Raw genomic sequence first — 115,343 nt, forward strand, 5'->3', positions numbered from 1 at the left:
CAGATCCACATCTTTTACCCTTCGGATTCCTGCGGCAAGTGTGGTGGAAGTGGCACATGTGTCAGCGCCCCCAAATGCACGGTCACTGAGCAGATAAGCTTCATCTGCCCCCATTGCCAGACATTCCCTGAGCATCTCAGTGGCCTGGGGCGGCCCCATCGTCAGTACTGCCACTATAGTATCCGGCTCCTTATCTTTTACAGACAGTGCTGCCTCCAGGGCATTTGCATCATCCGGATTTAATATACTTGGGACTCCTTCGCGGATCAATGTACCTTTTACCGGGTCTATTTTTACTTCATTTGTATCCGGAACCTGTTTTACACAGACAAGAATTTTCATTATTTTATCTCCTCTCTCTATTTTAACAGCTGTCCGCTGATTACCATCTGCTGTACCTGGGAGGTTCCCTCATAGATCGTAAACACGCGGCAGTCCCGGTACATTCTCTCAATCTTGTATTCCTTTATGTACCCATAGCCGCCATGGATCTGAAGGGCTTTGGCACAGATCTCATTACATGCCTCTGTGGCAAAATATTTTGCCATAGAAGCTTCCTTGCTGGCTCTGAGCTTCTGATCCATCATATATGCCGTCCTGTATACTAAGAGCTTTGCGGCATCCAGCTGTGTCGCCATATCTGCCAGCATAAAGCTGATAGCCTGGTTCTTGCAGATGGGCTTTCCAAACTGCTTTCTTTCTTTCGCATATCTGACCGCCTCATCAAGTGCACCCTGGGCCATGCCTATTGCCTGGGCTGCGACACCAAGACGCCCTGTATCAAGTGTTTTCATGGCATTGGTGAATCCTCTGTTCAACTCTCCCAGCATATTGTCTTTATGTACGCGCACATTCTCCAGGATAATGTCGCTTGTAGCGCATCCGATCAGCCCCATCTTATGCTCAGGCTTTCCGCAGCTGACTCCCTCCTGCTTCATATCCACGATAAATGCAGTGATCCCTCTGCTGCCCTTGCTCCTGTCAGTCTTAGCATAGACGACTGCATAATCTGAGAGGGGAGCCATGGTAATAAATGTTTTCCTGCCATTTAAGATATAGTAATCACCATCTTCCACTGCCATGGTGGCTACAGAACCTGCATCAGAACCTGCGCCTGGCTCAGTCAGTGCAAAACAGAGCACTTTCTCTCCCGTTACTATGGGCTTTAAATATTTTTCTTTCTGCTGTTCAGTACCGGACAGCAGCAGAGGCCCTCCTGCAAGCGAGTTAGGCGAGGATATATAGAGACTGGCAACTCCGCTGACCCTGGTGATCTCTGACATCACGGCCACATAACCGCGGCAGTCAGATCCGGCGCCGCCCAGCTCCTGGGGAATCTTTATTCCAAAGAATCCGCATTTTGCCATTTTATCTAATATTTCCTGCGGAAATACACCTGTTTCCTCCACCTTATCCAATACTTCGGTGGTTAATTCTTTTTCTGCAAAGCTTCTGGCAAGCTTACGGAGCATTTCATGTTCCTCTGTACAGAAAAGACTATTGAGTTCACTCATGCAACATTTCCTCCTGTAAATTAATTTTATACCAAGTTACTGTTTACTTTCTGAAGCACACTCTGCCGCAGCAGCCCTTTATGATACTGGTCATTCAGCAAGGCCTTTAACTGCTTTCCGTCAGTTTTTCCTGAGGCATTCACAGGCAGCTTTTGAAAGAGCAGATAATACCGCGGTATTTTATATGCCGCCAGCCGTTTAGAGAGATAATCCTCCAGCTCTTCCAGCTTCAATTCCGTTCCCGGCTCTGCAACAAGACAGGCCGCTGCCTCCTCCTGGGTCACGGGATTTGCCACCCCAACTACCTTTGCATCCTGGATAGGAGGGTATTCCAAAAGCACATTTTCTATCTCACCCGGAGAGAGCTTCTCTCCGCTCCGGATTATAATATCCTTGAGACGTCCTGAAACATACAGATAACCTTCTGTGTCAAGATATCCCAGATCTCCTGTATGAAACCAGCCTTCCTGATCATATGCAGCCTGTGTTTCTCTCTCCATCCTGAAATACCCCCGCATCACATTAAATCCTCTGATGCAGATCTCTCCTTCCTGGCCGGCCGGAAGCTCTGTGCTCCCCTCACAGCCGCGTATGGAGATATGTACTCCCGGGATAGCTTTTCCCACAGATACTGCCTTTTTCTCTGCCGGATCTGCGGCGGGAGAAAAAGTAATACTTGGCGATGTTTCTGTCATTCCATAGCTCCTGCTCAAGTTCCTGAAAGGCAGCTTCCTGCATATCTCCAGATAACAGGCCGGAGTGATGCCGGAGCCTGCCAGCACCCCGCTTTTCAGTGACGACAAATCATATTGTCCGAAATCCGGGTTCCGCAGCATGGCCAGGAACATAGTCGGCACACCGCTTAACACTGTACAGCGGCAGCGCTCCACTGTCTCCATCAATTGCAGGGAATGCCCATTCTGAAGCAGGCATACAGAAGCTCCTGCAGCCGCTGCTGACAGAAGGCCTGCTGACAGGCCAAACACATGGAAGAGAGGCAGGCCCAGGCAGAAGGTATCTTCACTTGTCCACTCCATCATGCGGACTGTTTCATAAGCCACCTGTATAACAGCCCCATGCTCCAGCAATACCCCTTTTGGACGGCCCGTAGTGCCGGAGGTAAACAGCATGCACAGTATATCCTCCGGCCGCGGTTTTAAAGCACTCTCAAAAGCGCTGCAGGAACCGTCAGCCGTCAGGGCCTCTCTCAGCTGTTTTTTATTCCACACAGCTGTTTTAGGATGTTTCTGACGGTAACTCCTGGGAAAAGGCTTTTTTTCGTTTAGAAAACAGATACCGGAAAGACTGCTGTATTCCAGCAGATCTAAGAGTTCCGGATCCGTCAGCTTCGGATTGACCATTACAGAAACAGCTCCTATGCGTCCTGCTGCCAGAAACGCCAGAACTAATTCCATTGAATTTTCCCCCAGAACCGCGATCCTGCTTCCCTTTTCCATACCCTGTTCAAGGAAAAAATCCGCCAGTCTGCGGCTGAGATCATTAAGCTGCCTGAAACTGCAGGCCTGATCCTGATAAAGCACAGCCGTCTTATCAGGATACCTTTGAAGATTTTTTTCTATCAGACATTCTAATGTCATATTTTCTGCTGTATAATATTCCATATTCTTTACATAAAGTCCTTCAGGCCGCCCCAGTTCTCCTGGAAGATATCAGGATTCATCAATTTGAGTTCCGGGGATACTGCAGGTGTAAAATCCATGTGCGGCAGGATATCCCTTTCAATCTCGATTCCCGGAGCTATCTCAGTCAATGTCATGACTCCGTCAATCAGCTTAAACACACACCGCTCCGTGACGTATAATATCTCCTGTCCGCTTTTTGCAGCATAGCTGCCTGAAAACGTAACCTGTTCAACTTCCTCAAGGAATTTTTTGCCTTTCCCCTCCTGAGTGATGACCAGTTTTCCGTCCTTTATCTCCTCTTTGCACTTTGCCATAAAGGTGCCCGCAAAAATAACCTTTTTAGAATTCTGGGAAATATTGATGAAACCTCCTGGTCCTGTAAGCCTGTATCCAAAGCCCGGTACATAAAATTTGCTTACATTGATATTTCCCTGTTTGTCGGACTGGGCCAGGCCCAGCACTGCAACATCAATACCGCCCCCATCATAAAAATCAAACATGGACCCGTGGTCTATAGACGCCTGGGGGTTATAGGATGAGCCAAAGTTAGGCAATGCAGCGGGAACCCCGCCAAAATTGCCGCTCTCCGTAGTCAGGATGATATCTTCTGTACATCCCTCCTCTGCAACTACGCTGGCCACATCAGCCGGGATACCTACTCCAAGATTTACCAGATTACCCTTGCGCAGTTCCATTGCACATCTTCTCTCAATGATCTTCCGCTCATTCAGCGGCAGCACAGGCAGGGCATCAATTGGCTTTTTTAAGTTCCCTGCAAAAGACGGCTCATAATAGACGCCTTCTGTCTGCCAGCAGGCATTTATATCTGTCGCCTCCACCACATAATCTACAAGCGCTCCCGGAATCTTTACTTCTTTAGGATGCATCGTCCCTCTTTTTGCCCTGTATTCGACCTGGACAATTACGATACCGCCGCTGTTCTTCGCCGCCTGGGCCACAGCAAGTCCCTCATTGATGGGGCCTTCCTTCTCAAAGGTAATATTGCCGTCCTCATCTGCTGTAGTTCCCCGCAGCAAAGCCACATCCAGCGGAAATGCTTTATAAAAAAGATACTCTTCACCATTAAAGTTTACCAATTCCACAAGCTCTTCAGACGTTACCTCATTCATCTTCCCGCCCTCCAGACGGGGATCAACAAATGTGCCAAGTCCAACCTTGCTTAAAAGGCCAGGCCTGTGAGCTGCAATCTCTCTCCAGAGATTTACAATTATTCCCTGGGGCAGACAATGGCAGGCCATCTTATTAGCACGCACAAGGTCATTCATTGCAAATGCCGACCCAATATGTGCGGCAGACCACTTTGTAACAAGGCCTTCACAGCCCAGTCTTGTCATGCCTCTTTCTTTCCAGTCTCCCATAGCGCTTCCCTGTTTCATAGTCAGATTGCAGGGGTGCCCTGTCTCCCTGAAACAGTCAGCTATAGCTACCGCCACTTCCTCAGGCCATCCGGATAATCCCATACCGGCTACGCCTACGGTGGCTCCGTCAGGAATCAGCTTAGCCGCCTGTCCGGCCGTTATAAATTCCGCCATCGTTATCCTCCTCGTATAATTTAGATTGGTTGAGTTTATTATAATATATAATTATTTTCTTATTTCTGCGGGAAAACAGGAGGTGAAAATCTCTGTACGAAATGTATAGGTTATACGGGGAGAATTGTACTGGAAATACATTGCGGCATCCTTATATATCTGCTGTGGAGCATTTTCAAATGCACCCTAAAACAGGGATGGTGCCATACCGCACCATCCCTGTTACTGCTCCTTATATCTTCCTTACCGCCTCCGGGGCTTCTCGTCGTTTTGTTTTTTCGTTCATAATCTAAAATATTGTGCTCTTTGTATTACTCAAAATTGCCACATACATTTGGCTTTCTATACATTTGCACATAAATTTTAAGAAAGCGCTGCCACTTCTTTCATCTCTTCAAAATACCTTTCAGCAATATACTCCGCCGATTCTGCCCAAAAAGCGTTTTCCGTGTTTTGTAAAGTTTTATAGGTCTGCGATTTATAGAAACGCAAGAGCGCCTCCTCAAAATCAATTCCCAGCTGCTCTTGCATTATATCTACAACAGCTCTAATTTGGATGCAGACATTCATGGTTATATCTTTTCCATTAAAGGTATAAATTACATCATTCATACTTTTCCCTCCCTATGAATCGCAAGTAAGCCAGTGCTTTCTCCGTATGAAAAGACACCTGATTGTTTACCTTGCTATATCTTAAACGCTTAACAGCCTCTTCTCCAGTCAATATCCCTGAAATATAAAGCTGTATAGTTTGCATCGTGTTATCATCCGCAACCGGTCCTATAACAATATCATAAGTATGCTGCGTACCACCTTGTGCTCTGTTCTTTTTAATGAATTCCAGCCACTCTTCGTTCAATGAATCAAAGCGTTTGATTTTAAGTACTTCGAGTTGTATAAAAACCCCTGCCAAAATCCCTCCGGTTACGAGACTTAACGAGATCAATTGATTTAAAATTAAAAGTAGTCCCGTGGTAAACAATTAGTTCCTTAGATTCTTCTCTAATAATTTTATCTACATACTCCATTACTTCTTCAAAACCCACTTGATGGAGATATTCATGCTGAACCATAATTTTTTCAAAAACTTGACATTTATGGAACAATTCTATGACAGCCTCCCCAGGCAAATGATGATGCTTTGCGTATGTTTCCATTGCTCGTATAGATAACATCTCAACATCTGTTTGAATACTCATAGTTTTCCTTTCTACTTGAAATTAGAATTCTTTTTCACCTATAGTATATCCATCTTTTGATGCAAAATCAACAAATACCCACTGCATAAGATTTGAAAAAATGACCCGGACCGGAGGGTTCTCGGATAGGACTTTCCTATCCGAAAACAAAAGTGCGCTTTGTGGATCCATGAGCCTATATTTTGAATAGAGCAGCTTTTGTTTCGCGCGCGTAGCTTCGCATCCTCCCGGAGGATTTTATTTCATAGAAAACTTCTTTTCCTATGAAACAAAACATTAAGGCATCCTCCATCTATCAAATGGAGAATGCCTTAATAAATCATTTTCTTACGGCCTGTACAGACCGCTGAATAATTATACTTAATTTTTGTTACTAATTTTTCTTAGCCGCTTTAGTCTCTGCCTCTGTCTCGTCTTCTGCAGCAGCTTTTGTTGACTTCTTTGATGAGTCTTTTGACTTATCTTTTTTGGAAGCCTCTGTAGCCTTCTCTGTTGCTTTTTCTGTGGCAGCTTCTGTAGCTTCCTCAGTAGCAGCTTCTGTGGCCTTTTCTTCTGTGGCTTTTTCAGTAACAGCTTCTGTCTCTGCCGGATCTAAATTTCCTTCCAATGCTCTGATAAACTTGCCTGTTTCTTTTACATAGATATTATAGATCTTCTGGTCGTCATCAATACCTATCTGTCCGGATATAGTAGTCTCTGTCTTGTCTTTGCCCTTTATCAGATCCAGAGTCACCTTATATGTATAAGTATTATCCTGGTAAACTTCCAGATCTATTTTGCTAACCTCGACAGAATCATAATTATCAGCTGCTAACTCTTCGTATTTTGACGGAATGCGGTCACGTGTCATGATATCAAAGCAATTGTCTGTCGCCATTGAGTCGAATGCTTTAAAATACTCTTCGCTTCCCTTTTCAGCTGTCTTTTCATCTGCCATTGCTTCATTGTACTTTGTAAAACGGTCATCCTTATTTAATGTAAAGAACTCCGTCAGGAACTCTTCCATCTTTTCAGAAGATTCCTTCGGTATTGCAACTACTTCAGCTTCACTCTCTGTTTCCTTCTCAGCCTTTGTAGCTTTTTCTGTCTCTGACTCAGTCTCTGCCTTTGTTTCCTTCTCTGTCTCAGGCTTCGTCTCTTTCTCTGTTTCTGGCTTTGTCTCTTTTTCTGCCTTTGTCTCTTTCTCTGTCTCAGGCTTTGTCTCTTTTTCTGCCTTTGTTTCTTTCTCTGCTTTTGTTTCCTTCTCTGTCTCAGGCTTCGTCTCTTTCTCTGCCTTTGTTTCCTTCTCTGTCTCCGGTTTTGTCTCTTTTTCTGCCTTTGTTTCCTTCTCTGTCTCCGGTTTTGTCTCTTTCTCAGCCTTTGTTTCCTTCTCTGTTTCTGGCTTTGTCTCTTTTTCTGCCTTTGTCTCTTTCTCGGCCTTGGTAGCTTTTTCTGTTTCTGACTCAGTTTCCTTCTCAGCTTTTGTAGCCTTCTCTGTTACTGGCTCAGTTTCTTTCCCGGCCTTTGTGGCTTTCTCTGTTTCGGTCTCTGCTTCTGTCTCTTTTTCTTTACCGGCCTTGGCTGCCTTCTTAGTTTCACTCTCTTCTTCTGTCTCAGCCTTTGTGGCCTTTTCTGTTTCGGTCTCTGATTCTTTACCGGCCTTTGTGGCTTTTTCTGTTTCAGTCTCTTTTTCTGTCTCAGCCTTTTTTGTTTCAGCTTCTGTTTCAGCGGCCTGCTCAGTTTCTGTTTCAATCACTTTTGTTTCTTTTGTCTGAGAACTCTGCTGTGTCTGTCCACAACCTGACGCTACAAGCAGCATCGCGCTCAGAAGAAAATAATACCGTCTCTTCATTGTGTTTCCTCCATAAATACATTAGAATTATTTGATTTGCAAGGTAATACCTTTTTATGCCATATTACCATATTTAACTTTATTAATCCTTAAATATTCCTTAATACGTATGACAAAAACACCAGAATTCACCCTGTATTTGTTACTAAATGACAGAAACATAAAAGAATATTCATATTTCGCTCAGCTAATTGACCAGAATCAAAATCCTGATCAGGCCGGATTCCGTCTTAATGCCAGTATAACTCCCAGCAATCATCCTTGCCAAACAACCAAGTTATTACTTTGAATTATACTGGGATTTAACTTCCCGGATCATATTTTTATACCACAGTGCACTATCCTTACACGTCCTCTTCTGAGTCTCAAAATCTGTATGGACAAGCCCGTATCTGGCATTAAATCCGCCTGACCATTCCCAGTTATCCAGCAGTGACCAGGCATAATATCCTCTGATATCGATTCCATCTTCAATCGCCTTCTTGATCCATTCCAAAAAGCCGTTTATATACTGTATACGCTGTGCGTCATGAATACTGCCGTCTTCCCGGATTTCTTCCGTGCAGTTATATGTCCCGTTTTCCGTCACATAAATGGGAATGTCAAGCTTGTATTCATCTTTTAAAATATGTGCGGCATCATATACTGCTTTGGAATAATATTCCGCACCATTATCCATGTAATTGCCGCCGATAAATTCTTTTTTCTGCTTTTTAAGGAGCTCAGGGTCCGCACAGTCCACCACACGGTTATAGCAGTTAAGGCCGAAGAAATCCAGTTTCTGGTTGATCTTCTCCATATCACCTGGCATCATCTGCGGCATACAATTATTTTCTTTCATATAAGCCAGCAGCCCTTCAGAATAGCATCCGCAAAAAATCGGGTTCAGATAAGACCTGTAAGATTTTTCATTTTCCAGTTCCGCCAGTTTTTTGTCCCCTTCATGGTCCGCTCTCAGCGGATGATGGTTCCAGATATCCACAACGATCCCAATTTCTGCGTTTGACAGGTTTTCTTCCCTGAACCTGCGCACCCCTTCCCCATGTGATAATAAAACATGATGGTTCGCCTGACGTCCGTACTGTTCATTTTTACGTCCCGGAGCAAAAAATCCTGCCGCATAGCCTACATAAGTCGCAATTGGTTCATTAATGGTGGCCCACAGAGGAATGCTGTCCCCAAATTCTCTGAATAATAAAGAGGCATACTCCCCATACCAGTTTATAATGTCCCTGTTCAGCCAGCCGCCCTCTCTTTCCAGCTCATAGGGAAGGTCCCAATGATATATGGTTGCATTTGGCATGATCTCCTGCCGGTGCAGCTCGTCTATCATCCGTTTATAGTAATCCAGCCCCTTCTGGTTCACCTTCCCTTTTCCATCCGGCAGTATCCTGGACCATGAAAAAGAAAAGCGGTAAGATTCTATATTTAATTCTTTCATCAGCCGGATATCTTCCTTCCACCTGTGATACATATCACATGTAGTATCCGGTGTCGTATTGTCAGCAATTGTCCCCGGTATCCTTGCAAATACATCCCATATGGACAGTCCCTTACCGTCCTCCAGCGCTGCCCCCTCTACCTGGGGCGCACTTGTAGCCACCCCGAAAACAAAATCCTTTTTGAATTTCATACTTCTTTCTTCTCCTTCCATATGCGCTCTTTACTGTAGATCACATTGCCACATTTTCCATCCAGTCTCTCAAACCTCTCATTGCATTTCTTTGCCACACAGGCCTTCATCCCCATAAATTCAAATGGCACATCATCCGTTTTCCTTTCCATAATATCACCGCATAAAGCAGCCATATTTTCCAGAATGTCACAGCCTGTCTCCATCACCTGATGTGAAATAAATACCCTGTCATACCTCCCTTTTGTTTTCTCCGCCACCGCCACAGTAGTATCCCGATATTCCTCAACAGGACTTGATTCCGGTGCGAACAGGAATGTAGAATTATTGCAGGCATCTCCCAGGATCAGGATTTTTTCCTCTCTGATCAGAAAGCACATACTTCCCTGTGTATGCCCCGGATATGAGACTGCCACAATGTGGATACCGCCAAGGTCAAGCACCATGCCGTCTTCCAGATCCAGAAATTCTTTTTCAGGCATGGGAGGAACAAAGTCTTCTTCCCTGATCTGTGAGAAAATTTCCGGCGAAAGGCCTGCCTCCATATATCCTTTGCGCTCCGGTAAAGGAGACATCGCCTTATACAATTCCACGTCCTTATTATTCATGTATACCCTGTCAAATTCCGGCGCTCCCAGGGCATGGTCGATGTGGCCATGTGTCAGCAGGACGTTCAGGGGCTTTTGTGTCAGGGCAGTGACAAGTTCCTTAAGCTGCCCTACCCCAAGGCAGGTATCAATCAGCGCCGCTTCTTCCTCACCTTCTATCAGGTACAGGATTTCTCCCGTCAGGCTGCGGATCGCAGTAATATGTTCATTTACCTTCTCTGTATTGTAATAATCCATTTCTTCCCTCCCGAATCATATTCTCACGGTCTGTGCAGACAGCAGCAAAACTTTACCTACTATCCCCGCAGGAGACAATGGCGCCGGAACTCCCATTCCTGCCACATCCGCACCCATGGCTGCCGCTTTCCTCTCCAGGGTAGTCGCCACCTCTATGGCTAGTGTAACTTCTCCGTCCAGATTCCCCAGCTCATAGTAATATGGCTGTGCAGTGCGCATACCCACAGATTTTCCGTTCACAAATACTTCTGCTGATTCATAGGCATCCTCTATCCTGAGGACTGCCGATTTTAAATTATCTGTATATATCTTCGTTTCATACCGGTAGAAGCCTGAAAATTCAGGGTGGAGCCTGGCCATCCCTTCCGTCAGTTCTGCCTTCTCCTCCCCAAAAAACTCCGGATAAGATTTAGCTTCACATCTGGAAACTGTAAAGTCCGTCAGCTCTGTTGCCTGAACCAGCTCTTCTACTGCCTCCGGGCTATCGCCCCCCGGCTTCTTCACATCTTCAGCCCTGCCTCCTGCTGCTTCACGCCCTTCGTTCCTTCCTCCCAGGACATCCATCCCCCCGGACACTGTCAATACAAGCATCTCCAGAGGCGCCAGCTTCACATAGACTTTTGTCCCCTCTTCTATCTCCCTTGTCTTTACAGGAAGCAGGCGGTTATCCCACCCATCATAAGCTGCCAGGCTGCCTTTTACGGGCAGCGTCACCCACTGGCTGAACTCATTTCCTGCATCTTCATTTAAAATAAGATAAATATCTCCGCCATTCTCGTAATGATAGACTGTCAGATAACGTGCCTTTGGCTCTGTCTTGGCAGTCCTGAGAGGAAACTGTGCAAACTGGCCTGCAAGCTCTTTTACCGGAACTACTGTACAGCCTGAAAGCTTCTCTGTCATATCTCTGCTCATATCCGGCGCCGCATCGCTTATCCCCTCCGGCAGGCGTCCAGTAAAGATCACGGGGAATCCCTGCCCCTGAGCCTTTATGGCAAATTCCGCAGCCGCCCTTGTTATAAACCGGGAGCCTGAGATCACCAGCGCTCTCAGCTCTGTACCATTCACTCTCAGTATTTTCTCCTTCTCATCAAAAGAAGCGTTGTATAGATCAGGTTCAGCGAACACATCAGAAGGAATCAGCAGAAAATTGATCTGGTTCTCTGTCAGGTATCTGCAGGCATGTATGTTGCTCTCATATTCCCCTGCCCACTGGCTCTCCCCATGGTAAAGAAGCGCCACCTTCGCACAGTCTGTGCCGCCGTCGATCAGATGGCAGATGCGGTTCGTATAAGCCATCAGCGCCCCAAAAGCACGATACTGGGGATTCTCACCATGTGCATAAAAATGAGGCGGACAGTCCGGGTCAGGAAACGCTTTCGGAGAAAACGCATGGGGGACAAAACGGTTTACGCCCCTAGCCAGAAAATGATCCATCAGATATTTCTCTGTGCGCACTCCCAGCCTCCATCCATATGCCCCAAAGTTTTCACACATACAGCGCCCTTTTTTCTTAGGATCTACAGCAGCCGCAGAGGCCCCCATCCTTCCCAGCATATAGTGATAAAATCCCGCATCATCCTGGCACATCTGCGGCTGTCTTCTCGGTGCATCCTGTGCTCCGGGCACTACCTGGCCGCCGATATTATCAATGCCCGCCATATGCTGGCCGGATAAGCCCCTGAAAAAATGCCCCATACTTGGTCCCAGATTTGCATTAGAATCACAATCCTCCAGCATATGACCTATATATTCTGTCCCATGCTCCTGACACCATTCTCCCAGCTGGTTTGAAAAACACTCAGACACCAGCCTGCTGACCGCATTCATATATGCAATGCGCATCCTGGCCGTCAGATGAGTATCTGCATCCTGGCTCCACAGACAGTTCAGATGAGATCTCCATCCGTCATCCCCATATTCCCGTGTAAAGGCCTTTTCCATTTCTTTTGACCAGGAAAGCGGCATATCCGGTTTCCCTATCAGGTCACCAGCCGTATATCCCGGGGTATTTCCAATTGGCGGCTCGTCACTGAAAAAACCTGCTATCACATTTCCAAAATATTTCCCGTATCTTCTATAATGGGGTTCATAGACAGCGTCTATCAGCAGACGGCAGGAGTCCCTGTCCAGAAAATTTATATAGTCATTCCGTCCTTTTGCATCTCTTGTCAGATAGATTATGTAAATCTTCCAATATCCTTCCGGCACATCCCATATCAGTCTACTGCCTTTTATATCCTCTGTCAAATCAACTGTCTCTCCCTCTGCGCCGCCCTCCAGGATGCGGGACGCAAGGACACGAAACAGCCGGTCATCATTAAATTTTCTGATTCCCTCCGGCTCGGGAGGCATCCATGGCGGTGCCGGCTGCGGCCTGGCATAGGCCGCCACGTCAATTTCCATTTCCTTCCTGGGCCCCCAGGATCCTAATGTATTATAATCCAGATACTGGTGGCAGTACATGGCATCTGCATTTACGACTGCACCGGCAGCATACCCGGTGGGAAAATGCTGGTCATCCAGGATCCATACGCGCATATTTCTCTTTACCGCTTCATCCAGAATGATGTCCATGTCTCTCCACCACCCGGGTCCTGCAAAATCAGGATGAGGACGGCTCTCCACACATACCTCATCTATATTAGATTCCTTGATCGCTTTCATATATTCTCTTAATACGGCTTCCTCTTCCCCATGCTGCCAGAAAAAAGGCAGAATATAATTTCCGCCCTTATTCTCTAATAATTGTGTAACCCTTTCTCTCAGGTCCATAATCTCTCCTCTCATTCTTTCACCCCGCCCAGTGTGATTCCTTTTACAAAGTACTTCTGGAAAAACGGGTAAGCGCACATTACCGGCAGGATACCGATCACAGCAACTGCCATACGCATTGTAGTGGACGGCAGCTGCTGGGTGGCCTTTGCCGCCAGCTCCGAGTTATTTGCCAGGAAATTGATATTTTCATTGATCTTATTTAACACGATCTGGATCGTAAAATACTGTGAACCTCCATTTTCTGTCAGGAAATACAGGCCATTCGTCCAATCATTCCAGTAACCGATGCCTGTCATCAGCCCTATTGTCGCCAGGATCGGCACTGACAGAGGAAGCACTATTTTAGTAAACACAGAAAATACGCCTGCACCGTCAATTTTTGCCGCCTCCAGAATACTGGGGCTGATACTGTTAGTGAAATAATTTTTAACCAGCACCACATTAAACGGACTCATCAGAAACGAAGGGACGATCAATGCCCAGATGGTGTTCTTTATGTGGAAGATATTTGAGTATACATAATAGCTCGCCACGATCCCTCCGTTAAAGAGCATAGTAAAAATGCTCAGAAACATCAGAATTTTATGTCCGGGCAGTTTATCGTTGCTTACAGCAAAGGCAAATGTACTTGTAATAACAAGGCTTAAAACTGTACCCACAACTGTCACTACAATTGTCATCATATATGCACGCCCAATGGTCCCCCATTCAGAAGCAATATACTTGTATGCTTCCAGGCTCCATTTCGCCGGTGCGAAGGAATAGCCATTTATAAGCGCTGTCTGGTTATCCGTGAAAGAAGCAATTACCAGCAGGACAAATGGGAGCAGCGCCAATAGAGATCCAATGATCATGACTGCATGTGCCGCAATCTGCCATACGGTGCTTTCATTTATTTTTCTTTTCTCATTCATGGTATCCCTCCTTAAAACAATGCATTCTCTTTGCTGACCCTGCGGATGAAAGCATTCGCTCCAAGGATCATCACAAACCCGACAATAGACTGATATACGCTGGCCGCACTTGACATACCGAAATCACTGCTCTTCATCAGCGCGTTATAGACATATACATCAATGGTCCTGGTCACGCTGTACAAAGAACCGCTGTTCATGGGTATCTGATAGAAAAGCCCGAAATCTGAATAGAAGATACGCCCGATCTGAAGGACGAACATAGTAATAATCGTGGGCTTTAAAAGTGGAATAGTAATACGCTTAATCTGCTGCCATTTAGAGGCCCCGTCCAGAGTAGCTGCCTCATAATAATCCTGGCTGATGCCCACAATGCTGCTGTAGTAGATAATCATGGCATAGCCGACGCCTTTCCACAGGTGCACAAAAGTCAGGATAAACGGCCAGTATTTTGGCGTGTTGTACCAGGATACGGGATCCATCCCCAGATTAGCCAAAATCCCATTATTGATCAGTCCTGTCTCAGCTGAGAGCAGAGCATAAGCCAGATAACTGGCGATTACCCAGCTCATCAGATATGGCAGAAGGATCAGGCTCTGGTACAGCCTGCTGGCAACCTTGCTTCGTATCTCATTGATGAGAATGGCTATCCCAATGGCAAACACTGTCGTCAGGATGATAAATGCTATATTATAAAGCAGTGTGTTTCTCGTAATCGTCAATGCGTCCTTAGAAGCAAAAAGGAATTTAAAATTATCAAATCCGCACCAGTCACTGCCAAAGATCCCCTTTCTAAAGTTCAGATTCTTAAAGGCTATGACAATACCGAACATGGGGAGATAATTATTGCAGAGCATGTAAATGACACCTGGAAGTGCCAGCAGATAATACGGGAGATATTCTTTCCAGCGGAATTTCTTTTTTGTCTTTCCTGCATTTTTCCCAGGAACTACTTTTTTATCAGACATTTTAACCCTCCTTTAGGCGGAAAAAGGCTCCGGGATGATCCCCGGAGCCTCCCTCTCATTCATTTTATCAGGGCAGCCATCCAGTAACCGGACAGCTGCGCTTCCATATTCTATTATTCCTGAGCCGCTTTCCATTCGTCATACTGTCTCTGATTTTCAGCGATAACCTCATCGATGCCCGCCGCTTTCAGGGAGCTTCTGAAGTTCTCCAGCTCTGTCGCAGGATCCACTACCCCGAGGCCAAGGACTGCCTGGTACTGGGTGATGACATCGCTGACTGCCGCATACTGTGTCTTCACAGGTTCGCTGTTGAAACAATATCCAAGTGCCTTCGAAATATGTTCTTCTTTGACAGATTCATTAAATTCTTTCATTTTATCATAATAAGTCTCATCCATAGGAGGCAGCTGATAATCCTGCATCTTATCGCCCCAAACATTTAAGATAGCCGTATATGGCGTGTTGCTGCTGTCAATCCCTTCCGGGTACTCGATCAGGCAGTCGCTTCCCTCCTGGAAATTCCAGTGTTCCCCTTCAATACCGCGGTAGATCAGGTTAATGAGATCTTTATCCTTATATGTAAGGTACAAAAACTCCATCGTCTTCTCCGGGTTGTCACAGGTGATCGGGATCATCCACTGTGTAACCTGATACAGCTGAGTCATAGATGTCGGCGCTGATGTATACAGAGGAACAATTTCTGTCCCTACATAATCCTGCATTAAACGGGTGTGGTTGAGGATCATGTCCGGCTCTGCACTTGAAAACATCCCGAAATAATTTCCTGTCTGCATCTGTACAAGGGAAGAATCTGTCACTGTATTACAGTCTTTGGACAAATAGCCTTCCTCAAACCAGGTCCTCACTGTATTACAGAAGCTCTCAAATTCTGCTGTCTCAAAATAATTTACGATTTCGTCCCCGCCGTTGCCATAGTCTGTCAGAACACCTGACGCATATGTGGCACCCAGCTGGTCTGTGTGGTCAAAGAAAGAATACAGCGGGTCTTCACTTCCGTTTATAGCTACACAGTGGAACGCCCCTCCTTCCCCTTCCTGAACTACTTTAAAAATATCTGTCAGCTCATCTGCCGTATAAATTTTATTCTCGTCATATTCAATGTTGTATTTATCCAGCAAATCTTTACGGCACTCAAAAGCTTTTACACGCGCCATTTTTTCTTCTGTGGGAATTCCGTAAAGAGCGCCATTAAAATAACCGCCATTCATAGCAATTCCTTCTGCTGTCAGTATGTCCTGGCCATACTCCTCTACCAGGTCATCCAGCTCGATCAGCATGCCTTTATTTACATAATTGGCTACACCGCCTTCAAAAATGCTGATTGCCAGATCCAGTTTTTCTCCTGAGGATACCATCAGGCTTGTGGTATTGTTCGTTTCAAAAGCGCTTACAGGATAGAATGTCACATGGACGCCAATCTCAGATTCTACACGTGCATTGATTCCATCCTCCACCTTCTGCAGATCCGGCGGTGTAGTTCCGAGAGTCGGATACTGGATAACTATCTCATAGATGTCATCCTCCGCTGCTGATACAGTCATACCACTGGTCATTCCCATGGCCATGACAGCCGACATTGCAAGTGCTGCTGCTCTTTTCAATTTCATTTTTGTTTCCTCCCTTGATTTGTTTTCGTTGACTCTTTGTCATCTGTTGGGATAATTGTATAATAATTCTTATGCTCCAACAATTATGGAACCCGACATTCTATTTCACTTTTACGACTTTGCTTATTATAATTTTACGATCCATATTTTCACTTTTACGACTTTATTTTCAAACAAGCCCTGGTCCGGTACAGGGAGATATGTATATAAATACCGGGAATGCTGGATTTTTACAGCATCCCCGGTATTTATATATGCCAGAGCATTTTTCAAGTTACTGTTCACTCCGTGACCAGTAACACGCTCCGGCCGTGTACTCTGCTCCTCTCTGGTCATATTTCTTCCTGCATATGATCCTTTCTGTACTGTGAAGGCGTACATCCATAATATCTCTTAAAAGAGGACGCAAAATACGGATAATTATTATATCCGGCCCTCTCTGCCGCTCTGTTTACATCGTTCTTCGGGTTTTCCAACAAAAGGCCTGCCAGCTTCATCCTCTCCTGAATCAGATACTGGCTGATCGACATCCCGCTTTCCTTCTTAAAGACGCGGTTCAGGTAATCCTTATTCAGAAACAGGGCATCAGCAATATCAGCCACCTGAAGTTCACTGTCACTCAGATGTCTGCTGATATACTCCTCCACTTGTTTTGCTATTTCTTTTGGGCTTCTCGTATTCCTTCCCGCTGCCTCCGGCTCTTCTTCGGGGCTTTCTGCCGCATAATACCTGGACAGCGCCTTATCCTTCCTGCGTGCCTCTGCTGTCTCACATACTTTGCGCAGACGCTGTTCAATCACTTCATAGGGAGCAGGCTTTAAAATATAATCACTGCTGCCCAGTGAAATCGCCTCCTGCGCATATTCAAAACTGGCGTGGCAGGTCAGAAAGATACAGGCGATCTCCTGATTGCTTTCCCTGATCATCCGAAGCAGATCTATTCCGCTGTCTCCGGGCATTTCAATGTCACAGAGCATAATATCTACCTGCTGGGCTCTTATTATCTGCAGGGCACGTTCCGCGCTGCAGGCTGTCCAGATACTGCCGTCGATGCCGCAGGCTTTCCAGTTGACACCGTCCATCATTCCCTTTATAGCCACCATCTCATCATCTACGATTAACAGATTCACATTTCCTCCTCCTTTGGCAGTACAATAGTAAAACAGGTGCCTTCACCCAGTTCTGATTCAACTGTGAGTTTTCCTCTCTCACCATAGAAATAACGTATTCTTCTGTATGAATTTGCAATTCCCACATGCACACGCCCCTGGTTTTCCTCCGGAAAAACTCCATTGTTAATATTATCAGCCATTTCAGGATCCATTCCCGGGCCGTCATCTGCTATGATAAAGACCGCCTCATCCTCCGACGTGTACGCCTCTAAACGTATATGTACTTTCTGGTCATAATTTATCACATGCTTAAATATATTTTCTATGAAATTATGTATCAGAAGCGGCGGCACAGGCACTTCCAGCGCTTCAGGCTCCACTTCATATACAACTTCATACCAGTTGGGATACCGCATTGCAGACACTTCCAGATATTTCTGGATCAGGACAAATTCTCTCCCGAAGGGCTGCAGGTCTTTTCCGCTCTGAAAAATATGCCTGAAATAATCAGAAAGATAAAGAGCCAGTTTCTGGATGTTCTGATAGTTCTCAATCTGTGCAAAGCTGTAAAGCAGATTGAACATATTCAGCAAAAAGTGAGGGCGGATCTGCAGCTGCAGATTTTTTAATTCCATCTTCCGTTTTTCCAGCTGCATTCTCTGACTTTCAAGTTCCTTTTCATAATTCTCTATCTTGAGCTCCTGGATCCTGTCCGCCATGGAGTTAAATGTACTGTCGATAACCTCAAATTCTTCGGAAGACTTCTGATGGGGAATACGGTAAGACTGCTCGCCGCTCTCCAGATGTTCCATAGCATTTCTTATCCTTTTAAGGGGAGAGAGTACAATTCTATGCATGGCCAGGACAAGTACAGGTATCAGAAGCAGATACAGGCCAACCAGCACAAGACACAGGATCTGGAGCAGTGAAAGCCTGGAATAGCTGTCCTTGCGAGGCACAAACATACTCATCTGAAGATCAGACTTTTGGGAGACTGTATTTACATAAAGTGTTTGTTCCGGAACTTCTATACTCTCCTGCCTTTTGGAAAACCGGACATCCGTCTCCGAGAAGCTGGAATTTCTCTCTATCTCCGCAGCCAGATTTTCTAAAGAAAACAGAGCTCCATAATAAAAGTCATCCACTGCGCAGATTTTAATCACCCATTTGATCCCACCTATATTTGCAATAGACCAGTTACCATATCCAACCCCTGCATTTTCTTTCATCCATTCTATGATCTTCTCTTTCTGCCGGAGCATTTCCATCTCATTTTTTCCTTCCAGTGCAGTCAGACTGGCATATGTCTCTTCATATTTTTTGCCATACCAGAAAAAACCATCTGCCAGAGCTTTATTCCCTGCATTGCTGTTCAGATAACGGGCCAGCTTTGTCTCCGCCCGGTAATATGCCCCGTCACGCTCCCCCTGTGCAGCAAAGATATGGAAATCTTCCCGGTCTTCTACCATAGAATAAAAGAATTCATTCATAGCCTCGATCCTGTTGTCCAACTGCTGCATAGCCAGATTAGACATACTCTCCATAGACTGTTCTGTCTGTATACGAGCACTCCACAGAGACTGCCCCACAGTCACAATAGCGATCAGATTAAAGGGGAGGATCAGCAGGATCAGGATCCAGACAAGCTTTCCCGTTATAGAATTCCATATTTTTATTTTCTCAATTTTCATACGCATCACCTCGCGACTCTGAGTTAAGTATAAGCTGTGTTATTCTTATATGTCAAGATATCTGGAAATCGTTACTGGTCACTCCGTGGCCAGTAACCTAAAATCTCACACTTGACATGCAGTTCTCATTCTGTTAGTCTCTATACTAAATCTGATCCATCCCGAAAAATACAGATACATAGAAAGTTTAAAAATTGAAGAATAAGAAAATTACAAATAAGTACAACAAGGAGGGGATTTATATGGCAAATACTGTTACCGAATACTATAACAATTATGATGAGGAACACCGGTTATTTAAAGATAACCTCCACCGCATCGAATGGCTGACAACGATGCACTTCTTTGACAAATTATTGAAACCTGAGTCAAAAATTTTCGACGGATGCGCGGGAACCGGCAGTTATTCCTTTGCCCTGGCTGAAAAAGGCCATCATGTCACTGCCAGTGACATCGTTCCATCTAATGTGGCGCTTATCCGCTCCAAACAGCAGAACACACCCATCCTCCGCGATATATTTACAGGAGATATCTGCCATGTTCCCCAATATACTGATGAGTACTTTGATACTGTCCTTTGCATGGGAGCTTTCTATCATTTAGATCATAAGACAAGAATTTCAGCCATGCAGGAATGCCTCCGGTTACTAAAAAAGGACGGCCTTTTGGCAGTCAGTTATATCAGCCTCATGGCGAGCCTGGCATTAAATTTACATGAACATCTGGAAAATATAGATACGATCAGAGACTGCTACCATAAACAAACCTTCGGCGATTCCTTTACTTTTATGACACCTCAGGATGCCGAAAGCCTGGCTGGCCTTTTTTCTCTAAAAATAGTTAAGCATCTGACTACTGACGGACCTGCTTATTTATATGCAGATAAGATAAATTCAGCTGACAGTGATAATTTTAATAAATACATACAGCTGCATATAGAGACATGTGAAGATAAAAGTATACTGGGATTGGGACTGCATGGACTGATCATATTTCAGAAATGCGAACGATGAATCGTGTTGCAGGGTGGCGTTGCTGACATTCTTTTATTTGATTTGTCGCTAGCTTAACATAGAAAAACCACCCTATACTTTGACCGGTAGCAGGGTGGAATTTCTACTTTACTATTGGGCCAACCCACCTTGTGGGCGGTTGTCCCTCTTTATGTCTATATCATAACAGATTTCAGTTATCTATTCAAGAATTTTTTACAGTATGTAGTTGAAAAAGAGCGCTACAGTATATGCTGCAGCGCTCTTCTTACACTCTATTTTTTATCGAAACTACACAAGCTCGATAAGAACTTCCATAGCTCCGTCACCTCTACGCTGGCCGATCTTTACGATCCTGGTGTAACCACCATTGCGGTCTGCGTATTTAGGAGCGATATCTGTGAATAATTTCTCAGCGATATCAACTTCTTTAGTATTTTTCTTCTTTCCAGCTGCTTCCTGCGGAACTTCCTTTACAGTGTAAAGAATTTTCTTCATCTCTCTTCTTGCATGAAGTCTGGAAGGAGCATCCTTCTTGATTTCTTTCTGAACTTCATCGTAAACGGTTACTTTCTTGCCATCTACAACTTCTTTCACTCTCTTGCCGTCTTTGTCTTTTCTTGCTACCTTTGCAGTAACTGTAACGGTCTCAAAATTGTCTTTTTCCCTTACTGCCATAGCAATAAGTTTTTCAACAACTTTACGGATTTCTTTTGCTTTTGCTTCTGTTGTAACCATTTTACCATTATGAAGTAAAGAAGTTACCTGAGCTCTGATCAATGCCTTTCTCTGGCTTGATGTTCTGCTAAGTTTTCTATAACCTGCCATTTTAATTTCCTCCATTTGTGGAACATCCGGAAACGCACTTCGGGCTTACTCACCGGATGCTGTCTTGTCCATAATGTTTATTATTCGTCGCTTGGATTAAGCTGTAAGCCAAGCTCCTTTAATTTGCCTAAAACCTCTTCTAATGATTTACGTCCTAAATTACGAACTTTCATCATGTCTTCTGAAGTTCTGTTGCACAATTCTTCAACGGTATTGATACCGGCTCTCTTTAAGCAGTTATAGGAACGAACAGATAACTCTAACTCGTCAATGTTCATTTCCAATACTTTTTCTTTTTCATTGTCTTCTTTTTCAATCATTACTTCTGCGGATTTCGCATTTTCTGATAAGTCAATAAACAAGCTTAAGTGTGCGCTCAGGACTTTTGCAGCCAGGCTGACTGCTTCATCCGGCGCCAGAGTACCGTTTGTAAATACATCTAATGTCAGCTTATCGTAATCGGTAATCTGACCTACACGGGTGTTCTGAACAGTCAGATTGACACGCTCTACAGGTGTGTAGATAGCGTCCACAGCGATAACACCGATAGGCATATCATCTGTCTTGCCTTTATCTGCGCTCACATAGCCTCTGCCCTTCGTGATGGTGAGTTCCATGTAAAGCTTACTGTCAGCACCGCCGTTTAAGGTTGCGATAACCTGGTCGGGGTTCAGTATCTCGATATCCTGATCTGCCTGGATATCTGCACCAGTAACTACGCCTTCGCCTTCAAATTCAATATAGGCAACTTTTGCTTCATTCGTCTCACTGTTATTCTTAATAGCCAGTGATTTGATGTTCATAATAATTTCGGTAACGTCTTCTTTTACACCAGGAATGGAACTGAATTCATGAAGTACACCTTCAATCTTCACCTGGCTCACTGCTGCTCCAGGTAATGAAGACAGCATGATTCTCCGAAGGGAATTGCCCAGTGTTGTTCCATAACCTCTTTCAAGAGGCTCAACAACAAATCTTCCGTATTTCTTGTCGTCTGATATCTCAGTTATCTCAATTTTTGGTTTATTAAAATCGAACACTACAATGCCCCTCCTTTTGGGTTATCTTTGTTTTGAGGGTTTCGAAATCACTTTAATTATTTAGAATATAATTCGACGATAAGCATTTCATCAACCGGCACATCGATAACTTCTCTTGCAGGAAGTTCCTTTACTGTGCCCTTTAAAGCTTCCTGGTCAGCCTCTAACCACTCCGGAACAAGTCTTCCGCCTGTAGCTTCCAGGATATCTTTATATCTCTGGGAACCTTTGCATTTTTCTTTGATTTCCACAGTGTCACCAGCTTTTACTAAGTAAGAAGGAATGTTAACCTGCTTTCCGTTTACCATAACATGCTTATGGTCAACGATCTGCCTTGCTTCTTTCCTTGTTCTGGCAAATCCTAAACGGTAGATTACATTATCAAGTCTGCTCTCTAATGTGATCATCAGGTTAGGGCCTGTCATACCCGGCATTTTTTCAGCCTTCTCATAATAGTTTCTGAAAGGTTTTTCCAGAACGCCATAGATGAATTTTGCTTTCTGTTTTTCTCTTAACTGTAAACCATACTCACTTACTTTACGGTTTGCTCTCTTTAATTCTCTGGTTGATTTTTTATCAATTCCTAAATATACCGGATCCAGACCGAGTGAACGGCATCTTTTAAGAACAGGAACTCTATTAACTGCCATTTTAACTTTCCTCCTGATTAGACTCTTCTACGTTTTGGTGGACGGCATCCGTTATGCGGAACCGGAGTTACGTCTCTGATACTTGTTACTTCAAGACCACATGCCTGAAGGGCACGGATTGCTGCTTCACGTCCTGAACCAGGTCCTTTAACAAAAACATCCACTGTTTTAAGGCCATGTACTAAAGCTGCTTTTGTAGCAGTTTCAGCTGCCATCTGAGCTGCATATGGAGTAGATTTCCTTGAACCTCTAAATCCCAGACCACCGGCACTTGCCCATGATAAAGCATTTCCTTCAGCATCTGTCAATGTTACGATTGTGTTATTGAAAGATGACTGGATATGTGCCTGTCCGCGTTCAACGTTTTTTCTGACACGCTTTTTTGTCACTTTTTTGGTAACTTTTTTAGCCATTTTAAACTAACCTACTTTCTCGTTTTCTAAATTAATGTGTTTATATAATAGACCGCACCGGAATCATGCTGCACTTAGCAGCCTGCATCCCTTAAGTGCACTATTTCTTCTTGTTTGCAACAGTTCTCTTAGGACCTTTTCTGGTTCTTGCATTTGTCTTAGTCTTCTGTCCACGTACAGGAAGTCCCTTCCTGTGACGGATTCCCCTGTAGCATCCGATCTCCTGAAGTCTCTTGATGTTCATGGCGATCTCTCTTCTTAAATCACCTTCTACAGTCTGAGATTCATCAATAACGTCACGGATTCTTCCTACTTCCTCATCTGTCAGATCTCTGACACGAGTACTCGGATCTACCTTTGCTTCTGCAAGGATTCTGTTTGAGCTTGTTCTACCAATACCATAGATATAAGTCAAGCCGATTTCTACACGTTTTTCTCTTGGTAAGTCTACACCAGCAATACGAGCCATGTAATTTTTTCCTCCATTTTCTGCTGACAGCTTTTTTTGTACAGCCCACTGTCCCGGGCGGACAATGTCTGAAATGTGTGTACTCTGAAGCTGTCTTAAGTTATATTGTCCCTAATTGAGATGCCAGGTTGGGCATCCAGCCGCATTTTAGATACGACCTTTCCGTAAGTATAGATATAAGAAGACATGGTACCTGCTGAGCCTTCCGCTGGTTTCCCAGACCTTACGGTATTATAAGCAATATAAATGTGAATCAAGTTCACTCTATATTCTTATCAGCACGAACAACTAAGCCGCGTGGTTCATGCTGCAGCCGCACAATAAACCTCACAAACTTAACCTTGTCTCTGTTTGTGTTTCGGATTTTCACAGATTACTCTGATGCTACCCTTTCTTTTGATGATCTTGCATTTCTCGCAAATTGGTTTAACTGATGATCTAACCTTCATTGTGGTAAATCCTCCTTTCATACCGATTGGCCGCCCTTTTTTGGGCATAATAAGGCATAAAAAATACACCTCTTTACAAAGTACGAGTGTTATTATAGCATCTGTATACAAAAAAAGCAAGTGTTATATTTAAAAAATTATACCTGGATATGTAAAACAGCAAGACACCAGATCCGATGCCTCACTGTTTCCATTATCAGCTTAAATTCTATTATATACAGAATTAAAAATGCCTTATTTATCTCTCCATATGATCCTGCCCTTAGAGAGGTCATACGGTGACATTTCTATAGTTACCTTATCTCCCGGCAGGATACGGATAAAATTCATGCGGAGCTTTCCGCTGATATGTGCCAGTATCTCATGCTTATTCTCAAGTTCTACCCTGAACATTGCATTTGGGAGCTTTTCTAATACGGTTCCTTCTACTTCAATAACATCTGCTTTTGACATCTTAAACCTCCTGAATCGAATTTGTCATCTTAAGACTTTTTAGTATTCGTTTAATTTCTTCATTTTTATATTCTCTGTCTATACTGTCCCTGGAGCCCTCCGGCACAGATTTAATAACCTGCATATGCATCAGTTTTTTCTTCTTCGGCCGTTCTGCAGTCCTCAGCCTCCCGTCCGCAAGATATGCATAATCACCTTCCAGCTTCAGTATCAGATATAAATGACCTCTGTCATGACCCGCCATAGATATGGCTGCCATCCCTGCCTGAACTCTTTCCATTCCGGCACCTCTTCATTCATTTAAGCGGCCAAGTGTAAGAATTTCCGGCTCACCTTCAGTAATCAGCACCGTGTTCTCGTAATGTGCTGAAAGAGATCCGTCCTCCGTCACTACAGTCCAGTCATCATCCAGCCACTCCACATCATAGCGTCCTGCGTTTATCATAGGCTCTATAGCCAGCGTCATGCCGGGTACAAGACGTATTCCCCTGCGCTTCTGATGGAAATTAGGTATCTGCGGGTCTTCATGAAGCGCATGGCCTATTCCGTGGCCCACAAGATCACGTACTACACCGTATCCAAAGCTTTCCGCATATGCGCCGATCGCATTGGAGATATCATGGAGATGGTTTCCTGCCTTTGCAAACTCTATTCCTTTGAAAAAGCTCTCTCTCGTCACATCCATGAGTTTCTGTGCTTCCTTACTGATCTCACCTACAGCGTGAGTCCTGGCCGCATCTGAGTGCATTCCCTGATAGATAAGCCCTGCATCCAGGCTGACAATGTCGCCTTCTTTTAATATATGGTCCTTACGGGGTATCCCATGCACCACTTCATCGTTCACTGATACACAGATGGACGCCGGATACCCGTTGTAATGAAGAAAATTCGGAGTACATCCAAAGCTTCTGATAATCTGCTCACCCAGGTGATCGATCTCCCAGGTAGAGATGCCGGGCTTTACAGCCTTGCCCAATTCGTCATGAACGATTTCAAGGAGCCTTCCGGCTTCTCTCATCAGTTCGATTTCCTTTGCAGACTTTATTGTTACTGACATACTATTTACGCTCCTAAAATTTGCACGATAGCCGCAAAGACATCGTCCATATCAACGGTGCCGTCTACTTCTCTGAGCACTCCGGCAGAGCCATAGTACTCGATCAGCGGCTGTGTCTGTTCATGATAAACATTCAGACGTTTCTTAACAGTTTCCGGCTTGTCATCATCTCTTAAGATCAGTTTTTCGCCGCAGATATCGCATACACCTTCTGTCTTCGTCGGGTTGAACTCCACATGGTAGGTAGCGCCGCAGCCTACACATGCCCTTCTTCCGCCCATTCTGTTTACGATATTCTCATCCGGTACTTCTACATTGATGGCATAGTCAATCTTCTCATTCAGCTTTGCCAGCGCCTCGTCGAGACACTGTGCCTGCGGGATGTTCCTTGGAAAACCATCCAGTATGTACCCGTTTTTGGCATCATCCTGCTGGATGCGGTCAATTACAAGATCCACTGTCAGCTCATCCGGAACTAAAAGTCCCTGGTCCATGTAAGTCTTGGCTTTCTTGCCCAGCTCTGTTCCCTGCTTGATATTCGCGCGGAAGATATCTCCCGTAGAAATGTGGGGAATCCCATATTTCTCAGCTATTCTCTTGGCCTGAGTCCCTTTTCCTGCTCCCGGTGCGCCTAACATGATAATCTTCATAAACCCTACCTCCTATAAAATTTTGTTTATATAGTATTTTAGTGCACTATCCCACCCACCGCATCCTGCACCTGCAGGATATGGCGGATAAAGAAGCACACTTATTTTAATTTAATCACTCAAGAAGCCTCTGTAGTTACGCACTAACATCTGGGACTCGATCTGTTTTAATGTCTCCAGCACTACGCCTACGATAATGATGATGGATGTTCCGCCAAAGGAAACATATGCACCGAACACGCCGTTAGCGACGATTGGAATCGTACAAACAATCAAAAGTCCGATTGCTCCTATAAATATGATATAATTCAATATTTTATTCAGATAGTCAGTTGTCGGTTTTCCTGGACGTATGCCCGGGATAAAACCACCCTGTTTTTTCATATTATCTGCTACTTCAATCGGGTTGAATGTAATTGAAGTATAGAAGTAGGCAAAGAATATGATAAGCACTGCATATACTACGAATCCGACTGTATAAATCGGTGCGCTTGGCTTAAACCAGTTCTGCTGGCTTGTCATTCCCAGAATAGTCGCTCCTACGCCTGTACCGCCTGTCTTGCCCATAAATGTAGCTATGATGGACGGCATGGACATTAATGATGAAGCAAAGATTACAGGAATAACACCTGCAGTGTTAACTTTCAGCGGGATATGGGTGGACTGTCCGCCAACCATTTTTCTTCCCTGCATTTTCTTCGCATACTGCACCGGAATCTTCCTCTGAGCATCGTTCAGAAGAATGACCAGGATTACAGTTACAACTACAACTGCCAGAATAATCAGCGCTGCGAGGGCACCTTTTGCTACCGTCTTGCCCTTTACAAAGTCATTGAAGAGACTTGTCAGATCAGACGGAACTCTGGACAGGATATTAATCATCAAGACTATAGAAATACCATTTCCTACACCCTTTTCAGTGATACGCTCACCGACCCACATAAGGAATGCAGAACCGGCTGTGAGCGCAACAACTACCACGAGTACTGCGGAAGCTTGAGCTATAAAGCCTGCATCCGCCTGCCGCATAACAGGAATCAATCCCTGGTTGCCGAAGCCGATTGCCATTGCAATGGACTCTATCAATGCCAATGCAACAGTTACATATCTGGTGATTGCTGTGATTTTCTTTCTTCCGTCTTCTCCATCCTTCTGCATCTCTTCCAGTTTAGGGATAGCGATGGTAAGAAGCTGGATAATGATGGAAGATGTAATGTATGGTGTAATGTTCAATGCGAAAATAGACATCTTCTCAAAGGATCCGCCGGTGAATGCGCTGAAAAAGTTGAACGCACCGCCTGCGGCCTGCTGCTGTTTTGCAAACCAGTCTGAAAAGAAGCTCCTGTCAATGCCAGGCACTGGCAGCTGGGAGCCAAGCCTTACGACTACCAGCATAAACAATGTGAAGAGAATCTTATTACGCACGTCTTTAATCTTAAAGGCATTTCGCAGCGTCTCAAACATTAGATCACCTCGGCTTTTCCACCCAGCGCTTCAATTTTTGTCTTAGCACTTTCGCTGAAGGCATTTACTTTAACAGTAAGCTTCTTTGTAAGTTCTCCGTTACCGAGGATCTTAACACCATCTTTTGCACTTTTGATGATTCCAGCTTCTAATAAAGTATCAATTGTAACTTCAGTATCATTGTCAAATCTTTCAAGAGTACTGATATTGATAGCTTCGATATCCAGAGTGTTTCTGTTAGTGAAACCTCTCTTCGGGATACGTCTATATAAAGGCATCTGACCGCCTTCAAATCCTACTCTTGGTGCGCCTGAACGGGCTTTCTGGCCTTTGTGTCCCTTACCAGCTGTCTTGCCGTTTCCTGAACCGTGTCCACGTCCTCTTCTGAAGTTATCATTATGTGTTGAGCCTTCTGCCGGCCTTAAGTTTGATAAATCCATTTCGACACCTCCTTGTTGAATAATTTAGATTTCTTCTACTTTCACTAAATGCTGAACCTGTTTTACCATTCCCAATGTAGCGGCATTGTTCGGAAGCTCAACAGATTTGTTGAGTTTCTTAAGACCAAGTGCTGCTACAGTAGCACGGTGTTTCGGGATAGCACAAATTGTAGATTTTACTAATGTAACTTTTAATTTATCTGCCATTTTTAGAACCCTCCTTAAGCGCGAATGTCTTCAACAGATTTTCCGCGAAGCCTTGCAACTTCTTCTGGGGATTTAATCTGTTTTAAACCTTCCAGAGTAGCAAGTACTACGTTCTGCTTATTGTTAGAGCCCAGTGACTTTGTACGGATATTCTTAACGCCTGCCAGTTCCAGCACGCTACGTGCAGGACCGCCGGCGATAACACCAGTACCTTCAGGAGCTCTCTTAAGCAGTACGGAAGCGCCGCCGAATTTACCCTGAATGTCATGTGGGATACTAGCATTGTCATCCATTGCAACCTTGATCAGTTTCTTAGCTGCATCTTCTTTACCTTTACGGATAGCTTCCGGGATCTCAGCTGCTTTTCCTAAGCCTGCCCCAACGTGTCCATTGCCATCGCCGACAACAACCAAAGCTGTGAAACGGAAGTTACGACCACCTTTAACAACTTTTGTTACACGCTTGATTGATACTACTTTTTCGTTCAACTCTAACTGACTAGCATCAATTATTGTATGTTTCATGTGTTCTTCCTCCTTGTCTAGAATTCAAGACCAGCTTCTCTGGCTGCATCTGCTAATGCTTTGATTTTTCCCTGATATATGAAGCCGCCTCTATCAAAGACAACAGTTGTAATACCTTTATCTAAAGCTTTCTTAGCGATTACTTTTCCTAAATATGCTGCTGCATCAACGTTATTGGTTTTTTCCAGCTCTGCCTTTACATCCTTTTCAAGAGTGCTTGCTGCTGCCAGAGTACGTCCAACGGTATCGTCAATAATTTGAGCATACATATGATTATTACTTCTAAACACTGCAAGACGCGGTCTTTCGGCTGTGCCGCTGAAACGATTGCGCAGTCTTTTGTGTTTTTTTACACGAACTTCAGTTCTTGATTCTTTACTAACCATTTTCACACTCTCCTTAATTATTTCTTACCAGTCTTACCAACTTTACGTCTGATAACTTCATCAGCATACTTAATACCCTTGCCTTTGTACGGTTCAGGTCTTCTCTTATCTCTGATTTCAGCTGCGTATTGGCCAACTTTTTCTTTACTGATACCTTTTACTACGATCTTGTTACCTTCAACGGTAGATTCCAGACCTTCAGGATCTTCCATTTCTACTGGGTGAGAGTATCCAAGAGATAAAACTAATTTCTTGCCCTGCTTAGCGGCCTTGTAACCAACACCGTTAACTTCCAGAGTCTTTGTATAGCCCTCACTTACACCTACAACCATGTTGTGGATAAGTGTTCTTGTTAAACCGTGCAGAGATTTCATTTTCTTTAAGTCATTCGGCCTTGTAACGATGATCTGGCCGTCTTCCATCTTGATTTCCATTTCTGCTGGCAGTACTCTTTCAAGAGTACCTTTGCTGCCTTTTACAGTAACTTTATTGCCTTCTGCAATTTCTACCGTAACACCTGCCGGGATTGCAACTGGCATTCTTCCGATACGTGACATCTGATATGTCCTCCTTACTTAAATTTTCGGAAAGGGAATGTTCCCTCTCTGTTTTCAGTAAACTTTTTAAAGTTTAAAGTACTTCCGGCCTACCATACGAAAGCGAGAACTTCGCCGCCGACCTGAAGCTTTCTTGCTTCTTTGTCTGTGATAACACCCTGGTTTGTGGAGATGATTGCAACTCCTAAACCGCCCAGAACTCTCGGGAGATTTTCCTTGCCTGCATATACACGTAAGCCTGGCTTGGAGATTCTCTTAAGACCTGTAATAATTTTTTCGTTTTTATCTGCACCATATTTTAAAGCAATACGGATCGTCTGGAAATTTCCATCTTCCACAAGATCGTATTTCTTGATATATCCTTCATCCAGAAGAATGTTAGCAATTGCGATTTTCATCTTTGATGCTGGTACATCTACGGTATCATGTTTAGCAGTATTTGCGTTACGGATTCTTGTAAGCATATCTGCGATTGGATCGCTCATTGTCATTTTAATTGCCTCCTTTTCCTACCAACTTGCTTTCTTAACACCCGGGATCTGTCCTTTGTATGCTAATTCACGGAAACAGATTCTGCAGATTCCGTATTTTCTTAAGTAAGCATGTGGACGACCACAGATTCTGCAGCGTGTATATTCTCTTGTGGAGAATTTAGCCGGGCGCTGCTGTTTAAGTTTCATTGCTGTCTTAGCCATGAAATTTCCCTCCTATACTATTTCGCAAATGGCATATTGAACTGTGCCAGTAATTCACGAGCTTCTTCGTCTGTCTTCGCTGTTGTAACGAAGATTACGTCCATACCTCTGACTTTATCAACCTTATCATATTCGATTTCAGGGAAAATCAGCTGCTCCTTGATACCAAGTGCATAATTTCCTCTTCCGTCAAATGCGTTCGGATTGATACCTCTGAAGTCACGTACACGAGGCAGTGCTAAGTTTACAAGACGGTCTACGAATTCATACATTCTCTCACCGCGCAGTGTAACTTTACATCCGATAGGCATGCCTTCCCTGATCTTGAAGTTAGCGATAGAATTTTTAGCCCTTGTAAGAACTGCTTTCTGTCCTGTGACTGTTTCCATATCCTTGACAGCTGCTTCAAGCAATTTTGCGTTTTCTTTTGCTTCTCCAACGCCCATATTGATAACAACTTTATCGAGCTTCGGAACTTCCATAACGTTTTTGTATCCGAATTTCTTTATCATCGCATCTACGATTTCATTTTTATACATTTCTTTAAGTCTACTCAACTTGTGCAACCTCCTCTCTGAAATTAGTCAATCACTTCACCAGTAGCTTTTGCAAAACGGACTTTCTTATCTCCATCCATCTTGAATCCAACTCTGGTAGCTTTTCCTTTGTGCAGCAGCATAACGTTTGAAATGTCAATATAAGCTTCTTTATTGACAATTCCGCCCTGCTGGTTTGCAGCTGAAGGTTTTGCATGTTTTGTGATCATGTTTACATTCTCTACGAGAACTCTATGATCCTGTACGTTAACGGCAAGTACTTTGCCCTCTTTATCTTTGTCTTTTCCAGCGATCACTTTAACTGTGTCGCCCTTTTTAATTTTTAATGCTGACATTCTGGCACCTCCCTATAATACTTCCGGAGCCAGTGAAACAATTTTCATAAACTGTTTCTCACGAAGCTCTCTGGCTACTGGTCCAAAAATACGAGTTCCTTTTGGATTCTTGTCATCCTTGATGATTACAGCAGCATTTTCGTCGAATTTTATATAAGAACCGTCTTTACGACGAGCACCTTTTACTGTACGAACAACTACAGCTTTAACAACATCACCTTTTTTTACAACACCGCCTGGTGTTGCATCTTTAACGCTGGCCACGATAATGTCACCGATATTTGCATATCTTCTGGTAGAACCGCCCATAACTCTGATACAAAGCAATTCTTTGGCACCAGTGTTATCAGCAACTTTCAGTCTGCTCTCCTGTTGAATCATGCTGATATACCTCCTATCCTATTTAACTTTCTCGACAATCTCGACAAGTCTCCATCTTTTATCTTTAGACAGCGGTCTTGTCTCCATTACTTTTACGGTATCACCAATGTTGCATTCATTCTTCTCGTCATGAGCTTTTAATTTATATGTTCTCTTTACGATCTTGTTGTAAAGAGGATGCTTTACATGGTCTTCTACAGCAACAACGATTGTTTTATCCATCTTGTCGCTTACAACCTTACCTGTACGGGTTTTTCTAAGATTTCTTTCCACGTTGGTTTACTCCTTTCCAAACGATTTACACATTCCGGTCTATTTAGCAGCGTTTGCTTTTGCTGTGATAATAGTCTGAATTCTTGCAATGTTCTTGCGAACTTCTTTGATCCTGCTTGTATTATCCAGCTGGTTTGTTGCGTTCTGGAATCTTAAGTTGAAAAGTTCCTTTTTAGCAGCTACTAATTCTTCAGATAATTCTGCAGCTGATTTGTTTTTTAAATCTTCTACATACTTATTAATTTTCACTGTTATCACCGCCTTCTAAGTCTGCGCGAGAAACGATTTTACATTTGCATGGAAGTTTATGTGTAGCAAGACGAAGAGCTTCTTTAGCAACGTCTTCCGGTACGCCGGCGATTTCAAATAATACGCGGCCTGGTTTTACAACTGCTACCCAATATTCGAGTGTTCCTTTTCCGGAACCCATACGTGTTTCTGCTGGTTTTGCTGTTACTGGTTTATCTGGGAAAATTTTGATCCAAACCTGGCCGCCACGCTTGATATAACGTGTCATAGCGATACGGGCTGCTTCGATCTGATTTGATTTAATCCAACATGGCTCTGTCGCAACAATACCATATTCACCATTGGAGATTGTATTTCCTCTGAGGGCTTTTCCGGCCATGGAGCCGCGGAACTGTTTACGACGTTTTACTCTTTTTGGCATTAACATTATTTATCGCTCCCTTCCTTAGGTCCTTTCGTTGGAAGTACTTCACCTTTGTAAATCCATACTTTCACGCCTAATTTTCCATAGGTGGTATTAGCTTCTGCGAAGCCGTAGTCAATGTCTGCACGAAGTGTCTGAAGCGGAATAGTACCTTCGCTGTAGAACTCTGTACGGGCCATATCAGCGCCGCCAAGACGTCCTGATACTGCTGACTTAATACCTTTAGCTCCTGATTTCATAGCTCTTCCCATACAGGATTTCATCGCACGTCTGAAAGACACACGGTTTTCCAGCTGCAGAGCGATGTTTTCAGCTACTAACTGAGCATCTTTGTCCGGTCTCTTTACTTCTTTGATATCAACGATCAGTTTTTTAGCTGTCAGCTTCTGTACTTCAGCTTTAACTTTTTCGATTTCAGAACCACCTTTACCGATAACCACACCAGGTTTTGCAGTATAGATGATAACTTTTACTCTGTCAGATGCTCTTTCAATCTCAATCTTAGAAACACCTGCACTGTATAATCTCTTTTTCAGGTATGTTCTGATCTTATGATCTTCTACCAAGTTATCAGCGAAGTCAGCTTCAGCATACCATTTAGAATCCCAGTCTTTAATAACACCGACTCTTAAGCCGTGTGGATTAACTTTCTGTCCCATGCTTTACCTCCTATCTTTCATTCAGCACGATGGTGATATGGCTCATTCTCTTTTCGATCCTGTATGCCCTGCCCTGTGCTCTTGGTCTGATCCTCTTCATTGTAGGTCCTTTGTTTGCATAACACTCTTCTACAACAAGATTCTCAACGTTCATACCGTTGTTGTTTTCAGCATTTGCAATTGCTGATTTTAATAATTTTGCAATGATCTCAGATGCATATCTTGTATTGTAGGTCACAATACCAAGTGCAGTCTGTACATCTTTGCCTCTGATGGCATCTAATACAAAACATGCTTTCTGAACAGACACTCTAGCATAAGATAACTTTGCTGAAGGTCTTGTGTCTTTCTGAGCATTTCTCTCTCTTTTGATTTGGGATCTATGTCCTTTAGCCATTGGATGAAACCTCCTTTTACCAAACTGTTTGCCGTCCTCCTAAGGTTTGCACCCTTAGGAGTCCTTCTTTATTAACTAGCGTGCGCCAGATTTCTTATCGTCTTTGCCATGTCCTCTGTAGGTTCTGGTTGCTACGAACTCTCCGAGTTTGTGACCAACCATATCTTCTGTAACATATACAGGCACATGTTTTCTTCCGTCATGGACTGCAATTGTATGTCCAACCATCTGCGGGAAGATTGTAGAACGGCGGGACCAGGTCTTGATAACCTGTTTCTGTCCTGCTGCATTCATAGCATCTACTTTCTTCAGCAGGCTTTCGTCTGCGAATGGTCCTTTTTTAAGTGAGCGAGCCATAGGTTCTAACCTCCTTGTAAAATTTGATAGAATTAATAATTAGTTGATTGCTTTACCGTCTCTTCTTCTTACGATGAGCTTGTTAGACGCTTTGTTTTTCTTCCTTGTCTTCAAGCCAAGAGCAGGTTTGCCCCAAGGTGTACATGGACCCGGACGTCCGATTCCGGCCTTACCTTCACCACCACCGTGCGGATGGTCATTCGGGTTCATAACAGAACCGCGGACTGTAGGTCTGATACCCATGTGACGTTTTCTACCAGCTTTACCGATGTTAATCAGGTTGTGTTCACCATTTCCAACTACACCAACTGTTGCGCGGCAGATGATAGGAACCATTCTCATCTCACCTGAAGGCAGACGAAGTGTTGCATACTTTCCTTCTTTAGCCATCAGCTGTGCGCCGTTTCCTGCAGAACGAACGAGCTGTCCGCCCTTGCCCGGATATAACTCAATATTGTGGACCATAGTACCAACCGGAATCTCTGATAACGGAAGGCAGTTGCCGATCCTTACTTCTGCATCCGGACCATTCATGATCTTCATGCCGTCTTTGAGTCCTGCCGGAGCCAGGATATATGCTTTCTCACCATCTGCATAGCAGATAAGAGCGATATTTGCTGTTCTGTTCGGATCATATTCGATACCGATTACTCTTGCCGGGATACCATCTTTCTTTCTCTTGAAATCGATGATCCTGTATTTTCTTCTGGAACCGCCTCCGCGATGCCTTACTGTGATTTTACCTTGATTATTACGACCAGATGTCTTCTGGAGAGATACCAATAAGCTCTTCTCCGGAGTGCTCTTTGTGATTTCAGAGAAATCAGAGCCAGTCATATGTCTTCTGGAAGGTGTATATGGGTTATAAGTCTTAATTCCCACGTTTGTCACTCCTTTCGATATTTGTCATCACGCTTTTATGCGTATAAGTTCGTGTTTCTTACAGCCCTTCGAAAATCTCGATCTCTTTGCTGTCTTCTGTCAAAGCAACGATTGCTTTTTTAGTCTTGGCTGTTTTTCCAACGGTCATTCCACGTCTCTTTTTCTTTCCGTCCAGATTCATGGTGTTTACGCTCTTTACTTTTGTTCCTTCGAACATTTTTTCAACAGCTTCTTTTACCTGATTCTTGGTTGCATCCGTGTGCACTAAGAAAGTATATTTCTTCTCGCCCATGGCGTTCATGCTTTTTTCTGTGATAACCGGTTTAAGGATCACATCATAGTATTTAAGATCAGCCATTATGCGTACACCTCCTCGATTGCTTCTACAGCAGCCTTTGTCAGAACAACTGTATTATATTTAAGGATATCATATACATTGATTGTACTCGGAAGAGCTGTCTGAACGTCCGGGATGTTCCTTGCGGATAATACTACGTTTGTATCGTTGTCTTTGGTAACAACCAGAGCCTTTGATACTTTTAAGCCATCCAGTACGTTTTGCATTGCTTTTGTCTTGATCGCATCGAATTTCAGGTCTTCCAGAACGATTAACTTGTTCTCCTGAACCCTTGATGTTAATGCAGATTTTAAAGCAGCTCTCTTTTCTTTCTTATTCATCTTGAATGAATAATCTCTCGGTGTCGGAGCGAATACTACTCCACCGCCTGTCCACTGCGGAGCTCTTGTTGAACCCTGTCTTGCATGACCGGTTCCTTTCTGTCTCCATGGTTTTCTTCCGCCGCCTGAAACTTCAGAACGTGTTTTTGCTTTCTGTGTTCCCTGACGTTTATTTGCAAGCTGGTTAACAACTGCCATGTGTACCAGGTGTTCATTGACTTCCACACCAAATACAGCATCGTTCAGCTCAATTGTCCCAACTTCTTTGCCTTCCATATTATATACAGATACGCTTGCCATTTACGTGTTCCTCCTTTCCTACAAAAGCCTATTTGCCAGCTTTTACTGTTTCTTTAATCGTTACTAAAGATTTCTTAGGTCCTGGTACGGCACCTTTCACTAAGAGAAGATTGTTCTCAGCATCCACTCTCACGATTTCCAGATTCTGGATTGTGATCTTCTTGTTTCCCATCTGTCCTGGCATCTTCTTTCCCTTGAATACCTTGCTCGGGTCAGATGCAGAACCGTTGGAACCTGCATGACGGTGGAATTTAGAACCGTGAGCCATAGGTCCTCTGGACTGTCCATGTCTCTTGATCGCGCCCTGGAATCCTTTACCTTTGGAAACAGCAGTTGCATCGATCTTGTCGCCAGCCTGGAATACATCAGCTTTGATCTCCTGAGCTACTGCATATCCTTCTGCGTCGTCCAGCTTGAACTCTCTTACGAATCTCTTGTAAGAAACACCAGCTTTGTCAAATTGGCCTTTCATAGGCTTGTTAACCAGTTTTTCTCTCTTATCAACAAAACCTACCTGTACTGCACTGTATCCATCGTTTTCAACTGTCTTTACCTGTGTTACCACGCAAGGTCCAGCCTGGAGTACAGTGACCGGAGTTAATACTCCGTCATCGTTGAAGATTTGAGTCATTCCGACTTTTGTCGCTAAAATCGCTTTCTTCATTCTTTTACCTCCTGTTTTTCTACAGCGGATTACACTGTGTTGTGCAATCATCCTAGTCAAACAGCCGATATAAGTGGAACATACGTTACTTCTATATCAACCTTTTAGGATAATCTTCTTGCTCGCTTCACACCCGTTTTTCCAAGTGTTCAGTCTTACTTTGTTTTCATCTTGATATCAATGTAAACGCCAGCCGGCATTTCCAGTCTGGACAGTGCATCAACTGTTTTCTGAGTCGGTGCCATGATATCAATCAGTCTTTTATGAGTTCTCTGCTCGAACTGCTCTCTGGAGTCTTTGTACTTGTGTACAGCCCTCAGAATTGTTACTACTTCCTTCTTAGTAGGAAGGGGTACCGGTCCGCTCACCTGAGCTCCGTTCTTCTTTACAGTTTCGATGATTTTTTTTGCGCTTGCATCAATTAACTGATGATCATACGCTTTCAATGTGATTCTCATTACTTGACTTGCCATAAAAAAAGTCGCCTCCTTTTCGCACTTAATAGCAGTACGACAAGCGGTGACTGTACACTCTCCCGTGTGTATCATCCATGACCACACGTTGTTCCCAGGGTCTTGCCTGGGCAGTTATATTTTGTACAGTGACTTGTCGCCAGTTTTATAACTTGACATTCGCTCCACGGAAAACCTGCGGTTTTACCCGCAGCAACCTCACGCTTCTACGCTATCAAGGTCACAACATGAATGATTATATATGAAAACCCCCGCGTTTGCAAGGGTTTTTTGAAAAATATTGTATTTTTTTTTGTACACAATGTCGCTCATTTTATTGCTCAGGTTTACACATAATACTGAGCCTGAGCGTTCCATAGTTTTGCGTATAAACTATTTTCTGCTTTTATCAGCTCTTCATGACTTCCACTCTCTACAATTTTTCCTTCATCAAACACTAATATCTTATCACAAAATCTGCAGCTGGAAAGTCTGTGTGAAACAAATACTGCTGTCTTTTCTTTGACTATTTTTCTAAAGTCCTTATAAATCTCATATTCTGCCTGGGCATCCAGTGCGGCTGTTGGTTCATCTAATATCAGGCACGGAGAATCTTTATATAACGCCCTTGCAATTGATAACTTTTGAGCTTCCCCCCCCTGAGATTTCAATTCCTTCGTCTGCATAATCCTGATAAATAAATGTATTTAGCTTTTTAGGCATACTCTCAATTTTATTCCACATATTTAATTGTTCAAGAATATTTTTAATTTTAGTTGTATTGTACTCTTGATTTACTGCTATATTTTCGCCTATATCAAAAGAAAACATAGTAAAATCCTGGAATACGGCAGCAAACTGACTCCTATATCCATTTATTGAAAGTCCATTAATGTTATTGCCATTTACTAAAATTTCACCTTTAGCAGGCTGGTACATCCCAGTTAACACCTTAATAAAAGTAGACTTTCCAGAGCCATTTCTCCCTACCACCGCTATCTTATCACCCCGGTTTATAGTAACAGAAACACCTTTAAGAACATCACTGCTGCTTTCAGGATATTTAAAATAAATGTTACGGAGCTCAATCTCATTGGGATAATGTTTAAAATCATCTCCACCTGATTCTTCTAACATATTGAGAAGGATAAACGAATCATTAAGACGGAGATTCCACAATTTCAAAGTACTGCTCACAAATGAAAGGCTGACCACCGACTCAACCAGACCAATAACGTTACCCGCATATGCAAGAAGAACACCTGGGTTTAAAATTCCCTCTGCCCCAAATATTCCTAAAAAAATAAAAGCAATGCCGCCTATTATTACAGATAAGATACTGCCTGCAATACCCGCAGCTTGTGTTAGCAGTATTTGTTTTTTTGAATTTGGAGCAAATTCAGTAAGCATATGTTCACCTTCATCATGAACTAATTTATCTATTGCAAATAACCTTACATCTTTTCCGCAATAATAATTTTGTACTACATCATCATACAAAACCATAGTTATAGTGTTAAGATCCACAATTTTATCCATAACGTCAGGCAGCCTTTTGCTTACATATTCCTGGAGCTTTTTAATACCCATTACCGTTAAGAAGACAAGTATGCAAAGTATAATTGTTAAGCTTAAAAATTCCTTGAGGATATTTGAATTATACATCTCAATTCCTATCCCTGTAAAAATTATCAGCGCATATATAACTCTCACTATATTCGTGAACAATTTTTCTAACTCGCCCAGATAGTTCCCAAATGCGCCAAAATTTTCATCATTGTATTGTATACCTTGTAATGTCTTTTCAAATTCAGAGGTCTCTAACCACTTAAATTCAATAGAAAATGCTTTTTTTATTTTTAACTCACGGTATTTTTCGATCATAAAATTTTTATGATTATCATTTATTTTCTTTAATAATACTGAAATTAATTTTAAAACCGCAAATATCCCCAGAATAAGACCTGTGCTAATCCACAATGACAGGTCATTAATTTCCTTATATAAAAGGCTTATAATAAGGGAAGGCATTAATATTAACCAATAGGAAACCAGAGCATCTACCAAACATTTAAGTATTATCCATTTTATACCTTTTTTATCAATTTGTTGTGCAAGCTTAATTACCCTAAATCTATTATCATTCATTCTCAATAGGCCCCTTTTTATAATATTGACTTTGCTTCATATACATTTGAGAATAAATCCCATTTTTTTCAGAAGCTCATCATGGGTGCCCTCCTCTGCAATCCTGCCTTTATCAAGTAAAAGAATCCTGTCACAGAAACTAGTACTTGCAAGCCTATGCGAAATAAAAAGTGTGGTTTTATCCTTAGAAACTTCATTGTAATTCTTATACAGTCCACTTTCTGCAATAGGGTCCAGTGCAGCTGTTGGCTCATCTAATATTAAAATACCTGCTCTTTTATATAATGCTCTGGCAAACGCCAATTTCTGTTTTTCGCCTCCAGACAATTCAATTCCGCCTTTATGTACCCTTTTATCAATAAAAACATCTAAATCCGGGAATTTATCCAATATCTGTGCCTTTTCTAAACATTCTTTTATCCTCTGAGAATTATTATCTTTATCTCCTGCAATAACGTTTTTTCTTACAGAATATGGAACGAAAACTAAATCTTGAAAGATGGCAGAAATTCTTCTATAAATCTCCCCCTTTTTCATCTCCATAATATCCTGGTCATCTAATAAAATTTTACCTTTGGTAACTGGATAAAAACCACATAATAATTTTATCAATGTCGTTTTTCCTGCACCGTTCCTGCCAACTATAGCAATGTTCTCTCCAGATTTAATAGTAAAGTTAACATCTGAAAGAATTTCCTTAGAACTACCTGGATATTGAAAGCATACATGTCTAAACTCTATCTTTACCGGAGCATCAAAAACTTCATCACAATCCGTTTCCTCTTCTCTAATATCCATAAATTTTCGAATTTCTGTTATATCTTTATCTGCATATTGTAGCTGATTTATGGAACGTATTAACTTTCCCACACAATCTGAAAGCTGCATTGTGGCTATAAGATAAACCAATAAATCTGCAGTTTGAATACTTCCGGAGATACACCCGGCAACAATCCACAGTATCACAACTGCATTTTGACATACCTCAATTCCAGAAACACCCATATCCCTAAGAAAATTTGTTTTAGTCTTTTCATTATCTGAATTGATTTTTTGTTGGATTACAGATGCTAGTTTCATTTCCAGCCACCTCTTGCAGCCATAAGTCCTTATATCCTTACCAGCGCTGCTTCGCATTAATTTTCTTTGAAAGTAGCCAAGTTTCTTATCAATTCCTGCTGCATCCATTCGAATACTAAATTCTTTATTCAATGCCCATTGTTCTATTTTCCCTCCAATGCAGGCACTTACAGCTACTATAATAACAAGTAAATAATTTAACTCCCCCAGAATAATACCAAAGAATATTAAGCCAACAACACTGGCCGCCACTTCGTAAATACCATTATACATGGCATTTACTTCTATCCTTGGATTTGAAGTGCCCAGTAAATCAGTAACTTTTTCTAATTCTATCTGATTCTTAGAATCCTCTGCTTTATCATAACTACATCGTAAAAATACCTCTTCTGCTGCAAATAATTGCCGTATTCTATTCATTTCCTGGTGATGTAAAAAACCTATTTCGGAAACATGTTTTAAAATCACCATGGTAATCCAAACAATCATGAAAAAGCTTAAGATTTGTATAATCTTAATAACTTCCCAATGCTCTATAGCCCCCTGAACGACATACTTTTGAAGCATCATACTACAAATTGGTATACCAACAAAAGCCAAGACACTTAGTATACCCCAACTATAATATCCCTTATTGTATTCCCACAAATTTTTTAATACATATTCTATGTTAGTAAAAAATGAATATTTATTTTTGTTGTTAGACATAGTCTCTCCTAATATTACTTTTCTTCAATTGTTTTAATTAAATTATAACTAATCCACTATCTGCAAAAATTTTCAATACCTGCGGACAAAGCATAAACTTGCATATATATTTTGCTTGAACTGCATACCCTCTTCAGGGCATCGGCGTGGAACCTGCTTGCCGGTAATAGTACTCTTCTACGTCCTCTAATTCATATGAAAAATTGCTCATATCATATTTTTTAGCTTCCCATATATTACTTGTGAAATAAATTTATGCCAATATTCCCCCATGTCAGCACAAACTGTACCATAAATCTTATCTTTACCATTTTCAAATTCTTCGTATTTAATTTTATATAAGTTGTCCTTCAGTTGCATAACTTGGATCAATAGAAACCATGCTTACTGGACGATATTCTCCAGTAAATGAACGGAGTGTCAGAAATACCACTCCAAAAACGAAACTGTATAAAACATTACCGCAGACTGCACCCACTATCAAAATCATTGTCCATCCCACTATAGTGGAGATAATAACTTCCATCCCGTAACATACAATATCTTTTTCTCTTATTCCCGCATAACTTCTGCGTATCAAAAAAGCAGTTATACTTTCCGCAAGTTTTGTAATCATTTCTATACCTCTTGCTATTAGTATAACTGCTTTATTATTTTATTCAACTATTGTTGCATAACTTGCAGATTTCCGGCATAACTTGCAGACTATCAATACAACTTACAGGTATTATTTGCCTGAATAAAATTTACACTGACACAAAACCTTGTGAGGGCTTTCGGTTCTGCCGGTCGTTTTCTTTTTGTATTTACACCAATAGATTTTTGATATATACTATTGACAAAATAGAGAAATAGAACCCTCATTTTGCCTTCTCTTACCGCAAACCGTGAAGAAGGCGTAACCAGGCAAAGCTTCTAATCAATAATCTACCATGAAAGCAGGTGTTACTATGCCAATACCTCAAAAACAGATTTACACAGAATCCGACTACTATGCTCTTCCGGAAGATGTCCGTGCCGAACTTATTGACGGTCAAATCTATTACCAGGCAGCCCCCAGCCGGGTACATCAAGAAATCTTAAACGCAGTAAACAACATGATTTATAATTACCTAAAATCAAAAGGTGGCTCCTGTAAAGTTTATCCAGCCCCATTCGCTGTTAAATTGTACGAGGACAGGAAAACTATTGTTGAACCAGATATAAGCGTTATATGCGACTATGGCAAACTTACAGACAAAGGATGCACAGGTGCACCTGATTGGATTATCGAGGTTGTCTCCCCTGGCAATTCCAGCCATGACTATATACGCAAACTCAACTTATACGCTGATGCAGGTGTCCGGGAATATTGGATTGTAAACCCGATGAAACAGACTATCTTTGTATATCATCTGGAAGAGACCAAATTTGAGGCAGCCGCCTACACCTTCCAGGACAAAATAAAAGTCAATATCTATGAAGATTTATGGATTGACTTCCAGGAGATCACCCTGTAATGTTTATCGACCTTCCGGCAGCAGGCAGTTATTCTCCTGCTGCTTTTCTTTGCTCTGCCCCTTTCGTCCAGTGCTATGTGTCACTTGCCTGAATAAAAAATCACACTAACACAGAACCTCTTCTAAGCAGCAGTTTGTGTCCCTGGCTCTCCATGTAAAGAATATCATTTAACAAAAGATATTCTGCCTTCCTCTCCCCCAACTCTTCCTTCCAGCCAATAATAGTTTCCTTCCTTTTCTTATACTCTGCCAGGTATCTGTTTAAAACTATATCCAGCCTTTCTACCAAATTTTCCTTCGCTACAAAGTCAAACGGCCTGTATTCAAAACTGTCAAATACAAACTGAGTATGACCAGTAACAAACACTATTTCCACATCTATGTCTTTTTCCATAATCTCTCTTGCTGCTCGAAACCCATTGATACCGGGCATCTCTATATCCAAAAATATCAGTTCCACATTTTTGATACAGCTCAGAAGCGATGCCCCATCCTTAAATTTATATATGTCTGCTGTACTGCCTGCAGCATCCAGTGTTTGTTCTACGGCACTCTCCAGCTGCTCAATAAATTCTTCATCATCGTCACAGACAGCTATGGAAATTCTGTCAAACTCTTCTTTTCCCTTTTCTATCCTTTCCATAAACTCATCCCCTGTTTAATGCTATTAATTGATAGACAACAAAAGCAAAAAACAAAATACATTCAATTGACAATATCCTGTCCAGGTGTATTTTATTCTTATGTTCTATCCACTTTTCTTTAAATGATTTATCGCTGATTCTCTTAAAAACATATAGCAAAAGGCTCAACGCTGCTGATATTATCACCGGATAAATGAACCAGTTGGCAGATAACAATTTCTCTGGCGGCAAGTAATATGTAACCCCATTAATCACAAACCCAACAGTAACGCTTGCTAACAATAATAGTGAAATAAGCCAACAGAATATTTTATTTGTCTTTGTCTTCATTTTCATAACCTCCCAAATAAGATTCTTATTTATCACTGCTGATTATTCTATATATTTATAATAACACATTTTTAAGTTATCACGCAATCCTGTCACAAAATAATATTTTTCTGTCATTTATGTCTTATCGTGCTAAACCCGGACAACAATGATTGACCTTCCTTCATAATTCTCCTATAATATAAGTAGGAAGCAAAAAACTAATAATCATGTGCCTGATGTATGCTGCAGGGTGTCTGCCCCTTGCGGAGGGTCTCATGGCTGTATATCATTTTTAAGGGAGGGAATTTTATGAAAGTAAACCGAATCATCACTATCTCCAGAACATATGGAAGCGGCGGCCGTGAAATCGGCGAGAAACTGGCGAAAGAACTGGATATTCCTTTTTATGACAAAAATCTGCTGCATTTAATGTCTGAGAAGACCGGCATCAGCGAGGAAGGGCTTATGAATGCTGATGAAAAGCTCCTGAACCGATTTACTGATCCTTATGATATTTCCAAAGGAGCAGACTACAGTACCAGCATGTACCTGTTCAAAGTTGAAAGCAAGCTCATAGTGGAGCTTGCTGATAAAGGACCCTGTGTTATCGTAGGAAGACTGGCGGACTGGATCTTAAAAGACAGGGTAGATGTACTCAAGGTATTTATCACTGCCCCTGAGGCTGACAGGATCAACAGGATCATGAAGTATGAAAATGTGTCCGCTGAACAGGCTGAGAAATTAATGAAGCAGGTAGATAAACTCCGTAACCACTACTACTCTTATTTCACAGATAAGAAATGGCAGGACCCTAAATACAAGGATATAATCCTGAACAGTTCCCTGCTGGGCATTGACGGGACTGTGGCAGTCCTGAAATCAATGTTTGCCTTTGCATGATACCTCTCTCTCTAATCTAAAAGCAGCGCAGCCGCCGCACCAGAGCTTAGCTTCTGATGCGGCGGCTGTCTTCACATTAACAGTAACTGTTAACCCTATTTTTTCTTTTTTTCGATCTTGACTGACGATACGACTGCATAAATGACAGTAACAAGCCCAATTATCAGTACTGCATAAAACAGCCAGCCACAATCTGTGAGCACTTCTATGCCATTTAATAAAAAAATGATTCCAATTAATAGAAATACTAATGCAGACTGACGGTAATGTGGTTTTTTATCCATATTTTCCCGATCCTGCTTTGACGCATACAGATAGGCATTATTTAACAAATAACCTTTTTCCCGAAAATACATAAAGCTTGCCGTAAAGGCAGCTGCCGATACTAAAAACAGAATAACAGCAACAACTATCTCCGCCATATTTACCTTTCATCTCCTCATATTCAGTCAGCCCCCAGGAGAGCCTCCTTTGATGGCTTCCAGAAAACTATCCCCGTATTTGTCACATTTAAAAGCTCCCACTCCCGGCACGGACAGCATCTCTTCCTTATTTTTAGGAAGCACCCTGCACATATGTGTCAGAGTCTTGTCAGAAAATACAACATAGGGCGGTACTTTCTCCCGCTTTGCGATCTCCATCCGCAGCTTTCTGAGTTCCTCAAACAGATTTCTGTCAACATCAGCCAGAGAGACGTCTGTTTTATTTTTAGCAGGCTTTTTCTGCTTCATTTCCAGCTCCCGCTCTTTTGCCACCTTCATAGTGACCTTCTGTCCGCCTTCCAGCACTTCACCGGATAGCTCCGTCAGCTTTAATACCGGGTATTCATCCCCCTCCAGCTCCAGATATCCGTGCATGGTGAGGTAATTCATGATCTGTCTCAGCTTAAAGACCGGGATATCCTTTGCGCGTCCATGGCAGGGGTTCTGACCCATCCTGCATTTTGTGATTTTCGCAGCTGTACTCCCGTGAACCGTGTCAACGATCATAGTCATCCCAAATCTCTCATGGCTGGACTTTACACACTCTATCAGGGTTTTGGCCGCTTCAGTCACATCCTGCTCTTCAAACTGCGTCAGGCAGTTGGAACAGTTTCCGCAGTAATTTGCGCCGTACTCTCCAAAATACCTGAGGATATAATCACGCAGGCATTCATTTGTAAAACAGTAGAAGGTCATCTTCTTCAGACGCTCCTTCTCCCGCTCTTTGATAAGGGCGGCTGACTCATCATCCAGGGCTTCGTTATCCTGTCCCCTGTCTATAAAGAACTGGTTTGTGACCACATCCTGTCCCCCATAGAGAAGGATACATTCTGAGGGCAACCCGTCCCTGCCGGCCCTGCCCGCTTCCTGGTAATAGCTCTCTATATTCTTAGGCATATTGTAGTGGATGACATAGCGGACATTTGATTTGTCGATCCCCATTCCAAAGGCATTCGTAGCCACCATGACCTGTCTCCTGTCATAGATAAAGTCATCCTGGTTCGCTTTCCTCTCATTGTCCGTAAGCCCGGCATGGTACCTGGTAGCGCTTATGCCTGCGCGTATCAATCTGTCACATACCTCTTCCACCAGCTTCCTTGTCAGGCAGTAGATGATACCGCACTGATCCCTGTGAGATCTCACATATTCTTCCGTAACTCCGTATTTATCCTGGGGATGGCGTACTATAAATGTGAGATTCTGCCTGTCAAAGCCTGTGGTAAGCTGCGTGGGCTCCCTCAGCCTGAGAAGGGCCATGATATCATCTCTGACTGCTGCCGTCGCTGTGGCTGTAAAGGCACTGATCACAGGACGATTTGGGAGCTGTTCAATAAAATCCGTGATCTTTAAATAGCTGGGTCTGAAATCCTGCCCCCACTGCGAAATACAATGCGCTTCATCCACGCTCACCATAGAGATATCCGCTCCCCTGGCAAATTCCAGAAATTCTTCTGTGAGCAGCCTCTCCGGCGCCACATAAATGATCTTATACCTGCCCTGCCTGGCCAGTTCCAGCGCTTTTCTGTACTGGCCCTGAGTGAGTGAACTGTTCAAAAATGCCGCATGTACTCCGGCCAGGTTCAATGCCCCTACCTGATCCTTCATCAGTGAGATCAGCGGTGAGATCACAAGAGTCAGCCCGGGCAGCAGAAGAGCCGGTACCTGATAGCACAAGGACTTGCCTGCCCCTGTAGGCATGATCCCCAGCGTGTCTCTTCCCTGAAGCAGGCTGTCGATCAATATCTCCTGGCCTTCCCTGAACTCATCATAACCGAAATACTGTTTTAAAACTTCATATTTATCCATATTTACTTTTGGCTCTCTCCAATTCAAAAACGCCATGGCGTTCCTGCTGCGTATTTACGCTGTCTTAGTGTCCTTATGTCTCGGAGGCTTCCCGCCCTCCATCCGGGTAATGCCTGCTTTTACACTTGCAGGCACCTTTACTGCCAGTACGGCCTTGAGGCCGTCTATCCCGCACAGGAAAAACATAGGAGTAAAGTTCAGCAGATATCTGGATTTTGTTTCCCAGAAAGCAAAGAAAAGCAGAACACCGAATATCATGATGTTAATCAGTGCCGCTGCCCCCGGCCTGCTAAACATGCCCCGCGCCATAGACGCAAAAAACAGCATATATAAAACTAATATAAAAACTGATGTATATAAATAGAATACCGTGTGATACTTTCCGTCCTTTTTAATAAATTCATTCAGGACCGTATCCTTCTGCATCCAGTTCAGATGGGCCTGCTGCGCAAATTTGGCATCCCCCCATGTCCATGCTATCTTCTTGAATTCGAAATCAAGGAAACCGCCCAGGCTTCCGTAGCCCTCGATCTTTTCTGCAAGCCTGTCCATGTCGGCTTTGGCCTTCTCTTCTTTTGTTCCGAAGGAATACGTATAGTCAAATTCATCCTGATGGAATCCCCCGTTTCCGCTCATGGACATCATGATCCAGTGCTGCACCGGAAATGTAAGCTCATCTTCCATGCTCATATCCACCCACGGATTATGTCTGGAAATGTAGCCCCAGCCCGCATTGATCCCTATAAAACAGGCAAGCGCCAGTGCAATTTGGGCACACGTCTTTTTGCTGAAGGACGTGAGAAGGCTGTGGATAATAATAGCCACGCCTGCCACTATACAGCTGCCCTTTAAGAGAAATCCGATACACAAACTGCTCCCCAGAGCTGCCGCCAGCCAGGCTTTTTTCCTGAAAGAAGCTTCCTCCCTGATCTTCAGGTACAGCCAGACAGCCAGCAGAGGAAACGGCAGCGTGAGCGTGTCTGTATAGAACCTGCTTGCATTAATATAATAGGGAACAAAAAGCGCAGACACCACAAGATATGCGGCTGCAGCCCTGTTTCCCATGATCTTCTTAGCCACTCTGCTTCCAAGCCATACAGACGCCAGGATCACTGTAATATTTAAGATGACTCCCATATAGACGCCCGCATCACTTTGCATAGAGATTCCCAGAGATGTCACGATCCAGTAATATCCTGTGATCAGAAACAGATACGGGATATTATTGGGGTATACCACAAAATACTCATTCTGTGTCATATTCGTGATTCCTGTAAGCGTATTATATTCAAGCATTTCATGGCTTAACTGCCCCTTGTCCAATATCTCCATAGCGCTGTAATACACTGTCCCCATATCTGTCTTCAGCTGGGGAAGGAGCATCCATCCCGCCGCTGCCATCAGAACCGCCATCAGGCCCAGAATAACTGCTGTGGTGATCCCAAGTCTGCGGTCAGATATCTGTATATGCATCTTCTTTCTGGAGACGGCCACAATTCCCGCCAAAATAAGAACTGCCAAAACGGCTGCCGCCGGCAGGTACTGCTGATACGCCAGAATATATAGAAAAACGACTGCAAATAATGCCATGAAACAGCCGTGGAAAACTCTGCTCAACCCATCTGAAATCATAAAATTCCTCCTGTCTGCCATCGGTAAAACACTATTGTCTTACCAATGATAGCACAGGAGGAAAACTGCATTCTTTAAGATTATAGAAAGTTTTTATGACAAAGGTTAAGAAATTGGTGTCTTAAAAATTAATTAGCCGCCTGCCTGTACCCTTAGATATACTTCAGGAATGCCTGGTATCCCATATAAGCCTCATAGAGATCTGCCTTGCTTGCCACTTCCCACGGAGCATGCATGTTCATAAGAGGCACACCGCTGTCGATTACTTCCATTCCGTAGTTTGCCAGGATAAAGGCTATTGTTCCGCCGCCGCCCTGGTCTACCTTTCCAAGTTCAGCTGTCTGCCAGGATACGCCATTCTCATCCATCACCCTGCGGATATCTGCTATATACTCTGCATTGGCATCATTAGAGCCTGATTTTCCTCTGGAACCTGTATATTTGTTAAAGGCCATTCCCTTTCCAAAGTACGGTGCATTGTTCTTCTCCATAACTGACGGATAATTGGGATCGTATGCCGCGCTCACATCGGAGGAGAGCATTCTGGAAGCCTTAAGGGCCCTGCGCAGAGCAAGCTCGCTGTACTGTCCCGCACAGTTCATGACTTCTGCAACTGAATTCTCAAAGAAACGTGACTGCATGCCTGTTGCTCCCACACTTCCGATCTCTTCTTTGTCCACCAGCAGGCAGACTGCTGTTTTCTTCTGGTTCTCTAATTTAAGCATCGCCATATAGGACGGATAAGCACAGATCCTGTCATCATGGCCATATCCCAGTATCATGCTTCTGTCAAAGCCATAGTCCCTTGCCTCTCCGGCCGGAACTGCTTCCAGCTCTGCTGAAACAAAATCTTCTTCTTCAATACCGTATTTTTCTTTCAGGATAGCCAGAACCTGTTTCTTTACAGGCTCTTTTTCCTCACCTGCCACCGGGATGCTGCCCACAAGGATGTTCAGGTCATCGCCTTCGATGATCTTATTGCCCTTTTTCTCCATCTGGTCTGCTGCCAGATGCGGAAGCAGGTCTGAGATGCCAAATACAGGATCCTGGGGATCTTCTCCTATAGCTACTGTCACCACAGAACCATCCTTTTTGGCTACCACTCCGTGCAGCGCCAGAGGAAGAGCTACCCACTGGTATTTTTTAACTCCTCCGTAATAATGCGTATCCAGAAGAGCCAGATCGGCATCCTCATAGAGCGGATTCTGCTTTAAGTCAAGACGCGGTGAGTCAATATGTGCTCCCACGATATTCATTCCTGCCTCTATAGGTTCTGTTCCAATGTGGAACATCACAAGGCTCTTTCCCATATTATTGGCATATACCTTGTCCCCTGCCAAGAGCTTTCTGCCGGAACTGATAACCTCCTCCAGATTCAGATAACCTTCTTTTTCAATCTGGGCGATAGTCTCTGTGACACATTCCCTCTCTGTTTTGCAGACGGATATATATTTCCTGTATCCCTCGCTAAAATCAAATACTGCTTTCTTTTCATCTTCCTGGTACTTCAGCCAGGCATTTTTTCTTTCCATGATAATCTTACTTCCTTTCTACATATTTCTTCCTTTTTCCACACATGCCTTCATTGCCTCGATCACAGCGCTGCGGAGTCCCTTTTCCTCTAGGACGCGTACCGCTTCGATGGTAGTCCCTCCCGGTGAGCATACCATATCCTTTAATTCACCAGGGTGTTTCCCTGTCTCCAGGATCATCTTCGCACTTCCAAGCACAGCCTGGGCTGCAAATTTATATGCCTGGGCTCTGGGCATCCCGTCGGCTACCGCCCCGTCTGCCATGGCCTCAATGAACATAAATACATAAGCCGGAGCGCTTCCGCTCACTGACACTACCACATCCAGAAGCTTTTCGCTCACAACCTCTGTCCTGCCGCATCCTGACAATATATGGCAGACATAGTCCAGTTCTTCCCGGCTTACCAGGCTTCCTGCACATACGCCTGTGATCCCCTCACCCACAAGGGCAGGTGTATTCGGCATACAGCGTATGATCTTAACCGGCTTTGCGAATCTTTCAGTCAGCCACTCTATTGTCTTGCCCGGGGCGATAGTTACAATAAGCTGGTCTTCCCTGACATCCTGCCTGATCTCTTCTATCACCTCAGCATAATACTGCGGTTTTACAGAAAGCACAAGTATATCTGAACTTCCGGCAACTGCTCTGTTGTCAAGTGTAGTCTGTATCCCGTACTCCTGTGCCGTTCTTTTAAGTGAGGATTCCTTTGAATTGGAACCGATCATCTCTTCTGCCGGTAGTATCCCGTTCTTTAGAATGCCTCCAATCATGGCCCCCGCCATATTGCCGCATCCTATAAATCCTAATTTCATAGAAAATGCCTCCATTCCATTTGGACAGCCCTGTTCCTTCCATTCGGGCAGACAGACCCTGTCCATATCACTTTAACAAATTCAGGCAAGAAGGTCAAGTTTTTCGTTGAATTCATAATAGGTTTGCTTTATAATGATGAAAGACTAAAACAGGGGAGCCCATAAGTCCTCATGTCAAAGTACAGATAAAGGAAGTGCAGCTGAAATGGATACTTCAGATAAAACAAGTGACAAGGCAGCCTATATGAAACTGATTGAGGAAATTTCCTTAAATGCCTGGCCTTCTCATAAAATAGAGCTTTATGACGGATGGCTCATCCGTTTTTCCCATAACTATACATACCGCACCAACAGCGTGGAGCAGGTAGGGAAATCACTTATTCCGGCAGAAGAAAAAATAAAATATTGTGAGTCTGTATACCGTAATTTCCATACGCCCACAAACTTTAAGATCAATCCGCTCCTGGACCCTTCCTTTGATGAGCTGCTGGAATCAAAGGGCTACGAGATCAGGCATGCTACTGAAGTAATGACAATGCCTATAGAGAATTTCAGATCATACAAGCCCGTCTCTGTGGAATATGAGTATTACGGCAGGAATTCAAATCTGCCTTCATCCATATTTTATCCAAACGAGACGATCGTCCAGCTGAGGGACAGGATCACTGATGAATGGATCGAGGCGCTCTTCCGGCTGAACGGGACTACGAACCCTACACTCCGCCGCATTGTCCCGTCCATGTTCAAGGCCATCCCAAAGGAGACGATCGTAGCCTTTATTGAGATTGAAGGCCGCGTGGTGGCTTCGGGGCTTGGCATCCTGGACAGAGAACATATCGGGCTTTACGCCATCTATGTGGATGCCAGCTGCCGCCGGAAGAATTATGGCCGCTCCATATGCAGTTCCATCCTGGAGGAGGCGCGCAAAAAAGGCGCCAGACATGCATATCTCCAGGTTGTCTGCGGGAATTCAACTGCCAAAAACCTCTACCAGTCACTTGGCTTTGAGGATTTCTATACATACTGGTTCCGCTCCCTCAAAGATACCGGGGCATGGAACCTCTGAACCTGAAACAATGCCTGGATGGGCGCAATTATGAGAAAGGGAATCATATATATGTGGATTGCAGAAAATTGGAAAGATTATGAAGTGCTGGATACGTCCTGCGGTGAAAAGCTGGAGCGCTGGGGAGATTATCTCCTTGTCCGGCCTGATCCCCAGGTTATCTGGGATACACCAAAGACATTAAAGGGCTGGACCAGGATGAACGGCCACTATCACCGCAGCAAAAAGGGCGGAGGGGAGTGGGAATTCTTTGACCTGCCCGAGCAGTGGACTATCCGTTACAAAACACTGACATTCAACTTAAAACCCTTCAGTTTCAAACACACCGGCCTTTTTCCTGAACAGGCTGCTAACTGGGACTGGTTTTCTGACAAAATAAAAAAGGCCCATAGGCCCATAAAGGTGTTGAATCTGTTTGCGTATACAGGAGGCGCAACCCTGGCAGCCGCAGCTGCCGGAGCTTCTGTCACTCATGTGGATGCCTCTAAAGGCATGGTGGGATGGGCTAAGGAAAACGCCCGCTCTTCCCATCTGGAGAATGCCTCTGTACGATGGATCGTAGATGACTGTGTTAAATTTGTGGAGAGAGAGATCCGCCGGGGCAATCATTATGATGCTATTATCATGGATCCGCCCTCCTATGGACGCGGTCCGAAAGGCGAGATATGGAAAATAGAAGAATCCATTCATCCGTTTATTAAGCTGTGTACTCAGCTGCTGAGTGAGGACCCTCTCTTCTTCCTTGTAAATTCTTATACCACAGGTCTGGCGCCTGCGGTGCTGACATATATGCTCTCAACTGAGCTGAAGGATCATCCGGGCAGAGTAGACTCCCAGGAGGTAGGACTGCCTGTCACCTCCAACGGCCTTGTACTGCCATGCGGCGCTTCCGGCCGCTGGGAGAGCATCTGATCTGCTTCACTTCCGGTGTACGGCCTGCTGCACTACTGTGCAGCAGAGGCTGCGCACCCGTTCATAGGCGATGTACTTCGCGCCGTCCATACAGGTACAAGTTTTCTGTGTATCTTCTGCATCTTGTCATCGATATATGCTATCATATCAGCGCATTCCCTGAGTTCATCACTCAATCTTTCCGCCTCCGGGATCTCCTTCTTATACCGCAGCTCATGGTCCAGCCTGGCCCATGCATCCATGCTCACTGTCCTTATCTGTACTTCCACCCTCACACCGCACCATGTTTCATCCTCTATTTCAAATATCAGATGAAGGCTCCTGTACCCTGTTGATTTAGGGGACTTGATAAAATCTTTCTTTTTTAGCAGCGTTAATCCTTCCTGCTCCTCCAGCTGCCTGGCAGCTTCATATACATCATCTATGTAGCAGCAGACTATACAGATCCCCGCAATATCATTCAGATACTTTTCTGCTGCCTCAAGCGTCACTTCCCTGCCCTTGCGCCTCAGCTTATCTGCCGTGCTCAGAGGCGCCTTTATCCTGGAAAAGCTGTATTCTATCCCCGCATCCAGCTTCTTGATCTTCTTTTTCATTTCGCACAGGGCGTAATCGTATTTTAGTCTGAAAGAGTCGTCATACATGCCCCGCGCAAATTCTCCGAATCCTGCCCCTTCAGTATCCATAAGTTTTCTCTTTTTCTTTTTTCCCATAATATCCCTTCTAAATTTATTCCTTTAAGAGATTATCACAGTAATATCAAAAAAGCTGTCGAAACGCGTCAAGATTCTGTAAAAATTTTCTGCCTCTGACTGCAAAAGGGCGCTGCCTGCGCAGCGCCCTGATTGTTTCTATTTTAATTTTCTGTCAGATCATTTAAACAGAGCCACAAGCTCTTCCTTCGGCCTTACGCCGACCATCTTTTTATGGATCTCCCCGCCCTTAAAGAATATAAGTGTCGGTACGCTCATAACGCCATACCTTCCTGCCAGATTCGTGCTCTCATCCACATCAACTTTTCCTATACTAAAGTCAGGATTCTCAGCAGCTATCTCTTCCAGGACCGGCGCCAGCATCTTACAGGGGCCGCACCATGTGGCAAAAAAGTCTACCAGGACCGGTTTTCCGGATTCCAATACTTCTTTATCAAAATTTTCCTCATTTAAATGCATTATACTCATAATAATTCTCCTTTACTTTTTATATTTATTATTGCTTATTTTTAAATATTTTAGCATCGATATCAGAAATAGTTATTTCCGATAACTTCTTTTTGCATTCCACATTCAGCTGGTCATAAATTCCATCCATGATATCAGCCATCCCCGATGCTATCAGGCACTCCATGCTTTTATTTCCGGATTTCCAGCTTGCAGAGACGACCTGGGCATCCACGGCCTCACAGATCATGTTCAGATTTATTTCATCTGCATTCTGTGAAAAATAATAACCTCCTTCTGCACCTTCCTTTGTTGACAGAAGGCCAGCCTTCTTCAGCTTCGCCATAACTTTTCTCACTCTGGCGGGATTCGTGCAGACATTCGCTGCCAGCTCGTCGCTTGATAAGACCTCCTTTTTGTGATTTAAGTAAACCAACGCATGTACTGCAATCGCAAATTCTCCTGTCATTCCTGTCTCTCCATTCCCCTTTTCTCCTGGACGGCACTGTATATGCCAACCTGTAACTTTATTTGTTTCAGTTATATTGTAACTATACCAGTTACAGTTACTTTTGTCAATACCTTTTTACATTTTTTCTTTATAAATCATTGTTCTGCTCTTTCCATTATTTTTAGCTTCATACATAGCCATGTCCGCTTTCTTATACAATATTTCAAAATTTCTTCCGTGCTTGGGTGAAAATGCTATCCCAATGCTTATAGACAGCGGTACTTCAAGCTCTCTGGCCCCTGACATTTCCTCTATGGCGGCACAGACTCTCTGCCCCATCAGCTCAACCGTCTTCTCAGAGGGCACCCGGTGGACAAATGCCACAAATTCATCTCCCCCAAGACGGGCTACCACATCGTTTTCACGGAATATTCCCATAAGCACATCGGCAACCGCCCTCAGCAACTCATCTCCCGCCTGGTGCCCCAGCTTGTCGTTCACTTCTTTGAAGCCGTCCAGATCCATCATCAGAAGTCCGCTTAATGCAAAACCGTTGAGCAGTATAGTCCCCTCTGCCCCCCTGTTGTCCTCCTCCGCTGAAAGTCTGTCATCAATCATGCGCATGGCAGCTGTCCTGTTGTAAAGTCCTGTCAGCTGGTCACGCTCCGACTCATACAGGAGAGCCAGCTCCTTTTTCTTCGTGGCATCTATATTTTTTGTATAGGAAAACGCGACTATATCTTCCGAACCAGGCTCTGTCAGAAGATTAACGGTACTCTCCACCCAAATATAATTCGTTTCCCCAGGCATTCTCAGCCTGAACTCTTCCTTTATTTCCCCGATCCCTTCTCTGTACATGGAGATCAGGTTCTCAGCATCCAGAAGCCCTGACACCCTCTCCTTATCCTTAGGATGCGCCAGCCTGCACATGCCTTCTATCAGCTTTTTATCATATACAATACTCTTAAGCCCGGGCATGCAGTCCTTTTTTCCCCGTGTATATGAGAGCAGCTTTCTTTCTGTCAAGTTGACAGCCCAGACAGATAATGTTTCCGAGAGCATGGCCTGCCTGAACTTTTCCTCCTGGGCATATCTTTTTTCGATAGCTTTCTCTTCTGTAATATTTTCAATAGTACCTATGGCTTCAGTCTGCTTGTCATGCCCGTCATATGTCTGGGCCACTGAGACACGCAGCCAGTTTTCTTTTCCTGTCATCTCCGGCACGAGAAGCTCCGCTGTTCCCTGCTCCTGACCTTCTCTGATCTTTCTCAGAAGCTCTTCAAGCGTTTTTTCTCCTGCCTCTGATATTATTCCCTTCTCTCTCAATGTCCTGGATGGTTCTTTAATCGTCTCCTGCAGTACCTTCATCCCGCAGAATTCCAGCGTCAGCACATGTATCGTATCTTCCGGAATGTTGTATTCAAAGATTCCTGTATCTGTATGCTGAAGTGCCAACTCCAGCTTCCTGCTGCTGCTCTCCAGTTCTTTCTTGGATTCCAGGATAAGCTTCTGTGCCTTCCACATCCAGAATCCGAGAAAGGCCATGAGGACCGCCAGCGCCAGTACTGTCTTTAACAATAACTGGAAAGCATTCATATTCAGTGAATCCCGGCTGCCTTTCACCACATCTGACGAAACCGCTGTTATGATATACCAGTCGTTGATCGTACTTGGGACGTAGCAGACTATCCGCTCCTGATTCCCGTATTTGACGGAAAATACGCCTGACTTCCGCTCTGCCACAGCGGACTTCAGGTCTTCAAGTGATATTCCCATCCTGTCTGATGCTCCGAGAAATTCATAATAATCCCGGCTGCTCATAAGACTCTCCTCATGGCCTGTCTGCATAATGATCTTTCCATCTGACTGGATCACATAAGAATAGCTGCGGCCTCCGAACCCTGAAAAATCCATCAGATCAACAAGAGTCTTTGTCAGAACTATGCCCGCAAGCACTCCCTCTGATGTCCCATCTTCTCCATATACAGGAGAATATATGCAGATAACGTCTTCATTATCCTCCTCCAGATGGTAGACTGCTGAGATGCCGCTTTTCGTCCCTGATACATCACTTCCGATCACATCTCTTATGCTGCAGTCACATATCCTGTCATCTCCGGCCTCATATTTGACATTCCAGTCCTTGTCAAGGAGCACTGCACTGTCAAACCTGCTCGACTTCATCATCTGGTCCATAATGACCTGTGCGTCTCCCTGATGCTGCCCTCCGCCAAGAGATGAGATCATACCCGCCGTATACTCTATTTTTCTCAGACCGTCTTCCAGCTTTTCATCCAGTCCATAGGCCGCCTGGTCCGCCACATCCTGAAGGTGCTCCCTGGCAATCTTCAGAACCTGTCTGCCGCCTCTGTTGGAAAAGTCAAAAAAACTGGCCAGAATAAAGATGACAACCAGTCCTGCGACTAAAATTACTTTGAATTTCTCCACTTTCCCTAAGACTTTCATAGTCCTGCCTCCATCCAGAAAGTGTATACGCTTTCTATTATAAACTTTATTATAACTGAACACCCCGCTTTCTTCAAGAGACAAGTCATCATCTCTTCTGCCGCCTTGTTCCTGGCATTAATGCGCCATGCAGTAACGCGCCCGGCATTTTCGAATACTGTATAGAGAGGTGATTAATTGTGTCTATATTATTGGCGCTTTTGATCGGTATCGCCGTGAACCTTGACAATTTTATTATAGGAATGAATATCGGTATGCGCCATCAGAAGCTAACTTTATTTTCAAATTTCCTCATAGGTCTGACTACCGGCATCTGTGCCTTTTTCTCTACCTATGCGGCGAAATTAATAGCAACATCCCTGATCGACTATACAAATGTAATAGGCGCTCTGGTTATGATACTTTTTGCTGTCTACTGCCTGTTAGACAGCCTGCGCGAGGATGAAAAAACTCTTCAGTACTCTGCTATGAAACTAAAAGATACCCTGGTCCTTGGTTTTATACTGGCAATCAACTGTATTCCCCCGGCATTCAGCGCAGGTATCTTAAGCTTATCTGCCTGGTACGTGGCAGCCTTCTGCGCTCTCTTTTCTTTCGTGAGCATGTATGCCGGAAACCATCTGGGGCACAGCCTGACAAATAACCGTTTTCTGAAATTCCTTGCCCCGGCATCTTCCATTCTTCTTATTCTCATCGGACTGGGAGAACTATTTCTATAAAAAAAATACGGTTTACCAAGGGCATCTGTCCCTGGTAAACCGTATTTTTTATCCTATTTTTTTCCATTCACCGCCGTCAGCGCTGATACTCAGGCTGATCTTCGTCTTGTCAGTCGCCACCAGCCTCAGCCTTGTCTTTCCGGGAGAAAGGGAGAAGCCTGCCCCAAAGCCTTCCTCACCGCTGCCTGATGTGCCGTCCTTTTCCATCATTACAGATGTATTGCCGTCATTATCTACCACCACAAGCTTTGCCTTACCGTTCTCCACATTGATACTCCCGGACATGGAAACACTCATGTCTTTGTCAGTATCCACTTCCCATATGGTGGCAATACCGCCAAATTCCATCTCAGCTTCATAGCGGTTTAAATCACTGTCCACCTTTTGCACCGAACTTTCCATATTAAATGTTCCACCCTGGTTTTTATAAGATTCTTCATCATTGTAGATCTTGTCAATGATACTGCTGTTCCGTGTGCCTAAACCAGCGCATCCTGTAAACGCCATCATAAATGCGGCCAAAATAGCTATTAACTTCACTTTACTCACCTTTTTCTCCCCTTTTCTTACGTACTGTCTCCATTTTCCAGTAAATATATATGTCACACATTATACTACAAATTTCGTATCAGTGCATCAGAAATTTTTTATACGGCAAAAAAGGCCTCATCTTAAAAGATGGGCCTTATGTATTTGGCGGATCTGCCGCTCTATAGTCTTGTGGCTTCCTCGAACAGCGCTTTCACATTTGCCGGGGGAATGTCCGGCATGATTGCTTCATGGCTGGGAGATATAATGAGTCCTGTGGGGAATATCTCTCTGAGTTCCTTTACTTTTGCCTTCACTTCCTCAGGAGTCCCGTTTACCAGCAGGTTCTGTGTGTCCACGCCTCCGCAGAAGGAGATCCTGCCGTCAAATTTTTCTTTCAGATTCCCGGCATCCATGCCCGCTGCCAGAGCCTGAATGGGATGGATGGCGTCCACTCCCGCTTCTATCAGCCTGGGTATGATCTCCACTATGGACCCGCAGGAATGATAGATCACCTTCAGCCCATAGCTGTGAGCCTGCTCAACAAGCTTTCTGCAGCCCGGCATAACGAATTCCTCCGCCATAGCAGGCGAAATCATGGGGCCTCTCTGGCTGCCCATATCATTTCCTATCAGAACTGCATTGAGCCTTCCCTTTGTAGCCTCATAAAATATCTCATTGGCCTTCAGATAAAAATCAACTATCTTATCATCTACTGCCTTATATATCTCAGGATTGGCTATCATGTTCATAAGGGCTGTCTGCATGCCGAAGGAGGCGCACGCATCCTGGAAATGACAGCACCATATCATACCTATCGCAGCTTTGTCAGCAGGCGCCATGTCCACACGCCTCCTGCATTCCTCTTTGTCTATAAACTTCTCCGGGTCCGGCCATTCAAAAAAGTCCAGATCTTCCAATTCTTCCGCATCCTTGAAGCAGCCGTCCGCTGTCAGCGTCCTGTTCTCAGAATCAGTATTTCCATCCATATACCAGTCAAACGCCGCATAGATGGCATCTGCATTGGGTGACCTGTAAGGCACCTCCACAGAGTAGAAGTCATCTCCTATGGCCAGCTTCAGTTCATGCAGGCTGTTTACCCCATAATATTCAAAAAGTGCAGGCTGTGATTTGATATCCGGCATCCCAAGCCATGCAGCCGGCCTGTCTACAGGTCTTCTTTCGATTGTTGCATAAAAACGTTCTAAACTGTTCATTCTCCATACCTCCGCAATTTCCGCACCCGTCCGGCATTCAATTTCCGGCAGGATTGATATTAATCATCATATCATACCGGAAAAATGTAAAATATAGATTATACGCAGAAAAATATAGACGAAATGCAGAAATTAAGTAACTGCGGCTGTCTGGACTGTCTGGGGAATCTGCTACAGACGCCCCCCGCTGCCCAGAAGATCCATGATCTCCTCCTTTGTGAAGCTTCCGCTCTTTAACTCTTCACCTGAGAGCACCTTATCCGCCAGTTCTTTTTTCCTGTTCTGCAGTTCAATGATTTTTTCTTCTATAGTGCCCTGAGCCACCAGCTTGTAGACCGTGACCACATTTTTCTGTCCGATACGGTGGGCCCTGTCAGTGGCCTGATTTTCTGCCGCCGCATTCCACCAGGGGTCGTAGTGGAGGACCATATCGGCAGCTGTCAGATTCAGTCCCGTGCCGCCTGCTTTCAGGGAGATACAGAATACATTTGTATCATCCTGGTTGAAGCGTTCTACAAGATCCCTTCTCTTCTCCTTGCTTGTGCTGCCTGTCAGTTTATAGAAGCTGATATTCTTCTGGGCCAGCTTCTCTGTGATCAGCTCCAGCATGGAGGTAAACTGGGAAAACAGCAGCAGCTTATGACCGCCTGCCACTGCATTTTCTATCAATTCCAGACACAGCTCCAGCTTAGCTGAATCCCCCTTATATCCCTCATAGAGCAGGGAAGGAGCACAGCAGAGCTGGCGCAGCTTTGTCAGTTCTGCCAGCATAAGGATCTGTGATTTTGAGAAATCCTCATCAGACTGCCCTGATATCTGTATCAGTATCTTCTGCACATGGGCGTCGTAGAGCTGCTTCTGTTCACCGGACATCATGGCATATGCCACTTTTTCTATCTTGTCAGGCAGATCTCCCAGAACATCCTTTTTCAGCCTTCTCAGCACAAACGGACGGATCATTTTCTGCAGCCTCACCATCGCTTCCTCATTCCCGTCCCTGACAATAGGCGTCTCCAGCTGCTCCCTGAACCGTGTATAGCTGTAGAGGAATCCCGGCATGAGATAATCAAAAATGCTCCACAGTTCACTCAGGGCATTCTCCACAGGCGTACCTGTCAGGGCCAGCCTGAATTCTGCCTGGATCTGTTTTACTGATCTGGCGCCCTGGGTAGTATGGTTTTTAATAAACTGTGCTTCATCGATCACTTCGGCAAAAAACGGGATCCTGCTGTAGATATCTATATCTCTGCGCAGCAGGTCATAAGATGTGATCAGTATCTCGTTGTCTGCCGCAGATTCTATAATTTCCTGCCTCTGCTCTCTCGTTCCGGTCACTGCAGAAACTGCAAGCGACGGTGCAAAACGCCCGAATTCACTGAGCCAGTTATATACAAGTGAGGCCGGCGCCACTATGAGGGAACGTTTCATCCCGCCCTCCTGCTGTTCGGATAAAAGGAAAGTAATGACCTGAAGTGTCTTTCCCAGTCCCATATCGTCTGCCAGTATACCGCCGAAGCCATTGCGGCACAATGTCTTGATCCACAGAAAACCTCTCTTCTGGTATTCCCTGAGCACAGCATTCAGCCCCTGGGGTATCTCAAAATCATTGTCCTCCACTGTCTTCATATTCCTGATAAGTGCTCTGAAATCCCTGTTCTTCACAAATTGGACAGACTGCTCCTCCCTGAGCTCTTCATCCAGATAGAGGGCCCTGTATTTTGGCACAACGGCTGTCCCTTTTAACAGGCCTTCCGGTTTTAGCTGAAGTCCTTCCTGTATCTCACTTAAAATGCGGATACCGTCCTCATCCATATTCAGGAAATCCCCATTTTTCATCCTGAAGTATTTTTTTCTCCTGTCATACCTGGACAGCACCGCCACAAGCTCCTCCATGGCCATTCCCTCACAGTCCAGCTCCAGATCCATCATGCCTCCTGACAATGATACTCCCACAGACACCTTGGGGGAGGGCAGCAGTCTGACAGATTTGAGTTTATCTGATATAAACACTTCCCCTGTCTCCTGAAGCGCCTCCATCCCATCCATCAAAAAACTGTATATCGCGTCCTCTCCCTGGAGTACCATCTGCCGGGCCTCTTCATCATAAGCCATAAAATACTCCCTCACTGTGCTGTCTGCCTCCAGCTCACGCCTTATATCCCTGCCTGCCATCCTTCTGATATCTCTTGAATCTGCAAATACATTATACTTCTGCTCTCCATAGCACGCCATGAGACGGCAGCTTATCATATCCTTCTGAGGCAGATCCAGGTATATCTCAAATTCTACCTTCGGCGGAAGGAAGTTTGCCGGTTCAATCCCTTCCTTTCTTACAGGAATCATACTTTCTATAGAAGGAAGCACATTCTGAAAAAATCCCGGAAGGTCTTCCTCTGCAACCTGACACTTCCCATGTGTCCTCATTGTCATGAAATACAGGAATTTTTCCATTTTCCTGAGTTTCGCCATACTCACCCTGTAAGCTATGCCATTATAGAAATACCAGCTGTAATTCTTTCCCTCAAAACTGGGATACATGTTCATCTGAAGGCTGATACCCCCGTCAGCCCTTGTTATGCTCACATCCCAGGGAGGGATTTTATCTTCAATTTCCCACAGCCCGCTGACTTCTTTGCTGAGCGTCATCCAAAAAGGGCGGCCCATCAACGCTGCCATAAAATCATCTGCATTCCTCTTATTAATATTGATATAGCGGTCATCTGAATATGACTGGTATCTGCCATACGGAGTCCTGTAATAAAATCCGCCTCCCCCCGCATTTTCCACAAGAAACTGGGCCATCTTCCTGCTGCCCGGCTCAAACGCTCCAATACAGTGAAGAAAAGTAAGCTGCGCCCCATAGGATACCGTCTCCAGATTTTCGATGGCGGCTGCCATTTTTGAAATACTCCGCAGCACATACATCCGCGATATCCCAATCTTAAACTCTGCCTGCATATAGCTTCCCCTGAACTCTATATGGGGCTCGAGCTTTACCTGCCCCATAGAAGCCTCCGGCAGATAAGAAGCCGTATCCTGAATAGAATACTCAGAGATCAGTTCCCCCAGTCCCGGTGTAGTCCTGAACTTCTTTGCCGGCTCCGGGGCTTTTTCCTGCCTTGCTCCATCAATCCCGGCCGTGCGCCTCAGAAGCTCATCAACTCCCCGCTTCACATTCTTCCCTCCAAGAAGCTTGTCCAGCTCCTGCAGTTTCTTTTCCTTTGCCGCAGTTTCTGAAGAATTCCACGGCAGCTCCATGTCTTTCCCGTTCTCCTTTTTATCCTGCAGATAAGCGAGAAGCACGGCAACACAGTGCTTGCACAGACCGCTGTACGCTGAATGGGCCGGACACTCGCAGCTGTGGCTGGTTATTTTTTCCTGACCGTCTAAATGTATCTTAACATGATAGTCATTTAAATAACTTCCCTCTACATCTGCTTCTATGATTATGTCATCAGCACTGCCATTTTGACGGCAAAGCTCTGACACCTTTCCCTTTTTAAATACGCCGGCCCCTTTAGAAAACGTCGAGTGCACTGTCCTTCTCTCTATACTTTCCCTTGTCAACATCCTATCTGCCCTTTCTGTCATTTCCTTTCCAAAAACCAGTGGTTCTTATAATCATATGTAACTGTTCAGTCCCTTCACAGTTACATTTTCTTACGGTCTGTGCAGTAAATGCACAGACCTGCTGAATAATTACAATCATATCATAATTCATATTTATATTCACTACCAATTTAATGTACCACTGTATGATGCTGTTATATGATGCTGACACCTGCCGGAGCATTTGAAAAGATCAGCTGTGCTGTCTTTTCTCCGCCGCTATTTCCTGTTTCATCACTATTCCATCCGGCGCCTGGGTATAGATGCTGATATAATTTTCATCTTCTCCTAAATTAAACAATTCTCTCTCTGCGCTCTCATCCTCCTGGCTATAATACTCTGCTATGATATATGATGTTTCATCCTCTATTTTCAGTACGCCAGATGCCTTTGGCCCCTCTGCTGAGGTCTCTTTAATTACCCGGTTATTTTCGTCCATCTGGATAATAGTACATTTGCTGCCGGCATCCTTTCCCTGTATTGTAATACTCACCTCTGACCTGGTCTCCCTCTGTCCATCCTCTGCATCAGAAGAAAATTCCCCTGCCCGGTCCTGCTGCCCGTCTCCTGACGATACTGTATATGTCTCCGAGAGCTGCATATTTAAAGAAACACCTGAAGCCATCTGCCCGCTAACCCCTGTCCCCGCCTTCAGGTAAACGGACCCGTCAGGGCATTGGTACACAGGATTGCAGTAAAACTGCGGGCTGTCCTTGCCTGAATAGTAGATGACTCCTTCCAGTTTTATAGAATTCCCTGATGTAAAATGTGCATCTGAGATCTCCGGTCCCTGCCGGGCAGTAACCAGGTCTTCTCCTGAGCCGTCCTCTGACTTGACAAGAGGCATGAAAAACGGAATCCCTTCTATCCCCTCAAATACATATTCTGGCGTTCCCTGACCGTCTTTTTTCTCCAGGGCTGCATAGATCCTCCCCCGGTACTCCTCTCCTTGTTCCGGGCCGACTGTGAGACTGCCCTTCTCCAGCAGGCCTGCATGATCATTTAAATAGCCTTCCATATCAAATAAGTCCAGGTATTCCCGCGTAATATAGGCCCCTATTAGTCTGTCAGGCCCCAAAGCCTCCTGCCTTTCTTCCCGGGCCAGGCTGCATCCCCCAAGAAACACTGACATGGCCAGCAGGATAAGACCTGCCATTCTGCCTTCCCGCCTCCTGATCATGTTATTTTTCATCCTCGTCATCCCCTTCCTCCAGAACACCGTCAAACTTCAGTATATCTCCCACATCACATTCCAGGTAGTAGCATATTTTATTTATAGTGGAAAATCTGACGCCCTTCGCCCTGCCGCTCCTCAGGATAGAGAGATTGGCCTCTGTGATCCCTATCATCCTGCAGAGCTCCTTTGACGTCATATTCCTCTCTTTCAAGATTTCCTCCAGATACACACGAATGGCCATCTGCCTGCCCCCCTTGCTCAGATAAATAAGTCATTTTCCTCTTTTATTTCTTTTCCCTCTGCCAGATACCCGGCTCCCAGCATGACTGCCATAATCACCGCAATGGATACAAGGGGGATCTGCACTGTATAGTCAGCCTTCAGCAGATATCTGCCTGCCAGAAGCTGTGCCATGTTTAAAATAATACAGCCTGCCACTGTGACAGTGACTGCCGCCCTGCATGTCTTCTCAAGTCTCTTTGACGCCCTGCACGGCGCCTCAGTGTATCTGTCCTCTGCCAGCTCATCCAGCAGCTTCATTCCCATCACCAGCACCGCTATATCCATTCCATCTGAAAGCGTCCTGACTCCAAAACCAAACCACTGGAAAAATACTGTAATTGCAAGCTCCGCCTGACCAGCACCAGTGTTGGACATACTTATCTTTTTTATCAGGGCTGCCGTGTCCGGGAGTCCTATAAAGAGAACCTTTGCCGCCAGCAGTGCAATGATCACTGCAAGGACGGCTTTCAGGCCCGCTACCCCCCGGGCCTTAGAGCTTCTTACTGTCCTCAGTATGAGATAGCCAAAGCCCACAGAATAAAAAGCTGTGCCTGTGATATATTTACCTGCCTCCTCCAGTCCGGCCATAGGAGTCAGTACCTGAAAATATGACGGATTGATAAAAAGGTACAGCCCTCCTGTCAGGATCACAGACAGAACGGCCATGAGCAGATCAGGCGCTCCCGCTCTTTTTTTGACAGCCCTGAATACCAGATATCCGGCCGGGGCAATCCCAAGGATAAAAAATATAACCCATGCTGCGGCATTTCCCAGGCCGCCTGACAGTGACAGGGCCCGCAGTATCCTGCCCGTCTGTTCCAGCGGAAAGGTGACTGCCTTTGTAAAAATACTCTCTCCCATATGGCACCTCCTATATTATTGTTTTACGATAATTTCTATAATAAGTATAGCCTGTAAATTATCGTTTGTCAATAATTTACAGGCTATATATTACTGTTCACACGCCGCCGATTCACTCAAACGTTATCTGCAGTCTGCCATCCTCCAGCTTTGCCCCTGATATTTCAGCTCCCCTCACACAGTCAGGGAGCACGAAGCAGCGTTTTTCATTTTTTACAGATATACAGATCTCTCCTCCCTTCTGGCTCAGATCCATCTCCTCTTTTAGCGCATGAGGAAGGGATATCTCCATTTTCCATCTGTTTTCTTCAGCCCTGGACATTTTAAATATTTTTTCTTTATGGAATACATCAAAGGGATCTGCGCTTCCATACAGTCCGGACACTTCTCTCAATACCTGAAGAGAACGGATCTCCCGCTTCTGCAGCATCAGCTGGAAGCGCGGTATCCCGGGAAAGCCCTCCGCGATCTCCGCCAGCCCCTCCTTCTGCAGGCCGGCCCACTTTGAAAAGTATCCTTCCAGCGCCTCATCCGGATATACCTTATTTACTATGACGGCATCCACATTATAATCATACAGATGCAGGCATGTGAAGCTCCTTTTCGCCTCTTTTACCACTATCTTCTCCGGTGTTGTAACGATCCTGATGGACAGCACGTCTTTATTCAGCATCAGCTCCTGGAGCCTTTCCAGCTTATCCATCAGCTTTTCCAGCTCGGCAAACACCTCATCCTGGGGCATAGGTATCTTTGTCACCTTCTCCACCGCCGGCCCTGCCACCTTTACCGTCTTTCTTTTAAGCGGGAGCATCTTCTCCAGCAGCGCCCCGAACATCTCCGGAAATTTCAGCAGCGCCAGTGTCTCACCTGTGGGAGCGCAGTCTACAATAAGCGCATCATACTTTTTCTCCTCACTGATATCCAGGATTTTAAACAGGGAAAACAATTCCTCAAGCCCCGGAAATACCAGCAGCTCCTCCACCTCGATCCCGCCCTCTGCCCTGGCTGTCAGCACCCTCTTTAAATAATTCTGCATGTGCCCCCACGCATCCTCACTTTCTTTCACGGCATCTATCTCCAGGGCATCCAGGTTTTCTGCTATATTGACAATTTCTCCTCCGATTTTCCTGTCAAATGAATCCCCCAGGCTGTGTGCCTGGTCAGTGCTCATGATCAGCACCTTTTTGCCATCCTCCGCCAGCCTGCAGGCTGTGGCTGCAGCCACGCTCGTCTTGCCTGCGCCGCCTTTTCCTGTATATATGATCACTCGCATGCTTTTCCCTCCTTAGATTTACATCAGACTCTTATCCTGTCATATCCGCATATGCTATCCGATCTCTACTTTTTTTACAGTCTTTCTGCCGCTTCCGGCCTCATTTTTAGCTGCATTGTTGTCTTTTCCATTCATGACGCCTGCCATCCCCTCTCTGACCATGGCCGCCGCTTCTCTCCCGATTATTGACATATGCTCTCTGCTGCTTTCCGGCAGCAATTCCATAAAGGCTTCTGCCTCCATCTCTTTTGCTTTTGCAAATTTCCTAATAAACTCCCATTTCCTGTCTCTGCTGCTGTCCATCTCTTACCCCTCCTTTTCCGAGAATGTTATAAGCAGTGTCTCCTCCTGAAATTTAGCCGAACTTATGCCCATCCTGCGCAGTACGTCCGGTTTGGGGATATTTCTTTTAAAATTCCCTATCTTTATAATCACATCTTTATCAGACTCGTGCAGATCTACCCCGTCTTTTGCCGCAAAGGGCAGATGCACCTTCAGCACATACCCCTCCTCTGTCTTCCCGTATTCCTCCCCGGCTAAAGTCTCATGGACCGCAAATATATCTTTGCCTGCAAGCGCTTCATTGTCGATCCTTGCTATACCCTCTGTACCGTTTAAATCAGTGTCAAACCATGGAATATGGTAAACAGGCATCCCTGCAAATACTTCTTCCAGCTCGTTTATATAGCGCTCCTGGATCCTTATCCAGTCATTGAAAAATTCATTTTCTATATCATCCGGCAGTATTCTGTTTATATACAGTCCGTCTACTGCAAAATTGTAGAGGTTCATATACATATAACTGCGCTTTGTCTCCTCCACTACCATCTTCTCTGGCATGCAGACAAGCCTCACAGAAGTAACCTCCCTGTCTTTTAAGAGTTCCTGCAGGCCGATCAGCTTCATATACATCCTTTCAATATCAGTCATAGCCTTCCTGCCCGGCAGTTCCACCTTAAATACGGCCCTGCTAACCGGAGATAAGATTCTCATCGCCACCTTCCCCACCGGAAAGAACTTTTCCATATACCATGACAACAGTTCAGGAAATTTCAGGAATGCCAGCGTCTCGCCTGTGGGAGCGCAGTCAACTATGATCCTCTCATATTCCTGGCTTTTGTATATATCCATGATCTTCAAAAGTGTAAACAATTCATCCATGCCGGGCATGCTTAATGTCTCTTCATCTGACATGCCTGTTACAGAAAATAATCTGGCGAATGCTTCTGTCATCTCCCTGAAATCATTCTCCAGGACATACCCGGGATCAATCTCCAGCAGGTACAGATCCGGGGCCGCCTCTTTGATTTCTTTTCCTATGCTGATCTGGAAAATATCGCTGATATTATGTGCCATATCAGTACTGACCAGCAAAGTCTTTTTACCTTCCCTGGCTGAATGCCATGCATGTGCGGCGGCCACACTCGTCTTACCTACCCCGCCCTTTCCCGTGAATATAAGTATTCTTCCCATAATACTCCTTCCCATATATTTCTTTTTCCGAATAGTTCGTAATTCGAAATATATATTTATAATTTTGCTGCCCGATGATCCGGGCAGCTCTTCCAGTTTTATTCAATCACTATTTTCCTTACTTTCTTCGGCACAGCCGGTTTATCCTCAGCCTGCTCTTCTGTCAGGACCAGCAGTACCTTATCCAATATCCTGCCTGCCGTCTCCAGCTCTTCAGCCGTAAGCACACCTGTGACTTTCTCCCCCAGCCTGACAAATTCCCGTATTATGCTGCCAAGCTGCTCTTTCCCGGCTTCGGCCAGACTGATCGTGACGACTCTCTTATCCTCCCTGCTTCTCTGCCTTACAGCCAGTTTTTTCTTTTCCATTCTGTCTACAATACCTGTGGCCGTATTCAGAGGCACATGGATATACTCTGCTATCTGAGTCATATTCACTTCCTGCCTGCGGTACAGCAGAAGCAATATGAGCAGCTCGTTTTTACTGCTGTTTAAGAGGGCATTCTCCCAGGTCTCAGATGAGATGAGTGTTTTGATCCTGTCGAAATACTCAAAAAATATCTCTTCAAGTTTGTTCTGGTCCAGCTTCAAATTATTTCCTCCTTCGAAGTAATTTAATTCTAACACCGAAGTATTTCTTTGTCAATCTTTTTCCCTGTTTCTTTTTGATATGATCAATGCTACAATAACGTAAACAACATTAAAATTGTTACTAAAGGAGCCAATAAAATGACAAATAATCTTCTCGGCATATCTATTGACAGGGCGCTCGTCTCTGAAGAGCCCATCGAAAATATAAGTTTTACTGATGAAATACTGGAAAATGCAGATACTGTGAATCTCAGCTTCCACAATGTGGAATTTGAGCGCTGCCGTTTCTTTGGGTGTATTTTTGAAAAAAGCAGCTTCAGAAAAGTTCTGTTCAGAAATTGCGATTTCTCTAACTGTGACTTTTCAGACTCTTATATCCGTGATGTCACATTCAAGAATTCTAAAGGTGTGGGAACTAAATTTGTCAAGTCCCGCTTAATAAATATTAAAGCAGAAGACAGTAATTTCAGCTATGCTAACCTGGGAAGTACAAAAATTGAAAAGTCTTCTTTTTCTTCCACTTTATTCACAAGCGCATCCATTTCAGAGGCGTCTCTCAAGTCCCTGACACTGACGGACTGTATTTTCGACAGCACCGACTTTTTCAAGACGCCGCTTAAAGGTATCGATCTGTCTGCCTGCAGCCTGGAAAACATTCTTGTCTCTGAAAACTTCCGTGAGGTGGAAGGAGCAAAGATGAATCTGTACCAGGCTGCAGCTATAGCATCAAGGCTGGGTGTTATTATCGTATAACCGTCGTTATAGTTCAGCCTTCCACTGTTCCGCGAGGTGTTTTCGTGCAAAATGCACGAAAATCCCGAGAGCTGCAGCGCCAAAATGCTGTTTACAGCATTTTGTGTGCATCGCGGAGCGTTGTTATAGGTCAGACGGCTGCCGAATGGCAGATGGCTGAACTGTAACTAACCGTCCGTCAGACTCAGAAAAAGCAGCCGCCGTCACCGCATCCGCCCTCATGCATCTCTTCTTCCTCTTCTTGTGCCGGTTCACTGCTTTCGCAGCAGACGTCATCAGCAACCCCTTCCGTCTGCCGCCTGTCCGCCTCTTCCAGAAGCGCTTTAAATGCATCCAGAGTATACCTCTCTATCTCTGCCTTCCTGCCGTCTATAAGGATCGTGGGAAGCCCTGAGATCTTAGTTATGCCCTCCGTCTCGTGCCGTTCCTGCTCTACAGCTTTGGCATATATCCCTGAATCCAGAGCCGCCGCAAATTCCTCCCCGTCAAGCCCTGCCTTCCCGGCCGCTTTCTTTAACACTTCTATCTTTCCAATATCCTGTTCCTCTGTAAAATATGCGGCAAAAACCGCTTCATTGTAGGCATCTCCTTTTCCTCTTTCTCTTGCATAGAGAAATCCCTCGGCCGCCAGATGGGTATATGGGCGCGGCACTACACACGGCGGGAAATGCACGTCCATTCCAAGGCTCTCTGCATCGGGAACCAGCCCGCCGGCCCACTTCTCTCTTCGTACATTATCATGGTATGTATCTACCTGAGGCGCCGGCTTTCTTGTCAGTTCATAGGGATGGAATTCTGTCACCATATCCTCCCTTCCCTCTGCTGCCTGCTTCAGAGCTTCCTCCGCCACATAACAGTACGGGCAGACATAATCTGAAATCACCACTATCTTATGCATGTTAATCCTCCTTTAAAAAAAATACACCTATAACTTTTATTATAGGTGTATTTTCTGCCATAATCAACTATATTTATTTTGATTTACTCCGGCACGCAAGATAATTGACAATCAGGCATATTCCTACTGTGATGGCCATATCCGGCAGCGTATTTCCCAGCACAAAATCACATCTCATCAGCAGCCGGTAAATAATAAAGCCTGCCAGCCATATTCCCAGGTTTCTCCAGTTCAGGCTCTCCTTGCAGTGATCCTTTTTCAAAATGAAATAGTCCGCGATCAGCACTGCTATCATGGGTGCAAATACAGATCCTATGAGATAGAGGAAATCTGTTATATTATCCATTGGATAAATGACTGCTGCCGCTGTACCCACTGCGGCTGCCGCCACTGCCGCCCATTTTTCCCTGACCGCCGGGGAAATGACTGCGCTTGATACGCCCGCTGAATAGGCATCCAGGAAGGTTGTCGTCACTGTAGAGAATATAATGATCAAAAGCCCTGCAATACCAAGTCCTGCTTTTACCATGATCTGTGCAATATCTGACTCACCTGTATATATGGCGGCACACATGCCTATCATATACATCCAGCAGCTTACGATGCCATATGTCAGGGCGCTGGCTGCCGTGGCCTTTACCGGCTTTTCTGCATCTCTTGTATAATCACTGATGAGAGGAAGCCAGGACAGGGGCATGGCCACTGACAGTTCTACAGCCGCCCCGAAGCTGATCACCTCAGAAGATACTGTCCCCGCTTTGCCAAAATCACCGAATATCACCACGCTCAGTATAATGGTGAGTACAAACAGCGCTCCCATGGCAATTATATTGATAATCTTCAGATTTCTGATCCCAATAAGTATCCACGCCAATATCAGCGCTCCTATGACAAGGCACCATATCCAGGCGCCTATTCCCGCAATACTGTCAGCTGCCAGTGCGCCGTCATATACCATGATGGCTGTCCAGCCTGCCAGCTGCAGTACATTAAGTATTGCAAACAGGAGGCAGCCTTTTTGCCCAAAACTCATTTTCACGGTCTCCATGGCGCTCTTTCTCATCCTTCCGCCTATGAGGCCTGCCAGAAAGAGCAGCGTGCATCCGATCAAGTGGCCCGTCAGTATGGCCGCAATCCCCTTTCCGAATCCAAGAGGAGCCAGGTATGTCCCTGTAAGTATCTCAGCAATAGAGACACCTGCGCCGAACCAGATCAGGCTGTTTCCAAATACTGATGTGCCTTTATTTTTCATTTGCCGCATCTCCCCTCCAGTCCCTGACTGCAAAGGCATGGTTCATTGGACCTCTGCCATGGCCCAGGTCAAGCATATCTGCCAGTGCCTTTGAGAGATATTCTTTTGCCAGCCCCACGGCGGCCTCCATCTCCATACCCCTGGCCAGGTTGGAAGCTATAGCGCTGGACAGGGTACATCCTGTGCCATGAGTATTGGGATTGTCAATCCTCTTTCCCTTGAACCACTTAAAGCTGCCCTTCCTGTAGAGAAGGTCATTTGCATCGTTGAGCTGATGCCCTCCCTTGCACAGGACTGCACAGCCGTATGTATCTCCGATCTTACCGGCTGCCTCCTCCATATCCTCTCCATCCTTTATCTTCATCCCTGAGAGGACCTCCGCCTCCGGAATATTGGGAGTCACAAGATCTGCCCCGGGCAGCAGCTTCTCTTTGAGAGCTTCCACCGCCTGGAGATCTGTCAGCCTGGCCCCGCTCGTGGCTACCATCACAGGGTCCAGGACAATATTTCTGGCCCTGTGCCTTAACAGGCTGTCCGCCGTCACCTCAATCAGGCCTGCGGATGGTATCATCCCTATCTTTACTGCATCCGGAAAAATATCCGTAAACACACAGTCCAGCTGCTTTTCTAAAAAATCAGGTGTCACTTCTAAAATATCTGCTACGCCGGTCGTATTCTGTGCAGTCAGGGCCGTGACAGCGCTCATGGCATAAATGCCATGGGCCATCATTGTCTTGATATCTGCCTGGATGCCGGCGCCTCCGCTGGAATCACTTCCGGCGATTGTTAATGCTGTATACATATCTGTTCTCCTTTACAGTGCGCATTAATTTTATAAAGCGGCAGAAAGTGGTGCCCCCAGCCTGCCGCCGGTACAATTTGTATACCAGTTATATCTTCCTTTCCGGGAAGTCATACACCTGCGTGCATTATCATATCAAAATCCTCAATATAGATGTTAGCTGTCTCTTTCAGCTTTTGTTTATCTCCCTCTGCTGACCTGTCATAGACAGCAGCAACACAAAAACCTGCCTGGCGGGCGGTCCTGGCTGCATAGAGAGCATCCTCGAATACCCATGTCCGTGACACTTCACTGCCAAGCTTCCTGGCAGCTGCCAGATAGATATCAGGCTCATCCTTCCCTCTCCCTACTTCTGTACATGTGAAGATATGCACAAAATACCGGCTCAGCCCAAGCCTGTCAAATGCTGCTTCAATGAGGCATCTGTCACTTGAGGTTGCCGCGGCGGCAGGGATATGTTCTCTTTGAAGTCTCTTCAGAAATGATTCCACACCTTTTTTGGCCTGTACTTCATTTTGGTAAAAATCCTGGATCGTCCTGTTTACGCCATCCCCGATCTCCCGGACAGTCTGCTTCAGCCTGTATGTATCCTTCAGATACATGGCTCCCTCCCTCATGCTCATGGGATAAAGGATATCTGACAGACCCGGGGCCGCCTTGATCCCAAGACCTGCCAGGTATCGCATCCCTGCCTCCTCCCAGACCGGCATGGAGTCCAGAAGAGTCCCGTCCACATCGAAAATTGCTCCATCCATCATTGCCTTACCATCTCCCTGGCAGCCTCCGCCAATTCTCCTGCTGCCTTTTCAATATCCGGGGCAGCAAAAATCGCGCTCACCACTGCTGCACCGCAGATACCGCTTCCGGCCAGACTGCCCATATTCTCCTTTGTGATTCCGCCTATGGCTATCACAGGAATCTTTACGCTTTCGCAGATGGCCTTTAAAGTATCATAGCTCACATAATCTGCATCCAGCTTTGTGCCTGTAGAAAACACAGACCCCACTCCCAGATAATCAGCCCCTCTTTTTTCCGCCAGCACAGCCTGCTCCACTGTCTGGGCAGAGACACCTATTATCTTATCAGGCCCAAGCCGCCTGCGCACGTCCCCGGCCTCCATATCACTCTGGCCCACATGGACCCCGTCCGCATCTGCCGCCACGGCTATGTCCACATTATCGTTAACGACAAAGGGAACGTGATATTTTCTGCAGACTGCTTTTATTTCCAGAGCCTCTTTCAGAAAATCTTCTCTGCCCATTTCTTTTTCCCTGATCTGCACAAATGTAGCTCCACCTCTCACAGCCTTCTCCACCTGCCCGGCCAGCTTTTCGCCCCGCAGCCACCGGCTGTCCGTCACCGCATAGAGCAGCAGCTCTTCCTTACCGCACTTCATATTTCGCTCCTTTTTCCAGCATCTCCCCATCCATATGGCAGACAGCATCTATGATCCTGTTCCTGTATGATGCATTCCCCTCAAACGGCTGCATATGTGATTCACCTATCTCCCCGGCAAGTCCCATAACACATACGGCGGCGGTGGCAGCCTCCAGACAGTTCTGCGGGTTCGCAGCCAGATATGCTGTCATCATTCCTGACAGCTGGCAGCCTGTCCCGGTGATCCTACCCATCTGCGGACGGCCGTTTCTGATAACATAGCAGGTATCTGCATCTGCAACAAGATCAATGGCTCCTGTGATAGCAGCGACACATCCATGGCTTTCAGCAAATTTTTTTGCAAATGCAACCGATGCATCCAGGTTTTCCTCAGTCACCTTATCAGCTATGTCGGCATCCACTCCTTTTGTGCTTCCGCTTCCAAATGCCAGGGTCTTAATTTCTGAGATATTTCCTCTGATCACGGAAAATTTTATTTCATTTACGAGTTCCAGTGCAGTACTTGTCCTGAGTTCGCTGGCGCCGGCCCCAACAGGGTCAAGCAGTACAGGATGGGACAGCATATTTGCCTTTTTACCTGCCAGAAACATGGACGGTATTGTGGAAGCATTGAGTGTGCCGATATTTATATTCAGCCCCTGGCAGACCGCGGTGATCTCCTCTGCTTCCCTGCCATCATCAGCCATGATCGGGCTTCCCCCGCAGGCCAGTATGACATTTGCCACATCGTTTACAGTGACATAATTTGTGATGCTGTGCACCAGCGGCATTTTGCTGTGCACGTTTTCAAGACATTCTCTTAACATCTTAATCTCCTCTCTCTGCCTCAGAGGATAATAACAAAAAAGCTGCGAAGACACCAATCACGGTATTTTCGCAGCACAAAAGCTCTGTTATCTCCCTACGTTGGCATTATCCAAATCAGGTTACGGGTCAAAGCACATGATAGCTTCCTCTCAGCCCACTTGAGTGAGCTCCCCTTTCTGTTCGTGAATATTATTGCACTTTTGACAGGATATGTCAAGAAGTAACTACTTACTCCTCTGTTCCTTCCTCTTCCCAAAAAAGTTCATCTAATGTCCTTCCCAGCTTATGGCAGATGGCGATACACAGTTTTATCGTAGGATTATAATCTCCCTTTTCAATGGCATTTATCGTCTGACGTGAGACTCCTACCTCCTGGGCCAGCTGCTGCTGGGACATATCAAGCGCTGCCCGTGCCGATTTCAATCTCAAATTTTTCATAAGCTATTCTGCCTCTCCCTCTTTTTTATCCTTCTGTCTTTTAACGACCACAACTGCCATCAGCAGCACAAACATCACTCCTACAGAAAGGCACATAATATTTTCTTCAAACATCTCTTCCTCACCATGGCCCAGCAAGCCCCGCGCTCCATTTACCAGATTCATAAGACCAACTGCAAAAAACAGCCACATATAATAGCTTGGGGACTCCTGGACTGAAAAATATGCATCGTTCCATACTGCATTAGAGGCAAATACAAAGACTGCCACACAAATACCGATAGTGATCCCCACAATGCTGGTTACATATTTTCCTTCTGTAAACATCTGGAATATACCATACAGTGCAAAATAAATCAGAAATGTGAAAAACCCATATTTATAGGCTTTTCCTCTGGCTGCAATCTGCCGCTCATCATATGCACAGGATAAACCTTTTTTCTTTCTGATCCTCCATGCAATCGCTACTATGATCACCCCCAACGCAATTCCCGCTGCCAGCCCTAAATAATAATAAAAACTTCTCTCCATTTCATTTTCCTCCTTTTACTTGAGTGTAATTTTTCGCCACAGTTCTGCCTTCACCGTTTGGCATTCTTGACTTCTTTTTTACTACCTTTTTACTACCTGACTATACTATATACCTGTGATGGCTTTTTGTCAAGTATATATTACTTTTAATATAGTATAAATGATATTATGTATGATAACACTCACTTGTAAGCCGAGATACCACTTTGTACAACAAGAGCAGGCCTGCCATCCCCTCTCCGGGAACAGCAGGCCTGTTATCTTATGTCTGACTTGATAATATTCTTTTTTCTAATTAAGTTCCTGAATCGTATTGTCTATTCTATAAGCATGGCCATGTTCATGTTCAGATATATGCCATCCTTCACCATCATGCTTTTCTGAGTGATGGCCTTTGCCTGTATCCGCATTTACTGCCGTACAGTGCTCTATCCCTGTAATATTGTGGTTTTCATCCCTGCATATAGAGACGTCTACGGTGCCGTTTTCTTTCCTGCAGATATATCCTTTTAACATGCTTCCGCCGCAGGCCCCGTCTTCTATACAGCGTACCGGCTCCCCATCCAAATAAAAGCATCCTGACTCTTCATCATATGTCAGTCCGTATTTTCCATACTCATCTGCCGCCTCTGCAATATCTTTCAGGATGTAGTCCTCCACAGCTGCTTCATATTCATTCCGCATAGTGTCATATTCTTTTTTATATTTATCATAGTCCCCGTTCTCTGTATTGGCTGTCTTCATCTTTTCCTGAAGAGCTTCCAGCTTACCCGCATAATCTTCCACTAATGCAGCCGCCTCCTCTGCTGTACCGCTCTCTTTGACCGGGATCAGGTTTGTATTCTCTCTCAGTGTTGCGGCATTTGTTCCGCTGCCCTCCACGAGAAAAGTTTCGTTCTTCTCCTGGGTGCCCTCCTTCATCTGGACAGTTCCGTTTTCCTGAACGTTCTCTTTTAACAGCGTGCTCCCCTTTACCTGACCTTCGTCAGCTGCTTCTGTTTTGACAGGCGTTACATATGATACGGAGCTGTCTTCCTTTGCAGACGCAAACACAGTCAGAGAACTTATTGTCAGCAGCACAGCTGCAGAGATACTTATTATTGAAGTCTTTTTATATTTCATGATTGATATGATCCTTTCCTGAATGGCGGTCTTGCCGAATGCTGAAAACATTGCCGGCTGACCTTTTGTTCTTCCAGCTGCTTCTATAAGGCTTATTGCATAACCCGCTTTTTGGGATGAACCCAGCCCTGCTATTACTTTCTCATCACATGATATCTCAATATCCCTGACCAGAAGGGCACGCATCAGCCACACCAGAGGGTTAAACCAGTGAATACATGCTGCACACCCGCCCGCAAATATCAGCAGGTTATCATGTCTTTTTATATGCACCATCTCATGCTGCAGAATATATTCCAGCTGCTCTTTCCCGGCAGCCAGCATTCCCTTGGGCAGGACAATCCTGGGTTTGAGAACTCCAAAAGTAACAGGTGTTGCTATCCTGTCAGATACCAGAAACGCGATCCTTTTTGATCCGTTCCCCCTGCTGCACATATTCTCCCAGGCTTCCCCTTTCAGAGGTATCGCCTCCAGCAGCAGCCGGTATCCCCTAATATAACGTATCAAGTATATAACAAAGCAGATATTGCTCCCTGCCGCCAGAATGAGGCTCCAGCCCCATCTCTTCCAGATAATGCCAAAGCCGCCGGCTTTGTTTTGGATATCCGTCCCCGCGGCCGGATCATCTGCCTTCATTGAAAAACCTGCCCCGCTCTCTTCCGGCATGCTTTTCTCCCCGTCAGTATTTCCTGACACTGTTATGACGCCCTCTGTCCTGCCTGCCCTGACTGTATCCGCCAGTCTTGTGCTCCCCTGGCCTGTAACACCCCTGCCTGTATCTCCCAGACCTGCGCCTGCCTGTTCCGGCGGAATAATATGTTCAATGGCACGCCTTGCTGCAAATACAGCGCTGTCCCTGGATAATCCCCTGATCTCCACATCCACAGAGACAGGTATCAGCAGCCTGAGGATCACGATTGCCCACAGCCAGACAAAGCATCTCTTAGGAAGCCTGTTAATGGCAGCCGCACGGATCACCGTGACCAGCAGTATCAGAATCCCCGCCATCAAGCTCATCTGCAAAAATAATTTCATTTTATCGCCTCATTTCATCTTAAATCAAAAACAAATGTCCGGCCAGTTACATTTTATCTATCATATTTCTCAGCTTTCTGGCCTCATCTTCTGAAATCATATTCACAAAGCTGGCGAAAAAATCCTCCCTGGAACCGTCAAACATCTTGTCTATCAGTTCTTCAGTCTCCTGGCTCTGCACCTGTTCCTTTGTCACTAAAGGGCTGCAGATGAAATTAGGCTCTCTTCTCTGAACAGCCCCCTTCTCAATACATTTCTTGATAACAGTGTAAGTTGTATTCCTGTTCCATCCTGTCTCTTCCTTCAGTATCCTGGCAATCTGTCCGGCCGGAAGCTCCCCCTCCTTCCACAATACCTCCATCACTTTTAACTCAGAATCAAATAATTTAATGTCCATATGGATATCTCTCCTTCAGCATCTCCTGTAACAAAATGACTACTGCAATAGTATTTACAACACAAATACTATCACAGTAGTCATCATAAGTCAACCCCTATTTGACTATTTAAATAGTCACCACCTGACGAATTATTTATACCACCTTTTTCCACTCCTGAGGAAGATAATTAATCGTTCCCCGTATCATATCATCTGCCAGCGCTCTTATATCTGCCTCACTGCAGCTGCGCGCGGCCACATTCGGATCATTCATAAAGGCCTTTACCACCAGCTCCTTATCACATGCCAGGGCCGCCTGCAGGGTATATTCATGGTTCCTGACATGAGGCATGATCAGTTCTTTTATATCATCCGGCATTGCTCCTGCAATGACCGGGCGGATCGCATCCCTCTCAAAGACAGCATTTGTCTCCACTACAGCCGTTTCCGGCAGGTTTGAGATCTGCCGTCCTGTATTTGGGATATTGACATTGCTTATCACCCTCTCCAGCCCGCAGAGAGCCTTTATCAGCAGAATCCCTTCCTCTCCTGTCGGCTTGAGCTCAACTTCTTCTTCACCCTCATACAGCCTGCGGCTCTTGTCCAGCAGTTCTTCAAGATGTTTTTTCCTCCACTCCACAGTAGTCAGTGCGAATTTCCACTTTTCAACTGTGTCAGGATCCTTCAGGTACTCATCTCCCGGCATAAATTCTGCCAGATGCCTGTCACCTGCAGCCGCGATCAGCCCATACCTTCTGATAAGGTCAAATTTAACTCTGTGGGCACATGCAAAGCTGGAATTTGCCCAGTTATCATCACCCTCACTATATCCTTCCTCATAATGGCTGCGGGCATATTCGCGGAAGACCGGAATCAGATCTGTCCCTCTGCAGGAGGCATAATCAAACCAGGTAAAATGATTGATGCCCAGTACATTTACATGGATATCCTGACGCGTTATATCTGTAAATCCCAGAACCTCCTCCGCTATCCCCTTTAACAGGCTCTGTGTTCCAAATACCTCATGACAGCACCCAAAGGCCTTTATCTGGGGAAACACATGGTAAAGGGTCTTGACGCACAGAGACATGGGGTTTGTATAATTTATGACCCATGCCTGGGGAGAATACTCCCTGACAGCCTCTGCTATTTCCACAAACATGGGGATCGTCCTCAGGGCACGCATGATGCCGCCAGGCCCGGCAGTGTCTCCCACAGACTGCCAGATTCCCAGACGCTGGGGCATATGCACATCAACCTCCATCTCATCAAAGGTTCCGGGCAGGATGGAGATCACTACAAAATCTGTCCCCTCCAGCGCTTCTTTGAGGGTGGAACATGTCCTATACCCCCATTTTCCCGGTGCATCCGGCCTTTCGCTCACACGGCTGCCTATTACCTCATTGTACATGGCGGCTTCTTTATCAATGTCATACAGACGGATAACACCGCTCATCTTTTCTTCCATAGCCAGATCTGTCATAAAAGTCCATGCCCATCCCCTTGAGCCGCCCCCTATGTATGCGATCTGTACGTCTGATACCTTCTGATTGCTGTAATTCATATTTTTATGTCCTTTCTATTTCTTTTTTATTTTTTCCTGTGCTGCTTTCCTGATTTTTTCTTTCACTTAATAATAAAATGATGTATAATTCTTCGTAACTATCTATATTCCTGCTGACAGGGAGGTTTCTTATGCGCCAGATCGTCTATGAAGAGGAAATGAACGGTCTTGTTATGGACCGGGTCATCCGCGACTATGAATTCAATATGGCTGAAAAGCACATCCACGATAATTATGAGATCTACTATCTCCTGGAGGGTGAACGCAATTATTTCATTGAAAAGCAGACCTACCTGGTCCGTGAAGGCAGCCTTGTCTTCGTAAACCGGCACCTCATACATAATACAGGTGTCAGCCATTCATCATACCACGACAGGATCCTTATTGAACTGCAGGCAGAGCCCTTCTCCACCTTCTTTAACTGCACCCAGGAGGTCACTCTCAGCGATTTTTTCAGATCCCATACAGGTGTTGTGGAACTGGATGCTGCCCGGAGGACCTATATTGAAGCTCTGCTGGAAGGAATTCACCAGGACCTGAAGGATAAGGATACCGGCTACAGGCTCTCAGTCTACTCCCGGCTCTCCTCTCTCCTGCTCTGTGCCATGCGCTGCCCTCTCAAAAAACCTACTTACCTTCACTCTATGAATATTTATAAAAATAATAAGTATACAAAAGTGGATGAGGTGGCCACCTACATCGCAGCTAATTTTGCCACAGTCTCTTCTCTGAGCGGGCTTGCAGAGCATTTCTATATCAGCAGGAGCTATCTGAGCAGAGTTTTTAAGGAAGTCACCGGCTTTACTGTCAGTGAATATATTAATACAGCCAGGATCAGGCAGGCTCAGAAGCTGCTGGAAGACAGCAGCCTGAATATCTCTGAGATCTCCCGTGAAACAGGTTATGAGACCGTGACCTACTTTGAAAAGATATTCAAAAAGCATACAGGGATCACCCCCCTGAAATACCGCAGGCTCCATGAGATCCACAAATGGCCTGCTGATGCCTCACGCTATTCTGTTGAAGACAAACGGCCTGACTCCGCCCCTTTAAACTCTGGTCAAAAGAAATCTGACATCTAAATCTTCCTGTCTGCTGTACTAATTATAGGTTTTTAATATTGCATAGTCAATATAGGTGTGGAAACTGCATAATATAGGCCTATATTTTGTAATTTTTATACTATTTTTACTTTTCTTATGCCAAGATCCTCCTGGAATTTCTCCTGTCGGATCCTGGCATATTTCCTTGTCTTTTTCACTCAGCTGGTATATGATTGAATTAATAGTAAAGCCATATAACAACATAACACAGCATCGCAGAAGGAGAACATAAATATGGTTACAAGACCCGTAAATCCCCCAAAACTTATACGATCCCACTTTGGCCCCTGCTGCATGCGGTGTAAATTAGAGGCTAAAAAATATAACAGACTTTTTCAGTCTGTACTGTGCGGCATCCTCTATTTCAGACTGTGTCCCGGACTGCGTCTGGAGATGAAAAGCGCCAATCCGGAGGCCATTGGGCTGCTGGGTTATGATCCTGCATCCTTCTGGTCAAAAAAGGACTGGCACGTTTCTTCCCTGATCGCAGCTGATGATTATAAACGTATGCTCCCGCTCTTAACTTCACCGGACGCTTCCTCTGACGACACACCCGCGGAATACCGTATACTCAGAAAAGACGGCAGCTCCTGCTGGGTACTTGGCCGATTCTGCAGTATCCGTGACACGGACGGAGAAATGCTGATACAGGGTGTCTTTTTAGATATAGACATGAAAAAAAGGATAGAGCTTCAGAACAGACAGCTTTCCAAACAGGTGGAATCCGCAAAATCCCGTGACGCCCTCACCGGGCTCTGGAACAAGGATGCCGGAACCCGCCTTGTCCAGGAATATATGTCCTGTAAGCCTGCCGCTGAAGACTGCACTTTGATGCTTCTGGATATGGACGATTTTACACAGCTGAACCGTGAAGAAGGGACCGCCTTTGCAGATGCTGTGCTGCAGGAGGTGGCTGATATCCTGTGCAGCGAGACCTCCTCCTCAGATATACAGATACGGCTGGGCGGAGATGAATTCATGCTGTTTATCAAAAACTGCGGGAAATGCCAGGCAACTGTCACAGGACCCAGGATAGCTGATAAGGTACAGAAGATCCTCTCCCCTTCTGCGAAAGAGCTCACTATCTCTGTCAGCATCGGCATGTGTGCAACTGAGGTGGTGAATGAATACAGCGGCCTCTACAGATGCGCTGAGAGTACTCTAAAATATGTCAAAGAGAATTGCCGGGGGCAGGCTGCATGCTACCTGGATACCTCAAATGAACTTGGCGTAATGCTGACTAATCTGTACACAGAGAGCCATCAGGTAAATGAAATAGATAAAGAAAATGCAGAGCGGGGCAAAAGTCTTGTTTCTTTCGCTCTTGACCTCCTGGGAAAAGCCAAAAATCTGGATGATGCCATATCACTGCTGTTTACACGTATTGGAAGAGCCTATCATCTTGACAGGATATCACTTTTGGAAATAGATCCGGAGTTTTTAAGCAGCCGCTTTACTTACCAGTGGGCGCGCAAAAAAGCCGATATGAAAATGGGGCAGACAATCTATATATCAAGGGAAATGTATGAATCGGCGGCGGCTTCATACGACAATGACGGCCTCAGCAATGCCTGTGCTGATGAAGTATTCTCACCATTTTGTTCCTGCCTGTCCGCCGCCATCTGGGACCGGGGCTCCTTTAGCGGCCTTCTCTGTTTTGAAACTGGCCAGCAGGATTATATATGGACACAGGAACAGCGCACGCTTCTCCTGGAACTTAATAAAATCATCCCTTCCTTTATCATGAAGGCGCGTGCAGATACTGTCAGCCAGGCCAAAACTGACTTCTTATCACGCATGTCACATGAGATCAGGACTCCTATGAATGCAATCGTAGGTATGACATCAATTGCCAAATCAGTAGCCGGGGATAAGAAGAAGGTGCTGGAATGCCTTGACAAGCTAGAGACTTCCAACCAGTACCTGCTGAACCTGATAAATGATATTCTGGATATGTCCCGCATTGAGAGCGGTAAGATGGAACTGAATACCGCCAGCACCGACTTCCAGGCTTTTATTGCATTTCTTGACGGAATGCTGCGCCCCCAGGCAGAACAAAAAGGTATCTCCCTGATCCTGGAAAACGGCTATAAATCAGAGCAGCCGCTTATAACAGATGAACTGCGGCTGGAGCAGGTTCTGATCAACATTATCGGCAACGCAATCAAATTCACGGACACAGGCGGAAAAATACTCTTCCAGATCAGCCAGGTTGAAGAGAACGGACAGACAGTGACACTTCATTTTTCTGTAGCAGACACAGGTATTGGTATTGCAGACAGTGCAATAGAGGGTATCTTTAATGCCTTTGAGCAGGCTGAAAAAAGTACCTCCGCCAAATACGGAGGCACAGGACTTGGACTGTCCATCTCCAGCCGCCTGGTGCAGATGATGGGCGGCACGCTTCAGGTCCGCAGCAAGCTGGGCAAAGGTTCTGAATTCTACTTTACCCTGACATTCCCCTATGGGGAAATGATGGCGGAAAAAGATAATAAAAAAGTATCGGACCCGGATTCCTCCGGATTTTCAGAAAAACGTATTCTGCTTGTGGAGGATAATGAACTGAACATGGAGATCGCACAGACACTTCTGGAGATGAATGGATTTCTTGTAGAATGCGCCAGAAACGGCCAGGAGGCGCTGGACTGTTTTCTGGAACGTCCAGCCGGTTATTACGATGCCATACTTATGGACATCCGTATGCCCATCCTGGATGGTATGGAAACTGCAAAGCGCCTGCGCACAATGGGGCGTCCTGACTCACGCTCCATCCCCATTATCGCCATGACAGCCAATGCCTTTGATGAGGACAGCAGGAAATCCCTGGAAAGCGGCATGAACGGCCATCTGTCAAAACCCATACAGATCGACAAGCTGCTCAGTCTGCTGCATGATCATCTGTCATAACAGCTGTTATAAATCTGAACAAAAGTGCGCTCTGCGCATCCTCCCGCAGGAGGCAAAAGGGCTGCCTCAGCAGCCCTGATATTTTCCAACTTTCTTTACACCCGGCCGCGGTCAGATATCCCGCCCGTAAAGCCTGCTGTAATACTCAAGAGAGTAGTGGTACAGCTCATCCCTGGCTGCCTCGTCTTTAGCAGGATCCATATCTTCTGTCATGATCCAGCACATAATGCGTCCCTTTTCTCCAAAGTGGTCCACAAAATCCCTGACGGCTGCGCGTATCTGACTCTCATCCCAGTCTTTTCCTATATTCAGAGGAAAGCAGAAGGTCATCTTATCTCCGTAATTCTCATACAGATAATCTGCATCATTTGCGTTTGGCTGGGGTGTCCACATATCTATGCCCATTTCGATCATCTCAGGCACATACTGCATATTGCGCCCGCAGGAATGCAGCTCGATAAATTTCCCCTGATCCTTTACAAATTTCAGAAAACGGCTTGTTGCAGGCATGAGCTGCTCCCTGAACATCTCATTTGAGAAAAATCCGCTTCTCTGGGTGCCCCAGTCATCATGGTACAGCACCCCGTCTACCCTGCCGTAATACTTAAAGATATTGTCACAGCTCTCGATCTTATAATCCGCCATCTTCTGGAAAAATTCCTCCAGCAGCTCCGGTTCCTCGCAAAAGGCAATTAAGGATTCGTCAAACGGGATCAGCTCGTGGAGCCGCTCAAAGATCCCCTCCACACATTCATAGATATGAGGTCTGTCTGGGTCCAGAAGCTTCTGCAGCTTTTCTCCGTCCGTCTTAAAATCCACAACTGAGAGGTCCGGCCACTGCAGTTCTTCCTTCCAGTTAGCAAACTCTGATATGGTACGAGTACCAGGTTTCGTGATCATGCCGTCTATGCCTTTTACCATATGCCAGTATACGCCCCACCAGTCATATCCGTCCACCTCAGGCACAGGATGCTCTTCCATGGCATCCGGCCAAACTGTATTTGTCTCATAGAAATATGCAGGCATCCAGTAAGGCTGTCCGCCTTTTACACACCTGACATAGTTTTCCCTCACACTGACGGGCCTGCCCTCTATAGGAGCCTTCGGCCGCTGGAATATCCACGGAAAGCTTCCGGGAGACTGCCATTCCTTCGAGTAATCACGGTTTGCCGCTGTTTCCATAAATCTTGATACCATAACATATACCTCCCTTTCATATACTGCCGGGAACTATTCTTCTGCCCGGCCGCACCATGCCACGATTTGATTTACCTGTCTATGATCTAATTTTATCCCCCCGGGCGTCAAAATGAAACGTATAGAAAGGCCAAAAAACGGAGCCGTTTCTGGCCCCGTTTTCGTATGATGTGTATGAAATTACTGTTTTAGCATATGGCAGTATGCCTGACTCCATCACCTGAGCATGGCATACTGGCCTGTTTCCCTGAATCCTATGCGGTTATAGATACGTCCTGCTGCAGGATTGTCATAGAAAAGACAGAGAAACTTTTTACCTTCGCCAAATGCCTCCCTGCACAGTGCAGTCACTGTCTCCGTGGCCAGCCCTTTTCCCCTGTATTCCTTTAAAGTAGCCACTCCTGTTATCATGGCACTCTCAGAATTAGAGGCGCTGGTACGGGCAGTAGACACCATCTTTCCATCTTCAAATGCCCCGACAGCGATACAGCCTGCTTTTAGCTCTTCTTCCAATTCCCGGCAGCTCTTTTCCCGCCTGCCCCTCTGATGCTCCGCAAATTCATCGATCTGCATGATCAGATCTATTGTGTTTTCCACATCATCTGCTGTCAGCCGCCTTACTTTTCCACAATCTCCAACCTCTAAATCCCCATTAATCACATCACATCTTGTCATATATGTGGACTCAAGCTTCCATTGTGGATAAAACGGCGCTATCTTTTTCAGAAGAGAAGTCTTCCCGCTGATACAGTCAACATCTCTGTCTCTGAGAAATTCTGCCACAGCCTCTGCGCTGTATTCTTCATTCTGGCTGTACAGCAGATAAAACTCATGGAAGCGCAGCAGAAGGCTGTCCCATTTCCCATCTTCTATATTAGCGTAAAGATTTACCGTTTCCGACTCCACACCATAGTTCTCAACATCACCTATGAAGAACAGATTCATCTCCGGCTCCGCCGACACATAATCCAATATTGCCTCTCTGTCTTTTTCATGCAGGGTTATAAACATTTACTTAAGGCTCCTTTTTCTCTACTACTGGTGAATCCGGTTCTTGCGGCTCTACCACATATCCGCACTCACACTTAGATTCTTCTACTACTCTGCCCTTTACAGTAAACACTTCAATCGTCTTTCCACATACAGGACAAGTCATATCTTCCGGAACCGGAGTCCTGAACTTTGATTCACATCCATCCATAACAGCCATCTTATATCCTCCTTCTGTGTTCATGCAGCTTACCGGATATCCGGGCCTGCACACTTAAAATTACGGGTTACATAAGTCTATTATAATATAGAATTCTAAAATATCAATCATCTGAAGCAAAAATCATCTGAATTTTCCATATTCTTCTGATTATTCTCCATAGCCTTTTCCTTCCCATAATCGTAGAATTATCATAGAATTTAAGCAACTATTCAGCAGGTCTGTTCATTTACTGCACAGACCGTAAGAAAATGATTCAAGTGTACTATTAGGAGGAGAGAATAAAATGATAGGTGTATTATTAGAACAGGGACCTTCAGACTGGGAGATCCTGCAGCAGGAGGACGGCAAGGCTTCCCTGGATCTTTGCGGCAGCTTTTCCGTCCCCGAAGCTGCCTTAAATGTGGGAGTAGACCATGCCGTGCCTGTAGTCAGGGTCCTCAGAGAGCAGGACAACTCACAAGTCATTCCCTGGACGCCAGCGCAGTATGAGCTTACCGATAAGGAGAACTTCCGGGGCCGCTGGCAGATAACTCTGATGCTTCCGGCAGGAGGACTTTACAGGATCGAGACAGGCCTGGACTCTTCCAGCATAGATGGAGTATACGTCTGGATGTTCCGGGGAGATGTACGTTTTCACATCGGCGTGGGTAATCTCTTCGTTATCGCAGGCCAGTCTAATGCTTCCGGATTCGGGCAGGACTGGGCAAATGACGAACCCCAGTTGGGAGTTCATGTATACAGGAACTGCAGCTCATGGAACCTGGCCGCCCATCCATTAAATGAATCCACTGATGCCGGTGATGAGAATGCCAATTCTGAGCTGCGTGTGTCCGGCACATCCCCGTTTATCTCATTTGGCCGCAATTTTCAGAAGCTCTCCGGCTGTCCGGTGGGGCTGATCCCTGCTGCCAAAGGCGGTTCACCCATCGACCTCTGGGACAGGGAGGGCACCGGAACCCTGTATCGGAACATGCTCCGGAAGATCAGCGAATGCGGCGGCAGGATAGCCGGTATCCTCTGGTACCAGGGCTGTGCAGATACAATCGATGACGCTCCTGCAGTATATGAAGAAAAATACCGCAGGTTCATATCTAACGTGCGCTCAGACCTGGGCTGGCAGGTCCCCTTCTTCACCTTCCAGACGAACAGAGAGCTTTCTTCCGTCTTTGACGAAGGATGGGGCATTGTGCGTGAAGTTCACAGAAAAACAGCTTCCGACACTCCCGGCATTTACATAATGCCTACCCTGAACTGCTCCCTGTCAGATGATGTACACAATAATTCCGGTTCAAACGTACTCCTGGGCGAACGCATGGCAAAGCTGTGCGGACATGTGCTCTGCGGCACTGCTGATTTCCAGGCGCCTGATATACAAAGTGCAGTGCTCTCCGCAGACGACGAAGTGACAGTCACATTCTCCAATGCAGAGCATGGATTTGTAATGTACCGTAAAAATGCATCCGACTGCGGATTTACATTATCTGACAGCCATGGCAGCCTGCCTCTTGGATATGCCTGCACAAGCCAGGATGAGCCAGGCGCCATTATAATAAAGCTGCTGAGAAAACCCGGTGAAAATCTGGAGATTTCGTTCTGCAGCCAGGCTGTCCCTACCTTCACGCCGCCCGTCTCGGCAGTGACATATCTGCCACCGCTTGCGTTTTACCGGTATCCTGTAAGTGTGAGTTAATAAATATATAACCTGGTAAGGGACGCTGCTCTCGCAGTGTCCCTATAACGTCTGTTTTTCACCTCTGATTCAAAATAATTTATTCATCTAACCTCTCAAGATCAGCTGCAGCCTCATCATATACACTCTGTGCCGCCTCATTACCTGCCGCATTTACCAGCTCCAAATTTTCCTGAGCCGCTTCCAGGGCTGTTTTATAGTAGGATACTGCCATATCCAGATCCTTCTCTACTCCAAGACCATTTTCATAAAAACGGCCAAGGGTCAGATATGTTTGCGGTATTCCAAGCATAGTGGCATGCACATTGGGATCAGAAACTGCTTTTTGATAATATTCTGCGGCTTTTTCATAATCCTGGGCCACACCTTCCCGCCCCTCTTCATAATATGTACCCAGCTTATAGCATGCCGTACCGTCAAATGTTCTTCCATTCCCCTCTGAGGCAATTATGTACCCCTCCTCAGCCTTCATATAATCTGGCTCCTCCTTTGTACCGTCATCATGGCTGTAGCCCGTATCAAAGTAGTCAGCTGCATATCTGGGTCCCTTAAAATCAGTCTCTTTAAGCTGCTTGTCCTGATAGGAAAGCAGGAAATATTCAATAGCTTTATCAATGCTCTTCTCTATACCTGGATAAGTTCCAGTTTCAGCTTCATAAAGCAGTCCCAGGCTGGTGTAACCATTTCCCTTGCCAAGCACTTTTGCATTAAATTCATAGATGGTTACGGCTTTTTCCACATCCTGTTCCACCCCTGTACCATCCCGGAGCAAGTCACCCAGACTCCCTATCCCTCTATAAAGAGGATCTTCAAAAAAGAAAGCGTCATCATAAAAGATGGCATAAGCCTTTTCATATTCTCCTGCCTGCCCTGCTGTAACTCCTGTCCTGAAAAACTCAAAGATATCACCTTGTCCATCAGGGCTGTTGTCCATCATTGTTTCCTTATCTGCATTCAGACCCTCAACAGCAGCAACGGCATCTTCATTGCCTGCGTTTACGGCTGCCTCATAGTAAGCCATGGACATAGCATACCACTGGGCCACACCGTCACCTTCTTCGTACTGTTTGCCTTTCTCATAAAGCTCTTCACCAGATAACCCCGAAGTTTCCACTGTCAGAGCAAATGACTCCTTCAGTTCTTCCAAAGTCAATTCCTCTGCATCTAAGGAATTTTCATCCTCTGCGGCATCTGTCTCAGTTGCTCCTGTATCCGCTGCTGCATCATCAGCTGCCCTTGCAGCAGAACCGCTGCTGATCAATACAGTACATGTCATACTAATTAATAATAACATAGTTATAATTTTCCGTTTCATGTAAAACCCTCCTATTCAGCAATTCTCATCTTCCGCTTTACTTTCTCTGATTTCTCATATATATTCCCGCACAATATCCTGTATATTTTTGCAGCCCTTACAGATATGTAATTTTTAATTTTCCCCCCTTCTATTCACTATGGCAGTTTAATGCGGGTATCCATAATGTAAATATGGTGTTGCACATTAGTCATATTTGTACACTTAATTCACATTATATAAGTTTAGTTGTTTTATATAGTTTAATTATAATTAATAAAAATTCGGCATTCAATTCGAATTCCTGCATTAATAATGTAAAATATCCGCATAGCTTCAATCAGTATAACGAACCATTCTTATAAAAAGATAGTCCAAACAAGAAAAAAGATATCCCTCAAGCCATTTCCGGCATTTTCAGGATATCCTTTTCCTTATCTGTTGACTTTCACTATTTCATTCAATGTTTTGCTCAGCTTCTAGAGCATATCTTTCGCACTTGAGACTAATGTCAATACTCCGCCTGCATCTGTTCCCTCTGTTCCAAGCAGTGTCACTGCACTGTTCAAAAGTGATACTGCAGACTCCTTGTCCTCTCCCAGAAGTCCGGCCGCACTTTTGATAAGGGCAGCTGCCGCTTCACGGTTTGCTTCAAAATCATCATTTAATAAAGTAACAGCATTATCCAAAAGAGCAGCTGCCTGGGTACTGATCTCTGTTGCGGGTTCTTCAGCTGAATTTCCTAAAAACTCTGTAACTGGCTCTTTCGCTGCCCCTGAAGCTTCTGAAGCCGCTTCAGCAGCCGCCCCTGTAGAAACCTCTGAGACCGCCTCATCTGTTTTCTCTGTGGAAGCCTCTGTTTCCGCCGGGTTCACTGCCGCCGGTTCAGACTGGCCTTCCTCTGCCGTCTCATAGTTAAGCTGGTAAATCTCTCCTTTATTATAGTCAACGCCTGCCAGGAGATATTTCCCATCACCAGAGAGAGCCATTGAGTCATATTCACAGGGGAAGATGACATTTCCATGCCAGTCGATCATTCCTAATTTAGACTGTGCATCTCTTACTTTATAGTATCTGCCCCCAGAAAAGTCCAATGGATAAACACTTTCATAGTCTTCAAGGATAGTCTCAACCCCATCCCCCGCAATCAGATGCCTCTTACCCTCAGGATCTACCATGATAGCCGCCGATCCATATACTTCCAATGCATCTTCAGAATATTTTGGTTCACATGTCACATTGCCGTTTACATCTACAAACCCGAGCTTTTTGTCAAGTACGACTGCAAAATATCCATTTGCATTATATCCTCTAGTATCATACTCAGCATCCGACGGCAGATAATATGCCTTCTTTATCTTATCATATTCTGCCGGAATAACAACATTTCCCAGCTCATCAATCAAACCGTTCTTCTCGCCTGTAGATACCTCAGCATACCCCCGAACAAAATCATTAATATAACTGAAGGCTGGTTCCATCACTACATTTCCATCCGCATCTTTCAAACCATTCTGGCCATTTTCCTTGTATGGTATCAGATTACGCGTCTCAACAGAAATATCGCTGATATATTTAAGATCTGTAGCTACCTGGTTAAACTCACGATCATATGTACTGATGACATTTGTGGTACGGTCCTGTATATTAATATATTGTCCATTCGCACTTGCATCAAGGTATTGATCTCTTGTTAGGGATGCAACATTATTTCCGCTGCCTCCGTCTACATAATAGACATCCGCTGTTTTTATCAGATAGAACTGATCCTTGTTCCACCAGGAACTATAATCATATTGTGAAGCAGTAGCTTCCTCAAGAACAAATGCCACGATCCAGTTATTATTTAATACCTTGATATCAGCATACTGAAAAGGAACCATCACTTTGCCTTCCATATTTAATATGCCGCTTGTATTGATCTCCTCTGAAGCTTCAATTGCAGTAATATATCCTTTAGAATATTCAAAATTGCTTCCATAGATATCTTCCGTCAAAGCAGCTCCGTCCATTGCCGCCACATAAAATCCTGACTCCCCCTGCACACGCAGCATATTCGTGCCGGAAATCCAGAACGAGTTTTCCACATCTCCAATTTTTACTGACTCGCCGCTGGCATTTGCCATAAGAGGCATACTTAGGGCAGCAGTTATCAGCCCAACTAAAAATAATCCCTTTTTCATATCCGTTCTCCTTCATATTATTGATTTAATCTGGGGTATTCCTCCGTCTCATTTATTGTAGCATTAACTCACAATTGTTACAAGTTTAAGCTTATTCAATCCGGATTTTCCTAAACAACAGAAAAACCCCGGAAACCTTTCGGTTCCGGGGCATCTTACGCTTGGACACAATGGTATCATCAGATACCGATTTATATAATTTTATCTGCAGTCAGTGATTACTCGATGATTGTAGCAACACGGCCTGATCCAACAGTACGTCCACCTTCACGGATAGCGAATGTAAGACCCTGCTCCATAGCGATCGGATGGATCAGTTCGATTGTCATTTCTACGTTGTCACCAGGCATGCACATTTCTGTGCCTTCCGGAAGATTTACAACACCAGTTACGTCAGTTGTACGGAAGTAGAACTGAGGTCTGTAGTTGTTGAAGAAAGGAGTATGACGTCCACCTTCATCTTTTGTCAGAACGTAAACCTGAGCTGTAAATTTTTTGTGGCATGTAACTGAACCTGGTTTAGCAAGAACCTGTCCTCTTTCGATTTCTGTTCTCTGAACACCACGAAGCAGAGCACCGATGTTATCACCAGCCTGAGCCTCATCCAGTAACTTACGGAACATTTCGATACCTGTTACAACTGTCTTACGTGTTTCTTCTTTGATACCAACGATTTCAACTTCTTCGTTGATATGAAGAACACCACGCTCTACTCTACCAGTAGCAACTGTACCACGGCCTGTGATTGTGAATACATCCTCTACAGGCATCAGGAACGGCTGATCAACTGCACGCTTCGGATCTGGGATCCAGCTGTCAACAGCTGCCATAAGTTCCATGATCTTGTCGCCCCATTCGCTGTTCGGATCTTCAAGAGCTTTCAGAGCAGAACCCTGGATGATCGGAGTGTCATCTCCCGGGAATTCGTACTCGCTGAGGAGTTCACGGATTTCCATATCAACCAGTTCAAGAAGTTCTTCGTCATCTACCATATCACATTTGTTCATGAATACAACGATGTAAGGAACACCTACCTGACGGGAAAGAAGGATATGCTCTTTTGTCTGAGCCATAACACCATCTGTAGCAGCAACAACGAGGATTGCGCCGTCCATCTGAGCAGCACCTGTGATCATGTTCTTTACATAGTCAGCATGCCCTGGGCAGTCAACGTGTGCGTAATGTCTGTTGTCTGTTTCATACTCAACGTGAGCTGTAGAGATTGTGATACCACGCTCTCTTTCTTCCGGAGCTTTATCGATATTTTCGAAATCAACAGCTGCGTTACCTTCAACCCTTGCAGCAAGAGTCTTTGTGATAGCTGCTGTTAAAGTAGTTTTACCATGGTCAACGTGTCCGATGGTACCAATGTTACAATGCGGTTTGTTTCTTTCAAATTTAGCTTTAGCCATTTTGAATTGTCCTCCTTATAAACATGCGCCTTACCGGCTTTTCTTTTTTGATTTTTTCTGCAGCTATTTAATCGCAAAAATAGCCGCATTTATTTAATCAGGCTATCTTTGATTATATTTCAAATCAAAGATATTTGCAAGCCTAATTTTATAAATAACTGATTATTTTATTTGCTCTTTGCGCTTAAAACCTTCTCCTGAACTGACTTCGGAACCGGCTCATATTTTTCAAAGAACATTGAGTAGTTACCACGTCCCTGTGTCTTAGAACGCAGGTCTGTAGAGTAACCAAACATCTCAGCAAGCGGTACATACGCACGTACAAGCTTTCCGCCTCCGATGTCATCCATACCTTCGATACGTCCACGGCGTGAGTTAATGTCACCAATAACATCTCCCATGTACTCTTCAGGCATAGTTACTTCAACCTTCATGATCGGCTCAAGCAGGATAGCGTCACCTTTTCTCATAGCATCCTTGAACGCCATAGATCCGGCAATATGGAATGCCATTTCACTTGAATCGACTTCATGGTAAGAACCATCGTATACGTTAGCACATACACCAAGTACAGGGAATCCTCCGAGAATACCAGCTTTTGCTGCTTCCTCGATACCTTCTCCGACTGCCGGGATATATTCCTTAGGAATAGCTCCTCCGACAACAGATGTCTCGAACTTGAATGTCTCTTCACCGTTGGGATCCATCGGTGTGAACTTAACTTTACAATGACCGTACTGTCCACGTCCGCCGGACTGTTTAGCATACTTGCTGTCAACATCAACTGCCTTTGTGAATGTTTCTTTGTAAGCAACCTGAGGTGCACCTACATTAGCCTCTACCTTGAATTCACGCAGAAGTCTGTCTACGATGATTTCCAGATGAAGCTCACCCATACCGGCGATGATTGTCTGTCCTGTTTCGTGATCTGTATGAGCACGGAATGTCGGGTCTTCTTCAGCAAGTTTTGCTAAAGCTTCACCCATCTTGCCCTGTCCTGCTTTTGTCTTAGGCTCGATAGCCAGCTCGATAACAGGTTCCGGGAATTCCATGGACTCCAGGATTACCGGGTGCTGTTCGTCACAGATCGTATCACCAGTAGTTGTAAACTTAAAGCCTACAGCTGCAGCGATATCTCCTGCATAAACTTTATCCAGCTCTGCTCTCTTGTTGGCATGCATCTGAAGGATACGTCCTACACGCTCTTTCTTTCCTTTTGTAGCATTCAGTACATAGGAACCTGAGTTCATAGATCCTGAATACACACGGAAGAATGCCAGCTTACCAACAAACGGGTCAGCCATGATCTTAAATGCCAGCGCTGAGAAAGGTTCATCATCAGATGAATGTCTCTCAACTTCATTGCCGTCCATATCAGTTCCCTTGATGGAAGCGATATCTGTAGGAGCCGGCATGAAATCAAGGATAGCATCCAGAAGCTTCTGAACACCCTTATTCCTGTATGCTGTACCGCAGCAAACCGGAATAGCCTGACATTCGCATGTTCCTTTACGGAGTACTCTCTTTAATTCTTCAACAGAAGGTTCTTCACCTTCCAGGTACTGCATCATCAGATCATCATCTAATTCGCAGATCTTTTCAACCAGCTCTGTATGATACAGCTCTGCGTCGTCTTTCATATCTTCAGGAATATCTGTGACGGTGATGTCTTCACCCTTCTCGTCATTGTAGATATAAGCCTGCATTTCAAATAAATCTATGATACCTTTGAACTCATCTTCCTTGCCGATTGGCAGCTGAAGACAGATAGCATTTTTACCCAATCTGGTCCTGATCTGACCTACGGCGCCGTAGAAGTTAGCGCCCAGGATATCCATCTTGTTGATGAATGCCATTCTAGGTACGTTATAAGTGTCAGCCTGACGCCATACATTTTCAGACTGAGGTTCAACGCCGCCCTTTGCACAAAATACGCCGACAGCTCCGTCGAGTACACGCAGAGAACGTTCAACCTCTACTGTAAAGTCAACGTGTCCCGGAGTATCAATGATATTGATACGGTGCTCCAGCGCTCCCGCCTGCTCTTTGCAGTGGTCCTGATGCGTCCAGTGACATGTTGTAGCGGCTGAAGTAATTGTGATACCTCTTTCCTGTTCCTGCTCCATCCAGTCCATGGTTGCAGTACCTTCGTGAGTATCGCCAATTTTGTAGTTAACACCAGTATAATAAAGGATACGCTCTGTCAATGTAGTCTTACCTGCATCGATATGAGCCATAATACCGATATTTCTGGTTCTCTCTAATGGATATTCTCTTCCAGCCAAGGTTATTTCCTCCTATTTTGTTTAAGCAAACCTCACACTCCGGTCAGGCTGCAGGTGCAGCCTGGCTGTATATAAGTGCTCCGGCTTTAGAATCTGTAATGTGCGAAAGCCTTGTTTGCTTCTGCCATTTTGTGCATATCTTCTTTCTTCTTTACAGATGCGCCTGTGTTATTTGATGCATCCAGAAGTTCATTTGCCAATCTTTCTTCCATTGTCTTCTCGCCTCTTTTACGAGAATAAGTTGTCAGCCAGCGAAGTGCTAAAGCCTGACGTCTGTCCGGTCTTACTTCGATTGGTACCTGATATGTTGCTCCACCAATACGTCTTGCCTTTACTTCAAGTACAGGCATGATATTGTTCATTGCTTCTTCGAAAACTTCGATAGCTGGCTTGTCTGCTTTTGCAGCCACTCTATCAAATGCTCCGTATACGATTTTCTGAGCTACACCCTTCTTACCGTCTAACATGATGTTATTGATAAGTTTGGTAACCACTTTGTTATTGTATAACGGATCTGCTAATACGTCTCTTTTTTGAGTATGTCCTTTACGTGGCACGGTACTTCCCTCCTTAATTAGTTACGGTCTCTGCCGCCATGATTAAATCATCGGTACTCACAATGTGTCGTTCTATTGTGTGCGTGCCCTCGCTTCTATGTCAACCCGCAACCACCCGGTGAATAGAAAATTCCGGCACAACAACAGGATATCTCTCCTGAATTACACGAAATAGTTCTGTTTGTGATACTACTGCTTGATTATAAACTATATATTATATATTATATATTATAATTTATTTTTTAGCGTCTTTCGGTCTCTTTGCTCCGTATTTGGAACGAGCCTGTCTTCTGTTTGCAACGCCTGCTGTATCCAGAGTACCACGGATGATGTGGTATCTTGTACCTGGTAAGTCTTTTACCCTTCCACCGCGGATAAGCACAACGCTATGCTCCTGAAGGTTATGTCCTTCACCTGGGATGTAGCTTGTTACTTCGATTCCGTTAGAAAGGCGGACCCTGGCGATTTTCCTGAGCGCTGAGTTAGGCTTCTTAGGTGTAGCAGTCTTAACGGCTGTACACACACCTCTTTTCTGCGGTGCAGAAGCATCAGTGCTTTTCTTTCTTAAGGAGTTAAATCCTTTTTGAAGAGCCGGTGCTGTAGATTTCTTAACAGATGTCTGTCTTCCTTTTCTTACTAACTGATTAAATGTTGGCATTCTTTTCTTTCACCTCCTGTATTATTTGTACAGGGCCTATTCCCTATACATGTGGTTGCTGATCTTTATTTAATATTCTTTAGTGTATACAAAGTTCACTCTGCACACACCTAGATTATTATAATTGGGAGTCTTGCCAATGTCAAGGGCTTTTAAACAGGAAATCGCCTTTTTATGGTTTTTTTCTTGAAAATTTCATGAAATCCCTTATAATTTCCTTAACAGGCTGGACACTCCACCCGCACGGGTGGTATGATTAGCCAGAAATACATATATATAAATGTATAAAAAGAAAGAGGCGATCGTATGAGAAAACTTTTGAAACCACTATCATTCATCCCCGCCTTGCTATTGATGTATATGATCTTTACATTTTCCAGCCAGCCCGGTGATGTTTCAGGACAGCTCAGCTACAAAGTCAGCTGTAAAATCGTAGAGGCAGGGGACTACATCTTTGATGCCAACCTGGATGACTGGCAGGTTGACGAATGGGCGAATAAAATTAATTTTATCACCAGAAAACTGGCGCATATCACTGAATATTTCCTGCTTGCCATAGCAGTATCATTTCCGCTGTATGTATACGGACTTCATGGATTTCTGCTCATGCTGGCTGCCGGTATCCTGTGCGTCGGCTTTGCCGCAGGTGATGAATACCACCAGTCCTTCGTGGCCGGCAGAGGACCTTCTGTAAAGGATGTGGGGATCGACAGCATTGGTATATTCTTTGGTATCATAATCGTCCGGATCATTGGATGGACGGGGCGCATGACAATATTCAAAGAAAAAGCAGACAAAAAGGAAGCTAAACGCATCAAGAAGCAGATGAAAAAAGCTAAAAAGGCCGGAATCCAGAATCCGCCTCCAGTTGTAAATAATGTAGTATATAATAAGAAGAAACGCCCTGTAAAAAGAAATTTTGTCACATATACAAGCAATTATAATCCCACGGACGGATATGCCAAAAATTATTCCGGTGAATATGGACAGGGTTATAATGGAGGACCAAATGCCGGTTACGGCTACGGCCAGGATTACAATGGAAATTATCAGGGAGCTTACGGACCGAATTACAATGACGGCTACGGGGGTGGATATGATCCCGGCTATGGAGATGGGTATGGCCCTGATTATGGATACGGACCTGATTATTATGACGAGGGCTATTACGGTCCTGACGACGGCTTTACACCGCCGCCCAGAAAAAACACCCGCAGCAAATCTGCAGATTCTCTTGCAGATGACTGGAAAATAATCCGCAAGAAAAAAACTGCCGCTCATAAATGACCGGCAGTTTTTTCTGTCAATTAAACCTTTTTCAGCAGGTCTGTGCCGTTAATGCACAGACCTGCTGAACCATTATCATTCATATCTTTATTCATCTTCTGAAACAGTAACCAACTCTTCCTCAGACAAATCCAGATCATCCTCGCTCTCCGCCGGAACAGCAGCTGTATCCAGCTCTATTTCCTCGGTCAGCTCAGCTAAATCAAAATCATCATCATCGTCTTCCAGCATGGAATCTCCTGTATCAAGTTTTACATTTCTGTATCTCTTCATACCAGTTCCGGCCGGTATCAGTTTACCAATGATAACATTTTCCTTCAGTCCGATAAGCGGGTCAACTTTTCCTTTGATCGCAGCTTCTGTCAGGACTTTAGTAGTTTCCTGGAAGGAAGCGGCAGACAGGAAGGAATTTGTTGCAAGGGAAGCCTTTGTGATACCAAGCATTACCTGCTTGCCTTCTGCGGGCTCTTTCCCTTCCTCTGTAAGGCGCTCGTTCTCATCCTCATATTCCAGGATGTCAACAAGTGTGCCCGGCAGGAATTCACTGTCACCATTGTTCTCGATGCGGACTTTTTTCAGCATCTGGCGCACAATGACTTCGATATGCTTATCATTGATTTCAACACCCTGCAGACGGTATACACGCTGAACCTCCTGGATCATGTAATCCTGCACAGCACGGACACCCTTGATCTTAAGGATATCATGAGGATTGACACTACCTTCAGTCAGCTCGTCACCTGCCTCCAGATAAGCGCCGTCCTGGGCCTTGATCCTGGAACCATATGGGATCAGGTAAGTCTTAGACTCTCCTGTCTCATTATTTGTAACGATGATCTCACGCTTTTTCTTAGTATCCTTGATGACTGCAATACCTGGGATCTCAGTAATGATTGCAAGTCCTTTTGGCTTTCTGGCCTCAAAAAGCTCCTCGACACGGGGAAGACCCTGTGTGATATCGCCGCCGGCCACACCGCCCGTATGGAATGTACGCATTGTCAGCTGTGTACCTGGCTCACCGATAGACTGTGCCGCAATGATACCTACGGACTCACCTACCTGTACAGCCTCACCTGTTGCCAGGTTGGCTCCATAGCACTTAGCGCAGACTCCGATATGGGATTTACATGTCAGGATGGTACGAATCTTGATCTTGTCAAACGGATTGCCGTTTGCATCCACGCCTTCCTTTATAATTCTGGCTGCACGCCTGGGAGTGATCATGTGGTTAGCTTTTACAAGCACCTCACCATCCTTGTTGCACAGTGTCTCGCAGGCGAAACGGCCTGTGATACGCTCCTGAAGGCTCTCGATCTCTTCCTTTCCGTCCGCAAATGCCTTTACGTACATACCCGGGATCTCTTTTCCTTCGCAGCAGTCAACTTCACGGATGATCAGATCCTGTGAAACGTCAACAAGACGCCTTGTCAGATAACCAGAGTCAGCTGTACGCAGGGCTGTATCAGACAGACCTTTACGCGCTCCATGAGCGGACATGAAGTATTCCAGTACGTCAAGTCCTTCACGGAAGTTGGACTTGATAGGAAGTTCGATCGTATGTCCTGTTGTATCAGCCATCAATCCACGCATACCTGCCAGCTGCTTGATCTGCTTGTCAGAACCACGGGCTCCGGAATCGGCCATCATATAGATGTTGTTATATTTATCAAGTCCGTCCAGCAGAGCCTTTGTCAGGATATCATCCGTATTCTTCCAGGTCTCTACGACTTCCTTGTAACGCTCTTCCTCAGTGATGAGGCCTCGCTTATAGTTTCTTGTGATCTTATCAACAGTATCCTGAGCCTTCTGGATCAGTTCCGGTTTTTCAGGCGGCACGGTCATGTCAGAAATAGAAACAGTCATGGCAGCCCTTGTGGAATACTTATACCCCATAGCCTTGATATCATCCAGCACTTCAGCAGTCTTAGTTGCTCCGTGTGTATTGATGACTTTTTCAAGGATCTGTTTTAAGCCTTTCTTTCCAACATGGAAGTCAACTTCCAGCTTCAGAAGGTTTTCCGGTATGCTTCTGTCCACAAATCCCAGATCCTGCGGAAGGATCTCATTGAAGATAAAACGTCCCACAGTAGATTCCACATTTCCTGTCACTACGCTTCCGTCAGGCATTTTCTTAGTCATACGGACAAGAATCTTGGACTGGAGTGTGAGGGCCTTATTTTCATATGCAAGGATCGCTTCATTTACACTCTTAAAGATCTTGCCTTCTCCAAGCGCTCCCGGCCTCTCCTGTGTCAGATAATAAATACCAAGGACCATATCCTGTGAAGGAACAGCCACAGGTCCTCCGTCTGACGGCTTCAGAAGGTTGTTCGGGGAGAGCAGCAGGAAACGGCACTCTGCCTGTGCTTCCACGGAAAGCGGAAGATGCACGGCCATCTGGTCACCATCGAAGTCCGCATTAAATGCAGTACATACAAGGGGATGCAGCTTGATCGCTTTACCCTCTACAAGAATCGGCTCAAATGCCTGGATTCCCAGACGGTGGAGTGTAGGGGCACGGTTGAGCATTACCGGATGTTCTTTGATGACATCTTCCAGCACATCCCATACCTCAGGCTGAAGTCTCTCTACCATTTTTTTAGCATTTTTTATATTGTGAGAAGTACCGTTGGCAACAAGCTCTTTCATAACAAAAGGCTTGAACAGCTCGATAGCCATCTCTTTCGGAAGACCGCACTGATAAATCTTCAGCTCTGGCCCTACGACGATAACAGAACGTCCTGAATAGTCAACACGCTTTCCTAAGAGGTTCTGGCGGAAACGTCCTGATTTACCCTTGAGCATGTCAGACAGTGACTTCAGGGCTCTGTTTCCGGGTCCTGTCACAGGACGGCCGCGGCGGCCGTTGTCGATCAGGGCATCTACTGCTTCCTGAAGCATCCTCTTTTCATTGCGGACAATGATGTCAGGAGCACCAAGCTCCAGCAGTCTCTTTAAACGGTTATTTCTATTTATGATCCTTCTGTAAAGGTCATTTAAGTCTGATGTGGCAAAACGTCCACCGTCCAGCTGCACCATAGGACGCAGATCCGGCGGGATGACAGGGATAACTGTCATGATCATCCATTCCGGCTTATTTCCGGACTCACGAAAAGCTTCTACCACTTCCAGCCTTTTGATGATCCTGGCACGTTTCTGGCCTGTAGATTCCTTCAGGCCTTTTTTCAGTTCAGCTGCCTCTTTTTCCATGTCGATGGATTCCAGAAGCTCTTTGATCGCCTCTGCACCCATGCCTACGCGGAAACGGCTGCTCCATTTTTCTCTTGCTTCCTGATATTCTCTCTCTGTCAGCACCTGTTTGTACTGAAGATCTGTATCTCCCTTATCCAGCACGATATAGTTGGCAAAATACAGGACTTTCTCCAGTGTTCTCGGAGAAAGGTCCAGCATCAGACCCATTCTGGAAGGGATACCTTTGAAATACCAGATATGGGAAACCGGAGCTGCCAGTTCAATATGTCCCATACGCTCCCTGCGGACACTGGCCTTTGTAACTTCAACGCCGCATCGGTCACAAATAACACCTTTATAACGGATCTTCTTGTACTTTCCGCAGTGACATTCCCAGTCCTTGCTCGGCCCGAAGATACGCTCGCAGAACAGTCCGTCTTTTTCCGGTTTAAGAGTCCTGTAGTTAATGGTTTCGGGTTTCTTTACCTCTCCTCTTGACCATTCCCTGATCTTTTCCGGAGATGCCAGACCAATTTTGATCGCGTCAAAGGTCATTGGCTGATATCCTTCATTGTTTGTTGTTTCAGGCATTTATGGTTCTCCCTTCCTACTCTTCATCATCAAGAGTTTCTTCTAGGTCTAAGAATACGTCCTCGTCGTCCTCTTCCACATCCACGATCTCATCGCCCTCAATTTCCTGCTGGCTGAATCCAAACTGTGAGAAAGAGTTCTCTTCTTCTTCGTATTTTCTGTCTCCTTCGATCACAGAACGCATATCTGTATCACCATAATCAATAGTTTCCATGATTTCTACTTCAGTCTGGTCCTCCTTCAGGACTTTCACATCCAGTCCCAATGACTGGAGCTCTTTTAAAAGTACCTTGAAGGATTCCGGAATACCCGGCTCCGGAATGTTGTCGCCTTTTATGATTGCTTCATATGTCTTTACACGTCCGATAACATCATCAGATTTTACTGTCAGGATCTCCTGCAGAGTGTAGGATGCGCCGTATGCTTCCAGCGCCCAAACCTCCATCTCTCCGAAACGCTGCCCGCCGAACTGTGCTTTACCGCCCAGAGGCTGCTGAGTTACCAGGGAGTACGGTCCTGTGGAACGTGCATGGATCTTGTCATCTACCAGATGGTGGAGCTTCAGGTAATGCATGTGCCCGATTGTTACGGCGCTGTCGAAATATTCGCCTGTACGTCCGTCCCTGAGGCGCACTTTACCGTCTCTTGAAAGAGGAACGCCCTTCCACAGTTCTCTGTGGTCGCGGTTCTCATACAGATAGTCAAGTACTTCAGGCAGAAGCTCTTCGCCATGTTTTTCCTTAAATTCATCCCATTCCAGATTGACGTAATCATTCGCCAGATCCAGAGTGTCCATAATATCAACCTCGTTCGCGCCGTCGAAGACCGGTGTGGCAATATTAAATCCAAGAGCCCTTGATGCAAGGCTTAAGTGGATCTCAAGAACCTGTCCGATGTTCATACGAGAAGGCACACCCAGAGGATTCAGTACGATATCCAGAGGACGCCCGTTCGGCAGGAACGGCATATCTTCTACAGGGAGCACTCGTGAAACAACACCCTTGTTACCATGACGGCCGGCCATCTTGTCACCCACGGAGATCTTTCTCTTCTGTGCGATGTAGATGCGGACTGCCTGATTAACTCCCGGTGAAAGCTCATCCCCGTTTTCTCTTGTGAATACCTTGGCATCTACTACGATACCATATTCTCCATGAGGCACTTTCAGTGAAGTATCCCTGACCTCCCTGGCCTTCTCACCAAAGATAGCGCGGAGTAGCCTCTCCTCAGCTGTCAGTTCTGTCTCTCCCTTCGGAGTTACTTTACCTACCAGGATATCCCCTGCACGGACCTCGGCACCGATGCGGATGATACCTCTCTCATCCAGATCCTTCAGGGCTTCATCTCCCACGCCGGGAACATCTCTTGTGATCTCTTCCGGCCCCAGCTTTGTATCTCTGGCCTCAGCTTCATATTCTTCAATATGGACAGATGTGTAGACATCATCCATAACTAATCTTTCGCTTAAAAGTACAGCATCCTCGTAGTTGTAGCCTTCCCATGTCATAAATCCGATCAGCGGATTCTTTCCAAGAGCCAGCTCGCCCTTCTGTGTGGACGGCCCGTCAGCGATCACACTGCCTGCCTCAACATGCTCTCCCTTAAATACGATCGGTCTCTGATTGTAGCAGTTGCTCTGGTTACTTCTGGAGAATTTGGTCAGGTGATATTCATCCCTTGTTCCATCATCATTCTTCATGATGATCTCCTTGGAAGTGGAGCGTTCGATAGTACCAGACTTTCTTGCAACCACGCAGACTCCTGAGTCAACAGCCGCCTTGCATTCCATACCTGTACCTACTACCGGGGCTTCTGTTGTCAGAAGCGGCACCGCCTGACGCTGCATGTTGGATCCCATCAGCGCACGGTTGGCATCGTCATTCTCCAGGAAAGGAATCAGGGCTGTAGCCACGGAGAATACCATCTTAGGAGACACGTCCATGTAATCGAACATCCCTCTCTCGTATTCCTGCGTCTCTTCTCTGTAACGTCCTGATACATTTTTGTGTACGAAATGTCCGTCAGCATCAAGTGTCTCATTAGCCTGTGCTACATGGTAATTATCTTCTTCATCGGCTGTCATATACACAACCTCATCTGTGACACGGGGATTGCCCGGTTCAGACTTGTCAATCTTCCTGTACGGAGCCTCAACGAATCCATACTGGTTGATCCTGGCATAAGTAGCCAGGGAGTTAATCAGACCGATGTTAGGACCTTCAGGTGTCTCGATGGGACACATTCTTCCATAATGTGAGTAATGTACGTCTCGTACCTCGAATCCTGCACGGTCCCTTGACAGACCGCCTGGTCCCAGGGCTGAAAGACGTCTCTTATGTGTCAGCTCACCCAACGGGTTATTCTGGTCCATGAACTGTGACAGCTGTGAAGATCCGAAGAACTCTTTGACAGCTGCTGTCACAGGCTTTATGTTGATCAGTGACTGGGGAGAGATTCCCTCCAGGTCCTGGGTTGTCATTCTCTCACGGACAACTCTTTCCAGCCTGGACAGACCTATACGGTACTGGTTCTGAAGCAGCTCACCCACGGCCCTGATTCGCCTGTTGCCCAAATGGTCAATATCGTCTTCATTTCCAAGGCCATATTCCAGATGCATATTGTAGTTGATAGAAGCAAGGATATCTTCTTTTGTAATATGCTTCGGAATCAGCTCATGGATATTCTTGCGGATGGCATCCTTGATATCATCCATATCGGTATTTTCTGCCAGTATTTTTTCAAGTTCCGGGTAATATACTAATTCTGTAACTCCCACTTCCTTCGGGTCCACATCCACAAAGCTGGTGATGTCCACCATCATGCTGGAGAGCACCTTTACATTGCGCTCTTCTGTGCGGATCCATACAAACGGTACAGCAGCATTCTGGATCTTGTCTGCCAGTTCGCGTTTCACCTCTGTCCCGGCCTCAGCGATGATCTCACCGGTTGTAGTGTCGATGACATCCTCTGCCAGTATCTGTCCATTGATACGGTTGCGGAGAAGTAACTTTTTATTAAATTTATAACGTCCAACCTTAGCCAGGTCATATCTTCTCGGATCGAAGAACATACTTGTAATAAGGCTCTCTGCGCTTTCCACTGCCAGAGGCTCGCCCGGACGGATTTTTTTGTACAGCTCTAAAAGACCCTCCTGGTAATTCTCAGCAGTGTCCTTTGTAAGGCTGGCCAGTATCTTCGGCTCCTCGCCGAACAAATCTATAATTTCTGCATTTGTGCCAAATCCAAGTGCACGGATCAGAACAGTGATAGGAACCTTTCTGGTCCTGTCAACGCGAACATAGAAAACATCATTGGAGTCAGTCTCGTACTCTAACCATGCACCCCTGTTAGGGATAACGGTGCTGGAATACAATTTTTTACCTATTTTGTCATGTGCAATCCCATAATAGATACCAGGTGAACGTACCAGCTGGCTGACGATAACACGTTCTGCACCGTTGATCACGAATGTACCTGTAGCTGTCATCAGCGGCAGGTCTCCCATGAAGATCTCATGCTCGTTAATTTCGTCATTTTCTTTATTATGAAGCCTTACTCTCACCTTTAAAGGTGCAGCATATGTCGCGTCTCTTTCCTTGCACTCTTCAATTGAATATTTGACATCGTCTTCACATAATGTAAAGTCCACGAATTCCAGACTCAGCTTTCCGCTGTAATCCGTAATCGGAGAGATATCAGCAAAAACTTCTTTCAGCCCCTCATCTAAAAACCACTGATAAGAGTCCTTCTGAACTTCAATCAGATTTGGCATCTCAAGAACCTCTTTCTGTCTTGAATAGCTCATACGGAAGCTCTTGCCGCTTGTGGTAGGACGTATTCTGTTTTTCTCCATTGACGTTTCACCCCTGTTCTTTCTATATAAATGCAGTTTCATTCATTCACTTTTGGGCATAATTATGCCTTGGCGCACAATCCTGCACAATAGTGCATCTTTTATGCTAGCATATGAGTTGTAAATTGTCAACTGATATTTTACTTATTTTTTCTTGCTATTTCCGTGTTTTCCTGTGTATAATTACTCATCTGTACTCTCCTGTCCCTTGTCTTTTAATGGTTCCCGGACAAAGAATATCCAAACAAAAAAAGCCCTGTAAATACCTGATTTCTCAGGTAAATACAGGGGTTCATAAATTTTGAATTATTTAAGAGTAACTTTAGCGCCTTCTGCTTCCAGTTTTGTCTTAAGTTCTTCTGCTTCTGCTTTAGAAGCGCCTTCTTTGATTACCTTAGGAGCTCCATCAACTACTTCTTTAGCTTCTTTTAAGCCTAAGCCTGTAGCTTCACGAACAACTTTGATAACTTTAACTTTGTTCGGGCCAACTTCTGTCAGTTCTACGTCGAACTCATCTTTTTCTTCTGCTGCTTCTGCTGCGCCAGCTGCTGCTACTACAACACCTGCTGCTGCGGATACACCAAACTCTTCTTCACATGCTTTTACTAATTCGTTTAATTCTAATACGGATAATTCTTTGATAGCTTCGATAAATTCAGCTGTTGTTAATTTTGCCATTTTATTTTCCTCCATTTTATAATTTATTTTACTGGGCGGCAAGCACTCTCAGCCTGCCTTCAATAATGTTCCTATGCTTCTTTTGCCTCTGCGATCTGGCTGATAACGCGTGCAAAGTTTGCGATCGGGGACTGGATGCTTCCAAGCAGCTTTCCGAGAAGTTCTTCTCTTGACGGCACTGCTGCGAGAGCCTGCATTCCATTTTCATCGTAGTAAGTTCCTTCTACAACACCTGCAACTAATTTCAGTGTCGGAACAGCCTTGAAGTATTTAGAAATAATTCTGGCCGGAGCGGTTGCGTCTTCTTTAGAAACCGCAAGTGCGTTCTGTCCTTCAAGATGCTGTGAAAGAGTCTCACATGGTGTTTCATTGAATGCAAAGTTCATCATTGTATTTTTGTAAACTTTGTAAGTAACGCCTGCTTCCCTTAACTCTTTACGAAGAGCTGTATCCTGTTCCACACTGATTCCGCTGTAGGAAACAAGGACAACGGCTGCCGCGTCTTTAATGCTTTCGCTGATTTCTTCCACGATTGGTTTTTTCAGTTCAACTTTTGCCATGAATGGTGCACCTCCTTATAGATTTTTAATACTAATCAGATGCTGCCGTATCTCTATTATCAGAATCATCAGTTTCAGCCACTGCCTCACTGCTGATAATAAAAAGCCTCTCTGTCTGAGACAGAGAGGCAAAATAAATCATTCTAAATCGAATTCTTTACTCCTCGGTAGGCGTTTTAACCTTATGCCTTGCGGCACCTACTGTCTTCGGCAGTTCCTAAAGCAATATAGCATATAATCCTGCATATTGTCAAGCATTTTTTCAATAATACTTACACATTTCTACTCTTCAATGCTGGCATGGAACTCCTGAAGTGACTTCACCTTTATCTGATGTCCCTGTGCAGCCTTGATACCCTGGACAGTTGCCTTTGCTGCAGCCATTGTTGTCAAATAGAATATCTTGTTCTTGATGGCAGCTTTACGGATGTAGCTGTCATCTGTTGCACCCTTCTTTCCGATAGGAGTGTTCACGATCAGCTGGATCTTCTTATTTGTAATGGCATCCAGAATATTAGGACGTCCCTCATTGATCTTGGCGATCTTTTCTGCCGGAAGTCCCGCTTCCACGATCCTGTCGTATGTGCTGCCGGTTGCCATCAGCTTAAAGCCGCAGTCATGCAGGCCCTGAGCCACTTCCAGAAGCTCCGGCTTATCCATATCGCTGACGCTGATCAGTGCACATCCCTCCAGAGGGATCCTGCTCTGAGTTGCCTCCTGGGCTTTATAGAATGCCGACCCGAAATTCTGTGAGATTCCCAGTACTTCTCCTGTGGAACGCATTTCCGGCCCCAGAAGCGGATCTACCTCAGGGAACATATTGAACGGGAACACAGCTTCTTTCACTCCATAATGTGAGAATTTCTTATCCTTTAATGAAGTCACAGGTGACGGTCTTCCTGTCAGATGGGAGGTCATAATATCTGTAGCCAGACGCACCATCTTAATATTGCAGACCTTGGATACAAGCGGCACTGTCCTGGATGCTCTCGGGTTTGCCTCCAGCACATATACCCTGCCGTCCTCGATAGCGTACTGCATATTCATAAGTCCTACTACATTCATTTCCTTGGCGATCCTGGCAGTATAATCTTTGATCGTCGCAATCTGTTCTTCGCTCAGATGTTTTGACGGCAGTATACATGCGGAGTCTCCTGAATGCACGCCTGCCAGCTCAATATGCTCCATTACAGCCGGAACAAATACATTTTCACCATCGCTGATGGCATCTGCCTCGCATTCAGTAGCATGGTGCAGGAAACGGTCGATCAGGATAGGACGGTCTGGTGTGACACCCACAGCCAGGCTCATATAGAATTTCAAAGCCTCATCGTCATGGACCACTTCCATCCCTCTTCCGCCCAATACATATGACGGACGCACCATAACAGGATATCCGATCTTATTAGCGATCTCCAGAGCTTCCTCCGTATTTACAGCCATCCCTGATTCTGGCATCGGGATCTCCAGCTTATCCATCATAGCCCTGAAGAGGTCACGGTCCTCTGCCAGGTCGATTGTCTCAGGAGTAGTTCCCAGGATCTTGACTCCATTCTTCTTTAAGTCTGCTGCCAGATTCAGCGGAGTCTGTCCGCCGAACTGAGCAATAACACCCAGCGGCTTCTCTTTTTCATAGATTGCAAGTACATCCTCCAGTGTAAGAGGCTCAAAATACAGTTTATCAGAGGTATCGTAATCTGTAGATACCGTCTCAGGATTACAGTTGACAATAATTGTCTCAAATCCAAGATCCTTCAGCGCAAGTGCAGCATGTACACAGCAATAGTCGAATTCAATACCCTGACCGATACGGTTTGGTCCGCCGCCCAGGATCATGATCTTTGGACGTTCGTTATTTACCGGGCTCTTGTCCTCAATGTGATAGCTTGAGTAGTAATATGCGCTGTCCTCTGTGCCGCTTACATGAACGCCCTCCCAGGCCTCATTGATGCCTGCCTCTTTCCTGGCGCTGCGGATGTCTTCTTCTTTCACATTCAGGATCTGGCTGAGATATTTGTCTGAGAAACCGTCCAGCTTCGCCTGGCGCAGTACATCAGCAGAAGGAACACTTCCGGCTGCTGCTTTCAGCTGCTCTTCCTCTTCTACAAGCTCCTTCATCTGGGTGATAAAGTAATGCTTGATCTTTGTCAGTTCAAACAGTTCATCTACGGTAGCTCCCTTGCGCAGCGCTTCGTACATAATGAACTGCCTCTCGCTTGTAGGCACAGAGAGCATCTTCAGCAGCTCTTTCTTTGTCTTTGAAGCGAAATCCTTAGCGCCGCCCAAGCCATAGCGTCCTGTTTCAAGGCTGCGGATCGCTTTCTGGAAAGCTTCTTTATATGTCTTTCCAATACTCATGACTTCGCCGACAGCCCTCATCTGAGTTCCCAGCTTGTCTTCCACGCCTTTGAATTTTTCAAAAGCCCAGCGGGCAAATTTAATAACAATATAATCCCCGCCCGGCACATATTTATCAAGTGTTCCATATTTGCCGCAGGGAAGCTCATCAAGAGTCAGCCCGCATGCCAGCATGGCAGATACGAGGGCTATGGGGAAGCCTGTAGCCTTGGAAGCCAGCGCTGAAGAACGTGAAGTCCTCGGATTGATCTCAATAACAATAATCCTGTCTGATACAGGGTCATGAGCAAACTGCACATTCGTGCCGCCGATAACTTCGATGGATTCTACAATCTTATAAGCCTGCTCCTGCAGCCTCTTCTGCACTTCTTCAGAGATAGTCAGCATAGGAGCTGAACAGAAGGAATCACCGGTATGTACGCCCAGGGGATCGATATTTTCGATGAAGCAGACAGTGATCATATTATTTTTAGCATCTCTGACAACTTCCAGCTCTAATTCTTCCCAGCCCAGGATGGATTCTTCTACGAGCACCTGGCCTACAAGGCTGGCCTGAAGTCCTCTGGCACATACTGTCTTCAATTCTTCTGTATTGTACACGAGGCCGCCGCCTGCACCACCCATGGTATAAGCCGGACGCAGCACTACCGGATATCCCAGTTTATCAGCGATTTCCAGAGCTTCCTCCACAGTGTAGGCAACTTCACTCTTAGCCATCTCGATGCCTAAGCTCTCCATGGTCTTCTTAAATTCGATCCTGTCCTCACCGCGCTCAATTGCATCTACCTGGACACCGATGACCTGGACATTATACTTCTCCAGCACTCCCGCTGCTGCCAGCTCAGAGCACAGGTTCAGTCCTGACTGTCCGCCCAGGTTCGGAAGCAGGGCATCCGGACGTTCTTTTTCTATGATCTGTGTCAGCCTCTCTACATTTAGCGGCTCGATGTAAGTCACATCTGCTGTCTCCGGATCGGTCATTATCGTTGCCGGATTAGAATTAACAAGTACAATCTCATACCCCAGTTTTCTCAAAGCTTTGCAGGCCTGAGTCCCTGAATAGTCAAACTCACATGCCTGACCGATGATAATAGGACCTGACCCAATTATCAGTACTTTGTGGATATCGTTTCTCTTCATGTTCTTACCTCGGTTTCTCATTGATTTGCAGAATATGGCTGTCCAATGAACAGTCCCCGCATAATTTCTATTAGACATTATAGAATATAACGGGTCACATGTAAACAGTCATGTTTTAATTTTACATTTTTTGAGCAACCCGCTCAAACAATCCAGCATTTTAGTCCTTTCATACACAAAATCGCTGGTTTTCAAAAACTCCATATAGTCATAGAAGGCGTTGCTTGTATTCTTTTCATTCAGAGAGATGCATTTGCTCTTTCCCTCACCGTTCTGTATAAAAAAGAGGGTCTGCCCCCTGTCTGTTATCTCAATATGTGTGTGGTAAAGGGGGGAGAGCAGCTGTGACCTGACCATATATCCAGTGATACTTTCTTCCTCCAGCGCCTGATACAGCCTTTCCAGCAGCCAAACCCTGTCTTCCGGCTCCAGGGGCCTGTAAATGCTGCTGGGCACTGTTCCCACCCTGCCTTCCTCCAGAAACTGCTGTACGCCTTCCTCAGAGAAAAAGAAAGACATACTCTTCTGCTGGTTCAGCTTTTCCAGGCTGTGCTGGTCCATATCCAGAAGCCCCATGGCTTCCTCCATAGAGATCACGTCTGTGATGATACACCGCTCCAGTATTTCTTTTGTCATAAAAGGCATCAGGCAGGGAATGGCTTCCATATTGAAGACCTCCCCATTCCCATTTTGTATCTTTTCATTAGAAATATAGGCCGCCATATAGTTTTCCATCACATCCATACTCTCCAGCATGGGCCTTGCCATCTTCAGCCTTCTCTCAAAGCTCCGGCTGTACATGTCCATCATACCGGCATCTGCAGTCAGAACCGCCTCCTCATAGTCATACGACATCAGGCACAGATAGTGGGATGTTATAATATAATAAGGCAGCTCACTATGCTCATTTATATGCGCCCCCAAAGAATCATAATAATAAAAGAATTCATAATTATCATGATAATACAGCAGGGGCAGGATATTCTTCAGATACCGCAGGTTAGGATTGTGGTAATCCCACTTGCAGCCTGTATTATCAAGGCAGATCAGATGGCGGACAGCCCCTGATTCCTTACTCTTTCCCAGCTTTTCCAGGCAGTAAAGCATATCTTCATTCTCCGGCTGGCACACTATGCATATATCCCCTTCCCGGTCTGCCTCCTGGCTGAATAATGCCCTCACAGCTTCAAGCACATGAGCTCTTTGGCGTATCACATTGATATTCCCGGGCAGTTCAAGCTTAACATTTCCCTCACTGACAACAAGAGGCTGCCGGCATTCTGTCCTCTCATCAAAACATCTCAGAAGCTCTCCTATATCCTGCCGCTGGTAATAGACCTCTGCCCCCAGCTTTGTCATCCTGTACGCCTCAAGCATATCATTCTCTTCCCTGCTGCTTAAGGAAAGACCCTGAGCCAGCAGCGACACAGTCCTCTCTTCAGCAGGGATCCTGTTATCTCCAAGCATTTTCTGGATGTAACTGCGCTCCACACCGCTTAAGGCCGACAGCCTGACAATGCTGATATTTGCTTTTGACACCGCCTTTTTCAGGCACTCTGAAAATGCAGACATGATTCTCCATCTCCTTCCCACACATATACTCCTGTAACCTGTTTATCCATTGGATATATTTTATCACGGCAGGAAAGGCCATGCAAATTAAATCTCTTTGTATCGGCATGATCTATGGCTAACAATAAAAACAACACAAGCCTGGCCTGTAAACTAAAGGCCCCTCACAATTGCAAAGAGGCCTTTAATTTTCTAAGCGCGGCTTGTGCCGTCTCAAAAATGTATCTTATTAATACTGCTTACAAAATAAAATATCCACAAATCTCATTAGCGGTTCCTGCAAGATCCAGTCTGCAGACAGCCCTGTTTATCTGGGGATCTGTGACCTCAGGATGCTCCTGCAGATATGTTCCGTCAACAGATGCTGTCAAATATACATATCCGCCAGCGCTGCCAAGAAAACTCTCTGCATACATTCCCGCCGGGAAAGCCGGAGCCTCTGCACTTCCCCCGGCAGTCAATTCTGCCTGGACAGCCGCATCCTCTGACACTGCCTGCAAATACGCCCTTCCATCCCTGATATAGTACAGCATACTGTTTACCACTGTAAAATCAGCAACGAGACCGCCGTCAAGTACACGGACAGCTTCACCGCCTGATTTATCCAGCCAGGCTATCCCGTTTTCATCAGTATAATACAGCTTATTCCCTGACATCCGGATCTTCTGGGTATTTACAGCTCCTATGACTTGGGTATCACTGCCGTCAGGACGCATCCTGAGAATACCCTCTGCACCTGTGCAGTAAATGTAATCTGAGTCTGCACCTATAACCATTGTCATTCCCTGCAGAGTCTCAGATTCCACTGGATTCTCCAGATTGATCCTCACCAGGCTGCCTGCTCCCTCACCTGCGGCAGACTCATAATACAGCCAGCCATTGATGATATATGGAATGACCTGGTTAGAAGCTCCTTCAACAAGAACTGTCCTCTCTGAACCATCCTGCCTGCTCCTCTCCACTGCAACAGACTGCGGCCCCTCAAAAGCTCCCTGCATGGTATACAGCCATCCTCCATAGACCGCAAGGTATGACCTGCCTGAATCCCCCACATGCTGAGCGCTCTCACTTGTATCCAGATACGATGAGTATATTCTTCCATCAGCTTCCTGAACCTGGGCAAAAGCCACAGATTCGTATACAAATGCTTCCTGGAAGCTTGCCGCCTGCTGTTCTTCAGTTACAGGCTCTGTCTCCTCCGGTATTGGCGGTTCCGTTTCAATGGGGACATCCTCTGTGGCCGGAGCCTCTGTAACTGATGACTCCGTAACAGGCGGTTCTTCTTCTGCTGGAACTGCTTCTGTAGCCGGGGCCTCTGTAACCGGAGGCTCTTCTGCCGGAGGGGCTTCTGTAGCCGGCGGCGCTGTTTCCGTGACCGGAGCCTCTGTCTCCTGCAGTGGTTCTTCTGCCGGGGTTTCTGCAGCCGGCGGCGCTGCTTCCTCTGCCGGACCTCCTTCAACAGGCGGCGCTGCTTCCGTAACCGGTGCCTCCGTTGCCGGAGGCTCTTGTTCTTCTGCCAGGCCTTCTGTTACCGAGGCCTCTGTCTCAGGCCAAACTGCTTCCTCAGCCGGAGCTTCTGTCTCCTGAGACGGCTCTTCTGCAGCCTGAGCTTCCGTTTCCGGCGGTGCCGTTTCCGTGACCGGAGCCTCTGTCTCCTGACCTGTCGTGAAGCCTAAAAGATCGCGGAGGCTTGTATAGTCTATAAAAACCGCTCTTGAAGAAAATGATTTTTCCTCTTCTACTCTCACTGCTGACACCATGGTAAAGCTATCCTGATCGTCCAGTTCCCCTATTCCTATTATATCCAGCTGGTTTCTCGCTTCATTATCTACTTCTTCCTCACTGCCGTAAAATTCCTGATCCAGCACTGAAATGATCTGTCCTTTTTCATAAGAATAAACCTTCAGAACTGCTGTTTCAGCTATATCTTCCGGATTATCTATGAGGATTCCACTGATACCGATATAATAACGTCCAGCCTTTTCTATTATACCTATTTCAATCTCCTCTTCATACCCTCTCATGCTTCCGGGCCTATTCATCCGGCAGATATCCCCAGCCTTTTTGACCTGCTTATCTTCTATCCGGTACAGCTCCGTCTGTAAGCACTGAGATATTATGCCATCTCCCGCATCCATCTCTCCCAGGGACACTAAGATCATTTCAGGTATACCGTCTCCATCCAGATCTTTAACTAACGCCGAAAGAATTCCTTCCTTCTGTCTGAACAGTTCAAAATTGTCTTCTTCCCGGTTGTATACAAATTCTTCTGTATCCGTCAGCCCGCGCTCCGGTATCAATACATCTGCCAGATACCCTGTATATACAGTCTCCGCTTCTTCCGGCGTCACATTTGGTGATGGAAGAGGCAGTTCACTCTCAGACTCCGCAGGTGCCTGTGTCTCCGGCGGGACTGTCTCCGCAGGCGGTGCTTCTGTTGCCGGAGTCTCTGCTGCCTCCGGAGGTGCTTCCGTTATCGGCGCCTCTGTCACTGCCGGAGGTGCTTCCGTTATCAGCGCTTCTGTTTCTGCCGGAGGTGTATCTGTAGTCGGAACCTCTGTTTCTGCCGGAGGTATTTCCGCAGGCGGGGCTTCTGTTTCTGCCGGGGGCGCCTCTGTTATTGGGGCCTCTGTTGCAGCTGAAGGTGCTTCCGTTATCGGCGCCTCTGTTTCTGCCGTTGGGGCCTCTGTTTCTGACGGCGGCGCTTCTGTTATTGGGGCCTCTGTTACAGCTGAAGGAGCTTCCGTTATTGGAGCCTCTGTTTCTGCCGGAGGTGTTTCCGCTGGTGGGGCCTCTGTTTCTGACGGCGGTGCTTCTGTAGCCGGAACCTCTGACAGCCCTTCCATAAATTCCTTCAATACTGGGTCAGATGCCACAGCAGCATCATATTCCTTTTTTATATCTGCAGTTAAAGCCACTGCATCATCTTCCTTAATCGCCTCCTCTAAAAATTCTTTAGCCTCCTGATCTGCATTTCGGTCTGCAATATAAAGGACTCCGCTCTCATCAGTCTTTACATAGAATACAGTCAGGCTCGGCACTAATGTATCAATACCGTATACTTTTCCGCTATAATTTGCATAGACTACAAAGCTTCCATCTGTCAGACCTTTCCGGGAATATGTCACAATATTTTCGTAACTTTCAACAGCCATACTATCTATGATTATCTGCTGGTTTTCCTCATTGAAATTTTCTACATATATTTTCAGCTGTTCTATATCTTTACTTGTTAGCGCCTGATAATACATCTGCATTAATTCCAGAATAGCCGGTACATTCCGTTCCAATGACGGATACGGTGAAGCATTCTCACTCTGTTCAGTATCCTCAATGTCTGGCTGAACAGGTGCTTCTGTTACAGCTGTCTCCGTTAGCGGAGCCTCTGTCACCGCTTCTGTTTCCGGCACCACTGGTTCCGTTGTGGGGGACTCCGTTACAGGCGCCTCTGTCGGCAGGGCTTCTGTCACCGCTTCTGTTTCCGGCACCACTGGCTCTGTTATTGGTGTCTCTGTTGCAGGCGCCTCCGTCGGCGGGGCTTCTGTCACTGCCTCTGTTTCCGGCACCACTGGTTCCGTTGTGGGGGACTCCGTTACAGGCGCCTCCGTCGGCAGGGCTTCTGTCACCGCCTCTGTTATTGGCGTCTCTGTTATTGGGGGCTCCGTTACAGGGGGCTCCGTCGGCGGGGCTTCTGTCACCGCTTCTGTTTCCATCGGCACTTGCTCTGTTATGGGCGTCTCTGTTACAGGCGCCTCTGTCGGCGGGGCTTCTGTCACCGCTTCTGTTTCCGGCACCACTGACTCTGTTACAACTGCCGCAGGCCTCTCTGTTGATGGTTCAACCGCCGACGCTGTCCCGTTGGTTTTCTCAGTTCCGGGCTGCTCGGACGGCTGCCCTTCATTACTGTCTGAAGGCTCTATATACTGGTATACCTCTTCCAGCTTTTCCTGCAGGACTGTGCTGCCCTGGATAGTCTGAAGGCCTTCTTTCAGTGTTTCTTCTGCCTCCTGGTATTCTCCCTGCTTTATGTAGACTTCGGCCAGCTTTTCATAGCCTTCTTCCTTTTTAGGTTCAATATCGATCGCCGCACGGAAGGCATCTAC

General features: G+C 45.3%; 108 protein-coding genes, 2 pseudogenes and 1 other annotated feature (2 of these 111 running past the window's edge). Of the genes and pseudogenes, 11 read left to right on the forward strand and 99 right to left on the reverse strand.

Going from position 1 to position 115,343, the window contains the following annotated elements; translation table 11 throughout:
- From etfB to NSB28_RS10335, 15 genes and pseudogenes are all read right to left on the reverse strand, one after another.
- Positions 1–342 carry the 5' portion of an electron transfer flavoprotein subunit beta gene (etfB, locus tag NSB28_RS10265; RefSeq protein ID WP_109625134.1) on the reverse strand. Its footprint begins 444 nt before the window's first position, so only the first 342 of its 786 coding nucleotides appear in the window; the start codon lies at positions 340–342; the stop codon falls past the left edge of the window.
- Between the two features lie 17 nt (positions 343–359).
- Positions 360–1,514, reverse strand: a complete 1,155-nt coding sequence (locus tag NSB28_RS10270) for an acyl-CoA dehydrogenase family protein (RefSeq protein ID WP_109625135.1) — start codon at positions 1,512–1,514, stop codon at positions 360–362.
- A 26-nt stretch (positions 1,515–1,540) separates the two neighbouring features.
- Complete coding sequence (locus tag NSB28_RS10275; RefSeq protein ID WP_257497502.1) at positions 1,541–3,112, reverse strand: class I adenylate-forming enzyme family protein; 1,572 nt, start codon at positions 3,110–3,112, stop codon at positions 1,541–1,543.
- A gap of 29 nt (positions 3,113–3,141) precedes the next feature.
- Positions 3,142–4,710 (reverse strand): acyl CoA:acetate/3-ketoacid CoA transferase, encoded by a 1,569-nt coding sequence (locus NSB28_RS10280; RefSeq protein ID WP_109625137.1) that lies wholly within the window; start codon positions 4,708–4,710, stop codon positions 3,142–3,144.
- Positions 4,711–5,073: 363 nt separating this feature from the next.
- Positions 5,074–5,322, reverse strand: a complete 249-nt coding sequence (locus NSB28_RS10285; RefSeq protein ID WP_109625138.1) for a hypothetical protein — start codon at positions 5,320–5,322, stop codon at positions 5,074–5,076.
- Positions 5,315–5,909, reverse strand: a pseudogene (locus NSB28_RS10290) (DUF3990 domain-containing protein). Before NSB28_RS10290 ends, NSB28_RS10285 begins: the two are co-directional and overlap by 8 nt.
- A 373-nt stretch (positions 5,910–6,282) precedes the next feature.
- Complete coding sequence (locus tag NSB28_RS10295) at positions 6,283–7,740, reverse strand: hypothetical protein (protein WP_109625139.1); 1,458 nt, start codon at positions 7,738–7,740, stop codon at positions 6,283–6,285.
- Between the two features lie 280 nt (positions 7,741–8,020).
- On the reverse strand, positions 8,021–9,373 hold the full coding sequence (locus NSB28_RS10300; RefSeq protein ID WP_257497503.1) for a GH1 family beta-glucosidase: 1,353 nt from the start codon (positions 9,371–9,373) through the stop codon (positions 8,021–8,023).
- Positions 9,370–10,218, reverse strand: a complete 849-nt coding sequence (locus tag NSB28_RS10305; protein ID WP_109625141.1) for an MBL fold metallo-hydrolase — start codon at positions 10,216–10,218, stop codon at positions 9,370–9,372. The genes NSB28_RS10300 and NSB28_RS10305 overlap by 4 nt, the downstream gene beginning before the upstream one ends.
- A gap of 15 nt (positions 10,219–10,233) precedes the next feature.
- Positions 10,234–12,993, reverse strand: a complete 2,760-nt coding sequence (locus NSB28_RS10310) for a hypothetical protein (RefSeq protein WP_257497504.1) — start codon at positions 12,991–12,993, stop codon at positions 10,234–10,236.
- An 11-nt stretch (positions 12,994–13,004) separates the two neighbouring features.
- Positions 13,005–13,910, reverse strand: a complete 906-nt coding sequence (locus NSB28_RS10315; RefSeq protein ID WP_109625143.1) for a carbohydrate ABC transporter permease — start codon at positions 13,908–13,910, stop codon at positions 13,005–13,007.
- An 11-nt stretch (positions 13,911–13,921) separates the two neighbouring features.
- Positions 13,922–14,878 carry an ABC transporter permease gene (locus tag NSB28_RS10320; protein ID WP_109625144.1) on the reverse strand — a complete coding sequence of 319 codons (957 nt, stop codon included), beginning with the start codon at positions 14,876–14,878 and terminating at the stop codon, positions 13,922–13,924.
- 113 nt (positions 14,879–14,991) lie between these two features.
- Positions 14,992–16,506, reverse strand: a complete 1,515-nt coding sequence (locus NSB28_RS10325; protein WP_109625145.1) for an ABC transporter substrate-binding protein — start codon at positions 16,504–16,506, stop codon at positions 14,992–14,994.
- 332 nt (positions 16,507–16,838) lie between these two features.
- Positions 16,839–17,636, reverse strand: a complete 798-nt coding sequence (locus NSB28_RS10330) for a response regulator transcription factor (RefSeq protein ID WP_109625147.1) — start codon at positions 17,634–17,636, stop codon at positions 16,839–16,841.
- Positions 17,633–19,309 (reverse strand): sensor histidine kinase, encoded by a 1,677-nt coding sequence (locus NSB28_RS10335; RefSeq protein ID WP_257497505.1) that lies wholly within the window; start codon positions 19,307–19,309, stop codon positions 17,633–17,635. Before NSB28_RS10335 ends, NSB28_RS10330 begins: the two co-directional genes overlap by 4 nt.
- A gap of 242 nt (positions 19,310–19,551) precedes the next feature.
- Between NSB28_RS10335 and NSB28_RS10340 the strand changes: the two genes are divergently transcribed.
- Positions 19,552–20,322 (forward strand): class I SAM-dependent methyltransferase, encoded by a 771-nt coding sequence (locus tag NSB28_RS10340; RefSeq protein ID WP_109625149.1) that lies wholly within the window; start codon positions 19,552–19,554, stop codon positions 20,320–20,322.
- A gap of 270 nt (positions 20,323–20,592) precedes the next feature.
- On the opposite strand, the gene NSB28_RS10345 is transcribed toward NSB28_RS10340, so the two are convergent.
- The 36 genes from NSB28_RS10345 to NSB28_RS10520 all read right to left on the reverse strand — a co-directional run bounded on the left by NSB28_RS10345 (position 20,593) and on the right by NSB28_RS10520 (position 41,743).
- Entirely contained in the window at positions 20,593–21,129 is a 537-nt protein-coding gene (locus NSB28_RS10345; protein ID WP_109625150.1) for a bL17 family ribosomal protein, read from the reverse strand.
- Between the two features lie 80 nt (positions 21,130–21,209).
- On the reverse strand, positions 21,210–22,169 hold the full coding sequence (locus NSB28_RS10350; protein ID WP_109625151.1) for a DNA-directed RNA polymerase subunit alpha: 960 nt from the start codon (positions 22,167–22,169) through the stop codon (positions 21,210–21,212).
- Positions 22,170–22,225: 56 nt separating this feature from the next.
- Positions 22,226–22,819 (reverse strand): 30S ribosomal protein S4, encoded by a 594-nt coding sequence (gene rpsD / locus NSB28_RS10355; RefSeq protein ID WP_109625152.1) that lies wholly within the window; start codon positions 22,817–22,819, stop codon positions 22,226–22,228.
- Between the two features lie 17 nt (positions 22,820–22,836).
- Positions 22,837–23,232 (reverse strand): 30S ribosomal protein S11, encoded by a 396-nt coding sequence (gene rpsK / locus NSB28_RS10360; protein ID WP_109625153.1) that lies wholly within the window; start codon positions 23,230–23,232, stop codon positions 22,837–22,839.
- A 100-nt stretch (positions 23,233–23,332) separates the two neighbouring features.
- Positions 23,333–23,701, reverse strand: a complete 369-nt coding sequence (rpsM, locus tag NSB28_RS10365; RefSeq protein ID WP_109625154.1) for a 30S ribosomal protein S13 — start codon at positions 23,699–23,701, stop codon at positions 23,333–23,335.
- A 335-nt stretch (positions 23,702–24,036) separates the two neighbouring features.
- Positions 24,037–24,150 carry a 50S ribosomal protein L36 gene (gene rpmJ, locus NSB28_RS10370; RefSeq protein WP_003497809.1) on the reverse strand — a complete coding sequence of 38 codons (114 nt, stop codon included), beginning with the start codon at positions 24,148–24,150 and terminating at the stop codon, positions 24,037–24,039.
- Between the two features lie 234 nt (positions 24,151–24,384).
- Complete coding sequence (gene infA / locus NSB28_RS10375) at positions 24,385–24,603, reverse strand: translation initiation factor IF-1 (RefSeq protein WP_109625155.1); 219 nt, start codon at positions 24,601–24,603, stop codon at positions 24,385–24,387.
- A gap of 1 nt (position 24,604) precedes the next feature.
- Positions 24,605–24,883: a KOW domain-containing RNA-binding protein gene (locus tag NSB28_RS10380; protein ID WP_109625156.1), complete on the reverse strand. Its 279-nt coding sequence runs from the start codon at positions 24,881–24,883 to the stop codon at positions 24,605–24,607.
- A gap of 12 nt (positions 24,884–24,895) precedes the next feature.
- On the reverse strand, positions 24,896–25,660 hold the full coding sequence (gene map, locus NSB28_RS10385; protein ID WP_109625157.1) for a type I methionyl aminopeptidase: 765 nt from the start codon (positions 25,658–25,660) through the stop codon (positions 24,896–24,898).
- Between the two features lie 5 nt (positions 25,661–25,665).
- On the reverse strand, positions 25,666–26,310 hold the full coding sequence (locus tag NSB28_RS10390; RefSeq protein ID WP_109625158.1) for an adenylate kinase: 645 nt from the start codon (positions 26,308–26,310) through the stop codon (positions 25,666–25,668).
- 111 nt (positions 26,311–26,421) lie between these two features.
- Positions 26,422–27,774, reverse strand: coding sequence for a preprotein translocase subunit SecY (gene secY / locus NSB28_RS10395; RefSeq protein ID WP_109625159.1), 1,353 nt, complete (start codon positions 27,772–27,774; stop codon positions 26,422–26,424).
- Positions 27,774–28,214 carry a 50S ribosomal protein L15 gene (gene rplO / locus NSB28_RS10400; RefSeq protein ID WP_109625160.1) on the reverse strand — a complete coding sequence of 147 codons (441 nt, stop codon included), beginning with the start codon at positions 28,212–28,214 and terminating at the stop codon, positions 27,774–27,776. The genes secY and rplO overlap by 1 nt, the downstream gene beginning before the upstream one ends.
- 24 nt (positions 28,215–28,238) lie before the next feature.
- Positions 28,239–28,421, reverse strand: a complete 183-nt coding sequence (gene rpmD / locus NSB28_RS10405; RefSeq protein ID WP_109625161.1) for a 50S ribosomal protein L30 — start codon at positions 28,419–28,421, stop codon at positions 28,239–28,241.
- Positions 28,422–28,435: 14 nt separating this feature from the next.
- Positions 28,436–28,945 (reverse strand): 30S ribosomal protein S5, encoded by a 510-nt coding sequence (gene rpsE, locus NSB28_RS10410; RefSeq protein ID WP_109625162.1) that lies wholly within the window; start codon positions 28,943–28,945, stop codon positions 28,436–28,438.
- A 17-nt stretch (positions 28,946–28,962) separates the two neighbouring features.
- Positions 28,963–29,331: a 50S ribosomal protein L18 gene (gene rplR / locus NSB28_RS10415; RefSeq protein WP_109625163.1), complete on the reverse strand. Its 369-nt coding sequence runs from the start codon at positions 29,329–29,331 to the stop codon at positions 28,963–28,965.
- A 17-nt stretch (positions 29,332–29,348) separates the two neighbouring features.
- The gene (gene rplF, locus NSB28_RS10420; protein WP_109625164.1) at positions 29,349–29,888 is read right to left on the reverse strand and encodes a 50S ribosomal protein L6; all 540 of its coding nucleotides are present in this window, start codon (positions 29,886–29,888) and stop codon (positions 29,349–29,351) included.
- Between the two features lie 89 nt (positions 29,889–29,977).
- Positions 29,978–30,379, reverse strand: coding sequence for a 30S ribosomal protein S8 (gene rpsH, locus NSB28_RS10425; protein WP_109625165.1), 402 nt, complete (start codon positions 30,377–30,379; stop codon positions 29,978–29,980).
- Positions 30,380–30,397: 18 nt separating this feature from the next.
- Positions 30,398–30,583: a type Z 30S ribosomal protein S14 gene (locus NSB28_RS10430; RefSeq protein WP_109625166.1), complete on the reverse strand. Its 186-nt coding sequence runs from the start codon at positions 30,581–30,583 to the stop codon at positions 30,398–30,400.
- A 17-nt stretch (positions 30,584–30,600) separates the two neighbouring features.
- Complete coding sequence (rplE, locus tag NSB28_RS10435; RefSeq protein ID WP_109625167.1) at positions 30,601–31,140, reverse strand: 50S ribosomal protein L5; 540 nt, start codon at positions 31,138–31,140, stop codon at positions 30,601–30,603.
- Positions 31,141–31,163: 23 nt separating this feature from the next.
- Complete coding sequence (gene rplX, locus NSB28_RS10440) at positions 31,164–31,475, reverse strand: 50S ribosomal protein L24 (RefSeq protein WP_109625168.1); 312 nt, start codon at positions 31,473–31,475, stop codon at positions 31,164–31,166.
- A 12-nt stretch (positions 31,476–31,487) separates the two neighbouring features.
- On the reverse strand, positions 31,488–31,856 hold the full coding sequence (gene rplN / locus NSB28_RS10445; RefSeq protein WP_109625169.1) for a 50S ribosomal protein L14: 369 nt from the start codon (positions 31,854–31,856) through the stop codon (positions 31,488–31,490).
- A gap of 18 nt (positions 31,857–31,874) precedes the next feature.
- On the reverse strand, positions 31,875–32,129 hold the full coding sequence (gene rpsQ, locus NSB28_RS10450; protein WP_109625170.1) for a 30S ribosomal protein S17: 255 nt from the start codon (positions 32,127–32,129) through the stop codon (positions 31,875–31,877).
- A 39-nt stretch (positions 32,130–32,168) separates the two neighbouring features.
- A complete protein-coding gene (rpmC, locus tag NSB28_RS10455) occupies positions 32,169–32,378 on the reverse strand; it encodes a 50S ribosomal protein L29 (protein ID WP_109625171.1) in 210 nt (69 codons plus the stop codon).
- A complete protein-coding gene (gene rplP / locus NSB28_RS10460) occupies positions 32,368–32,805 on the reverse strand; it encodes a 50S ribosomal protein L16 (RefSeq protein ID WP_109625172.1) in 438 nt (145 codons plus the stop codon). Before rplP ends, rpmC begins: the two co-directional genes overlap by 11 nt.
- The gene (rpsC, locus tag NSB28_RS10465; RefSeq protein WP_109625173.1) at positions 32,805–33,461 is read right to left on the reverse strand and encodes a 30S ribosomal protein S3; all 657 of its coding nucleotides are present in this window, start codon (positions 33,459–33,461) and stop codon (positions 32,805–32,807) included. Before rpsC ends, rplP begins: the two co-directional genes overlap by 1 nt.
- Before the next feature lie 10 nt (positions 33,462–33,471).
- The gene (gene rplV, locus NSB28_RS10470) at positions 33,472–33,858 is read right to left on the reverse strand and encodes a 50S ribosomal protein L22 (protein ID WP_109625174.1); all 387 of its coding nucleotides are present in this window, start codon (positions 33,856–33,858) and stop codon (positions 33,472–33,474) included.
- Positions 33,859–33,933: 75 nt separating this feature from the next.
- Positions 33,934–34,215, reverse strand: a complete 282-nt coding sequence (rpsS, locus tag NSB28_RS10475) for a 30S ribosomal protein S19 (protein WP_109625175.1) — start codon at positions 34,213–34,215, stop codon at positions 33,934–33,936.
- Between the two features lie 39 nt (positions 34,216–34,254).
- Positions 34,255–35,097: a 50S ribosomal protein L2 gene (rplB, locus tag NSB28_RS10480; protein ID WP_109625176.1), complete on the reverse strand. Its 843-nt coding sequence runs from the start codon at positions 35,095–35,097 to the stop codon at positions 34,255–34,257.
- A 58-nt stretch (positions 35,098–35,155) separates the two neighbouring features.
- Positions 35,156–35,455: a 50S ribosomal protein L23 gene (gene rplW / locus NSB28_RS10485; RefSeq protein ID WP_109625177.1), complete on the reverse strand. Its 300-nt coding sequence runs from the start codon at positions 35,453–35,455 to the stop codon at positions 35,156–35,158.
- Positions 35,455–36,075 (reverse strand): 50S ribosomal protein L4, encoded by a 621-nt coding sequence (gene rplD / locus NSB28_RS10490; protein WP_109625178.1) that lies wholly within the window; start codon positions 36,073–36,075, stop codon positions 35,455–35,457. The genes rplW and rplD overlap by 1 nt, the downstream gene beginning before the upstream one ends.
- Before the next feature lie 28 nt (positions 36,076–36,103).
- Positions 36,104–36,739, reverse strand: a complete 636-nt coding sequence (rplC, locus tag NSB28_RS10495) for a 50S ribosomal protein L3 (protein WP_109625179.1) — start codon at positions 36,737–36,739, stop codon at positions 36,104–36,106.
- 155 nt (positions 36,740–36,894) lie between these two features.
- A complete protein-coding gene (gene rpsJ / locus NSB28_RS10500) occupies positions 36,895–37,212 on the reverse strand; it encodes a 30S ribosomal protein S10 (RefSeq protein WP_109625180.1) in 318 nt (105 codons plus the stop codon).
- A 326-nt stretch (positions 37,213–37,538) separates the two neighbouring features.
- Entirely contained in the window at positions 37,539–37,877 is a 339-nt protein-coding gene (locus tag NSB28_RS10505) for an ATP-binding cassette domain-containing protein (RefSeq protein WP_109625181.1), read from the reverse strand.
- Positions 37,807–39,339, reverse strand: coding sequence for an ATP-binding cassette domain-containing protein (locus NSB28_RS24705; protein ID WP_109625182.1), 1,533 nt, complete (start codon positions 39,337–39,339; stop codon positions 37,807–37,809). The genes NSB28_RS10505 and NSB28_RS24705 overlap by 71 nt, the downstream gene beginning before the upstream one ends.
- A 36-nt stretch (positions 39,340–39,375) precedes the next feature.
- Positions 39,376–41,127, reverse strand: a complete 1,752-nt coding sequence (locus NSB28_RS10515; RefSeq protein ID WP_109625183.1) for an ABC transporter ATP-binding protein — start codon at positions 41,125–41,127, stop codon at positions 39,376–39,378.
- 334 nt (positions 41,128–41,461) lie between these two features.
- The gene (locus NSB28_RS10520; protein ID WP_109625184.1) at positions 41,462–41,743 is read right to left on the reverse strand and encodes an accessory gene regulator B family protein; all 282 of its coding nucleotides are present in this window, start codon (positions 41,741–41,743) and stop codon (positions 41,462–41,464) included.
- A 334-nt stretch (positions 41,744–42,077) separates the two neighbouring features.
- On the opposite strand from NSB28_RS10520, the gene NSB28_RS10525 reads away from it, so the two are divergent.
- The gene (locus NSB28_RS10525) at positions 42,078–42,626 is read left to right on the forward strand and encodes a Uma2 family endonuclease (protein WP_109625185.1); all 549 of its coding nucleotides are present in this window, start codon (positions 42,078–42,080) and stop codon (positions 42,624–42,626) included.
- A gap of 100 nt (positions 42,627–42,726) precedes the next feature.
- Here NSB28_RS10525 and NSB28_RS10530 read toward each other — a convergent pair whose 3' ends face one another.
- A complete protein-coding gene (locus tag NSB28_RS10530; RefSeq protein ID WP_109625186.1) occupies positions 42,727–43,269 on the reverse strand; it encodes a LytR/AlgR family response regulator transcription factor in 543 nt (180 codons plus the stop codon).
- Between the two features lie 4 nt (positions 43,270–43,273).
- Positions 43,274–43,600, reverse strand: a complete 327-nt coding sequence (locus tag NSB28_RS10535) for a hypothetical protein (protein ID WP_109625187.1) — start codon at positions 43,598–43,600, stop codon at positions 43,274–43,276.
- Positions 43,601–43,891: 291 nt separating this feature from the next.
- Here NSB28_RS10535 and NSB28_RS10540 point away from each other — a divergent pair, with 291 nt between their 5' ends.
- A complete protein-coding gene (locus NSB28_RS10540) occupies positions 43,892–44,482 on the forward strand; it encodes a cytidylate kinase-like family protein (RefSeq protein ID WP_187374146.1) in 591 nt (196 codons plus the stop codon).
- 95 nt (positions 44,483–44,577) lie between these two features.
- Here the strand turns inward: NSB28_RS10540 and NSB28_RS10545 are convergent, their stop codons facing one another.
- The 5 genes from NSB28_RS10545 to proC all read right to left on the reverse strand — a co-directional run bounded on the left by NSB28_RS10545 (position 44,578) and on the right by proC (position 50,747).
- Entirely contained in the window at positions 44,578–44,904 is a 327-nt protein-coding gene (locus tag NSB28_RS10545; protein WP_109625189.1) for a DUF3784 domain-containing protein, read from the reverse strand.
- A 27-nt stretch (positions 44,905–44,931) separates the two neighbouring features.
- Positions 44,932–46,770 carry a DNA helicase RecQ gene (recQ, locus tag NSB28_RS10550; RefSeq protein ID WP_109625281.1) on the reverse strand — a complete coding sequence of 613 codons (1,839 nt, stop codon included), beginning with the start codon at positions 46,768–46,770 and terminating at the stop codon, positions 44,932–44,934.
- 54 nt (positions 46,771–46,824) lie between these two features.
- A complete protein-coding gene (locus NSB28_RS10555) occupies positions 46,825–48,402 on the reverse strand; it encodes a glycosyltransferase family 39 protein (RefSeq protein ID WP_257497511.1) in 1,578 nt (525 codons plus the stop codon).
- 152 nt (positions 48,403–48,554) lie between these two features.
- Entirely contained in the window at positions 48,555–49,934 is a 1,380-nt protein-coding gene (locus tag NSB28_RS10560; protein ID WP_109625191.1) for an aminopeptidase, read from the reverse strand.
- An 18-nt stretch (positions 49,935–49,952) separates the two neighbouring features.
- On the reverse strand, positions 49,953–50,747 hold the full coding sequence (proC, locus tag NSB28_RS10565; protein WP_109625192.1) for a pyrroline-5-carboxylate reductase: 795 nt from the start codon (positions 50,745–50,747) through the stop codon (positions 49,953–49,955).
- Between the two features lie 205 nt (positions 50,748–50,952).
- Between proC and NSB28_RS10570 the strand changes: the two genes are divergently transcribed.
- Both NSB28_RS10570 and NSB28_RS10575 read left to right on the forward strand, forming a co-directional pair.
- A complete protein-coding gene (locus NSB28_RS10570) occupies positions 50,953–51,813 on the forward strand; it encodes a GNAT family N-acetyltransferase (RefSeq protein WP_257497512.1) in 861 nt (286 codons plus the stop codon).
- Positions 51,814–51,864: 51 nt separating this feature from the next.
- A complete protein-coding gene (locus NSB28_RS10575) occupies positions 51,865–52,725 on the forward strand; it encodes a class I SAM-dependent methyltransferase (protein ID WP_109625283.1) in 861 nt (286 codons plus the stop codon).
- Between the two features lie 32 nt (positions 52,726–52,757).
- On the opposite strand, the gene NSB28_RS10580 is transcribed toward NSB28_RS10575, so the two are convergent.
- The 4 genes from NSB28_RS10580 to NSB28_RS10595 all read right to left on the reverse strand — a co-directional run bounded on the left by NSB28_RS10580 (position 52,758) and on the right by NSB28_RS10595 (position 56,802).
- Positions 52,758–53,438, reverse strand: a complete 681-nt coding sequence (locus NSB28_RS10580) for a GTP pyrophosphokinase (protein WP_109625193.1) — start codon at positions 53,436–53,438, stop codon at positions 52,758–52,760.
- Positions 53,439–53,597: 159 nt separating this feature from the next.
- Positions 53,598–53,906 carry a thioredoxin gene (trxA, locus tag NSB28_RS10585; RefSeq protein ID WP_109625194.1) on the reverse strand — a complete coding sequence of 103 codons (309 nt, stop codon included), beginning with the start codon at positions 53,904–53,906 and terminating at the stop codon, positions 53,598–53,600.
- Between the two features lie 28 nt (positions 53,907–53,934).
- Positions 53,935–54,354, reverse strand: a complete 420-nt coding sequence (locus NSB28_RS10590) for an RrF2 family transcriptional regulator (protein WP_109625195.1) — start codon at positions 54,352–54,354, stop codon at positions 53,935–53,937.
- A gap of 117 nt (positions 54,355–54,471) precedes the next feature.
- Positions 54,472–56,802, reverse strand: a complete 2,331-nt coding sequence (locus NSB28_RS10595; protein ID WP_109625196.1) for a diguanylate cyclase — start codon at positions 56,800–56,802, stop codon at positions 54,472–54,474.
- A 179-nt stretch (positions 56,803–56,981) separates the two neighbouring features.
- Between NSB28_RS10595 and NSB28_RS10600 the strand changes: the two genes are divergently transcribed.
- Complete coding sequence (locus tag NSB28_RS10600) at positions 56,982–57,521, forward strand: manganese efflux pump MntP (RefSeq protein WP_187374148.1); 540 nt, start codon at positions 56,982–56,984, stop codon at positions 57,519–57,521.
- Positions 57,522–57,569: 48 nt separating this feature from the next.
- Here the strand turns inward: NSB28_RS10600 and NSB28_RS10605 are convergent, their stop codons facing one another.
- From NSB28_RS10605 to NSB28_RS10650, 10 genes are all read right to left on the reverse strand, one after another.
- Entirely contained in the window at positions 57,570–58,070 is a 501-nt protein-coding gene (locus tag NSB28_RS10605) for a hypothetical protein (protein ID WP_109625198.1), read from the reverse strand.
- A gap of 161 nt (positions 58,071–58,231) precedes the next feature.
- Positions 58,232–59,266: a uroporphyrinogen decarboxylase family protein gene (locus tag NSB28_RS10610; protein WP_109625199.1), complete on the reverse strand. Its 1,035-nt coding sequence runs from the start codon at positions 59,264–59,266 to the stop codon at positions 58,232–58,234.
- Between the two features lie 171 nt (positions 59,267–59,437).
- Positions 59,438–62,836, reverse strand: a complete 3,399-nt coding sequence (locus NSB28_RS10615; protein WP_257497513.1) for a DEAD/DEAH box helicase — start codon at positions 62,834–62,836, stop codon at positions 59,438–59,440.
- Positions 62,837–63,068: 232 nt separating this feature from the next.
- Complete coding sequence (locus tag NSB28_RS10620) at positions 63,069–64,076, reverse strand: hypothetical protein (RefSeq protein WP_257497514.1); 1,008 nt, start codon at positions 64,074–64,076, stop codon at positions 63,069–63,071.
- Positions 64,057–64,293, reverse strand: coding sequence for a helix-turn-helix domain-containing protein (locus tag NSB28_RS10625; protein ID WP_109625203.1), 237 nt, complete (start codon positions 64,291–64,293; stop codon positions 64,057–64,059). The genes NSB28_RS10620 and NSB28_RS10625 overlap by 20 nt, the downstream gene beginning before the upstream one ends.
- A 17-nt stretch (positions 64,294–64,310) precedes the next feature.
- Complete coding sequence (locus tag NSB28_RS10630) at positions 64,311–65,195, reverse strand: hypothetical protein (protein ID WP_109625204.1); 885 nt, start codon at positions 65,193–65,195, stop codon at positions 64,311–64,313.
- Between the two features lie 112 nt (positions 65,196–65,307).
- Positions 65,308–66,468: an ArsA family ATPase gene (locus NSB28_RS10635; protein ID WP_109625205.1), complete on the reverse strand. Its 1,161-nt coding sequence runs from the start codon at positions 66,466–66,468 to the stop codon at positions 65,308–65,310.
- Between the two features lie 54 nt (positions 66,469–66,522).
- The gene (locus tag NSB28_RS10640; protein ID WP_109625206.1) at positions 66,523–66,771 is read right to left on the reverse strand and encodes a hypothetical protein; all 249 of its coding nucleotides are present in this window, start codon (positions 66,769–66,771) and stop codon (positions 66,523–66,525) included.
- Positions 66,772–66,774: 3 nt separating this feature from the next.
- Positions 66,775–67,941 (reverse strand): ArsA family ATPase, encoded by a 1,167-nt coding sequence (locus tag NSB28_RS10645; protein ID WP_109625207.1) that lies wholly within the window; start codon positions 67,939–67,941, stop codon positions 66,775–66,777.
- Positions 67,942–68,039: 98 nt separating this feature from the next.
- Positions 68,040–68,531, reverse strand: a complete 492-nt coding sequence (locus NSB28_RS10650) for a MarR family winged helix-turn-helix transcriptional regulator (protein ID WP_187374151.1) — start codon at positions 68,529–68,531, stop codon at positions 68,040–68,042.
- A gap of 138 nt (positions 68,532–68,669) precedes the next feature.
- Here NSB28_RS10650 and NSB28_RS10655 point away from each other — a divergent pair, with 138 nt between their 5' ends.
- Positions 68,670–69,284: a pentapeptide repeat-containing protein gene (locus NSB28_RS10655; protein ID WP_109625209.1), complete on the forward strand. Its 615-nt coding sequence runs from the start codon at positions 68,670–68,672 to the stop codon at positions 69,282–69,284.
- Between the two features lie 184 nt (positions 69,285–69,468).
- On the opposite strand, the gene NSB28_RS10660 is transcribed toward NSB28_RS10655, so the two are convergent.
- The 11 genes from NSB28_RS10660 to NSB28_RS10710 all read right to left on the reverse strand — a co-directional run bounded on the left by NSB28_RS10660 (position 69,469) and on the right by NSB28_RS10710 (position 79,510).
- A complete protein-coding gene (locus NSB28_RS10660) occupies positions 69,469–70,182 on the reverse strand; it encodes a DsbA family oxidoreductase (RefSeq protein ID WP_109625210.1) in 714 nt (237 codons plus the stop codon).
- Positions 70,183–70,255: 73 nt separating this feature from the next.
- Positions 70,256–71,434, reverse strand: a complete 1,179-nt coding sequence (cytX, locus tag NSB28_RS10665) for a putative hydroxymethylpyrimidine transporter CytX (RefSeq protein ID WP_109625211.1) — start codon at positions 71,432–71,434, stop codon at positions 70,256–70,258.
- Positions 71,424–72,236 carry a bifunctional hydroxymethylpyrimidine kinase/phosphomethylpyrimidine kinase gene (gene thiD, locus NSB28_RS10670; RefSeq protein ID WP_109625212.1) on the reverse strand — a complete coding sequence of 271 codons (813 nt, stop codon included), beginning with the start codon at positions 72,234–72,236 and terminating at the stop codon, positions 71,424–71,426. The genes cytX and thiD overlap by 11 nt, the downstream gene beginning before the upstream one ends.
- Before the next feature lie 110 nt (positions 72,237–72,346).
- On the reverse strand, positions 72,347–72,994 hold the full coding sequence (locus NSB28_RS10675; RefSeq protein WP_109625213.1) for an HAD family hydrolase: 648 nt from the start codon (positions 72,992–72,994) through the stop codon (positions 72,347–72,349).
- The gene (gene thiE / locus NSB28_RS10680; RefSeq protein ID WP_109625214.1) at positions 72,991–73,632 is read right to left on the reverse strand and encodes a thiamine phosphate synthase; all 642 of its coding nucleotides are present in this window, start codon (positions 73,630–73,632) and stop codon (positions 72,991–72,993) included. Before thiE ends, NSB28_RS10675 begins: the two co-directional genes overlap by 4 nt.
- The gene (thiM, locus tag NSB28_RS10685) at positions 73,619–74,440 is read right to left on the reverse strand and encodes a hydroxyethylthiazole kinase (protein WP_109625215.1); all 822 of its coding nucleotides are present in this window, start codon (positions 74,438–74,440) and stop codon (positions 73,619–73,621) included. Before thiM ends, thiE begins: the two co-directional genes overlap by 14 nt.
- A 229-nt stretch (positions 74,441–74,669) precedes the next feature.
- Positions 74,670–74,879 (reverse strand): helix-turn-helix transcriptional regulator, encoded by a 210-nt coding sequence (locus NSB28_RS10690; RefSeq protein ID WP_109625216.1) that lies wholly within the window; start codon positions 74,877–74,879, stop codon positions 74,670–74,672.
- A gap of 3 nt (positions 74,880–74,882) precedes the next feature.
- A complete protein-coding gene (locus NSB28_RS10695; RefSeq protein ID WP_109625217.1) occupies positions 74,883–75,410 on the reverse strand; it encodes a hypothetical protein in 528 nt (175 codons plus the stop codon).
- A 291-nt stretch (positions 75,411–75,701) separates the two neighbouring features.
- A complete protein-coding gene (locus NSB28_RS10700; protein WP_109625218.1) occupies positions 75,702–77,567 on the reverse strand; it encodes a M56 family metallopeptidase in 1,866 nt (621 codons plus the stop codon).
- A gap of 46 nt (positions 77,568–77,613) precedes the next feature.
- Positions 77,614–77,964 carry a BlaI/MecI/CopY family transcriptional regulator gene (locus NSB28_RS10705; protein ID WP_109625219.1) on the reverse strand — a complete coding sequence of 117 codons (351 nt, stop codon included), beginning with the start codon at positions 77,962–77,964 and terminating at the stop codon, positions 77,614–77,616.
- A 136-nt stretch (positions 77,965–78,100) separates the two neighbouring features.
- The gene (locus NSB28_RS10710; protein WP_109625220.1) at positions 78,101–79,510 is read right to left on the reverse strand and encodes a family 4 glycosyl hydrolase; all 1,410 of its coding nucleotides are present in this window, start codon (positions 79,508–79,510) and stop codon (positions 78,101–78,103) included.
- A 131-nt stretch (positions 79,511–79,641) separates the two neighbouring features.
- On the opposite strand from NSB28_RS10710, the gene NSB28_RS10715 reads away from it, so the two are divergent.
- Together NSB28_RS10715 and NSB28_RS10720 are read left to right on the forward strand one after the other, a co-directional pair.
- Positions 79,642–80,592, forward strand: coding sequence for a helix-turn-helix transcriptional regulator (locus tag NSB28_RS10715; RefSeq protein WP_109625221.1), 951 nt, complete (start codon positions 79,642–79,644; stop codon positions 80,590–80,592).
- Between the two features lie 255 nt (positions 80,593–80,847).
- Entirely contained in the window at positions 80,848–83,520 is a 2,673-nt protein-coding gene (locus NSB28_RS10720) for an ATP-binding protein (protein ID WP_109625222.1), read from the forward strand.
- A 111-nt stretch (positions 83,521–83,631) separates the two neighbouring features.
- Here NSB28_RS10720 and NSB28_RS10725 read toward each other — a convergent pair whose 3' ends face one another.
- The 3 genes from NSB28_RS10725 to NSB28_RS10735 all read right to left on the reverse strand — a co-directional run bounded on the left by NSB28_RS10725 (position 83,632) and on the right by NSB28_RS10735 (position 85,927).
- Positions 83,632–84,717: a uroporphyrinogen decarboxylase family protein gene (locus tag NSB28_RS10725; protein ID WP_109625223.1), complete on the reverse strand. Its 1,086-nt coding sequence runs from the start codon at positions 84,715–84,717 to the stop codon at positions 83,632–83,634.
- A 216-nt stretch (positions 84,718–84,933) separates the two neighbouring features.
- Complete coding sequence (locus NSB28_RS10730; RefSeq protein ID WP_109625224.1) at positions 84,934–85,728, reverse strand: GNAT family N-acetyltransferase; 795 nt, start codon at positions 85,726–85,728, stop codon at positions 84,934–84,936.
- Positions 85,729–85,732: 4 nt separating this feature from the next.
- A complete protein-coding gene (locus NSB28_RS10735) occupies positions 85,733–85,927 on the reverse strand; it encodes a hypothetical protein (protein WP_109625225.1) in 195 nt (64 codons plus the stop codon).
- Between the two features lie 286 nt (positions 85,928–86,213).
- On the opposite strand from NSB28_RS10735, the gene NSB28_RS10740 reads away from it, so the two are divergent.
- The gene (locus NSB28_RS10740) at positions 86,214–87,620 is read left to right on the forward strand and encodes a sialate O-acetylesterase (RefSeq protein WP_109625226.1); all 1,407 of its coding nucleotides are present in this window, start codon (positions 86,214–86,216) and stop codon (positions 87,618–87,620) included.
- Between the two features lie 79 nt (positions 87,621–87,699).
- Here the strand turns inward: NSB28_RS10740 and NSB28_RS10745 are convergent, their stop codons facing one another.
- From NSB28_RS10745 to rpsL, 6 genes are all read right to left on the reverse strand, one after another.
- On the reverse strand, positions 87,700–88,935 hold the full coding sequence (locus tag NSB28_RS10745; RefSeq protein WP_257497517.1) for a tetratricopeptide repeat protein: 1,236 nt from the start codon (positions 88,933–88,935) through the stop codon (positions 87,700–87,702).
- 458 nt (positions 88,936–89,393) lie between these two features.
- Entirely contained in the window at positions 89,394–91,097 is a 1,704-nt protein-coding gene (locus tag NSB28_RS10750; protein ID WP_109625227.1) for a WG repeat-containing protein, read from the reverse strand.
- 218 nt (positions 91,098–91,315) lie between these two features.
- Complete coding sequence (gene tuf, locus NSB28_RS10755) at positions 91,316–92,509, reverse strand: elongation factor Tu (protein ID WP_109625228.1); 1,194 nt, start codon at positions 92,507–92,509, stop codon at positions 91,316–91,318.
- A gap of 167 nt (positions 92,510–92,676) precedes the next feature.
- Positions 92,677–94,794 (reverse strand): elongation factor G, encoded by a 2,118-nt coding sequence (fusA, locus tag NSB28_RS10760; RefSeq protein WP_109625229.1) that lies wholly within the window; start codon positions 94,792–94,794, stop codon positions 92,677–92,679.
- Positions 94,795–94,880: 86 nt separating this feature from the next.
- The gene (gene rpsG, locus NSB28_RS10765) at positions 94,881–95,351 is read right to left on the reverse strand and encodes a 30S ribosomal protein S7 (RefSeq protein WP_187374153.1); all 471 of its coding nucleotides are present in this window, start codon (positions 95,349–95,351) and stop codon (positions 94,881–94,883) included.
- A 235-nt stretch (positions 95,352–95,586) separates the two neighbouring features.
- Positions 95,587–96,009 (reverse strand): 30S ribosomal protein S12, encoded by a 423-nt coding sequence (gene rpsL, locus NSB28_RS10770; RefSeq protein ID WP_109625231.1) that lies wholly within the window; start codon positions 96,007–96,009, stop codon positions 95,587–95,589.
- Between the two features lie 306 nt (positions 96,010–96,315).
- Here rpsL and NSB28_RS25110 point away from each other — a divergent pair.
- Positions 96,316–96,768: pseudogene (locus tag NSB28_RS25110) on the forward strand (VanZ family protein); the annotation flags it as partial.
- A 615-nt stretch (positions 96,769–97,383) separates the two neighbouring features.
- On the opposite strand, the gene rpoC reads toward NSB28_RS25110, so the two are convergent.
- From rpoC to NSB28_RS10810, 7 genes are all read right to left on the reverse strand, one after another.
- The gene (gene rpoC, locus NSB28_RS10780; RefSeq protein WP_109625232.1) at positions 97,384–101,079 is read right to left on the reverse strand and encodes a DNA-directed RNA polymerase subunit beta'; all 3,696 of its coding nucleotides are present in this window, start codon (positions 101,077–101,079) and stop codon (positions 97,384–97,386) included.
- Between the two features lie 16 nt (positions 101,080–101,095).
- Positions 101,096–104,932, reverse strand: a complete 3,837-nt coding sequence (gene rpoB / locus NSB28_RS10785; protein WP_109625233.1) for a DNA-directed RNA polymerase subunit beta — start codon at positions 104,930–104,932, stop codon at positions 101,096–101,098.
- Positions 104,933–105,238: 306 nt separating this feature from the next.
- Positions 105,239–105,610, reverse strand: a complete 372-nt coding sequence (rplL, locus tag NSB28_RS10790) for a 50S ribosomal protein L7/L12 (RefSeq protein WP_109625234.1) — start codon at positions 105,608–105,610, stop codon at positions 105,239–105,241.
- A 71-nt stretch (positions 105,611–105,681) separates the two neighbouring features.
- Positions 105,682–106,170: a 50S ribosomal protein L10 gene (gene rplJ / locus NSB28_RS10795; RefSeq protein ID WP_109625235.1), complete on the reverse strand. Its 489-nt coding sequence runs from the start codon at positions 106,168–106,170 to the stop codon at positions 105,682–105,684.
- 90 nt (positions 106,171–106,260) lie between these two features.
- Positions 106,261–106,399 (reverse strand) — a sequence feature (ribosomal protein L10 leader region).
- 53 nt (positions 106,400–106,452) lie between these two features.
- Positions 106,453–109,668 (reverse strand): carbamoyl-phosphate synthase large subunit, encoded by a 3,216-nt coding sequence (carB, locus tag NSB28_RS10800; RefSeq protein ID WP_109625236.1) that lies wholly within the window; start codon positions 109,666–109,668, stop codon positions 106,453–106,455.
- Positions 109,669–109,776: 108 nt separating this feature from the next.
- Positions 109,777–111,261: a hypothetical protein gene (locus NSB28_RS10805; RefSeq protein ID WP_257497518.1), complete on the reverse strand. Its 1,485-nt coding sequence runs from the start codon at positions 111,259–111,261 to the stop codon at positions 109,777–109,779.
- A gap of 218 nt (positions 111,262–111,479) precedes the next feature.
- Positions 111,480–115,343 carry the 3' portion of a DUF5050 domain-containing protein gene (locus NSB28_RS10810; RefSeq protein ID WP_109625238.1) on the reverse strand. It continues 312 nt past the right edge of the window, so the window shows 3,864 of its 4,176 coding nt (coding positions 313–4,176); its start codon lies off the right edge, out of view; its stop codon occupies positions 111,480–111,482.

Source organism: Murimonas intestini (assembly GCF_024622195.1).
Classification (GTDB): Bacteria; Bacillota; Clostridia; order Lachnospirales; family Lachnospiraceae; genus Murimonas; species Murimonas intestini.

Coding starts and splice junctions, on each gene's coding strand:
- rpoB (WP_109625233.1), bottom strand. CDS start 104,932: ATGGAGAAAAACAGAATACGTCCTACCACAAGCGGCAAGAGCTTCCGT.
- tuf (WP_109625228.1), bottom strand. CDS start 92,509: ATGGCTAAAGCTAAATTTGAAAGAAACAAACCGCATTGTAACATTGGT.
- NSB28_RS10745 (WP_257497517.1), bottom strand. CDS start 88,935: ATGAAACGGAAAATTATAACTATGTTATTATTAATTAGTATGACATGT.
- NSB28_RS10515 (WP_109625183.1), bottom strand. CDS start 41,127: ATGTCTAACAACAAAAATAAATATTCATTTTTTACTAACATAGAATAT.
- NSB28_RS10390 (WP_109625158.1), bottom strand. CDS start 26,310: ATGAAGATTATCATGTTAGGCGCACCGGGAGCAGGAAAAGGGACTCAG.
- rpsK (WP_109625153.1), bottom strand. CDS start 23,232: ATGGCTAAAAAAGTTACCAAAAAAGTGACAAAAAAGCGTGTCAGAAAA.
- rplD (WP_109625178.1), bottom strand. CDS start 36,075: ATGGCAAGCGTATCTGTATATAATATGGAAGGCAAAGAAGTTGGGACA.
- rpsH (WP_109625165.1), bottom strand. CDS start 30,379: ATGACAATGAGCGATCCAATCGCAGATATGCTTACAAGAATCCGTAAC.
- NSB28_RS10640 (WP_109625206.1), bottom strand. CDS start 66,771: ATGGACAGCAGCAGAGACAGGAAATGGGAGTTTATTAGGAAATTTGCA.
- NSB28_RS10275 (WP_257497502.1), bottom strand. CDS start 3,112: ATGACATTAGAATGTCTGATAGAAAAAAATCTTCAAAGGTATCCTGAT.
- rplO (WP_109625160.1), bottom strand. CDS start 28,214: ATGGATTTATCAAACTTAAGGCCGGCAGAAGGCTCAACACATAATGAT.
- NSB28_RS10590 (WP_109625195.1), bottom strand. CDS start 54,354: ATGACAGGAGAATTTGCGATTGCAGTACATGCGTTGGTTTACTTAAAT.
- NSB28_RS10380 (WP_109625156.1), bottom strand. CDS start 24,883: ATGGAAAGAGTTCAGGCAGGGATGGCAGCCATATCTATGGCGGGTCAT.
- NSB28_RS10310 (WP_257497504.1), bottom strand. CDS start 12,993: ATGGACCTGAGAGAAAGGGTTACACAATTATTAGAGAATAAGGGCGGA.
- rpsD (WP_109625152.1), bottom strand. CDS start 22,819: ATGGCAGTTAATAGAGTTCCTGTTCTTAAAAGATGCCGTTCACTCGGT.
- rplW (WP_109625177.1), bottom strand. CDS start 35,455: ATGGCTGATCTTAAATACTATGATGTGATCCTTAAACCGGTTATCACA.
- rplX (WP_109625168.1), bottom strand. CDS start 31,475: ATGTCAGCATTAAAAATTAAAAAGGGCGACACAGTTAAAGTGATCGCT.
- rplN (WP_109625169.1), bottom strand. CDS start 31,856: ATGATTCAACAGGAGAGCAGACTGAAAGTTGCTGATAACACTGGTGCC.
- NSB28_RS10285 (WP_109625138.1), bottom strand. CDS start 5,322: ATGAATGATGTAATTTATACCTTTAATGGAAAAGATATAACCATGAAT.
- NSB28_RS10270 (WP_109625135.1), bottom strand. CDS start 1,514: ATGAGTGAACTCAATAGTCTTTTCTGTACAGAGGAACATGAAATGCTC.
- NSB28_RS10505 (WP_109625181.1), bottom strand. CDS start 37,877: ATGCAGACGAAGGAATTGAAATCTCAGGGGGGGGAAGCTCAAAAGTTA.
- rplP (WP_109625172.1), bottom strand. CDS start 32,805: ATGTTAATGCCAAAAAGAGTAAAACGTCGTAAACAGTTCCGCGGCTCC.
- NSB28_RS10675 (WP_109625213.1), bottom strand. CDS start 72,994: ATGATGGATGGAGCAATTTTCGATGTGGACGGGACTCTTCTGGACTCC.
- NSB28_RS10295 (WP_109625139.1), bottom strand. CDS start 7,740: ATGAAGAGACGGTATTATTTTCTTCTGAGCGCGATGCTGCTTGTAGCG.
- NSB28_RS10740 (WP_109625226.1), top strand. CDS start 86,214: ATGATAGGTGTATTATTAGAACAGGGACCTTCAGACTGGGAGATCCTG.
- map (WP_109625157.1), bottom strand. CDS start 25,660: ATGTCAGTAACAATAAAGTCTGCAAAGGAAATCGAACTGATGAGAGAA.
- NSB28_RS10525 (WP_109625185.1), top strand. CDS start 42,078: ATGCCAATACCTCAAAAACAGATTTACACAGAATCCGACTACTATGCT.
- rplV (WP_109625174.1), bottom strand. CDS start 33,858: ATGGCTAAAGGACATAGATCCCAAATCAAAAGAGAGAGAAATGCTCAG.
- NSB28_RS10315 (WP_109625143.1), bottom strand. CDS start 13,910: ATGAATGAGAAAAGAAAAATAAATGAAAGCACCGTATGGCAGATTGCG.
- cytX (WP_109625211.1), bottom strand. CDS start 71,434: ATGAAAAATAAAGGCACATCAGTATTTGGAAACAGCCTGATCTGGTTC.
- carB (WP_109625236.1), bottom strand. CDS start 109,668: ATGAAGAGAAACGATATCCACAAAGTACTGATAATTGGGTCAGGTCCT.
- NSB28_RS10575 (WP_109625283.1), top strand. CDS start 51,865: ATGTGGATTGCAGAAAATTGGAAAGATTATGAAGTGCTGGATACGTCC.
- NSB28_RS10610 (WP_109625199.1), bottom strand. CDS start 59,266: ATGAACAGTTTAGAACGTTTTTATGCAACAATCGAAAGAAGACCTGTA.
- NSB28_RS24705 (WP_109625182.1), bottom strand. CDS start 39,339: ATGAATGATAATAGATTTAGGGTAATTAAGCTTGCACAACAAATTGAT.
- rplF (WP_109625164.1), bottom strand. CDS start 29,888: ATGTCACGTATCGGAAGAATGCCAGTTGCAATCCCGGCAGGTGTTACG.
- NSB28_RS10655 (WP_109625209.1), top strand. CDS start 68,670: ATGACAAATAATCTTCTCGGCATATCTATTGACAGGGCGCTCGTCTCT.
- NSB28_RS10325 (WP_109625145.1), bottom strand. CDS start 16,506: ATGAAATTGAAAAGAGCAGCAGCACTTGCAATGTCGGCTGTCATGGCC.
- NSB28_RS10615 (WP_257497513.1), bottom strand. CDS start 62,836: ATGTTGACAAGGGAAAGTATAGAGAGAAGGACAGTGCACTCGACGTTT.
- NSB28_RS10705 (WP_109625219.1), bottom strand. CDS start 77,964: ATGGACATTAAATTATTTGATTCTGAGTTAAAAGTGATGGAGGTATTG.
- NSB28_RS10340 (WP_109625149.1), top strand. CDS start 19,552: ATGGCAAATACTGTTACCGAATACTATAACAATTATGATGAGGAACAC.
- NSB28_RS10430 (WP_109625166.1), bottom strand. CDS start 30,583: ATGGCTAAGACAGCAATGAAACTTAAACAGCAGCGCCCGGCTAAATTC.
- NSB28_RS10720 (WP_109625222.1), top strand. CDS start 80,848: ATGGTTACAAGACCCGTAAATCCCCCAAAACTTATACGATCCCACTTT.
- rplC (WP_109625179.1), bottom strand. CDS start 36,739: ATGAAGAAAGCGATTTTAGCGACAAAAGTCGGAATGACTCAAATCTTC.
- NSB28_RS10580 (WP_109625193.1), bottom strand. CDS start 53,438: ATGGGAAAAAAGAAAAAGAGAAAACTTATGGATACTGAAGGGGCAGGA.
- NSB28_RS10540 (WP_187374146.1), top strand. CDS start 43,892: ATGAAAGTAAACCGAATCATCACTATCTCCAGAACATATGGAAGCGGC.
- NSB28_RS10635 (WP_109625205.1), bottom strand. CDS start 66,468: ATGCGAGTGATCATATATACAGGAAAAGGCGGCGCAGGCAAGACGAGC.
- rpsJ (WP_109625180.1), bottom strand. CDS start 37,212: ATGGCAAGTCAAGTAATGAGAATCACATTGAAAGCGTATGATCATCAG.
- NSB28_RS10555 (WP_257497511.1), bottom strand. CDS start 48,402: ATGATTTCAGATGGGTTGAGCAGAGTTTTCCACGGCTGTTTCATGGCA.
- proC (WP_109625192.1), bottom strand. CDS start 50,747: ATGAAATTAGGATTTATAGGATGCGGCAATATGGCGGGGGCCATGATT.
- NSB28_RS10710 (WP_109625220.1), bottom strand. CDS start 79,510: ATGAATTACAGCAATCAGAAGGTATCAGACGTACAGATCGCATACATA.
- NSB28_RS10535 (WP_109625187.1), bottom strand. CDS start 43,600: ATGAAGACAAAGACAAATAAAATATTCTGTTGGCTTATTTCACTATTA.
- rpoC (WP_109625232.1), bottom strand. CDS start 101,079: ATGCCTGAAACAACAAACAATGAAGGATATCAGCCAATGACCTTTGAC.
- thiM (WP_109625215.1), bottom strand. CDS start 74,440: ATGTTAAGAGAATGTCTTGAAAACGTGCACAGCAAAATGCCGCTGGTG.
- NSB28_RS10570 (WP_257497512.1), top strand. CDS start 50,953: ATGGATACTTCAGATAAAACAAGTGACAAGGCAGCCTATATGAAACTG.
- NSB28_RS10660 (WP_109625210.1), bottom strand. CDS start 70,182: ATGCATAAGATAGTGGTGATTTCAGATTATGTCTGCCCGTACTGTTAT.
- rpsM (WP_109625154.1), bottom strand. CDS start 23,701: ATGGCTCGTATTGCTGGTGTAGACTTACCAAGAGAAAAACGTGTAGAA.
- NSB28_RS10530 (WP_109625186.1), bottom strand. CDS start 43,269: ATGGAAAGGATAGAAAAGGGAAAAGAAGAGTTTGACAGAATTTCCATA.
- rpmD (WP_109625161.1), bottom strand. CDS start 28,421: ATGGCAGATAAATTAAAAGTTACATTAGTAAAATCTACAATTTGTGCT.
- NSB28_RS10645 (WP_109625207.1), bottom strand. CDS start 67,941: ATGGGAAGAATACTTATATTCACGGGAAAGGGCGGGGTAGGTAAGACG.
- recQ (WP_109625281.1), bottom strand. CDS start 46,770: ATGGATAAATATGAAGTTTTAAAACAGTATTTCGGTTATGATGAGTTC.
- NSB28_RS10595 (WP_109625196.1), bottom strand. CDS start 56,802: ATGAAAGTCTTAGGGAAAGTGGAGAAATTCAAAGTAATTTTAGTCGCA.
- secY (WP_109625159.1), bottom strand. CDS start 27,774: ATGTTTGAGACGCTGCGAAATGCCTTTAAGATTAAAGACGTGCGTAAT.
- NSB28_RS10725 (WP_109625223.1), bottom strand. CDS start 84,717: ATGGTATCAAGATTTATGGAAACAGCGGCAAACCGTGATTACTCGAAG.
- NSB28_RS10690 (WP_109625216.1), bottom strand. CDS start 74,879: ATGAAAAATTTGAGATTGAAATCGGCACGGGCAGCGCTTGATATGTCC.
- rpmJ (WP_003497809.1), bottom strand. CDS start 24,150: ATGAAGGTTAGATCATCAGTTAAACCAATTTGCGAGAAATGCAAGATC.
- infA (WP_109625155.1), bottom strand. CDS start 24,603: ATGTCAAAAGCAGATGTTATTGAAGTAGAAGGAACCGTATTAGAAAAG.
- NSB28_RS10335 (WP_257497505.1), bottom strand. CDS start 19,309: ATGAAAATTGAGAAAATAAAAATATGGAATTCTATAACGGGAAAGCTT.
- NSB28_RS10545 (WP_109625189.1), bottom strand. CDS start 44,904: ATGGCGGAGATAGTTGTTGCTGTTATTCTGTTTTTAGTATCGGCAGCT.
- NSB28_RS10280 (WP_109625137.1), bottom strand. CDS start 4,710: ATGGCGGAATTTATAACGGCCGGACAGGCGGCTAAGCTGATTCCTGAC.
- NSB28_RS10300 (WP_257497503.1), bottom strand. CDS start 9,373: ATGAAATTCAAAAAGGATTTTGTTTTCGGGGTGGCTACAAGTGCGCCC.
- rplJ (WP_109625235.1), bottom strand. CDS start 106,170: ATGGCAAAAGTTGAACTGAAAAAACCAATCGTGGAAGAAATCAGCGAA.
- NSB28_RS10730 (WP_109625224.1), bottom strand. CDS start 85,728: ATGTTTATAACCCTGCATGAAAAAGACAGAGAGGCAATATTGGATTAT.
- NSB28_RS10715 (WP_109625221.1), top strand. CDS start 79,642: ATGCGCCAGATCGTCTATGAAGAGGAAATGAACGGTCTTGTTATGGAC.
- NSB28_RS10620 (WP_257497514.1), bottom strand. CDS start 64,076: ATGACGAGGATGAAAAATAACATGATCAGGAGGCGGGAAGGCAGAATG.
- rpsL (WP_109625231.1), bottom strand. CDS start 96,009: ATGCCAACATTTAATCAGTTAGTAAGAAAAGGAAGACAGACATCTGTT.
- rpsC (WP_109625173.1), bottom strand. CDS start 33,461: ATGGGACAGAAAGTTAATCCACACGGCTTAAGAGTCGGTGTTATTAAA.
- NSB28_RS10695 (WP_109625217.1), bottom strand. CDS start 75,410: ATGGAGAGAAGTTTTTATTATTATTTAGGGCTGGCAGCGGGAATTGCG.
- thiE (WP_109625214.1), bottom strand. CDS start 73,632: ATGAAGTGCGGTAAGGAAGAGCTGCTGCTCTATGCGGTGACGGACAGC.
- rplL (WP_109625234.1), bottom strand. CDS start 105,610: ATGGCAAAATTAACAACAGCTGAATTTATCGAAGCTATCAAAGAATTA.
- rplR (WP_109625163.1), bottom strand. CDS start 29,331: ATGGTTAGTAAAGAATCAAGAACTGAAGTTCGTGTAAAAAAACACAAA.
- NSB28_RS10750 (WP_109625227.1), bottom strand. CDS start 91,097: ATGAAAAAGGGATTATTTTTAGTTGGGCTGATAACTGCTGCCCTAAGT.
- NSB28_RS10625 (WP_109625203.1), bottom strand. CDS start 64,293: ATGGCCATTCGTGTGTATCTGGAGGAAATCTTGAAAGAGAGGAATATG.
- NSB28_RS10305 (WP_109625141.1), bottom strand. CDS start 10,218: ATGGATTATTACAATACAGAGAAGGTAAATGAACATATTACTGCGATC.
- trxA (WP_109625194.1), bottom strand. CDS start 53,906: ATGAGTATAATGCATTTAAATGAGGAAAATTTTGATAAAGAAGTATTG.
- rpsE (WP_109625162.1), bottom strand. CDS start 28,945: ATGAAACATACAATAATTGATGCTAGTCAGTTAGAGTTGAACGAAAAA.
- NSB28_RS10700 (WP_109625218.1), bottom strand. CDS start 77,567: ATGAAATTATTTTTGCAGATGAGCTTGATGGCGGGGATTCTGATACTG.
- NSB28_RS10320 (WP_109625144.1), bottom strand. CDS start 14,878: ATGTCTGATAAAAAAGTAGTTCCTGGGAAAAATGCAGGAAAGACAAAA.
- thiD (WP_109625212.1), bottom strand. CDS start 72,236: ATGTATACAGCATTAACAATCGCCGGAAGTGATTCCAGCGGAGGCGCC.
- NSB28_RS10560 (WP_109625191.1), bottom strand. CDS start 49,934: ATGGAAAGAAAAAATGCCTGGCTGAAGTACCAGGAAGATGAAAAGAAA.
- rpsS (WP_109625175.1), bottom strand. CDS start 34,215: ATGGCTCGCTCACTTAAAAAAGGACCATTCGCAGACGAAAGCCTGCTG.
- NSB28_RS10520 (WP_109625184.1), bottom strand. CDS start 41,743: ATGATTACAAAACTTGCGGAAAGTATAACTGCTTTTTTGATACGCAGA.
- NSB28_RS10345 (WP_109625150.1), bottom strand. CDS start 21,129: ATGGCAGGTTATAGAAAACTTAGCAGAACATCAAGCCAGAGAAAGGCA.
- NSB28_RS10630 (WP_109625204.1), bottom strand. CDS start 65,195: ATGGGAGAGAGTATTTTTACAAAGGCAGTCACCTTTCCGCTGGAACAG.
- NSB28_RS10735 (WP_109625225.1), bottom strand. CDS start 85,927: ATGGCTGTTATGGATGGATGTGAATCAAAGTTCAGGACTCCGGTTCCG.